The organism is Agromyces tropicus, assembly GCF_039531345.1.
Classification (GTDB): domain Bacteria; phylum Actinomycetota; class Actinomycetes; order Actinomycetales; family Microbacteriaceae; genus Agromyces; species Agromyces tropicus.
Window position 1 is genome coordinate 972,790 of the sequence record NZ_BAAAPW010000001.1, and the last position, 115,343, is coordinate 1,088,132.

Annotated in this window: 100 protein-coding genes and 2 tRNA genes (2 of these 102 only partly in view); 38 read left to right on the forward strand and 64 right to left on the reverse strand. The window is 72.8% G+C overall.

Translation table 11 applies throughout. The annotated features are described in order from the left end of the window. The 11 genes from ABD230_RS04450 to ABD230_RS04500 form a co-directional block, all read right to left on the reverse strand. Window positions 1–184: the beginning of a TadA family conjugal transfer-associated ATPase gene (locus tag ABD230_RS04450; RefSeq protein ID WP_344369750.1), read on the reverse strand. Its footprint begins 1,052 nt before the window's first position; the window shows 184 of its 1,236 coding nt (coding positions 1–184); its start codon is at window positions 182–184; the stop codon falls past the left edge of the window. Between the two features lie 81 nt (window positions 185–265). Continuing rightward, window positions 266–589, reverse strand: coding sequence for a hypothetical protein (locus ABD230_RS04455; RefSeq protein WP_344369751.1), 324 nt, complete (start codon window positions 587–589; stop codon window positions 266–268). Window positions 590–730: 141 nt separating this feature from the next. Continuing rightward, a complete protein-coding gene (locus ABD230_RS04460) occupies window positions 731–907 on the reverse strand; it encodes a hypothetical protein (RefSeq protein WP_344369753.1) in 177 nt (58 codons plus the stop codon). Window positions 908–1,032: 125 nt separating this feature from the next. Beyond that, the gene (locus tag ABD230_RS04465) at window positions 1,033–1,737 is read right to left on the reverse strand and encodes a potassium channel family protein (RefSeq protein WP_344369754.1); all 705 of its coding nucleotides are present in this window, start codon (window positions 1,735–1,737) and stop codon (window positions 1,033–1,035) included. Window positions 1,738–2,145: 408 nt separating this feature from the next. Continuing rightward, the gene (locus tag ABD230_RS04470; RefSeq protein WP_344369755.1) at window positions 2,146–4,965 is read right to left on the reverse strand and encodes a M14 family metallopeptidase; all 2,820 of its coding nucleotides are present in this window, start codon (window positions 4,963–4,965) and stop codon (window positions 2,146–2,148) included. A gap of 139 nt (window positions 4,966–5,104) precedes the next feature. Then, on the reverse strand, window positions 5,105–6,088 hold the full coding sequence (locus tag ABD230_RS04475; protein WP_344369756.1) for a hypothetical protein: 984 nt from the start codon (window positions 6,086–6,088) through the stop codon (window positions 5,105–5,107). A 75-nt stretch (window positions 6,089–6,163) separates the two neighbouring features. Further along, entirely contained in the window at window positions 6,164–6,985 is an 822-nt protein-coding gene (locus tag ABD230_RS04480) for a hypothetical protein (RefSeq protein ID WP_344369757.1), read from the reverse strand. Between the two features lie 62 nt (window positions 6,986–7,047). Continuing rightward, entirely contained in the window at window positions 7,048–7,803 is a 756-nt protein-coding gene (locus tag ABD230_RS04485; protein WP_344369758.1) for a DUF6345 domain-containing protein, read from the reverse strand. A 127-nt stretch (window positions 7,804–7,930) separates the two neighbouring features. Beyond that, entirely contained in the window at window positions 7,931–9,595 is a 1,665-nt protein-coding gene (locus ABD230_RS04490; protein WP_344369760.1) for an FAD-dependent oxidoreductase, read from the reverse strand. 2 nt (window positions 9,596–9,597) lie between these two features. Further along, window positions 9,598–11,856: a PAS domain S-box protein gene (locus tag ABD230_RS04495; protein WP_344369761.1), complete on the reverse strand. Its 2,259-nt coding sequence runs from the start codon at window positions 11,854–11,856 to the stop codon at window positions 9,598–9,600. Window positions 11,857–11,964: 108 nt separating this feature from the next. After that, entirely contained in the window at window positions 11,965–12,279 is a 315-nt protein-coding gene (locus ABD230_RS04500; protein WP_344369762.1) for a hypothetical protein, read from the reverse strand. Window positions 12,280–12,504: 225 nt separating this feature from the next. Between ABD230_RS04500 and ABD230_RS04505 the strand changes: the two genes are divergently transcribed. Continuing rightward, on the forward strand, window positions 12,505–13,200 hold the full coding sequence (locus tag ABD230_RS04505) for a hypothetical protein (protein ID WP_344369763.1): 696 nt from the start codon (window positions 12,505–12,507) through the stop codon (window positions 13,198–13,200). Between the two features lie 21 nt (window positions 13,201–13,221). Here ABD230_RS04505 and zwf read toward each other — a convergent pair whose 3' ends face one another. Beyond that, window positions 13,222–14,622, reverse strand: coding sequence for a glucose-6-phosphate dehydrogenase (gene zwf, locus ABD230_RS04510; RefSeq protein WP_344369764.1), 1,401 nt, complete (start codon window positions 14,620–14,622; stop codon window positions 13,222–13,224). A gap of 110 nt (window positions 14,623–14,732) precedes the next feature. Here zwf and ABD230_RS04515 point away from each other — a divergent pair. Further along, window positions 14,733–14,814 (forward strand) — tRNA-Leu (locus ABD230_RS04515). Between the two features lie 29 nt (window positions 14,815–14,843). Here ABD230_RS04515 and ABD230_RS04520 read toward each other — a convergent pair. The 4 genes from ABD230_RS04520 to ABD230_RS04535 all read right to left on the reverse strand — a co-directional run bounded on the left by ABD230_RS04520 (window position 14,844) and on the right by ABD230_RS04535 (window position 16,694). Then, window positions 14,844–15,248: a hypothetical protein gene (locus ABD230_RS04520; RefSeq protein WP_344369765.1), complete on the reverse strand. Its 405-nt coding sequence runs from the start codon at window positions 15,246–15,248 to the stop codon at window positions 14,844–14,846. Window positions 15,249–15,299: 51 nt separating this feature from the next. Continuing rightward, window positions 15,300–15,716 carry a hypothetical protein gene (locus tag ABD230_RS04525; RefSeq protein WP_344369766.1) on the reverse strand — a complete coding sequence of 139 codons (417 nt, stop codon included), beginning with the start codon at window positions 15,714–15,716 and terminating at the stop codon, window positions 15,300–15,302. A gap of 51 nt (window positions 15,717–15,767) precedes the next feature. Then, on the reverse strand, window positions 15,768–16,133 hold the full coding sequence (locus ABD230_RS04530; protein WP_344369767.1) for a hypothetical protein: 366 nt from the start codon (window positions 16,131–16,133) through the stop codon (window positions 15,768–15,770). Between the two features lie 390 nt (window positions 16,134–16,523). After that, on the reverse strand, window positions 16,524–16,694 hold the full coding sequence (locus tag ABD230_RS04535; protein WP_344369769.1) for a hypothetical protein: 171 nt from the start codon (window positions 16,692–16,694) through the stop codon (window positions 16,524–16,526). Window positions 16,695–17,260: 566 nt separating this feature from the next. On the opposite strand from ABD230_RS04535, the gene ABD230_RS04540 reads away from it, so the two are divergent. The 4 genes from ABD230_RS04540 (at window position 17,261) to ABD230_RS04555 (ending at window position 23,469) form a co-directional block, all read left to right on the forward strand. Continuing rightward, on the forward strand, window positions 17,261–17,893 hold the full coding sequence (locus ABD230_RS04540) for a PadR family transcriptional regulator (protein WP_344369770.1): 633 nt from the start codon (window positions 17,261–17,263) through the stop codon (window positions 17,891–17,893). Continuing rightward, window positions 17,890–19,701, forward strand: a complete 1,812-nt coding sequence (locus ABD230_RS04545) for a sulfatase (RefSeq protein ID WP_344369771.1) — start codon at window positions 17,890–17,892, stop codon at window positions 19,699–19,701. The genes ABD230_RS04540 and ABD230_RS04545 overlap by 4 nt, the downstream gene beginning before the upstream one ends. Before the next feature lie 83 nt (window positions 19,702–19,784). Next, complete coding sequence (locus ABD230_RS04550) at window positions 19,785–21,191, forward strand: MFS transporter (RefSeq protein ID WP_344369772.1); 1,407 nt, start codon at window positions 19,785–19,787, stop codon at window positions 21,189–21,191. Between the two features lie 229 nt (window positions 21,192–21,420). Further along, window positions 21,421–23,469: a DNA/RNA non-specific endonuclease gene (locus tag ABD230_RS04555; RefSeq protein ID WP_344369773.1), complete on the forward strand. Its 2,049-nt coding sequence runs from the start codon at window positions 21,421–21,423 to the stop codon at window positions 23,467–23,469. Window positions 23,470–23,499: 30 nt separating this feature from the next. On the opposite strand, the gene ABD230_RS04560 is transcribed toward ABD230_RS04555, so the two are convergent. From ABD230_RS04560 to ABD230_RS04570, 3 genes are all read right to left on the reverse strand, one after another. Beyond that, window positions 23,500–25,212 carry an alpha-amylase family glycosyl hydrolase gene (locus ABD230_RS04560; RefSeq protein ID WP_344369775.1) on the reverse strand — a complete coding sequence of 571 codons (1,713 nt, stop codon included), beginning with the start codon at window positions 25,210–25,212 and terminating at the stop codon, window positions 23,500–23,502. Window positions 25,213–25,277: 65 nt separating this feature from the next. Beyond that, window positions 25,278–26,177, reverse strand: a complete 900-nt coding sequence (locus tag ABD230_RS04565) for a hypothetical protein (RefSeq protein WP_344369777.1) — start codon at window positions 26,175–26,177, stop codon at window positions 25,278–25,280. Continuing rightward, on the reverse strand, window positions 26,177–26,542 hold the full coding sequence (locus tag ABD230_RS04570) for a PadR family transcriptional regulator (RefSeq protein WP_344369779.1): 366 nt from the start codon (window positions 26,540–26,542) through the stop codon (window positions 26,177–26,179). Before ABD230_RS04570 ends, ABD230_RS04565 begins: the two co-directional genes overlap by 1 nt. 224 nt (window positions 26,543–26,766) lie before the next feature. On the opposite strand from ABD230_RS04570, the gene ABD230_RS04575 reads away from it, so the two are divergent. After that, window positions 26,767–27,579, forward strand: a complete 813-nt coding sequence (locus tag ABD230_RS04575; RefSeq protein WP_344370116.1) for a DedA family protein — start codon at window positions 26,767–26,769, stop codon at window positions 27,577–27,579. 137 nt (window positions 27,580–27,716) lie between these two features. Then, window positions 27,717–30,773, forward strand: a complete 3,057-nt coding sequence (locus ABD230_RS04580; RefSeq protein WP_344369780.1) for a hypothetical protein — start codon at window positions 27,717–27,719, stop codon at window positions 30,771–30,773. A 57-nt stretch (window positions 30,774–30,830) separates the two neighbouring features. On the opposite strand, the gene ABD230_RS04585 is transcribed toward ABD230_RS04580, so the two are convergent. Continuing rightward, window positions 30,831–31,964, reverse strand: a complete 1,134-nt coding sequence (locus ABD230_RS04585) for a response regulator transcription factor (protein ID WP_344369781.1) — start codon at window positions 31,962–31,964, stop codon at window positions 30,831–30,833. 137 nt (window positions 31,965–32,101) lie between these two features. Here ABD230_RS04585 and ABD230_RS04590 point away from each other — a divergent pair, with 137 nt between their 5' ends. Further along, the gene (locus tag ABD230_RS04590; RefSeq protein WP_344369783.1) at window positions 32,102–33,880 is read left to right on the forward strand and encodes an FAD-binding protein; all 1,779 of its coding nucleotides are present in this window, start codon (window positions 32,102–32,104) and stop codon (window positions 33,878–33,880) included. A gap of 24 nt (window positions 33,881–33,904) precedes the next feature. Here the strand turns inward: ABD230_RS04590 and ABD230_RS04595 are convergent, their stop codons facing one another. From ABD230_RS04595 to ABD230_RS04615, 5 genes are all read right to left on the reverse strand, one after another. Then, complete coding sequence (locus ABD230_RS04595) at window positions 33,905–34,834, reverse strand: cation diffusion facilitator family transporter (protein ID WP_344369784.1); 930 nt, start codon at window positions 34,832–34,834, stop codon at window positions 33,905–33,907. Window positions 34,835–34,937: 103 nt separating this feature from the next. Next, window positions 34,938–35,558: an RdgB/HAM1 family non-canonical purine NTP pyrophosphatase gene (gene rdgB, locus ABD230_RS04600; protein WP_344369786.1), complete on the reverse strand. Its 621-nt coding sequence runs from the start codon at window positions 35,556–35,558 to the stop codon at window positions 34,938–34,940. 14 nt (window positions 35,559–35,572) lie between these two features. Beyond that, window positions 35,573–36,340 (reverse strand): ribonuclease PH, encoded by a 768-nt coding sequence (gene rph / locus ABD230_RS04605; RefSeq protein ID WP_344369788.1) that lies wholly within the window; start codon window positions 36,338–36,340, stop codon window positions 35,573–35,575. Then, window positions 36,337–37,194: a glutamate racemase gene (gene murI, locus ABD230_RS04610; protein WP_344369789.1), complete on the reverse strand. Its 858-nt coding sequence runs from the start codon at window positions 37,192–37,194 to the stop codon at window positions 36,337–36,339. The genes rph and murI overlap by 4 nt, the downstream gene beginning before the upstream one ends. A 16-nt stretch (window positions 37,195–37,210) precedes the next feature. Continuing rightward, on the reverse strand, window positions 37,211–38,074 hold the full coding sequence (locus tag ABD230_RS04615) for a LysR family transcriptional regulator (RefSeq protein WP_344369790.1): 864 nt from the start codon (window positions 38,072–38,074) through the stop codon (window positions 37,211–37,213). Window positions 38,075–38,142: 68 nt separating this feature from the next. On the opposite strand from ABD230_RS04615, the gene ABD230_RS04620 reads away from it, so the two are divergent. Together ABD230_RS04620 and ABD230_RS04625 are read left to right on the forward strand one after the other, a co-directional pair. After that, window positions 38,143–39,060 (forward strand): EamA family transporter, encoded by a 918-nt coding sequence (locus ABD230_RS04620; protein ID WP_344369791.1) that lies wholly within the window; start codon window positions 38,143–38,145, stop codon window positions 39,058–39,060. A 49-nt stretch (window positions 39,061–39,109) separates the two neighbouring features. After that, entirely contained in the window at window positions 39,110–40,429 is a 1,320-nt protein-coding gene (locus tag ABD230_RS04625) for a nicotinate phosphoribosyltransferase (protein WP_344369793.1), read from the forward strand. 21 nt (window positions 40,430–40,450) lie between these two features. On the opposite strand, the gene ABD230_RS04630 is transcribed toward ABD230_RS04625, so the two are convergent. From ABD230_RS04630 to ABD230_RS04640, 3 genes are read right to left on the reverse strand one after another with little or no spacing between them, the layout of a single operon-like run. Further along, complete coding sequence (locus tag ABD230_RS04630) at window positions 40,451–40,738, reverse strand: DUF3039 domain-containing protein (protein WP_344369795.1); 288 nt, start codon at window positions 40,736–40,738, stop codon at window positions 40,451–40,453. 21 nt (window positions 40,739–40,759) lie between these two features. Beyond that, a complete protein-coding gene (locus tag ABD230_RS04635) occupies window positions 40,760–42,334 on the reverse strand; it encodes a hypothetical protein (RefSeq protein WP_344369796.1) in 1,575 nt (524 codons plus the stop codon). Continuing rightward, window positions 42,310–43,581 (reverse strand): ABC transporter ATP-binding protein, encoded by a 1,272-nt coding sequence (locus ABD230_RS04640; protein WP_344369797.1) that lies wholly within the window; start codon window positions 43,579–43,581, stop codon window positions 42,310–42,312. The genes ABD230_RS04635 and ABD230_RS04640 overlap by 25 nt, the downstream gene beginning before the upstream one ends. Before the next feature lie 22 nt (window positions 43,582–43,603). On the opposite strand from ABD230_RS04640, the gene ABD230_RS04645 reads away from it, so the two are divergent. The 5 genes from ABD230_RS04645 (at window position 43,604) to ABD230_RS04665 (ending at window position 48,360) form a co-directional block, all read left to right on the forward strand. Then, a complete protein-coding gene (locus tag ABD230_RS04645) occupies window positions 43,604–44,509 on the forward strand; it encodes a hypothetical protein (protein ID WP_344369798.1) in 906 nt (301 codons plus the stop codon). Window positions 44,510–44,850: 341 nt separating this feature from the next. Further along, the gene (locus ABD230_RS04650) at window positions 44,851–45,543 is read left to right on the forward strand and encodes a phosphocholine cytidylyltransferase family protein (RefSeq protein ID WP_344369799.1); all 693 of its coding nucleotides are present in this window, start codon (window positions 44,851–44,853) and stop codon (window positions 45,541–45,543) included. Window positions 45,544–45,659: 116 nt separating this feature from the next. Next, entirely contained in the window at window positions 45,660–46,472 is an 813-nt protein-coding gene (locus ABD230_RS04655; RefSeq protein WP_344370117.1) for an ABC transporter permease, read from the forward strand. Next, window positions 46,472–47,212: an ABC transporter ATP-binding protein gene (locus ABD230_RS04660; RefSeq protein WP_344369800.1), complete on the forward strand. Its 741-nt coding sequence runs from the start codon at window positions 46,472–46,474 to the stop codon at window positions 47,210–47,212. Before ABD230_RS04655 ends, ABD230_RS04660 begins: the two co-directional genes overlap by 1 nt. Before the next feature lie 68 nt (window positions 47,213–47,280). Continuing rightward, entirely contained in the window at window positions 47,281–48,360 is a 1,080-nt protein-coding gene (locus ABD230_RS04665; protein ID WP_344369801.1) for a hypothetical protein, read from the forward strand. A gap of 1 nt (window position 48,361) precedes the next feature. On the opposite strand, the gene ABD230_RS04670 is transcribed toward ABD230_RS04665, so the two are convergent. From ABD230_RS04670 to ABD230_RS04690, 5 genes are all read right to left on the reverse strand, one after another. Further along, the gene (locus tag ABD230_RS04670; protein WP_344369802.1) at window positions 48,362–49,666 is read right to left on the reverse strand and encodes a CDP-glycerol glycerophosphotransferase family protein; all 1,305 of its coding nucleotides are present in this window, start codon (window positions 49,664–49,666) and stop codon (window positions 48,362–48,364) included. A gap of 43 nt (window positions 49,667–49,709) precedes the next feature. Next, the gene (locus ABD230_RS04675) at window positions 49,710–50,555 is read right to left on the reverse strand and encodes a glycosyltransferase family 2 protein (protein WP_425546190.1); all 846 of its coding nucleotides are present in this window, start codon (window positions 50,553–50,555) and stop codon (window positions 49,710–49,712) included. A 49-nt stretch (window positions 50,556–50,604) separates the two neighbouring features. Continuing rightward, window positions 50,605–51,417: a CDP-alcohol phosphatidyltransferase family protein gene (locus ABD230_RS04680; RefSeq protein ID WP_344369804.1), complete on the reverse strand. Its 813-nt coding sequence runs from the start codon at window positions 51,415–51,417 to the stop codon at window positions 50,605–50,607. Window positions 51,418–51,419: 2 nt separating this feature from the next. After that, window positions 51,420–52,475, reverse strand: coding sequence for a glycosyltransferase family 2 protein (locus ABD230_RS04685; RefSeq protein ID WP_344369805.1), 1,056 nt, complete (start codon window positions 52,473–52,475; stop codon window positions 51,420–51,422). A 149-nt stretch (window positions 52,476–52,624) separates the two neighbouring features. Further along, a complete protein-coding gene (locus ABD230_RS04690) occupies window positions 52,625–54,403 on the reverse strand; it encodes a S1C family serine protease (RefSeq protein WP_344369806.1) in 1,779 nt (592 codons plus the stop codon). A 159-nt stretch (window positions 54,404–54,562) separates the two neighbouring features. On the opposite strand from ABD230_RS04690, the gene ABD230_RS04695 reads away from it, so the two are divergent. Then, the gene (locus tag ABD230_RS04695; RefSeq protein ID WP_425546191.1) at window positions 54,563–55,783 is read left to right on the forward strand and encodes an aminotransferase class I/II-fold pyridoxal phosphate-dependent enzyme; all 1,221 of its coding nucleotides are present in this window, start codon (window positions 54,563–54,565) and stop codon (window positions 55,781–55,783) included. Here ABD230_RS04695 and ABD230_RS04700 read toward each other — a convergent pair. The 3 genes from ABD230_RS04700 to ABD230_RS04710 are packed head-to-tail and all read right to left on the reverse strand — an operon-like array spanning window position 55,749 to window position 59,193. Further along, window positions 55,749–56,594 (reverse strand): carbon-nitrogen hydrolase family protein, encoded by an 846-nt coding sequence (locus ABD230_RS04700; protein ID WP_344369809.1) that lies wholly within the window; start codon window positions 56,592–56,594, stop codon window positions 55,749–55,751. The genes ABD230_RS04695 and ABD230_RS04700 overlap by 35 nt on opposite strands. A gap of 32 nt (window positions 56,595–56,626) precedes the next feature. After that, on the reverse strand, window positions 56,627–58,474 hold the full coding sequence (locus tag ABD230_RS04705) for a KUP/HAK/KT family potassium transporter (RefSeq protein WP_344369810.1): 1,848 nt from the start codon (window positions 58,472–58,474) through the stop codon (window positions 56,627–56,629). Continuing rightward, entirely contained in the window at window positions 58,471–59,193 is a 723-nt protein-coding gene (locus tag ABD230_RS04710) for a DUF4396 domain-containing protein (RefSeq protein ID WP_344369812.1), read from the reverse strand. The genes ABD230_RS04705 and ABD230_RS04710 overlap by 4 nt, the downstream gene beginning before the upstream one ends. A 124-nt stretch (window positions 59,194–59,317) precedes the next feature. Here ABD230_RS04710 and ABD230_RS04715 point away from each other — a divergent pair, with 124 nt between their 5' ends. Beyond that, window positions 59,318–59,503 (forward strand): hypothetical protein, encoded by a 186-nt coding sequence (locus tag ABD230_RS04715; RefSeq protein ID WP_344369814.1) that lies wholly within the window; start codon window positions 59,318–59,320, stop codon window positions 59,501–59,503. A gap of 11 nt (window positions 59,504–59,514) precedes the next feature. After that, the gene (locus ABD230_RS04720) at window positions 59,515–59,793 is read left to right on the forward strand and encodes a hypothetical protein (RefSeq protein WP_344369816.1); all 279 of its coding nucleotides are present in this window, start codon (window positions 59,515–59,517) and stop codon (window positions 59,791–59,793) included. A 135-nt stretch (window positions 59,794–59,928) separates the two neighbouring features. Here ABD230_RS04720 and ABD230_RS04725 read toward each other — a convergent pair. From ABD230_RS04725 to ABD230_RS04740, 4 genes are all read right to left on the reverse strand, one after another. After that, window positions 59,929–60,005: transfer RNA gene (locus ABD230_RS04725), tRNA-Met, on the reverse strand. A gap of 102 nt (window positions 60,006–60,107) precedes the next feature. Further along, window positions 60,108–60,968, reverse strand: coding sequence for a class I SAM-dependent methyltransferase (locus ABD230_RS04730; RefSeq protein WP_344369817.1), 861 nt, complete (start codon window positions 60,966–60,968; stop codon window positions 60,108–60,110). Next, window positions 60,968–63,937 (reverse strand): UPF0182 family membrane protein, encoded by a 2,970-nt coding sequence (locus ABD230_RS04735; RefSeq protein WP_425546183.1) that lies wholly within the window; start codon window positions 63,935–63,937, stop codon window positions 60,968–60,970. Before ABD230_RS04735 ends, ABD230_RS04730 begins: the two co-directional genes overlap by 1 nt. 146 nt (window positions 63,938–64,083) lie before the next feature. Beyond that, entirely contained in the window at window positions 64,084–65,223 is a 1,140-nt protein-coding gene (locus ABD230_RS04740) for a YlbL family protein (RefSeq protein WP_344369819.1), read from the reverse strand. A gap of 217 nt (window positions 65,224–65,440) precedes the next feature. On the opposite strand from ABD230_RS04740, the gene ABD230_RS04745 reads away from it, so the two are divergent. After that, a complete protein-coding gene (locus ABD230_RS04745; protein WP_344370118.1) occupies window positions 65,441–66,814 on the forward strand; it encodes a zinc-dependent metalloprotease in 1,374 nt (457 codons plus the stop codon). Window positions 66,815–67,640: 826 nt separating this feature from the next. On the opposite strand, the gene ABD230_RS04750 is transcribed toward ABD230_RS04745, so the two are convergent. Then, window positions 67,641–69,458, reverse strand: coding sequence for an ATP-dependent helicase (locus ABD230_RS04750; protein WP_425546192.1), 1,818 nt, complete (start codon window positions 69,456–69,458; stop codon window positions 67,641–67,643). Further along, window positions 69,455–70,456: an NAD(+) diphosphatase gene (gene nudC, locus ABD230_RS04755; protein WP_344369823.1), complete on the reverse strand. Its 1,002-nt coding sequence runs from the start codon at window positions 70,454–70,456 to the stop codon at window positions 69,455–69,457. Before nudC ends, ABD230_RS04750 begins: the two co-directional genes overlap by 4 nt. 84 nt (window positions 70,457–70,540) lie before the next feature. Between nudC and ABD230_RS04760 the strand changes: the two genes are divergently transcribed. Beyond that, the gene (locus tag ABD230_RS04760; RefSeq protein WP_344369824.1) at window positions 70,541–71,743 is read left to right on the forward strand and encodes a phosphotransferase; all 1,203 of its coding nucleotides are present in this window, start codon (window positions 70,541–70,543) and stop codon (window positions 71,741–71,743) included. Window positions 71,744–71,776: 33 nt separating this feature from the next. Here the strand turns inward: ABD230_RS04760 and ABD230_RS04765 are convergent, their stop codons facing one another. After that, window positions 71,777–75,118 carry an ATP-dependent helicase gene (locus ABD230_RS04765; protein ID WP_344369825.1) on the reverse strand — a complete coding sequence of 1,114 codons (3,342 nt, stop codon included), beginning with the start codon at window positions 75,116–75,118 and terminating at the stop codon, window positions 71,777–71,779. Beyond that, window positions 75,115–78,219 carry a PD-(D/E)XK nuclease family protein gene (locus ABD230_RS04770; protein ID WP_344369826.1) on the reverse strand — a complete coding sequence of 1,035 codons (3,105 nt, stop codon included), beginning with the start codon at window positions 78,217–78,219 and terminating at the stop codon, window positions 75,115–75,117. The genes ABD230_RS04765 and ABD230_RS04770 overlap by 4 nt, the downstream gene beginning before the upstream one ends. Window positions 78,220–78,312: 93 nt before the next feature. Here ABD230_RS04770 and ABD230_RS04775 point away from each other — a divergent pair, with 93 nt between their 5' ends. Both ABD230_RS04775 and ABD230_RS04780 read left to right on the forward strand, forming a co-directional pair. Then, the gene (locus ABD230_RS04775; protein WP_344369828.1) at window positions 78,313–78,537 is read left to right on the forward strand and encodes a DUF3107 domain-containing protein; all 225 of its coding nucleotides are present in this window, start codon (window positions 78,313–78,315) and stop codon (window positions 78,535–78,537) included. After that, window positions 78,537–78,842, forward strand: a complete 306-nt coding sequence (locus tag ABD230_RS04780; RefSeq protein WP_344369830.1) for a hypothetical protein — start codon at window positions 78,537–78,539, stop codon at window positions 78,840–78,842. The genes ABD230_RS04775 and ABD230_RS04780 overlap by 1 nt, the downstream gene beginning before the upstream one ends. Window positions 78,843–78,883: 41 nt before the next feature. Here the strand turns inward: ABD230_RS04780 and ABD230_RS04785 are convergent, their stop codons facing one another. Beyond that, entirely contained in the window at window positions 78,884–79,579 is a 696-nt protein-coding gene (locus tag ABD230_RS04785) for a ferritin-like fold-containing protein (RefSeq protein WP_344369832.1), read from the reverse strand. A 149-nt stretch (window positions 79,580–79,728) separates the two neighbouring features. On the opposite strand from ABD230_RS04785, the gene ABD230_RS04790 reads away from it, so the two are divergent. Continuing rightward, window positions 79,729–81,240 (forward strand): DEAD/DEAH box helicase, encoded by a 1,512-nt coding sequence (locus ABD230_RS04790; protein WP_344369833.1) that lies wholly within the window; start codon window positions 79,729–79,731, stop codon window positions 81,238–81,240. 88 nt (window positions 81,241–81,328) lie between these two features. On the opposite strand, the gene ABD230_RS04795 is transcribed toward ABD230_RS04790, so the two are convergent. Next, window positions 81,329–82,195, reverse strand: a complete 867-nt coding sequence (locus ABD230_RS04795) for a PHP domain-containing protein (RefSeq protein ID WP_344369834.1) — start codon at window positions 82,193–82,195, stop codon at window positions 81,329–81,331. A gap of 106 nt (window positions 82,196–82,301) precedes the next feature. On the opposite strand from ABD230_RS04795, the gene ABD230_RS04800 reads away from it, so the two are divergent. Continuing rightward, window positions 82,302–83,321, forward strand: a complete 1,020-nt coding sequence (locus ABD230_RS04800) for an endonuclease/exonuclease/phosphatase family protein (RefSeq protein ID WP_344369835.1) — start codon at window positions 82,302–82,304, stop codon at window positions 83,319–83,321. A gap of 39 nt (window positions 83,322–83,360) precedes the next feature. After that, window positions 83,361–84,938 (forward strand): aminopeptidase P family protein, encoded by a 1,578-nt coding sequence (locus tag ABD230_RS04805; RefSeq protein ID WP_344369836.1) that lies wholly within the window; start codon window positions 83,361–83,363, stop codon window positions 84,936–84,938. A 21-nt stretch (window positions 84,939–84,959) separates the two neighbouring features. On the opposite strand, the gene ABD230_RS04810 is transcribed toward ABD230_RS04805, so the two are convergent. Then, window positions 84,960–85,352, reverse strand: a complete 393-nt coding sequence (locus ABD230_RS04810; RefSeq protein WP_344369840.1) for a TIGR02611 family protein — start codon at window positions 85,350–85,352, stop codon at window positions 84,960–84,962. Between the two features lie 48 nt (window positions 85,353–85,400). After that, window positions 85,401–86,096, reverse strand: a complete 696-nt coding sequence (locus ABD230_RS04815; RefSeq protein WP_344369841.1) for a YflT domain-containing protein — start codon at window positions 86,094–86,096, stop codon at window positions 85,401–85,403. A 67-nt stretch (window positions 86,097–86,163) separates the two neighbouring features. On the opposite strand from ABD230_RS04815, the gene ABD230_RS04820 reads away from it, so the two are divergent. The 5 genes from ABD230_RS04820 to ABD230_RS04840 are packed head-to-tail and all read left to right on the forward strand — an operon-like array spanning window position 86,164 to window position 91,095. Then, entirely contained in the window at window positions 86,164–87,498 is a 1,335-nt protein-coding gene (locus ABD230_RS04820; RefSeq protein ID WP_344369843.1) for a magnesium transporter MgtE N-terminal domain-containing protein, read from the forward strand. Further along, window positions 87,485–88,006 carry a DUF1003 domain-containing protein gene (locus ABD230_RS04825; protein WP_344369844.1) on the forward strand — a complete coding sequence of 174 codons (522 nt, stop codon included), beginning with the start codon at window positions 87,485–87,487 and terminating at the stop codon, window positions 88,004–88,006. Before ABD230_RS04820 ends, ABD230_RS04825 begins: the two co-directional genes overlap by 14 nt. Then, complete coding sequence (locus ABD230_RS04830; RefSeq protein WP_344369845.1) at window positions 87,993–89,168, forward strand: Mrp/NBP35 family ATP-binding protein; 1,176 nt, start codon at window positions 87,993–87,995, stop codon at window positions 89,166–89,168. The genes ABD230_RS04825 and ABD230_RS04830 overlap by 14 nt, the downstream gene beginning before the upstream one ends. A gap of 4 nt (window positions 89,169–89,172) precedes the next feature. After that, window positions 89,173–90,063 (forward strand): hypothetical protein, encoded by an 891-nt coding sequence (locus tag ABD230_RS04835; RefSeq protein ID WP_344369846.1) that lies wholly within the window; start codon window positions 89,173–89,175, stop codon window positions 90,061–90,063. 27 nt (window positions 90,064–90,090) lie between these two features. Next, complete coding sequence (locus ABD230_RS04840) at window positions 90,091–91,095, forward strand: tocopherol cyclase family protein (protein ID WP_344369847.1); 1,005 nt, start codon at window positions 90,091–90,093, stop codon at window positions 91,093–91,095. A 24-nt stretch (window positions 91,096–91,119) separates the two neighbouring features. On the opposite strand, the gene ABD230_RS04845 is transcribed toward ABD230_RS04840, so the two are convergent. The 3 genes from ABD230_RS04845 to ABD230_RS04855 form a co-directional block, all read right to left on the reverse strand. Further along, window positions 91,120–91,887 carry a redoxin domain-containing protein gene (locus ABD230_RS04845; protein WP_344369850.1) on the reverse strand — a complete coding sequence of 256 codons (768 nt, stop codon included), beginning with the start codon at window positions 91,885–91,887 and terminating at the stop codon, window positions 91,120–91,122. A 144-nt stretch (window positions 91,888–92,031) separates the two neighbouring features. Continuing rightward, the gene (locus ABD230_RS04850; protein ID WP_344369852.1) at window positions 92,032–93,558 is read right to left on the reverse strand and encodes a pyridoxal phosphate-dependent decarboxylase family protein; all 1,527 of its coding nucleotides are present in this window, start codon (window positions 93,556–93,558) and stop codon (window positions 92,032–92,034) included. Further along, complete coding sequence (locus ABD230_RS04855; protein ID WP_344369853.1) at window positions 93,555–94,922, reverse strand: MFS transporter; 1,368 nt, start codon at window positions 94,920–94,922, stop codon at window positions 93,555–93,557. Before ABD230_RS04855 ends, ABD230_RS04850 begins: the two co-directional genes overlap by 4 nt. A gap of 58 nt (window positions 94,923–94,980) precedes the next feature. On the opposite strand from ABD230_RS04855, the gene ABD230_RS04860 reads away from it, so the two are divergent. Next, window positions 94,981–96,546, forward strand: coding sequence for a succinic semialdehyde dehydrogenase (locus tag ABD230_RS04860; RefSeq protein ID WP_344369854.1), 1,566 nt, complete (start codon window positions 94,981–94,983; stop codon window positions 96,544–96,546). Between the two features lie 25 nt (window positions 96,547–96,571). Here the strand turns inward: ABD230_RS04860 and ABD230_RS04865 are convergent, their stop codons facing one another. Continuing rightward, on the reverse strand, window positions 96,572–96,961 hold the full coding sequence (locus ABD230_RS04865) for a twin-arginine translocase TatA/TatE family subunit (protein WP_344369855.1): 390 nt from the start codon (window positions 96,959–96,961) through the stop codon (window positions 96,572–96,574). A 91-nt stretch (window positions 96,962–97,052) separates the two neighbouring features. On the opposite strand from ABD230_RS04865, the gene ABD230_RS04870 reads away from it, so the two are divergent. Beyond that, a complete protein-coding gene (locus tag ABD230_RS04870) occupies window positions 97,053–97,685 on the forward strand; it encodes an O-methyltransferase (RefSeq protein WP_344369856.1) in 633 nt (210 codons plus the stop codon). Here the strand turns inward: ABD230_RS04870 and ABD230_RS04875 are convergent, their stop codons facing one another. From ABD230_RS04875 to dapE, 3 genes are all read right to left on the reverse strand, one after another. Further along, window positions 97,686–97,859 carry a DUF3117 domain-containing protein gene (locus ABD230_RS04875; RefSeq protein WP_019179788.1) on the reverse strand — a complete coding sequence of 58 codons (174 nt, stop codon included), beginning with the start codon at window positions 97,857–97,859 and terminating at the stop codon, window positions 97,686–97,688. Window positions 97,860–98,010: 151 nt separating this feature from the next. Continuing rightward, window positions 98,011–99,246, reverse strand: coding sequence for a hypothetical protein (locus tag ABD230_RS04880; RefSeq protein ID WP_344369857.1), 1,236 nt, complete (start codon window positions 99,244–99,246; stop codon window positions 98,011–98,013). A gap of 7 nt (window positions 99,247–99,253) precedes the next feature. Then, window positions 99,254–100,357 carry a succinyl-diaminopimelate desuccinylase gene (gene dapE / locus ABD230_RS04885; RefSeq protein ID WP_344369859.1) on the reverse strand — a complete coding sequence of 368 codons (1,104 nt, stop codon included), beginning with the start codon at window positions 100,355–100,357 and terminating at the stop codon, window positions 99,254–99,256. A gap of 88 nt (window positions 100,358–100,445) precedes the next feature. On the opposite strand from dapE, the gene dapD reads away from it, so the two are divergent. Together dapD and ABD230_RS04895 are read left to right on the forward strand one after the other, a co-directional pair. Beyond that, on the forward strand, window positions 100,446–101,405 hold the full coding sequence (dapD, locus tag ABD230_RS04890; protein WP_344369860.1) for a 2,3,4,5-tetrahydropyridine-2,6-dicarboxylate N-succinyltransferase: 960 nt from the start codon (window positions 100,446–100,448) through the stop codon (window positions 101,403–101,405). Between the two features lie 105 nt (window positions 101,406–101,510). Then, on the forward strand, window positions 101,511–104,147 hold the full coding sequence (locus ABD230_RS04895; protein WP_344369862.1) for a penicillin acylase family protein: 2,637 nt from the start codon (window positions 101,511–101,513) through the stop codon (window positions 104,145–104,147). 13 nt (window positions 104,148–104,160) lie between these two features. Here the strand turns inward: ABD230_RS04895 and ABD230_RS04900 are convergent, their stop codons facing one another. Then, window positions 104,161–104,592: an Lrp/AsnC family transcriptional regulator gene (locus ABD230_RS04900; protein ID WP_344369864.1), complete on the reverse strand. Its 432-nt coding sequence runs from the start codon at window positions 104,590–104,592 to the stop codon at window positions 104,161–104,163. A 124-nt stretch (window positions 104,593–104,716) separates the two neighbouring features. Here ABD230_RS04900 and ABD230_RS04905 point away from each other — a divergent pair, with 124 nt between their 5' ends. After that, the gene (locus tag ABD230_RS04905) at window positions 104,717–105,745 is read left to right on the forward strand and encodes an ornithine cyclodeaminase (protein ID WP_344369865.1); all 1,029 of its coding nucleotides are present in this window, start codon (window positions 104,717–104,719) and stop codon (window positions 105,743–105,745) included. A 3-nt stretch (window positions 105,746–105,748) separates the two neighbouring features. After that, on the forward strand, window positions 105,749–106,735 hold the full coding sequence (gene ctlX / locus ABD230_RS04910) for a citrulline utilization hydrolase CtlX (RefSeq protein WP_344369867.1): 987 nt from the start codon (window positions 105,749–105,751) through the stop codon (window positions 106,733–106,735). A 115-nt stretch (window positions 106,736–106,850) separates the two neighbouring features. Here the strand turns inward: ctlX and ABD230_RS04915 are convergent, their stop codons facing one another. From ABD230_RS04915 to ABD230_RS04935, 5 genes are all read right to left on the reverse strand, one after another. Next, window positions 106,851–108,161, reverse strand: a complete 1,311-nt coding sequence (locus ABD230_RS04915) for a citrate synthase (protein WP_425546184.1) — start codon at window positions 108,159–108,161, stop codon at window positions 106,851–106,853. 182 nt (window positions 108,162–108,343) lie between these two features. Then, window positions 108,344–109,459, reverse strand: a complete 1,116-nt coding sequence (dapC, locus tag ABD230_RS04920; protein WP_344369868.1) for a succinyldiaminopimelate transaminase — start codon at window positions 109,457–109,459, stop codon at window positions 108,344–108,346. Window position 109,460: 1 nt separating this feature from the next. Then, window positions 109,461–109,781, reverse strand: coding sequence for a ferredoxin (gene fdxA / locus ABD230_RS04925; RefSeq protein ID WP_344369871.1), 321 nt, complete (start codon window positions 109,779–109,781; stop codon window positions 109,461–109,463). A 39-nt stretch (window positions 109,782–109,820) separates the two neighbouring features. Next, complete coding sequence (locus ABD230_RS04930) at window positions 109,821–110,222, reverse strand: DUF6113 family protein (protein WP_344369872.1); 402 nt, start codon at window positions 110,220–110,222, stop codon at window positions 109,821–109,823. Beyond that, the gene (locus ABD230_RS04935; RefSeq protein WP_344369873.1) at window positions 110,219–110,344 is read right to left on the reverse strand and encodes a hypothetical protein; all 126 of its coding nucleotides are present in this window, start codon (window positions 110,342–110,344) and stop codon (window positions 110,219–110,221) included. The genes ABD230_RS04930 and ABD230_RS04935 overlap by 4 nt, the downstream gene beginning before the upstream one ends. A 183-nt stretch (window positions 110,345–110,527) precedes the next feature. On the opposite strand from ABD230_RS04935, the gene ABD230_RS04940 reads away from it, so the two are divergent. Next, a complete protein-coding gene (locus ABD230_RS04940) occupies window positions 110,528–111,340 on the forward strand; it encodes an enoyl-CoA hydratase/isomerase family protein (protein WP_344369875.1) in 813 nt (270 codons plus the stop codon). 25 nt (window positions 111,341–111,365) lie between these two features. Here the strand turns inward: ABD230_RS04940 and ABD230_RS04945 are convergent, their stop codons facing one another. The 3 genes from ABD230_RS04945 to ABD230_RS04955 form a co-directional block, all read right to left on the reverse strand. Beyond that, on the reverse strand, window positions 111,366–112,220 hold the full coding sequence (locus ABD230_RS04945; RefSeq protein ID WP_344369876.1) for a M23 family metallopeptidase: 855 nt from the start codon (window positions 112,218–112,220) through the stop codon (window positions 111,366–111,368). A gap of 176 nt (window positions 112,221–112,396) precedes the next feature. Continuing rightward, window positions 112,397–114,301, reverse strand: a complete 1,905-nt coding sequence (typA, locus tag ABD230_RS04950; protein WP_344369878.1) for a translational GTPase TypA — start codon at window positions 114,299–114,301, stop codon at window positions 112,397–112,399. A gap of 223 nt (window positions 114,302–114,524) precedes the next feature. Then, window positions 114,525–115,343: the 3' end of a dipeptide ABC transporter ATP-binding protein gene (locus ABD230_RS04955; RefSeq protein WP_344369880.1), read on the reverse strand. 951 nt of this gene lie beyond the right edge of the window; the window shows 819 of its 1,770 coding nt (coding positions 952–1,770); its start codon lies beyond the right edge, outside the window — the gene reads right to left on this strand; its stop codon occupies window positions 114,525–114,527.

The window sequence follows — 115,343 nt, forward strand, 5'->3', positions numbered from 1 at the left end:
CGCGCACCGTGCCGTGCTCGTCGCCGAGCGGCGCGTGCGCGCCCGCGAGCGCACGCTCCGCGTACCGGCGGACCTCTTCTGCGGCGAGGCGTTCGGCGAGCCCGGCATCGGACTCGAGCTCGACGCCGTCGCGGAGCACCCGGCTGCGGACGCGCTCGGCGATCGTGCGGACGGCGTCGGACATGCTGACCATCTTGGAGAGCCGGCGGCCGCCGGCCGCGGACTTATCCACATGGCCGTGTGCGACGGAGAAGCGCCGGCCGGGTCAGGGGAACCGGGTCCAGACCAGCTGGACCTCCTTCGACGCCTTCGCCTGGAATCGCGCTCGGCCGACCCAACCGCTGACCGAGAGGGTCTTGTCGTTCACGCCGTCCGTGGTCTTCTTCTGACGCGAGACGCTGAACCAGCCGGCCCCGTACCGCACTCGGAGCTTGACCCCGGATGGGAAGCGGAAGACGTGCCTGATCGACGGAACCTTCCCCCACACGGTCTCGAGCGTGCGCCACGTGTCGGCCTTCAGGATGATCGGCCCCATCTCGGACATCGCCATCGCCTCCTCGATGCTCCGAGTGTGGCGCGGCCGTGCCATCGGCCGCATCCGTGCGGCCACTGAACGGCGACCTCCTCGACGGGTCGGGCGTGGACGCGGCGACGCGACCTCCCGCGCGCATGACGACGCCCCCGGCCCGTGGGCTTGGAATCCGGAGGCGTCGTGGTCAGCGGCCGTCGATCACGGGTGGCAGTACTCGGCGAACTTCGCCAGGTGCGGCCCGGCCGGCGTGGTGTGGCCGGCGGTCGCGACGCCCTGGTTGCAGACCGCCGGGTTGAGTGCCATCGCCGGCGCGGCCCCCACCGCACCCACGAGTCCTCCCGCGACGACGAGCGTGATCAGCGCCTTCTTCAGCATTTCGGTCCCCTTCGACTCGGCTGCAAGAATGCTTCCAAGTCCAGACTTTAGAGGCTGTCTAGCGAATCCGTGGAGGTTCCCAGCCAACTCCCACGCAACGGCTCGCGAGGGCGCAGGATGGCGCGTCAGGCCCGCTGTCGGAGCTCCTCGCGGAGCTCCCGCAGCTCGGCCGTGAGCTGGTCGATGTGCGCCTTCGTGGCGACCTGCTCGGCCTCGTTGTTCACGCTGACGCGCTCGACGATCCACGACGCGAGCGTGCCCGTGACGACACCGATCAGCGCGATGCCGCCGACCATCACGCCGACCGCGACGAGCTGGCCCGTCGGCGTGACCGGGAAGAAGTCGCCGTACCCCACGGTCGTGATCGTGACGAACGCCCACCACAGGCCCTCGCCGAAGGTCTGGATCGAGCCGTCCTGCCCGCGCTCCGCGTCGAGGACCGCGAGCGCGGCCACGTACACGAGCATCGCCGACGCGCCAGCTGCGTAGAGGATCACCTTGCCGCGCAGCATCGCGCCGGCGGTGCGACCGAGCACGACCATGATCGTCCCGACCCGCAGGATCCGCAGCGGCCGCAGCATGGGCAGCACCACGACCGCGAGGTCGAGCAGGTGCCGCACGAACCAGCGCCGGCGGTCCTCGGCGAGCGCGAGGTTCACGACATAGTCGAGCGCGAACAGCCCCCACGTGCCCCAGATCACGGACTCGGCCAGCACGGCGTCGGGGCCCTGCAGGTCGGCGATCACCTCCCAGGAGTAGGCCGCCAGGAACAGGACGGCGGCGGCGAACAGGGGCCATTCGACGAGCTTCTGCCAGGTCTGCTGGGACATCCGTCCACCCTAGGAAGCCCGCATCACGGTTCGGTCACGCACGCCGTGCGCGACGGATGCCGCGGCGCACGCGTCGCGACGCGTGCCGCGTGCCGGGATCGCGGCCGGTTCGGGGCGCTCGTCAGCCCGGAACGACCGGCGGCACCGACGGCCCGTCGGGCGATCGGTCCTTCCCGCACCTCGAGCACTCGTAGAACGCACCGCCGCTTTCGGGCTCGTGCTGCAGCACCCAGTGATGCATGCCGATCCGGCACCGGAACGACTTGCCGTCCATCGCCCGCTCCCCTCTCCCGAACCCGGGGGAACGGATCAACGGTACTCCCGCCGGGCGAGCGCGGCACCGACGAGTTCGGCGGATGCCGCGGCATCCACTGCACCCGGGCGACTCCCACCGACCGGGCGCAGCCGTCACTCGACGGCGATGACGACCTGCTCCTGGTTCGAGCCCTTCTTGCCCGGCTTGTAGTTGCGCTCGACGTTGCCCGACTCGTCGACCGAGAACCACTTCACGGTCGTCGTGGCGTCGATCAGGATCGCCTCGCCGCCCTCGCGGATCCCGGCCGATTCGTACACGGGCGACGAGTACGTCGGATTCGAACCGTCGAGCGTGTAGTGGATGGTGACGGGCTCGGTCGCGTCGAACCCGACCGCCACGGGCCCCGAGTACGGGCTCGAGCCCGGCTGCGTGAGCCACGAACGCGGCTTCGTGCGGTCGTCGGACCAGTCCTTCGCCACCTGGTAGAGCTCGACGACGCCGTTCGAGAACTCCATCATCTCGTCGAATGCCTCGCTCCACTCCGGCTGGAAGGACGTGCCGACCTCGAAGTTCCACGCGTAGATGTCGTGCACGTACCAGAGCTGGTCACCCGAGTTGCCGGCGGCCGAGTAGAGCACGTCGGCGATCGGCCCGGTGCGGGCCGGAGTCACGCTGAGGCCGCGCCACTCCTTGATCGCCGAGAGGATGCGCTCCGACGACTCGTAGAAGTACTGCTCGGTCCCGAAGCTCGGTCGCGGCAGGGTGATGCGTCCCGGCATCGAGTACGCGCCCGGCGACCACATGAAGTAGTTGCCCGAGCTGTGGATGTTCATCGCGAAGTCGATGTTGGAGTACGTGCTCGCGATCCAGTCGAGGTTGCGCGACTCCGGCTCGGACTGCTCGTACGGGCCGGCGTACACCGCTGAGGTGCAGTCCGTGGACGCACCCTCGTATCCGTCGAAGAGCGACCCGTACGTCTGGTTCCGGTTGTCGTCGACGCCCCAGGCGTTGCGCGCGTTGACGTCGTTCGGCTCGCCCGGGCCGCAGTAGTTGGTCATGTTCTTCCGCTGGAAGGCGGAGTCGTAGAAGCTGTACAGCGCCCCGTCGGGGTTCACCGTCGGCACGATGAAGATGTCGAGGTTGTCGACCAGTCGGCGCGTGTCGGCGTCGGTCTGGTAGTTGTGCAGCATCCGGTACGCCGTCTCGATGTTGACCAGCGGCGTCTGCCACTCGCGAGCGTGCTCCTGCGAGTAGGTGAGCACGCCGGTCTTCGATCCGTCGCGGTGCTTGCCGATGCGCAGCGCCTTCACCTGGAACGGCTCGCGCGGGATGCTCGACGGCGCGTCCAGCTCATCGGAGAGCGGCTCGGGCCCGGCGGCCACGACGACCCCGCCGCCGGCGTTGCCGCGGTACGTGTTCGCCTCCACGAGGGATGCCGCGGTGCCATTCGCCATGATGGCCGCGACGACCTGAACCGCGGTCGACGTACGGGCGCCCGTCGCGTCCGTCGCCAGCGACACCAGGATGGCGTCGCCCGTGACCGACACGCTCAGCGGAGAGTTCGCCTGACCGGGGTCGGCGTACTCGATGGTGAGGTCGTTGCCGCCCTCGTGGCCCCATGCGAGCGAGGTCAGCACGACGCGCTGCGACGCCGCGCCGCCCGAGAGGTGCATGGCCGAACGGCGATAGCCGTTGGTCTCGTATGGCAGGTCGATGACGTCGGTCAGGTGAGGGAACTCGGCGTGGAGCTGCTCGATGAGGTCCATGAGCTCGTACGCGTCGGGGTAGTGGTCGAGGAAACCCGACTCGTAGCCGAGGCCCGGCGGCGCCGCGGGCGCGCTGCCCGGCTCGGTGTCGGCGAGCCACTCGGTCACGTCGGCCTCGGCCGATCCGCCGCCGGAGCTCGTGACACGCACCTGCGTGGGCGGCGGCATCGGCGGCAGGAGACCGAGGGTGCCGGCGGCCGGCAGGCCGGTGCGGATGATCGCGCCGTCGTCCTGCGAGATCATCGCCGATGGGATGGTGATCGACGGGTCGCTGCCCGTCATCGCGAACGGCGCGCTCGCATTGTTGTTCGCGACGACCACGGCCGACGCCCCGGCCGCCTGCGCATTGGCGACCTTGATGACGAAGGCGCACGACCCGCGATCCACGAGGGCGATGCTGCCGGGCGTGAAGCCGACGAGCGGGTCGCACGCGAGCGTCGATCCGCCGCCGCCCTGGACGAGCTCGACGGCGCCGGCCACGCCGGTCTCGTCGAGCGGGGCACCGAACGCCGCGCCCACCGCCGTGTAGCTGCCGCCTGCGGAGCCGCCCGCGATCACGAGCGCCGCCCGGTTGCTCAGCTCGACCTGCACACGGTGGTACAGGTACTCCCCCGCGTCGACGAACGCATCCATCGTCGCGCTCCCGCCGTCGCCGATGGCGGTGCCCGGCCCGGCGTCCCACTCGACGGTCAGGTCGGCGGCGTCGGCGTCGCTGCTCTTCGCCTCGACCGACAGGAACTCGGTGTCATCCGTCGAGGTGAAGTAATCCGCGCGGGCGATCACCACCTCGTCGGTCGTGAGCAGGTTCGCCTCGGCCTCGGCCTCGGCCGCCGCCTCGATCGCCGCGTCGCGCTCGGCCATCCGCGCCTCGCGAGTCGCCTCGATCTGGGCCTCGTCGGCCACGACGTCGATGCCGACGCCCATCGCCTCGAGTTCCGCGATCTGCGCATTCGTCACGATGCCGGTGACCGCGAAGCCGTCCGCGGTGCGCACGACGTCGTGGTCGAGGTCGTACCCGGCGCTCACCACGGCGCCGAGCAGGTCGCCGTCCGCCATCGTCAGCGTGACGATCGACACGGCGTCGGGGTCGACCGGCTCAGCGGGCGGCGGTTCGGCGTGGGCACCCGCGGCGGTGAGCGAGGCGCCGAGGGCGAGAGCGACGCTGACGCCGATGACGGTGAGGCGGCGGTACCAGGAGCGAGACATCGCGAGGTCCATCCCGTGCGCGACCCGACCGCCCCTCGGTGGACGACCCTGCGACGCACCTGCGGCACACGATTCCGATTCGCCGGGGACGCCTCAACCCCCAGTACCGGTGGCATTTCGGGAGCACCTGCAGCCGGGATCAGCCGGCGTCGTCGTCGCGGTCGCCGTCGGCGTCGGCCCGGGCCGCCTCGAGGGCCGTACGCGACCGGCTCGCCTCCGCCTCGGCGGCCTCATGGGCACGCGTCGCGGAACGCACCTCGCGCTCGGCAGGGCGTACCTCGGCGCGCACCTCCGCCATCCGCCGATCGAGCTCGTCGCGCTCGGCTTCGAGCGCGCGGACGCGCTCGGTCGCGGCGCGCAGGCGATCGGATGCCTCGATGAGCGCCTCCGCGTCGGCCTCGGCACGTCGACGGATCGCCTCCAGTTCAGCGGCCCGGCGCTCGCGTCCACGACGCGCGGCCGCCTCCGATCGGTCGGCGCGGGAGGACGTCGATCTCGAGTCATCGCCATCGCCACCGCCACGGCCGCGCGCCGTCTGCGTCGCGCGGCCCGCGGCATCCGATCGTCCCTCGCGGTCGCTGCGTTTCCGGCCGAGCCGGCGCGGCGGGCCGGGTTCGCCACCGCCCACCGCACCCGCGAGGTCGACCTCGACGCCCACCGCGCGGAGGCCCCGCACGAGCCGCCCGCTCGCGACGGCGGCGCCCGCCTCCGCGGAGACGCTCGCCGCGACGAGCGTCTGCTCCACCTCGTCGAGCACGGCGCGCGACGGCGAGCGGTCGGCGGCCTCCGCGAGCCCGGACGCGAGTCGCAGGAGGTCGCCGATGAGCTCGCGGCGCTCCGCGACCAGCGCTCCGAGCGCCCGGCCGTCGCCCGCGGCCTGTGCGTCCGCGAGCTCGCCGCCGAGTCCGACGAGGTCGCCCACGCGGTCGGGCTCGTCGCGCGCGAGGCGGTTCACGATCCACGCCGACGGCGACGGGCGGCGCAGTGCGCCGATGGCCTTCGCCACGACCGGGTCGCCGCCGGCCAGGGCGTCGCCCGCGCGCGCGTTGCGCGCCGCCGTGAACTCCTCCGGCACGAGCGCGTACAGCGCGTCGGCCGCCTCCGCCACGGGGTCGGTCGCCATGCGTCCATCATGGCGCGCCGCCGGGTCGCCTGCGACGACCGGCCGCGTTCTCGGATCGAAGCTCCGGACGGACGATCAGCTCGCGGTCGAGGTCGGAGGCGAGCTCCGCTCGTACGACTTCGCCGGCATCCCGTCGATGTCCCGTGGCATCGCGACGGACGAGCCGTGGCGGTCGAGGTAGTCGACGGCCTTGCGTCCGTGCTCGCCGTCCCGGGGACCGTAGATCACCCGGATCACCGGGACGATGTCCATCATGAAGCCGATGGCCGGTGAATGGATGATTCCGGCGTCGACCTCCTCGACCACGGCCCCCTCCGGCGGGTCGGGCTTCCAACGCCCACTCAGCTCGCCCAGATGCTGCGCCTCGCGGAGGGCGACCGCGGTGATCTGCGGCCAGTGGAGTTCGACCTCGCCGAGTTCCCCCTCGCGGGTGAGCGCGACGCTGCAGAACGACGACCAGACCGGGACGCCGTCGACGACCCGACGCGCCACGGCGACCCGCTGGAGCACCGTCGGCTCACTCAGGTCCTCTGACGCGTCCCGTCGCGCGGACTGCCCGAGATCGGTCAGGATGTCGATCGCGGCGATCTCCCGTGGTGGCACCCCGGCAGCACGAGCGATCCGACGGCACGCGGCCTCCAGTGGGCGAGCCGCGCCGGTCCACGCGCCGGCCCGGCCATCGATCCCGTACGCGGCGTCGCGCGCGAAGACCGTCAGGCTGTCGACCCGTCGGCTGTACGAGTATGCGCGAGATCGGATGCCGACCGCGTTCGCCGCGACACCGACCTCGGGCCTCGCGCCGAGGTCGAAGCCGACGATCGCAGAGGCCTCCTCCAGGAGTCGCGGTCGTTCGATGCGCCGGTTCAGTTCCGCCAGCTTCTCGTTCGCGTCAGGCATCTCACCACTCCGTTTCCCCGGACCCGATCATCCCTGTCCCAGCCCGCCCGGCCACGCGGGGTTCAGCGCGTGCGCCAGCGCCACGCGATCCACGTCGAGTCGGGATCCGCGCGATGGTCGTCGATCCGCTCGTGCTCGCGCCGATCGACCGCCTCCGATTCGGTGCGTCCAGCGGCGACGACCACTGCCGAGCATCCTGACTGGATATCGATCGTTCCAGTGGCCATCCAGGCGTCACCGACGCTCTGCTGCGGGAACAGCCATCCCGCCGGGTCGGGAAGGCCCGCGGTCCGCGCGCCGAACTGCGAGCCTCGGTCGACGCTGTCGAGGGTGTCGGCGTTGGAAGTCCCCGAGTGCCCGACCGCCATGTGCAGTCCGGCGAACGGCGCGAACCAGTTCGTCGTGATCGAGACCAGGTCCATCGGACACGATGCGTCCAGGAACAGGAACTGCAGGGTGCCGGAACCGTTGCCGAATCCGCATTCGGCTCCGATGTCGACCCGGCTGGGCTTGCCGAAGTTGCCGCACGTCGAGATGAAGTCAGGACTCGTCGACGTCGGTGGGTTCTGGCACGTGCCGTGGCCCGAGTAGAAGTAGATCTCCGTGATGTCGGCACCGCCGCCGGGATCGAGGTCGCCTCCCCCGTCGCGGAAGTCCGATCCCCAGACATTGCCGTCCTGCCAACGTGAGACCGAGGTGTGACCGGACACCTGGTACCAAGCGGCGAACGCGTTCGCCTCCTTGATGCACAGTTTCAGATCGGGCCCCGAACATCCGTTCGCGACGTAGACATTCACCGCACCTGTCGAGTACCTCATCGTCGCCCCCCAGCGCCGATCGAACCCGTCCCGGTCTCGACACGTGTCACTTCAAGACCGGGACCGACCGGCGCGACTGTACTCCGGCGCGCAGTCCGCGGCAACCTCCCCCGGCGCCGCGCGCCCGTCACACCGTCTCGAGGTACTTGTGCACGAGGCTCACCGCGACCGACCCCTGGCCGACCGCCGACGCCACGCGTCGCATCACGTCGTGTCGCACGTCGCCGGCGGCGAAGATGCCCGGCACGCTCGCCTCCTGGAGGAACGGGTCGCGCTTGGGCGTCCAGCCGTGCGGGCGCCTGCCGTCGCGCACGAGGTCCTGCCCGGTGAGCACGAAGCCGTGGTCGTCGAGGTCGACCAGGCCGCGCACGAGACCGGTGCCCGGCACGGCACCGATGAAGACGAACATCGCGTCGGCCGGCAGTTCCTCCTCGCCGCCCGTGGACATGTCGCTGACGGTCACCGACTCGAGATGCTCCTCGCCAGTGAGGGCGGCGACCCGGGAGTGGGGCCGCACGGTGATGTTCGGCGCCGCCTCGATCTGGTCGATGAGGTAGCGCGACATCGACGACTCCAGCCCGTCGCCGCGCACCAGGATCGTCACCTCGGCGGCGTACCGGGACAGGAACATCGCGCCCTGCCCGGCCGAGTTCGCGCCGCCGACGACGGCCACGCGGCATCCGCTGTACGCCACCGCCTCCGACGCCGCGGCGCCGTAGTAGACGGATGCCCCGAGCAGGCGCTCCTCCCCCGGCACGCCCAGGGTGCGGGCGGAGACGCCCGTCGCGAGCACGAGCGCCCGGCATCGCAGCTCGCTGCCGTCGTCGAGCGTGACGATCTTGTACGAGTCCTCGAGGCGGATGCCGGTCACCGACTGCGGGCTCAGGATCTCGGCGCCGAGCCGCTTCGCCTGCGTCACCGCGCGCCGCGCGAGGTCGGCACCGCTGATGCCGTTCGGGAAGCCGAGGTAGTTCTCGATGCGCGAGCTCGTGCCGGCCTGCCCGCCCGGCACCTCGCGCTCGACGACCGCGGTCCGCAGCCCCTCCGATGCGCCGTACACCGCCGCCGCGAGGCCGGCAGGGCCGGCGCCCACGACGACGAGGTCGTAGAACGGCTGCTGTGCGGGCGCCCGCAGGCCGATGCGTTCGGCGAGTTCGTGCAGGTCGGGGCAGAACAGCGTCGTGCCGTCCGGCAGGAAGACGACCGGCAGCTTCCGGGTCGTGCCGCTCGTGGCGGCGTCCACGAGTTCGCGCGCGCCCTCGTTCTTCTCGATGTCGAGCCACTGGTACGGGATCTGGCTGCGGGCGAGGAAGTCCTTCACGGCGTGGGTCGTCGGCGACCACAGCGTGCCCGCGACCCGGATGCCCTCGTAGACCGGCGGGGATGACGCGCGCCAGTCGTCCAGCAGGTCGTCGATCACGGGGTAGAGCCGCTCCTCCGGCGGGTCCCACGGCTTCAGCAGGTAGTAGTCGAGGTCGAGCGCGTTGATCGACGTGATCGCCGCGTTCGTGTCGGCGTAGGCGGTCAGCAGCACGCGCTTCGCCTCGGGCACGAGCTTCAGCGCCTGCTCGAGGAACTCGGTGCCCGTCATGCCCGGCATCCGCTGGTCGACGATGAACAGGGCGACGGGCGTGCCCCGCTTCAGGTACTCCGCGACCGCGTCGAGCCCCTCTTGGCCAGAGGACGCCTTCACGACGCGGTAGTCCCCGCGGTAGCGCGCCTGGAGGTCGCGGGCGATCGCGTTGAGCACCTGCGGCTCGTCGTCGACCGTCATGATCACCGGCTTCGCCACGGTCAGCCCTCTCCGTCGTCGTCCGGCACGGCGTCGCCGGGCGTCGGCGTCGAGTCGATCGGCAGGCGCACCGTGAAGCACGTCCGGCCCGGCACCGAGTCGACCGTCATGTCGCCGTGGTGCTTCTTCACCACGATGTTGCGCGAGATCGGCAGCCCGAGCCCGGTGCCCTCACCCACGGGCTTGGTCGTGAAGAACGGGTCGAACAGCACGCCCAGGTTGTCCGGCGGGATGCCGGGTCCGTCGTCCTCGATCTGCACCTCGACCACGTCGTCGTCGCGCCGGGCGCGGACGGTGAGCGTGCCCCTGCCGCCCATGGCGTCGATCGCGTTGTCGATGAGGTTGGTCCACACCTGGTTCAGCTCGCTCGCGTACGCCTGGATCGCGGGCAGGTCGGCGTCGTACTCGCGGACCACGTGCACGCCGCCCTTGAGCTTGTTGTGCAGGATGATCAGCGTGTTGTCGAGGCCGCGGCGCACGTCGACATCCTGCACGGGCGTCTGGTCCATGTACGTGTACGTCTTCAGCGCCTTCACGAGGTCGACGATCCGGGTCGTGCCGACCGCCACCTCGGAGAGCAGCGTGTAGATGAGGAACTTCAGGCCGAGCCACTCGACGACGACCGGCGCCTCGTCGTCGGCGAACGCGGTGGCGAGGTCGTCGAGGTCGTCGACCGACAGTCCGAGGCTCACGACGGCCGGGGCGAGTTCGCCGCCGTCGTCGACGTCGTGCTCGTCGAGCCAGTCCTCGACGTCGGCCTCGCGGTCGCTGCGCTCGAGCGCACCGAGCTCGATCGGCTGGTCGGCCCGCTCGACGGCGAGCCGGTCGAGCTCGCGGAGCTGCTCGAGCTTCGACCCGTAGACGCCGAGCCGCCCGAGCTGGAGCTGCGCGTCCTGCAGCTTCGCGAAGACGGCCATCGCCTGCGACGCACCCCGCTGGGCGGCGGAGGCCGGGTTGTTCAGCTCGTGCGCCATGCCGGCGCTGAGCTTGCCGAGCGAGGCCATCTTCTCCTGCAGGATCAGCTGGTCCTGCATCTGGCCGATCTGGGCGAGCGTCTGCTCGAGCACGGAATTCTTGCCGCGCAGTTCGTCGGTACGCTCGCGCAGCTGCTGCTCGCTCTGGCGCAGCGCCTCCTCGGCGGCCTTCCGTTCGCCGATGTCGCGGATGATGCCCGTGTAGTAGCGGTCCTCGTGCACGGTCCACGTCGACAGCGACAGCTCGATCGGGATCTGCTCGCCCGACTTCGTGATCGCGGAGAGCTCGACGGTCGTGCCGATGACGTGCGCCTCGCCGGTCTCGGTGTACCGCTTCATGCCGGCGCGATGCAGGTCCTGGAACTCCGGCGGGATCACGAGCTCGAGCTGCTGCCCGACGGCCTCCTCCTCCGCGTAGCCGAGGATGCGCGACGCCGCCGAGTTCCACGACACGATCCGGCCCGTGTGGTCGGCCGAGATGATCGCGTCGATCGCCGACTCCGTGACCGAGCGGAACTTCTGCTCGGCCTGCTTGCGCTCGCTGATGTCGCGGATGATGCCCGTGTAGTAGCGGTCCTCGTCGAGGAACCAGGTCGCCAGCGACAGCTCGATCGGGAACTCCGACCCGTCGGCGCGGATGGCGGCCAGCTCGACGGTCGAGCCGATGACGTGGGTCTCGCCGCCCGTGCTGACGCGGTGGATGCCGGTGCGGTGCAGGTCGCGGAACCGCTCGGGGATGACGAGTTCGAGCTTCTGCCCGATCGCCTCGGCCTCGCTGTGGCCGAACAGCGCGGTGGCGGCGCTGTTCCAGCTGCGGATGATGCCCTCGGAGTCGGCGGAGATGATCGCGTCGATCGCCGACTCCATGACCGAGCGGAACTTCGCCTCGGACTCGCGCAGCGCCATCCGCACCTTCGAGACGGTGACCTGGCGTTCGATGCGCGCGAGCACCTCGCGGGCGTCGAACGGGATGCCGATGAGGTCGTCGCCGGCCTCGAGGCCCCGGACCCGCGTCTCGACGTCGGCGTCGGCGGCCATGAAGATGAGCGGCAGGTCATGCGTCTCGGCGGCACCGTGCAGTTCGGCCGCGATGGCGAAGGGGTCGGCGTGGTGCAGTCCGGCGTCGAGCACGATCAGGTCGGGGCCGTGCGCGAGGGCGGCGTGGGCGTGCGCCAGGTCGCCCTCGGCCGTGACCACCGTGTAGCGGTCCTCCTCCAGGATGCCGCTCAGGTCGGCGATCGCGCCGGCATCGTCGGAGATCACGAGGATCGAGCCGAGCTGGGCCACGGAGGCCTCCTCTCCGGGTCCGCGTCGTCGTCGCTGGTCGTGTCCCGCCACCCTATCGACGGGGATGCACGTCGGACTGTCCCCCGTACGGGGTGCCGTCGGTCCGGGTCAGGCGGGCGCGGTGGACAGCACGGTCAGGAGGATGAGCACCTGCCCGATGAGCACGAAGGCGCCGAGCACGATCGCGGTGATCGAGAGCCAGCCGGGGCCCGTGGCCGGATCGGCGCGGAACTGCCGGCGGGCGACCACGCCGAGCACGATCGCGGCGGCGCCGACGGGCAGGGCGAACCAGGACGGCAGTGCGAACGCGAGCACCGCCAGCCCGACGCCGATGATGGCCGCGAGCGACGGCCGCCGGGTCGGCCCGTCGTCGCCCGGGATGCCGCGTCGGGCGCCGAAGCCGCCGCCGAATCCCCCGCTCACGTCGGGTCCGCCGTTCGTCCACGCTGCCGTTGCGCCATGCCCCCAGTCAATCGCACGCGTCGCCGCCCCGGAACCGGATGCCGCGGCCCGGCACGGCACGGACCCCGCGTTCGGGTGCCAACGGCTCGACACGCCCGCGCGTCGCCGTGCGCCGCGGCGACGCGCCTCAGTACATTCGGGCTCGAGACACGGCCGCGGGGGGCGACGAGAACGGAGCGAACGCGCATGACCGGACCCGAACGAGCACGCACCCAGGAGGAGGTCGACGCCGCCCGCACCGGCGAAAGTGCCGAGTTCCGCAGCGACGCCGTCGACGAGCTCGTCACGCGGATCGTCGCCGAAGAGGTGGCGGAGCTCCGCCGCGGCTTCGACGCCGGCGCCGAGTACGCCGTCACGCGCGGCGGCTCCGCCCGCGAGCGGATGCTGCACCGCCTCGAGTGCGCCTCGATCGAGTCGCACCTGGACCGGCCGTCCCGCTGGACCACGCCGCACCGGCGCCGCCTCGCGACGGACCCGGGCTACCGGCTCCCGATGCCGGCGCTCGTGACACGGCAGGCCGCGCGCGACCTCTCGGGCGTGCGCTCGTGCAAGCTCTGCTGGCCGAACGTGACGGGCGACGAGCCGCGACCGCTGCGGCGACTGTCGGCGCGCAGCCTCGGCCCGCAGCATGTCGGCCACGTGCTGGCCCGGCCCGACGGCGAACCGCTCGGCACGATCGTGCGCTGGGGCGCGCGGCGCGGAACCGACCTCTTCGGCGTCGAGCACGACGAGATCGAGATCACGACGTCGCGCGGCGTCGAGACGGTCGCGCCCGACGAGCAGCTCACCATCTGGGACCTGCCCACCGACGAGGAGACGATCCGGCGCAAGACGCAGCTGGTGCAGCGGTTCTCGTCGGGCGACGTCGTGCCGACCCGCTGAGCCGCCGCGACGGCGGGCGGGTCAGCCGAGCCAGGGGCTGCGCCATCCGCCCCGATCCGCGAGGAGCGCGTCGGCCTGGTCCGGGCCCCAGGTGGCCGGCTCGTACTCGTGGACCTCGGGTGGCGAGTCGAGCAGGGGCTGGATGATGCGCCACTCGGCGTCGACCGTCCCCTGGCTGGCGAACCGCACCCCACCGCCGGCGAGCGCCGCCTCGAAGAGCACCTCGTACGGCGTCGGCGCCTCACCGGGCGGCGCGGCGAACCCGACGTCGAGTTCCGCCAGCTCGGGGTCGGCGGCGTCGACGCGCTGCGCCGTGAGCTCCACGCGGACGCCGAACGTGGGCGTGAGCCGCACGACGAGCTCGTTCGACGGCGGGTGCTCGCCGCGCAGCCCGAACCCGAGCGAGGGCGCCTCGCGGAAGACGACGCGCACCTCGGTCTGCGTGACGTGCAGCCGCTTGCCGGTGCGGATGAAGAAGGGGACGCCGCGCCAGCGCGGGTTGTCGATCCGGAGTTCGAGCGCAGCGTAGGTCTCGGTCGTCGAGTCGGCCGCCACCCCGTCGACGTCGTGATAGCCGCGGAACTGCCCACGCACGTATCGCGCCGGGTCCGCGGGCACGACGTCGCGGAGCAGCTCGGTGCGCCGGCGGCCGATCGACGACCGGTCGCCGGGCTCCGGGGCCTCCATCGCGACGGCGACGACGACCTGCATCAGGTGGTTCACGACGACGTCGCGGAGCGCACCCACCGGATCGTAGAAGTGCCCGCGGTCCGACACGCCGAACGCCTCGGTCATCGAGATCTGCACGTGGTCGATGTGGTCGCGGTTCCAGGCCGGCCCGAGCAGCGTGTTCGCGAAGCGCAGGAACGGGATCTCCTCGAGTCCGACCTTGCCGAGGTAGTGGTCGACGCGGAGCAGCTGCGACTCGTCCACGACCGAGTGCAGTTCATCCGCGAGCGCGTTCGCGGAGTCGAGGTCGTGCCCGAACGGCTTCTCGATGACGAACCTGGCGTTCCCGGCGAGGCCGGCGCCGGCGACGCCCTTCACGACCGTCGCGAACAGGTTCGGCGGCACCTCGAGGTAGAAGAGCGGATGCTCCGCCCCGCCCATCGCCTCCCGCAGGCGGTCGTACGTGTTGGGCGTGCCGAAGTCGCCGTGCACGTACGAGATGCGATCCACCAGACGCCGGAAGACCCGCTCGTCGAGATGGTCCTCCTCGGCCGAGATGCTCTCGCGGGCGCGTTCGACGAGCCGGTCCTTCGTCCAGTCCTCGAACGCGACTCCGACGATCGGACACTCGAGCAGTTCGCGCCGCTCCATCCGGTACAGCGATTGGAAGGTCTTCACGCGTGCGAGGTCGCCGGTGATGCCGAAGATCACCATGACGTCGCGACGCGCGGTCACGTCATCCGTTGCCCCCATGGGCGGCAGTCTTGCGGACATGCGGCGATGCCGACAAGGGGCGGATGCCGCGGCGGCCGGTCACGCGGCCCGGCCCCCGCCTGACCGCCGCCTAGACTGAACGGGCACTCGCGGGAGTGGTGAAATCGGCAGACACGCAGGATTTAGGTTCCTGTGCCTTCGGGCGTGTGGGTTCAAGTCCCACCTTCCGCACGAGATCAGAGGCCCCGACTTCCCAGTGATCACGCGGAAGTCGGGGCCTTGCTCATGCCCCCGATGCGGCTCGTGCCCACACTTTGCCCACACCAGCGCGCGCCGCACCTTCGTCCAGACGGCTCGCGACGCCGTCGAGATCGTCGTCGAACAGGTCGGCGTACACGTCCAGCGTCATCGCCGCCGATCTGGACGCTTCCCCACGTCGCCTCAGTGCGCGGAACGCCGTACATGGAGAGCAGCCGGACGCGGTACTGCTGCCTCTGCTCGCGCGAGCGGTGGTACTTCGCGGCGTACGCGTCCGCGGCGTCGAGGGTTCGCTTGCGCGCGCGGTACTCGCGTCGCAACTTGCTCTGGTGGATCAGGTAGTCGGCACCCGCCCACAACGAACCGAGGATCGGGATCACGGCGGCGAGGACGACCCAGACGTTCACAGGGGTGAGCGTACGAGAGCCGGGTGCCGCACGGGCCGGGGCTCGCCGAGGTCAGGCGGCGCTCTCGATGTACTGGATCGCGAGGCAGGCCATGCCCAGTGCCGCCGACACGAGCACGATCGTCTGTCGGGTTATCTCGCCCCAGCCCGCTACCGGACCAGTCATGGCGAGGCCGATGTCGAAGTCATCGTTCGTCGGGCCGGGCTTGGCGATCCCGTGCTCGGCGAGCCTGCGCTCGCGGAACTCCATGCCAAGGCCGATCGCCTGCATCATGGCGGCGGACTCCTTCGCACCGCTCTCGATCAGGGATGCCTGCATCTGCTCGCGATACTCGGCCTCCTCGTCGCGCACGCGCCTGCGTAGGGCACGCTCGCGTCGCAAGCCTCGTTGATCGAGTAAGTAGAGGACCCCCGCGATCAGGGCACCGAGGATCGGGATCACTGCCGCGAGGGTCGCCCAGACGTTCACGATCGCGAGCGTAGGAGAGTCAGCCGACCGAGGGGTCGGGACTCGCCGAGATCAGGGTCCGGCGGGGACCTCGAAGTCGAGCGTCAGCGTGGGAACCGGGTTCGGGACGAACTGGATTCCGTCGATCTCCTGCGAGACGAGCGTGGCTTGGAATTCGAGACGATACATCCCCGGCGGCAGCGGCGGGCGCTGCACGGTCACTCCGGCATTACCCGGAAGTGCCGCGAAGGCCGGCGTGGCCGCCGTGGACACCAGGGTGTCGCCCTGATAGATGCGGAACGTCCCCGAGCCGGGCACGCTCGGAGGAATCGTGGCGCCGGGCGGGACTCCGATCCAGCGGTCCGGGTGATACGAGACGAGCGTCGACGCGGCGAACTGCGGTCGGAACCCGAAGATCTGAAGCGGGCCGAAGGTCACGACCGGCCCCTCGATCGGCACTTGCGACGCGGCGTACGCCGGGGCGGGCACCGCGACGGCGATGGCGGGCACGCTCCATGCTGCGGCCTTCAGCACGCTACGTCGTGACGAGCCTCGCTCGACAGGCTCAGGGCGGTTCTCAGTGCCCATGGGAACTCCAGACTGGGGGTGGTGCTGGATCGGTGCTACGGAATCACAAGCATATGGGCGACCGGCCTCCGTTTCGTGTCTTCGACGTAACGAACATCGGAAGGCTGATCTTGTAGCACGGAAGGTTTGGTGGACTCGGGACATCCGCCAGGGTGATGAGCGGCACTCAATCCCTAGCCAAGATCGGAATTCACGAGGGTGGGGGTCTGGCCAGTGACTGGCCATTCGGAATGGCCACGTTCAGATTCTGAACGTCATCGAGTCATCGAGTTTCAGAATGCCTCGCGCATCCTGTTCGAGGTCGATCCCATCGCCTTTCGCGTGACGCACGCCGACCTCGCCGACGAGATCGAGTGCGACTGCTTCGCGTGACCACACCTTTGCCCACACTCTGTGGGCAGCGAACAGCACTGAACGAGATCGAACGAGATCAGGGATTCGATACCTGATCAGGTGATCGAGTCCACTCCCCCGAGATCGCGCGGAGGTCGAGGAGATTTCAAGTCCCACCTTCCGCACTCAGCTCAGCACGGCTCAGCCGAGGTCGATCCGGGTGCGCGGCTCGCAGGGACTCGGCGCGGATCGGCACGGTCGCAGCGCCACCTCCGAGCAGACCGCCGCGGGCGAATGGGGTCGGGCGCGCAGGGGGTGCGTTCGCTGGCGGGCTTTCGGGGGATGGCCGGCTGCGTCGCGTCCGGCCCCATTCGTGCGGAGCCTAGCGACCGCGGCATCCAGCCATCAAGAGGTGGTCCGATGCTGCTCCGGTCGACGTGGTCACCACCGCCTCTGGCAGCACCATGGGCCTCGGCAGCACCGGACCACTGGCAGCGTAGCGGGCGCGCGTCGCCGCGGGTCCCCGGTTTCCACCGCTCGACCGAGGCGCCCCGCATGCGGCAATTCAAATCCGACCTTGACACGGTTTTCACTCCCGGATATAACACTAGTTACATGTGTGACGATGCACATAGGGAGCAATGATGAAGTTCGAGAACGTCCTGCTGGGGCTGCTGGCCATGAAGCCGCTGCACGGCTACGAGCTGATGAAGTGGCTCGATACCGAGGGCCAGTTCCTGCGGTCGAACACCCATCACAGCCAGATCTACCGCGAGCTCGGCCGCATGGTCACCAACGGCCTCGTCGAGTTCCACGTCGACGCCCGCGAAGGCCGGCCGGACGCCAAGGTCTACCGGATCACCGAGATCGGCCGCGACGCCCTGCTCGAGTGGGTGCACTCGCCGTACCAGCCGACGAGCCGGTTCCAGGACGCCGACTTCAACGCCCGGTTCATCTTCACCGCGCAGCTCGACCCCGCGGCGGCGATCGTCGTCATCGACACCGAACTCGAGTACCGGCGCGCCCAGGTGCTCCGCAGCCGCACCCGGTCCCTCACCATGTCCGACCCCGACCCGATCGCGGAGGTCGACCTCGGCCGTGCCGAGCGCATCGGGCTCGCCATGCACGAGTTCGGCAAGGAGGCCGTCGATCGCTGGATGGACTGGCTCGTCGAGATGCGCGCGGCGCTCGTGGCGGAGCTCGCCGACGCCGACGCCGACGGCGACGGGTCCGAGGCATCCGTCACCGCTCGTCAGGCCGAGGAGGCCGGCGCATGAGGGCGATCATGGTCATGTTCGACAGCCTGAACCGGCGGATGCTGCCGCCGTACGGCAGCGACTGGGTGCACGCGCCGAACTTCGAGCGCCTCGCGGCCCGCAGCGTCACGTTCGACCACTGCTACGGCGGGTCGATGCCGTGCATGCCCGCCCGTCGCGAACTGCACACCGCCCGCTACAACTTCCTGCACCGGTCGTGGGGGCCGCTCGAGCCGTTCGACGACTCGGTGCCCGCGATGCTCACGGCAGCCGGCATCCACACCCATCTCGCCACCGACCACCAGCACTACTGGGAGGACGGCGGCGCCACCTACCATTCCCGCTACTCGACGTACGAGTTCTTCCGCGGGCAGGAGGGCGACCCGTGGAAGGGCCAGGTCGCCGACCCCGAGATCCCCGAGTCCCTCGGCATGTCCAAGGAACTGAAGGCGAAGCTCTGGCGCCAGGACTGGGTCAACCGCGGCCACCTGCAGGAGGAGAAGGACCACCCGCAGACGCGCACGTTCGACGCCGGCATCGAGTTCCTGCAGACGAACGCCGCGGAGGACGGCTGGTTCGTCCAGATCGAGACCTTCGACCCGCACGAGCCGTTCTTCAGCTACGCCGACCACAAGCGCCACTACGACACGGGCTACGACGGACCGCATTTCGACTGGCCGGACTACGCCAAGGTCACCGAGGTCCCCGAGGCCGTCGAGCACGCGAGGGCCGAGTACGCCGCCCTCCTGACCATGTGCGACCGGTCGCTCGGCCGGGTGCTCGACGTGATGGACGAGCACGACATGTGGGACGACACGATGCTCATCGTCAACACCGACCACGGCTTCATGCTCGGCGAGCACGGCTGGTGGGGCAAGAACGTGCAGCCCTGGTACGACGAGACGATCCACAACCCGCTCTTCGTGTGGGACCCGCGCTCGGGCGTCGCCGGCGAGCGTCGCGGCTCGCTCGTGCAGACGATCGACGTCGGGCCGACGCTGCTCGACCTCTTCGGCGTCGCGCCGACCGACGACATGCAGGGCGCCTCACTCGCCCCCGTCGTCGCGTCCGACCAGCCGATCCGCGAGTACGGCCTGTTCGGCGTCTTCGGCGGGCACGCGTGCGTGACCGACGGCCGCCACGTCTACCTGCGCGCCTCCGCGACGCCCGCGAACCAGCCGTTGCACGAGCACACGCTCATGCCCACCCACATGAACGGGTTCTTCCACGCCGGCGAGCTCGCCCGCGCCGAGCTCGTCGACGGATTCGGGTTCACCAAGGGCCTGAAGGTGCTGAAGACGCCGGCGCAGGCGTTCGTCTCGCCGTACGCCTTCGGCACGCAGATCTTCGACCTCGCCGCCGATCCCGAGCAGCTGCACCCGCTCCGCGACGACGCCCTCGAGCTCGAGCTCGCGACCGCGCTCCGCGACCTGCTCGTCGCCTCCGACGCGCCCGCCGAGCAGTTCGTGCGCCTCGGCCTGCCGCAGACGGGCGCGCTCGGCGACGAGCACCTGCTGGTCGCCGCGCAGTGGCCGATGCTCCAGCTCTCGCTGCTCCCGGCGGCCTCGGCGGCCGACTTCGGCGACGCGGGCGCCGCCCTCGATCGCCCGCTCGGCGAACTGCTGGCGGATGACGCGACGAAGGCCGTGCTCGCCCGCCACGCGCCCATGCTCGCGGGCGGTCCGGTCGCCGCGATCGCCGGAGGCCTCACCCTGCTGCAGGTCGCCGCCATGATGGTCGGCCTCCTGCCGCGACCCCTGCTCGCCGCCCTCGCCGAGGAGTTGACCGAGGCGGATGCCGCGGCATCCGTCGCCCTCGACCCCGCCTGACCGCTCCACCACCTCCGCTCCACCACCTCCGCTCGACGACCGAGCCCGACCCCCACCGCAGTACCCTCACAAAGGAGTGATCCATGTCCAGTGACGTCCGCACCGCGCCCAGCGCGCTCGCCGATCCGGCATCCGGCCCGGACAACGGTCCGATGTCGGCCGCGGAACCGCCGGCGTCCGCGCCGCGGCGACGCAAGACGAACCTCGTGGTGCTCGGCGGCTCGATGCTCGTCGACGGCGGCGAGGGGAGCATCTCGACGACGCTCTTCCCCGTCATCCAGGCCGCGCTCGGCCTCGCGACGAGCGCCCTCGGCATCCTCGCCGCCGTCGGCCGCATCGTCGGCGCGGTGGCCGGGCCGCTGTGGGTGTACCTCGCCCGCCGGTTCTCGCGGAAGTGGATCCTCGCCATCGCGACAGGCTTCTGGGGCCTGTGGGGCATCGCCGCCGGGTTCGCGCAGGACTTCGCGCAGCTGCTCGTGCTCTACGCACTCATGGCGGCCGGTCCTGCCGCGGCGCACGCGATCGTGCCCGAGGTCATCGGCGACTCGTTCGAAGACCGCAAGCGCGGCCGCGTCGTCGGCTGGCTCTACGGCGGCGTCGCCGCCGGCTCGGCGGTCCTGGCACCGCTCATCGGCCAGCTCGCGAACGTCGAGGACGGATGGCGCTACGGCTTCTTCGTCTTCGGCGCGATCAACGTCGTGTTCGGCCTGCTGATCGTGCTGTTCTTCAAGGACCCCGGCACGGGCAACGGCGAGGCGCAGCTGCGCGGCTTCACGCAGGCCGAGCGCGACGCCGAATCGAAGATCACCTGGGCGAAGGTCCGGTCGCTGCTGAGGATCCCCAGCTACCTGATCCTCCTGGGCAGCCGGCTCCTGTCGAGCCACCTGCTGCTCGCCGCGTTCGGCGTGGTGATGCTCGTGCAGGTCTACGGCTTCGACACCGCGGTCGCTGCGACCGTCATGGCGCCGTTCGGCATCGGGTACCTCGTGGGCACGATCATCGGCGGCTACGTCGCCGACGTGCTGAACCGCCTCAGCCCGAACTTCGGCCGGGTCGGGCTGCTGCAGGCGGCGCAGTTCCTGTTCGCGATCGTCGCGTTCTTCGGGACCCAGGTCGCGTACGGCGGCATCGTGCCGTTCCTGGTGCTCTTCGGCCTCGTCGGGCTGACGATGGGCCTGAACCCCGGCGTGAACCGCCCGCTCGTCATGGCGGTCGTGCCGCCCGAACTCCGCGGCGCCGCGTTCGCGATCTTCGTCTCGGTCATCGAGTCGGTGGCGTTCGCGATCTACACGCTCGCGGCCGGCTTCCTGGCCGACGCGATCGGCATGCAGGCCGTGATGTTCTGGCTCGTCGTGGTCGTCATGACGGCGAACGGCCTGTTCCTGTCGTTCCTCTACCGCCCGTACCGGCGTGACCGGCGCGCGCTCGAGGCGGAACTCGACCGCCGCCGCGAGCACATCCTCGCGAAGGAGGCCGCCGAGTCGGCCTGACCCCGGCCGATGCGACGGGGGCGGATGCCGCGTGCCGAGGGCCGTGGCATCCGCCCCCGTGCGCATGCGGCGAGCCCGGTCGCGGCGAGCCCGATCGACGCCGGTCCGCAGAAATGACGACTTCTCGCCTCCGCCGATGAGGAGTAGACGGAGGTCGAGGGGATGCCGCGCCCGCCCGCCATCGGCCGTGTGGCTCCCGCCGAGCGAGCCGAGCAGGGGTGACGGGCTCATGGACAGGTTGACACGACTCCGCGCGACCAACGCCGCGATCCGCCGGGGCGACGGCACGCTCGACGAGGAACTCGCGCGCATCGCGGCCGATCGGGCGGAGCTGCATCCGGAGCTGCCCGAAGCGCCGCCCGCGGGCCGCGAAGCGGCCGCCCGTGCGCCGCGGGCGCCCGAACCGCCGCCCGACGACTTCCAGGTCGAGACGATCGTCATGCGCACGGGCCGCCCGGTGCTCGCGATCCGGCACGACGAGGCGGACCTGACCTTCGCCGACGCCGACAGCGAGGTGTGGCGGTCGCGTCTGGTCGCGGCGCGGCCGCACCTGGTCCACGCCGCGAAGGCCGTCGGGCGGATCGAGGTCGAGGGCCACCAGCTCGCGTGGCTCGGGACCGGATGGCTCGTCGCGCCCGAGATCGTCGTCACCAACCGCCACGTCGCCGGCGAGTTCGGGCGCAGGACCGGGGCGCGGTTCCGCTTCCGACAGGGTCTCGACGGTCGCCCGATGCAGGCGTCGATCGACTTCCTCGAGGAACTCGACCGCACGGAGAGCCGCAGCTTCGTGCTCCGCGAGATCCTCCACATCGAGGACGACGGCGGCCCCGACGTCGCATTCCTGCGCGTCGAGCAGGTCGACGGCGACGAGGCCGCCGAGCCGGTCGTCCTCGCCGACGCCGCGCACGACGACGAGTTCGTCGCCGTGATCGGGTACCCGGCCCGCGACAGCCGGATCCCCGACGCCGACCTGATGGACCGGATCTTCGGCGACGTCTACGACCGGAAGCGGTTGGCGCCGGGCATGATCCGCCCGTCGGCGGGCAGCTCGGTGCAGCACGACTGCTCGACGCTCGGCGGCAATTCGGGATCCGTCGTGCTCTCGCTCGACACCGGCGCGGCGGTGGGCCTGCACTTCGCCGGCCGCTTCCTCGAGTCCAACTACGCCGTGCCGAGCGCCGCGGTCGCGCGACGGCTCGACGAGGTGCAGCGGGGCGTGACGGCACCGCATCGCCCCGCCGAACCGCGGGAGCACACGCTGACGGCGAGCCTGCCGGCCGCGGCCGCCGGCGCGACGTCCGCCGAGGTGACGTTCGAGGTGCCCGTGTCGGTGACCGTGCGGATCGGCGATCCGCACCCGGCCCGCAGCGGCGGGCTCCCGGTCGGCACCGGCGCGATCGGGGCGGGTGAGGACGACGTCGACGTCCTCGCGGAGGCGGTCCCCGAGGACTACGCCGACCGGGCGGGATACGACCCGTCGTTCCTCGGCGAAGGCCTCGCCGTGCCGCTGCCCGAGCTGACCGACCACGCCGACGACGTCGTGTCGTTCGAGTTCGACGGCACCGAGCGGCACGTGCTCGACTACGAGCACTTCTCGGTCGTCATGAGCGCCGCGCGACGCATGTGCCGCTTCAGCGCCGTGAACGTCGACGGACTGCACGAGAAGCGGTTCGCCCGCGTCGGCTGGCGCATCGACCCGCGGATTCCGCGCGACGCCCAGATCTCGAAGGAGTGCTACGGGAACGCGCCGAAGTTCTCACGCGGGCACATGACCCGCCGCGAGGACCCGGTGTGGGGCTCGGACGACGACGCCGCACGCGGCAACTCGGACTCGATGCACGTGACCAACGCCGTGCCGCAGATGCAGCCGTTCAACGCCGGGGTCTGGCTCGACCTCGAGGACTACGCCCTGCAGAACGCGCGCCGCGACGACATGCGCATCACGGTGTTCACGGGGCCGTTCCTCGAGGACGACGACCCGGTGCGGTTCGGCGTCCGGGTGCCGGTCGAGTTCTGGAAGGTCATCGCCTTCGTCCACGACGAGACGGGCGAGCTGTGCGCGACCGGGTACACGATGTCGCAGCGCGCCTTCCTCAGCGAGGAGGAGTTCGTGTTCGGGGCGCACGAGACTGCGCAGGGCTCGATCGCCGCGATCGAGTCCCGGGCCGGCCTGTCGTTCGGTCCACTGGCGGCGCTCGATCCGTTCGAGGAGCCGGAGGGGGCGATCGCGCCGCTGCTCACCGACGTACGCCAGATCCGATTCGTCCGGAGCCGCTGACCCGGCACGGCCGCCCGCACCCCCGGCGTGTCAGGCGTCCAGCGCGATGACCGCGTGGCCGAGGCCCTCGACGACGACCTCCGACCCGTCGAGCCGCACGCCCTCGCCGATGAGCACCCGACCCGATCCCGGCTCGAACGCGTCGAGCCGCACCCGCGCCGGCTCCCGCCGGGGATTCAGCACCACGAGGTGATCGCGGCCTCGGAGGTACGCGAACGGGTGGCCGGAGGCCACGACCGTGCGCGACGCGGCGGTGCCGAGGGCCGGGACCGCGCGCCGGAGCCGGATCAGCTCGCGCACGTGGTGGAGGAGGGATCCCGGGTCGTCGCGCTGGCCGGCCACGGTGGGCCGGTCGGGGTCGGGGTCCTGCGGCAGGTAGAGCCGGTCGGCATCGGCCTCCGAGAATCCCGCGTTCGGCAGGGCGTCGTCCCACTGCATCGGGGTGCGGCATCCGGCCCGGTCGTAGCCGGGGTTCCACCGGCTTCCCTCGGTCGTGGGCGCGTCGCCGAGGTTCCGCATGCCGATCTCGTCGCCGTAGTAGATCGACGGGATGGTGCCCCAGGTCATGAGGAAGGTGAACGCGACGGCGAGCTGCCGTCCGGTGCGCGGACCGGTGGCCAGCCGCGTGAAGTCGTGGTCGGCGCTCGGGAGCACGAGCGGCCGATGCTCGCCGACGAGTTCCGCCCGGTGCCGCCAGAGGCCGAGGAACCGCTCGAGCGCGGCGGCGGCGTCATCGGCGTCGACGTCGACGTCGGCGCTGAAGTAGCACGGCTCCGGATGCGCCTGCCACGGCAGGACGCCGGTGGTCCCGTCGTTGAACAGCGCGCTGTGCTCGGGGTGGATGACGAGCGCGAAGTCCGCGTCGAACCCGCCCCGCAGCCCGGCGTCGGCGGTGCGGCCCTCGTCGCTCTCGGGGAGCAGCACGGCTCCCGGGTACTCGGCATGCATCCAGCGCGCGATCTCGCGCCAGAGCGCGGTCGTCTCGGCGAGATCCCCGTCGTCCTTGACGAGCGAGAAGGCCATGTCGACCCGGAACCCCGCGGCGCCCCGATCGAGCCAGAAGCCGATGATCTCGCGGAGGGCGCGCCGGTTCGCGAGTGGGCCGGGCGCGTTCGGCGGCTGCCGCCACGGCTCGTCCGGGTGCTGCCGCGCGTACCCGAAGTTCAGCGCCGGCTGCTCGGGGAAGAAGTTCTTGAGGTAGTAGCCGGGCCGGTCCCCCGGCGACGGGACGAAGCCCTCGCCGGGACGATCGGACCAGATGTAGCGGACGTCCTCGGGGTCGTCCGCCGATGCGACGAACCAGGGGTGGTCGATCGAGGTGTGACCGGCCACGAGGTCGAGCAGGACACGGATGCCTCGGCGGCGCGCCTCGCGGATGAGCTCGACCATGTCGTCGTTCGTGCCGTAGCGGGGCGCGATGCGGAGGTGGTCGCTGACGTCGTACCCGGCGTCGCGGAACGGGGATGCGAAGCACGGGTTGAGCCAGATCGCGTCCACGCCGAGCCACTCGAGGTGGTCGAGGTGGTCGATCACCCCGCGGAGGTCGCCGACGCCGTCGCCGTCCGCGTCGGCGAACGACTGCGGGTAGATCTCGTACACGACCGCGTCGGCCAGCCAGGAGGCGTCGCGGTCGCGCGCTCCCTCGATCGAGTCGACGCCGTCGCTCGGCCCCGACTCCCCCGCATCCGCCATGCCGATCGCCCCCTCCCGGACGACGTTGCCGCAGGCGGTTCGGGTGCGCAAGGTCCGAGGGCGGGCACGGCCGGGTCCGGGCCCGCCCTCGCGGGCGCCCCGCCCTCGCGGGCGCGTCAGGCGGTGGCGGCAGCGGGGCGACGAGGCCGGTGCGTGGCCGGCTGGGGTGCGAGCGCGAGCGCGACGCCGAGCACGATCGAGCTGCCGAAGAGCAGCCAGTCGGCGATGACCATGGCGGGCTGCCGGAACCCGACCTCGATCGGCACGCCGATCGCCATGACGGTGATCATGACGGCGAACACGAGCACGAGGCAGGCCGCGACGGCCATGGGGGCGAAGCTGAGCGCACCGAGCGACCGGGTCCGGAGGGCGATGACGCCGGCCGCGACGAGCAGGCCGAGCACGAGGAGCAGGCCGGGCCCGAGGAGGATCACGCCCGCGGTATCCAGTGCGCCTCGCCACGGCGAGGTCGACGGCAGCCCGTAGGCGTACATCGACGCGCCGCCGAGGGTGACCAGCACCCCGCCGACGATGGCGGCCGCCCGCAGCCAGCGGAGCGGACCGTCGCCGAGCGACAGCCGTCCGACCAGGCCGATGAGGCCGACCGTCATCAGGATGCCGCCGATGAGCACGATCGACGGGTGGACCAGGTACGAACTCGACTCGACGCCCATCGCGACGCCGGTCGACGACAGGAAGCTCCAGAACCCGGCGCTGCTGTAGCTGGCGATGATGAGGGGCAGGCCGATGGCTGCGGCGATGCCGTAGCCGACTCCGGGACCGTTGACGTGCATGGCGGACTCCTTCCGGGTGTGCTCCATGGCCGCCGCCAGGAGCAGGTCGAAGACGATGCGGGCACGGGCGGCGCGCACGGCACGCGTGCCGTCGGCCTGGGCGTCGCGGACGGTGTCGCGGGCGAGCACGCGCATCTCGTGGCCGTACTGGTCGCGGAACGCCGCCGGGAACGCGCGCAGCGCGACGTCGACCGCACGACCCTCGAGCATCGGCGCGGACATCAGACGGCGCTCCATCCGGGGAGCAGCCGCTTGGCGGCGGCCTGCTCGGCGAGCGCGGCGACGCGCGACGCCTCCGCGGCGGCGACGCGCTCGCCGAGGCCCGTGAGGCGGTAGTAGCGGCGGCGCTCGTCGTCGAGCTCGGGGTCGACGCGCGTCGCCGTCTCCTCGATGAGGCCGAGACCGCGCAGGCGCTTGATCGCGCCGTAGAGCGTGCCCGGCGCCAGCACGATGGCGTCGCCGGTGCGGGTGCGCACCTCGCGCATGATGCCGTAGCCGTGGCGCTCCTCGTCGGCGAGCGAGAGCAGGATGTGGAACACCGGCTCGCTGAGCGGGAGGAGGTCCTTCGGCTGGCGTTCGGCGTGCATCGTCCCTCGATCCGGTCGTTCGGTGGTCTATATCGCGTCACGATACATCCGCTCACGAGCGACGTCAAGGGTCCCGACTCCGCCCCCGATCGGCCCGCCGATCTCACGGCGGATTCGGGGGCTGCCCCGATCGCCGCGAGGCATCCGCTCGATAGACTTCACGGACACCCCAGCCGACCGGGACGTGCCGTCGCCGCGTCCGACGACAGGAGCCCCACGCCGTGATCCACACCGCGCTCATCCCCTGGCTCGATCCCGAGACGATCATCCAGGGCGCCGGTCCGTGGGCGCTCCTCGTCGTCTGCTTCATCGTCTTCGCGGAGACCGGACTGCTCGTCGGGTTCCTCCTGCCGGGCGACACGCTGCTCGTCATCTCCGGCCTGCTCTCGCACCCGTTGCCCGGCTCGCCCGACGGCGTGTTCGGCATCTCGGTGTGGTGGGTGTCCCTCCTCATCGGACTCGCGGCGTTCGTCGGCGGCGAGGTCGGCTACTACATCGGCCACAAGGCCGGCCCCGCCATCTTCGAACGCAAGGAATCGGGTCTCTTCAGCGTCAAGAACGTCGAGCGCACGAACGCGTTCTTCGAGCGGTTCGGCGCACTCGCGGTCATCCTCGCCCGCTTCGTGCCCATCGTGCGGACGTTCACCCCGGTCGCAGCCGGCGTGGGCCACATGCACAAGGGCAAGTACACGCTCTACAACCTCGCCGGCGCCGTGCTCTGGGGCTTCGGCCTCACCATGTTCGGCTATCTCATCGGGTTCATCCCGCCGATCGCCGACTTCGTGAAGTCCTACATCGACCTCATCCTGCTCGCCGCCGTCGGCGGGACCGCGCTCGTCACGATCTGGCACTACCTGCGCGAGCGCTCGAGGGCGAAGAAGGCCGCGGCCGCGGGCGAAGACGTCATCACCGACCACGCCGAGGCCGAGGAACTCGTGCTCGACCCCGACGTGTTCGACCGCCCGCCGCACCTCGACGGCGACCACGGTCACCGCCGCGACGGGCACGACGAGCACCCTCCGCGCGACGAGCCCTGACCCGCAGGTCCTGACCCTCCGCCTCGCCCGCGCTCGGCCGCGCCCGGCTCGGATGCGGATCCACCCTCGAACGGGGCACGCCGCCGATGGCGCTCCGGCCCTACACTCGGCACCGTCATCAGGTCTGGGGGGACGCGATGATGGAGCCGGCGCACATCCTCGAACTGCGCATCCACGGTGTGGCGAACGCGCCGCCCGCGGAGACGCTGTGCACCACGACCGAGCGGGTCGTCCGCGAGGACGGCGACGACCAGGGGTCGTTCTGGCGGATCAGGAGCACGTCCGCCGCGGGTGACGACCCGGGCGACCCGGGCGAGCCGGGCGACCCGACCGGTCCGCAGACGGCCGCGACCGGTCGCACCGGCGGACCGCCCGAGCCGGTGCTGGAGACCGAGGCGTACTCGTGGGGCAACCAGGCCCGGTCGGGGGGCTCGGCCCTCGTGCTCATCGGCCGCGCGTTCGTCCACGTCGCGTGGCTGCTGGTGCTGCCCTTCGGCCTGTGCAACCTCGCGTACTGGGGGCGCCGCGACATCAAGGGCGCCGAGGAGCACGAGAAGATCTGGGACGGCGGCGCCGGTGCGCTCATGATCCGGGTCTTCGGCGTGCTGCAGACGCTCTTCTACGCCGCCGGGATGCTGGCGGTGTCGGTGAACCTCGTCGCGCTGCAGTGCTTCCCCGCACCGGACCGGACGTGCGCCGTCCTCCCGGCCTGGATGGCCGGCCTCGGCGAATGGAGCCCGATCGCCCGGTCCGCACTGCTCGGACTCGCGCCCGTCGCGGTCGTGCTGCTCATCTACGTGGTGGGCTCGCGTGCACGCGGCAGCTTCAACCCGGACCGCTCGTTCGACGACGAGCCGCTCACGTCGCGCGAACGCTCCGGCGAGGACGACCGCATCGGTCCCCCGCGACCGCCACTGCTCGCCACGTCGGCGTTCTGGCAGCGCACCCGGTCCGCGCAGCTCTCCGAGCGCACCCACCTCGCCGCGGTGCTGGCGTTCGTCCTCGTGATCCTGGCCGCCGACGCCCGCATGGAGACGACCGCGGGCAGCTCGCCGCCCGGGAGCCCGCCCCTCGAACGGCTCTTCGGCCCCACCCCCGCGACGCTCGACGACGCGGTGCCGCTCGTCGCCACGATCGGGGGCGGCGTCCTGCTCCTCGCGGCCTTCGTGCTGGCCGCGCTGGGCGGGCTCAGCGGCCGGTACGTCGGGAACCGGGTCAAGCGCGCCTTCGCGACGGCCCTGCTGATCGTCAGCGCCTCCGCCTACGCGGCCTGGACGCTCTGGGCCATCCTCGTCCACCGCGGGGACGCGCGACGCAGCGGCGACGAGGTGCTCGCGGGCATGCTCGTCGTTCCGACGGCGCTCGCCGCGATCGGCGCCCTCATCGCGCTCGCGAGCCTCAGCTGGGGGTTCCGTCGCCGGTACCGGATCATCTCCGGCATCCTCATCATCGGAGCCCTCACCTCCGTCGTCGCCGCGGAGCTGCGGTCCGACGAGGGCGACGAGCTGCGCATGGACCTCTCCTTCATCGCGCTCGTGGGGGTCGCGCTCGCCGTGGCCGTCTCGTACAGCCCGCTGCTGTTCGACCGCGAGGAACGCGAGCGGAGCCGGGAGCTCGGCTGGCACGGCAACGCGGCCGCGGTCATGCTCCTCACGGCGTGGTTCTCGTCGCTCGTGCTGACGAGCCTGCTGGTGCTCGGCGTGCACGCATGGCTCACGGCCGACACCGGCGCATCGAAGGTCGCCGGCATGTGGCGCGTCGAAGGGAATGCCGAGTACGCCGACGAGATCGCACGGCCTGCGTTCTACGACCGCTTCGCGGGCATGCTCGTGGTGATCCTCGTGATCCTCGTGATCGTGATCGGCATCGCGCTCGCGACGAGCCAGCGTCGGCTCGCGGCCTTCAGCCTGCCCGAGCTCCGCTTCCCGTCCGACGTGACGGCCACCCAGCGCGCCCGCGAGGCGGGCCTCGGCGGCGCGCGGATGCTGCTCGACGACCGGACCGCGGACGCCGCCGACGCCGCCAGGCGGACGCTCGGGCCGGAGCCGAGGGACTGGTGGGGGGAACGGGTCCCCTTCGACCCCCGGGTGGTGCCGCGGCGCGACTACCCGCGTCGGGAGCAGAAGGCGGCCGGTCGGCTCCGCGCCGTGGCCGATGCGCGGCGGGTCGCCGCGCTCGCCCACCGCGGCGAACCGGTGCTCACACTGCTCGCGATGCTCACCGCCGCGTCGCTCGTGTTCCTCGGGATCCCCTTCCTCGGAGGCCTGCTGGACGGCACGCACGCGGACGCCGTCCCCGATACCGACCCCATGAAGCCGCTCTGGGAGGCGGTCCGCGACGCCTGGGCCGGGCTGTCCGCGCTCTCGGGCTGGGCGGTCGGGCTGGTCGCGCTCGGCTCGGCCGCATGGGTCGTCACCAATGCGCTGACCTCGTCCGAGCGCCCGCTCGGCATCATCTGGGACATCGTCTGCTTCTTCCCGCGAGCCGGTCATCCGTTCGCGCCGCCGTGCTACGCCGAGCGCGCCGTCCCGGAGGTCAAGAAGCGGATCATGCGCCACCTCGACCGCGCCGGAACGGACGGCGGGACGCCGGGGGTCGTGATCTCGGCGCATTCGATGGGCGCGACCATCGCGGTCGCCGCCATCTTCGCGCTGGCCGAGGAGGACGCGCACGGCGTGCGCCGGCCGGGTTCGAGCGCACGCACCGAACGGCTCGCACTGCTCACGCACGGCATCCAGTTGCGCGCCTACTTCAGCCGGTTCTTCCCCGAGGTGTTCGGGTGGCGGGTGCTCGGCATCCGCGGAACGCGCGGACCGAGCCTCTTCCGCTCCGACCCCTGGTCGCCCCAGGTGATCGCGGAGGATTCCGCGCCCTTCCGGAGTGCCGACGACGGCCCGCCGACCGTCGTCTCGCTGCTCGGCGGAGACCTCCGGGATCCGGCCGCGTACGTGCCGCCGCGGTGGCGGAGCCTGTGGCGGCGCACCGACTACCTCGGCTTCCCGGCGTTCTCGTACTGGAGCCGCACGGAGGGCGCCGTCGGGAATCCCATCGACCGCGGCGCGACCGAGCGGTCGCCGCGCTCGTACCTGTGGGCGGTCGCCCGCCACAACGACTACCTCTCCACGACCGAGTACCGGGCGGCGAGGAGCGAACTCGTCGGGATGCTCGCGCAGCACCCGCCGGGTGACGCCTGACCCGCCCGACGTCGACCGGCATCGGCCGCGTCGCCGCCCGGACAGCGGATGCCGGGCTCAGCCGGCGAACCACCCCGTCGTGCCGACCGTCTCGCCCATGCGCGGCACGTACTGGTCGAAGTACACCCGCGAGACGAGCTCGCGGCGGCTGCGCACGCCGGCCTTGTCGAACACCGACTTCAGGTGGTCCTGCACGGTGTACGCCGACACGTGCAGCGTCGAGGCGATCTCCTTGGTCTCGACGCCCTGGAGCACCAGCCTTGTGACGTCGCGCTCGCGCGGCGTCAACCCGAATGCGGCGACCACGAGCGAGACGATCTCCGGCGGCCTCGCCTCCTCGATCGTGACGACCACGTCGCCGCTGGCGCCGTCCGCGCCGCGCAGCGGCGACGCGTGCAGCAGCAGCCACACGCCGGAACCCGTCCGGACGCGCGCACGGGCCGGCGGCGCCTCCGGCGCGAGGAGGGTGCGTCGCGCGGCGCCGACGAGGGAGGTCACGAGGCTCAGCGGGTCGCCGCCGTGCGCATTCCCGCGGAGCTGCTCGAGCCGCTCCTCCGCTCCGACGCTGATCTGCGCGACCTCGTCGTCGGCGCCGACGATGACCACCGCCGGGCCGTCGGTCTCGCCGACGGGCAGGGCATCGTGGGCCAGCCGCGTGAGGATGCCGGAGCGGACACCCCGCGCGAACGACTCCGAGAGCGACCCGAGGAAGTCCACCTCGTCGTCGGCGAACGCCGGGTCGTCGCTCCCGCGGAAGATCGCGAGGCAGCCCCACACGGCACCGGCGTCGCGGAACACGAGACGCGCCTCGTCGGCGAACCCGTAGACGGGCTTCATGAGCCGCGTCATCCGCTCCGAGCGATCGACGTCCCCGGCGGTCGCGGCGTGCATGCCGATCGCGCGCTGCTCCCCCACGGCCAGCGATCGGAACGAGGTCGGCTCGTCGGAGCCGTACTCGATGATCCCGAACGTGCGGTCGTGCTCGTTGTGCGCGGTCAGCGACCCGTACTTGCGGGCGCTGGTCAGCATCATCGTCGCCGGGTCGTGGGTGCCGACGCAGGCGCCGACCCAGGGCACGGCGCGGCGAACGGAGTCGGTCGCCTCGGCGATGAAGTCGTCGAGATCCAGCCCCGCGCGCGCGAGCACATCGAGGTCGCCACGCACTCGGGCCCCGGTCAGCTGGGGAATCACGGACTCAGTATGCGCTCGGCCGGGCGCGAGCGGTATCCCAGAACGCTGGGAGTCGGGCCGACCGGGACGCGTCGGGCCGGGATTCCCCGCCCGCACGGGATTCCCCCGGCGCCGGCGGGCACCGGACGATGTCCGTCGTGACCACCACCACGACCATCGAGACCCGGTCCGTCGACGACCACGGCGAGCTCATGCACGCCGACGACGCGACCGCGCAGCTGTGCCTGTCGCTCGTGCGCCTCGAAGCGGCGCTCTCGACACGCGGCCTCGGCCTGGCATCCGTGTCGCAGGTGCGCATCCACGCGATCGAGCCTCGGACGGCCTCCGAACTCGTCGAGCTGGTGCTCGAGCGGTTCGGCACCGTCGCGACGACGCCGGTCGTCGCCTGGGTCGGCTGCGCGCGTCTCGACCCGCCGGGCACGCTCGTGCGCCTCGCCGCCGACGTTCCGGCCGACCGGCCGACCGGCCGACCCGCCGGCCCACCGACCCGCCGACCGGCCGACGCGCCGACCCACCGACCCGCCGATCCACCGAACCGAAGGACTGACATGAACCCGTCGCTCACCGACACGTCGACGCTCCGCGCCGCCGGCGCCGTGCATCTGCCCGGCGACCCCGGTTACGAGGCCGCGACCATGCCCTGGAACCTCGCCGTCGTGCAGCGTCCCGCCGCCGTCGCGATCCCGCGCTCGGCCGACGAGGTCGCGCGCGTCGTCGCCGCCGCCACCGCACTCGGCCTGCGCATCGCGCCGCAGGGCACCGGGCACGGGGCCGCCGCACTCGCCGCCCGACCGCTCGATGACGCGGTCCTCGTGCGGATGCACGAGTTCACCGGCGTCACGGTGGACCCCGTCGCCCGCACGGCCCGCGTGCTGGGCGGCACGCTCTGGCGCGACGTCGTCGCCGCAGCCGCGCCGCACGGACTCGCCGCCCTGCACGGCAGCGCAGGCGACGTCGCGGTGGCCGGCTACGCGCTCGGCGGCGGCCTGTCGTTCTACGGCCGCGCCCACGGGCTCGCGTCCTCGCACGTCCGGGCGGTGGAGCTCGTGACCGCCGACGGCACGATCGTCCGTGCGAGCGCGGACGAGCGGCCGGAGCTGCTGTGGGCGCTCCGCGGCGGGGGCGGCGGCAGCTTCGGCGTCGTCGTCGCGGTCGAGCTCGACCTGATCCCCGTCGCCGACGTCGTCGCCGGCATGCTCCTCTGGGACCTGTCGCGGGGACCCGAGGTCGCCCGCGCCTGGTCGCGATGGACCGCCGGCCTGCCGGAATCCGCGACCACGTCGCTGCGGTTCATGCGGTTCCCGCCCGACCCCGCGATGCCGCCCTTCCTCCGCGGGCGGAGCCTCGTCGTCGTCGACGGGGCGATCCTCGAGGACGACGAAGGCGCGGCCGAACTGCTCGCCCCGCTCCGGGCACTCGACCCGGAGATCGACACGTTCGCGCGCATCCCGGCCGCCGGCCTCGTCGACGTGCACATGGACCCGCCCGGACCGGTGCCGGCGGTGAGCGACCACGCCCTGCTCGCCGAGTTGCCGGACGCCGCGATCGACGCGCTCGTCGGCGTCGCCGGTCCCGGAGTCGAGATCCCGCTCATGTTCGCCGAGCTCCGCCACCTGGGCGGTGCGCTCGCCCGGCCCGCCGACGGCGCGCTCGCCCGGCTGGACGGGGCCTACGCGCTCTTCGCCGCCTCCCCGGCCCCGACCCCGGAGATGGCGGCGGCGGGCACCGAGGCGACGAGCGCCGTCGCCGCGGCCCTCTCCCCATGGAGCACGGGCGGCGCCTTCCTCAACTTCGCCGACCGCGAGGTCGCCGTCGCGAGCGCGTTCGGCGCCGACGACTGGGAGCGGCTCGTCGAGGTGCGCCGCGAGGTCGATCCCGACGGCGTCTTCGCCGCCGCCCACCCGATCGAAGGGTGACCGCGGGGCCCGGGCGTCGCGGGCTCAGGCGTGCGTCGCCGACTCGTGGCGCCCGCGGCCCGACGGTTCGAGCTGGAAGGTCGAATGCTCGACGTCGAAGTGCTCGTCGAGGCAGCCGCCGAGCTCGTCGAGCAGGGCCCCGACGCGCTCCTCGGCGAAGACCTCCGGCTCGACCTCGACGTGGGCGCTGAAGACGTGGGCGCCCGTCGTGATCGCCCACACGTGCACGTCGTGCACGGCGACCACGCCGTCGGTGCGCAGGATGTGGTCGCGGATCTCCGCGACGTCCGTCTCGGCGGGCACCGACTGGCTGAGCACGCGCATCACGTCGCGCAGCAGCACGAGGGCTCGCGGCACGATGAGCCCGGCGATGAGCAGCGACGCGATCGGGTCGGCGGCGTCCCACCCGGTCGCGAGGATGACGATGGCCGCGGCGATCACGAGCACCGAGCCGATCGTGTCGCCGAGCACCTCGAGGTACGCGCCGCGGAGGTTGATCGACTGCGACGCCCCGCCGCGCAGCACCAGCAGCGCCGCCACGTTCGCGACGAGCCCGGCGATCGCGATGACGAGCATGGGACCGCCCGCGACCTCGTGCGCCTCGCCCTCGGCGCCGGACATGAGCCGGGCGATCGCCCCGGCGGTGACGGCGACCGCGACACCCACGAGCAGCAGCCCGTTGACGAGCGCCCCGAAGACCTCGAACCGGCGGAAGCCGTACGTCTGCCGGTCGTTCGCCGGCCGCGAGGCGACGATCGCGGCGCCGAGCGCGACGACCAGGCCGAGCAGGTCGCTCGTCATGTGGCCGGCGTCGGCGAGCAGCGCGAGCGATCCGCTCAGCAGGCCGCCGACGACCTGCACGACGACGAACGACGCGATGATCGCGATCGCGATCCCGAGTCGGCGGCGGCCGGCGGCGTTCGCGTCGGCGGCGTGGTCGTGCGAGTGTCCCATCCCCTCCAGCGTAGGCACGGATGGCGCCGCTCGCCGGTGTTGGGAATGAGACGCGTTCTCGCGGGCGGCGACGTGCCGCGTGCGAGGGCTCGCGCGGGGCCGCTCAGCCGGATCGCGCCACGCGCTCCAGCTCGGGCAGGAGCGCCCGGAACGCGCGCGCCCGGTGACTGTTCGCGTTCTTGACCTCGGGCGCGAGCTCGGCGGCCGACACGTCGAAGCCCTCCGGCAGGAAGATCGGGTCGTAGCCGAAGCCGTTGACGCCGGCGCGCTCGGTGGCGATGCGCCCGGGCCACGTGCCCACGGCGGCGAATTCGTGGGGCTCGCCGCCCGCGGCATCCGGAACGACCATGGCGATCGTGCAGTGGAAGTGCGCGGCGCGATGCGGGTCGCGGATGTCGGCGAGCTGCGCGAGCAGGAGCTCGAGGTTCGCCTCCGCCCCGCGCCCCGGCCCGGCCCACCGCGCCGAGAAGATGCCCGGCGACCCGCCCATGACGTCGACCGCGATCCCCGAGTCGTCGGCGAGCGAGATGCGACCCGTGTGGGATGCCGCGGCGCGCGCCTTGATGAAGGCGTTCTCGTCGAACGAGGTGCCGTCCTCGACCGGCTCGGGACCGTCGTACGGCAGCACCGTGAGCCCGGGCAGCGCCTCGCCGAGGATGTGCTGGAACTCGGCGACCTTGTGGGCGTTGTGCGTGGCGAGCACGACCTCGAGCGGCTGCGACATCGGCCGACCGTCGGTCAGGCGCTCGCGCCGGCGTCGAGCGACGCGGTAAGCACCTCGCGCTGCACCGACGCGAGCTCCGTCGTGCCGGCGAGCGCGAGATCGAGCAGCTGATCGAGCTCGCGGCGGTCGAACGGCGCACCCTCGGCGGTGCCCTGCACCTCGACGAAGAGGCCGCGGCCGGTGGCGACGACGTTCATGTCGGTCTCGGCGCGCACGTCCTCCACGTAGGCGAGGTCGAGCATCGGGGTGCCGTCGATGATGCCGACCGACACCGCCGAGACGGTGTCGATGAGGGGCGTCGCCTTCTGCGCGATGAAGCGCTTCTCGCGGGCCCACTCGATCGCGTCGGCGAGCGCGACGTAGGCGCCCGTGATCGCCGCCGTGCGGGTGCCGCCGTCGGCCTGGAGCACGTCGCAGTCGATCTGGATGGTGTTCTCTCCGAGCGCCTTCATGTCGACGACGGCGCGCAGGCTCCGCCCGATGAGGCGGCTGATCTCGTGCGTACGTCCGCCGATGCGGCCCTTGACGGACTCGCGGTCGTTGCGCGTGTTCGTGGAGCGCGGGAGCATCGCGTACTCGGCGGTGACCCAGCCCTTGCCCTTGCCGGTCATCCATCGAGGCACGCCGTTGGTGAAGCTCGCGGTGCAGAGCACCTTGGTGTTCCCGAACGAGATGAGGGCGCTGCCCTCGGCGTGAGCGCTCCAGCCTCGCTCGATGACGACGTCGCGGAGGGCGTCGGGGGTGCGGCCGTCGGCGCGCACGAGGTCGGGGGTCTCGGTCACTTCGGTCTCCTGTCGATGGCGGATGCCGCCGCGGCGGCGGCGGGCAGCGTGAGGGCTCCGGTCTGCACGAGCTCGACCTGCGAGATCTCGGGGCCGATGAGCCGGTGGGCGAGGTCGAGGAACGCGGCGCTCGAGCCGCCCGTCGCCTCGAAGCGATGCGCGGGCGGCGCGGGCGAGCGGCGCTCCAGCCCCTGCGAGACGAGCACCCGGTACACGTCGTTGGCGGTCTCGACGTCGCTCGAGACGAGCGTGGTGCCCTCGCCCATGACGTACGAGATCGCGCCCTTGAGGAACGGGTAGTGCGTGCAGCCGAGCACGAGCGTGTCGACCCCCGCCGTCCGCAGCGGCGCGAGGTACTCCTCGGCGACGGCGAGCACCTCGGGGCCGGTGGTGACGCCCGACTCGACGAACTCGACGAACCGGGGGCACGCCGCCGAGACGAGCTCGAGGTGCGGCGCGGCGGCGAACGCGTCGTCGTACGCGCGCGACTGGACGGTGCCGGCGGTCCCGATGACGCCCACGCGCCCGTTGCGGGTGGCGGCGACGGCGCGACGCACGGCGGGCTGGATCACCTCGACGACGGGAACGTCGTACCGCTCCCGCGCGTCGCGCAGCATCGCCGAACTCGCGGTGTTGCAGGCGATGACGAGCATCTTCACGCCCTGCGCGACGAGGTCGTCGAGCACGGCGAGCGCGTAGCGGCGCACGTCGGCGATCGGCTTCGGGCCGTAGGGCGAGTGCTCGAGGTCGCCGACGTAGAGGATCTCCTCGTTCGGGAGCTGGTCGCGCACCGCGCGGGCGACGGTGAGTCCGCCCACGCCGGAGTCGAAGATCCCGATCGGTGCATCACTCACGAGGCACCAGCCTAGATCAGCCCGGCCCGGCGAACGCCGCGCGCACGGCGCGCACGATGCGCCCGGTGGCCGGGTGACGGTGGTGCCGGTGCCAGGCGACGCGGACCTCGATGGGCGGCGCGTCGGCGAGCGGCACGAACACCACGCCGGGCCGGGGGTAGTGGTGGGTGGTGGCCTCGCTCGTCACGCCGATGGCGTCGCCGGCGGCGATGAGGTCGAGCCACTCCTCGACGTCGGCGGTCTCCGTCATGGGCGGCACGTCGAGGCCCGCGAGCTCCCAGAGCGCGGGCTCGGTCGTGCCGGCGCGGCGGTCGACGGCGACCACGAACGGCACGAGGTCGGCGAGCCGCACCCGGCTCCGCTCGGCGAGCGGGTGGTCGACGGGCATGGCCACGACCCTCGCCTCGGTGCCGACGACCTCGGCGTCGAGGTCGGTGCGCTCGAGCGGATGCCGCAGCACCGCGACGTCGACCAGGCCGTCGACGAGACCGGCGTCCCTCCCGTTCACCCGCACCATCCGCATCGGCGCATCGGGGTGCGCCCGCTTCCAGGTGCGCAGGACGGGCGTGGTGTGCGCCCCGAGCGCCGCCCACGCGTAGCCGACCCGCACGACCCGCAGGTCGCCGCGGATGGCGGCCACCGCGCGGTCGATCTCGGCGATCACGCGCCGGGCGGTGCCGACGAGCGCGGTCCCCGCCTCGGTCGGCTCGACGCGCCGGGTCGTGCGGTGCATGAGCGAGGTGCCGACCTCCCGTTCGAGTCCGGCGAGCGCGCGCGACACGGCGGCCTGCGACATCCCGAGCCGGTCCGCGGCGGCGGTGAACGAGCGCTCCTCGTCGACGGCGACGAGCACGCGGAGCAGGCGCAGGTCGATATCCATGCGTCAAGCGTATCAATCAGCCCGCATTGCATTTCCGCAGCGAGTCGGTCGGAGCGTACCGTGGTCGCATGGCACGGAGCGGGATCGGCGGGGCGACGGCGGTCGTCGGCGGCGCCGTGTCCGTGCAGGTCGGCGCCGCGATCGGCGCCACGATCTTCCCGCTCGTCGGCCCGGCCGGCGTCGTCGCCCTGCGCCAGGCCGTCGCGGCGATCGCCCTGCTCGCCGTCTCCCGCCCCCGGCGGCGCGACCTCACGTGGCGCACGGTGCGGCCGGCGGTGCTGCTCGGCGGCGTGCTCGTCGTGATGAACGTCGCCGTGTACGCCGCGATCGAACGCATCGGGCTCGGCCCCGCCGTGACCCTCGAGTTCCTCGGACCGCTGGCGGTCACCCTCATCGGCTCGCATCGACGGATCGACCTCGTCGCCGCCCTGCTCGCAGCGGGCGGCGTGGCCCTGCTCACGGGGAGCGTGCCCGGCATGGATCCGCTCGGCATCGCGTTCGCGCTGACCGCCGCCGGCGCGTGGGCCGCGTACATCCTGCTCAGCCAGCGCGCGGGCCGCACGCTGCCCGGGGTCCAGGGCACCGCCATCGCGAGCACGGTCGCGGCCGTGCTCACCTCGCCGATCCTCATCATCGCCCTCCTCGGCCTCGAGCCGGGTGCGATCGCGCTCGTGCTCGGCGTCGGCGCGGTGGCCGGCCTGCTCTCGTCGGCGCTGCCGTACTCGATCGACCTCATGGTGCTGCGACGGATGCCGCGACAGCGGTTCGGCGTGCTCCAGAGCGTGCACCCGGCCGCCGCGGCGCTCGCGGGACTCGTCGTGCTCGGCCAGGCGCTCGCGCCGTGGCAGGTCGTCGGGCTCGCCCTCGTGACCGCGGCCAACGTGCTCGCCGTGGGCGTCGGCGCCGCCTCCGAGCGTCGCGCCGGACGGTCACGGCGCGTCCGCGACGCGAACCGGCCGTCCGGCGCCCCCGCCGCGGCATCCTGACGCGCGTCTGCCGCCGTCGCATCGCGACCCGCGTCGATAGGCTGGGCTCGTGACCGGGTCTGCCGCGCTGTTCACCGACCGCTACGAGCTCACGATGGTCGATGCCGCCCTGCTCGACGGCACCGCGCACCGCGAGAGCCTCTTCGAGGCGTTCGCCCGACGCCTGCCCGACGGCCGGCGGTACGGCATCGTCGCCGGCACCGGCCGGATGCTCGACCTCATCGAGCGCTTCCGGTTCGAGGACGCCGAGCTCGAGTTCCTCCGCGAGCACGGCGTCGTGCGCGACGAGACCCTCGACTGGCTCGCCGACTACCGCTTCACCGGTGAGATCTGGGGCTACCACGAGGGCGAGGCGTACTTCCCCGGCTCGCCGCTCGTGACGATCCAGGGCTCGTTCGCCGAGGCCGTCATGCTCGAGACCCTCGTACTGTCGATCCTCAACTTCGATTCCTCGGTCGCGAGCGCCGCGGCGCGAATGGTCTCGGTCGCGCTCGGCCGCCCGATCGCCGAGATGGGCTCGCGGCGCACGAACGAGCGCTCCGCGGTCGCCGCCGCGCGGTCGGCGTACATCGCGGGCTTCGACGCGACCAGCAACCTCGAGGCGGGGCGTACGTGGGGCATCCCGACGATGGGCACGGCGGCGCACTCCTTCACGCTCCTCCACGACACCGAGGAGGCCGCGTTCCGCGCGCAGGTCGAGGCCATGGGGCCCGGCACCACGCTGCTCGTGGACACCTACGACATCCGCACCGGCGTCGAGACCGCCGTCCGCGTCGCCGGCACCGAGCTCGGCGCGGTGCGCATCGACTCGGGCGACCTGCCCACGGTGGCGGCAGCGGTGCGGCGGCAGCTCGACGAGCTCGGCGCGGTGCGCACGCGGATCACGGTCACGAGCGACCTCGACGAGCACGCGATCGCCGCGCTCGCGAGCGCACCGGTGGACGCCTACGGCGTGGGCACGTCCGTCGTGACCGGCTCCGGGTTCCCCGCGGCCGGCATGGTCTACAAGCTCGTGGCCCGGCGGGGCGACGACGGCGAGTGGGTCGACGTCGCGAAGGCGTCGACGAACAAGCTGAGCGTCGGGGGTCGCAAGAACGCCGCCCGCCGACTCGACTCGACGCGCACCGCGCGCGAGGAGCTCGTGTTCGTCGGCGACGGCCCGGAGGGCGAGGACGAGTTCGCGGCCGACGACCAGCTCCGCCCGCTCATGGTGCACCTCATGCACGAGGGCCGGGCGGATGCCGCGTACACCGGCCATGCGGGCGTCGAGGCCGCACGCGCGCACCGCGACGAGGTCATGCAGGAACTGCCGATCGAGGCCTTCCGGCTCGGCCGCGGCGACGCGGTGATCCCGACCTCGTACCGGTAGCCGGAACGGTCGGCGCGGGCGTCAGCCCTGCTTCATCCGCTCGTAGATCGCCTTGCACGCCGGGCAGACCGGGAACTTCTCGGGGTCGCGGCCCGGCGTCCACTTCTTGCCGCACAGCGCGCGGACCGGCTTGCCGGTGACCGCCGACTCGAGGATCTGCTCCTTCTTCACGTAGTGCGAGAACCGCTCGTGGTCGCCGGGTTCGATCTGCTCCTCTTCGAGCAGCTTCTCGAGTTCGCGATCGAGCACCGAGGTGCCGCCGCCGGGTGCGTCGGGGTCGGCGATGCTCGCCTGAACGGGACGGATCATGCGGAGAAGTCTACGCCGCGCTCACGCGCGAACCGCCGCCGCGACGATCTCGGGCCCGCGGCGCTCGAAGACGCGACCGCCGCCCCAGATGCCGAGCACGAGCACGACCAGCCCGAAGCCGGCGCCCGCGGCGAGCGAGGCCAGGTGCCACGACGGGTCGTCGAAGATCCCGAGCGCGGCGAACGCGAGCGCGGGTGCGGCGACGAGCAGTGCGGCGAACATCGCGAGCGACTGCACCAGCGCGGTGATGCCGCCGGTCGACTGCGGCTGCTGGAACGGGCTGTCGCCGGGCTTCACGACCGGATACGGCATGGCCGCCGACGTGATGGAGCCGATGCCGAGACCGCCGAGCAGGAGCGCCGTGCTGACGCCGAGCAGCGCGGGCAGCAGGCGCCAGTCGTCGAGCACGAACACGGTCACGGAGCTGCCGATGCCGATCACGAGGATGCCCGTGATGAGCACGGGCACGATGCGGCCGAACCGGTCCGCGGCGCCGCGGACGCCGGAGGCGACGTGCAGCCAGATCGCGGTGCTGTCGTAGGCGGTGTCGTTGTGCAGGCTCCACCCGAGCAGGAGGCAGATGAGCGGCACGGGGATCAGGCCGAGGTACATCCACGGGACGCCCGCGACGCTCAACGGGAAGACGACGAGGATCGGCGCGATGGGCACCATGAGCATCGAGACCCAGTAGCGTGCGTCGCGGAACCAGTAGGTCGTGCTGCGCGCGGCGACCGCGCCCGTCGGCCCGGACGGCGTGCGGCCGAACCAGCCGAGGCCGTGGTAGCTGCGCGAGCTCGCCTCGCGGCCCGGCGTCACGAGCATCTTCCTCACGAGCGCGTTCCAGGCGATCCACGCGAGCCCGACGGTTCCCGCGGCGATCAGCAGCTTCAGGACGGCGAGGCCCCAGTCGCCGGTCGCGGCGTCGCCCGGCACCGCGAACGCCGCGCCGAGCGGCGTCCACGACAGCGACGAGGCGATCGCGCCGAGCACGCGCCGCCCCGAGGCCGCCCAGTCGACGGTCGTCAATGCGACGGCGAGGGGCGCGATCATCACGACCAGCAGCACGCCGAGCACGGTGCCCACGTCGCGCGCACGGCGCGTCTCGAGCAGCAGCCCCGCGACGCCGGCCGCGAGCCGGGCGCCGAGGATGCAGGTGGCGAACGCGAGCAGCGCGCCGATCACGGCGAACACGGTCTCGCCGAAGCCGTGCGACCACGTGACGACGGTGCCGGTCAGCACGATCGCGAGCGCCAGCGCGGGCACGCCGATGACGGCCGACAGGGCGAGGCCGAGGGCGATGACCCGATCCGGGATGCCGAACAGCGCGAACCGCCTCGGATCCATCGTGTCGTCCACGCCGAACACGAGCGGCACCACGAGGAACCCGACCACCGTCGCGGCGCCCGCCACGACGAGCACGTCGCGCACGAGCGCGACGTCGTCGATGTTCCGCATCCCGACGAGCACGAGGAAGAGCAGCACCGAGACGCCCAGGCCGTACACGATCGCGATCGACAGCCCCACCACCTGCCAGGCGCTGCGACGGAAGATGTTCCCGAGCAGCCGCAGCTTCAGTCGGAGAAGCTGTGCAACCATTCCATGCCTTCCGCTGCCTTGCGTCCGCCCGCGAGCTCGACGAACCGTTCCTCGAGGGTGTCGCCCCGGCGCACCTCGTCGAGCGTGCCGGACGCCAGGACCCGGCCGCCCACGATGATCGCCGCCGAGTCGCACACCCGCTCGATCAGGTCCATGCCGTGGCTCGAGAGCAGCACCGTGCCCCCGCCCGCGACGTAGCGCTCGAGGATGTCGGTCAGGTTCGCTGCCGAGACCGGGTCGACGGACTCGAAGGGCTCGTCGAGGACGAGCACGCGCGGCGAGTGGATCATCGCGCACGCCAGAGCGACCTTCTTCGTCATGCCCGCGGAGTAGTCCGCGACGAGCCGATCGAGCGCGTCCTCGAGTCCGAACGCCTCGGCGAGGTCGGCGCTCCGCTCCAGCACCGTGCGGTGGTCGAGGCCGCGGAGCGAGCCCGAGTAGTACATGAGCTCGGCGCCCGTGAGCCGGTCGAACAGCCGGAGCCGGTCGGGAAGCACGCCCGTGATGCGCTTCGCGGCGCGCGGCTCCTTCCACACGTCGATGCCGTGCACGTGGACGGAACCGCCGTCGGGGCGCAGCAGTCCGGTGATCATCGAGAGGGTCGTCGTCTTGCCGGCACCGTTCGGCCCGACGATGCCGTAGAACGAGCCGGCGCGGATGTCGAGGCTGATCGCGTCGACGGCGGTCGTGTCGCCGAAGCGCTTGACGAGCCCGTCGATCGAGAGCACCGTCGGCACGTCGGCGCCGGGAGCATCGCGCGCGACGCGGAGCGTGCGCTTCTTGCGGACGGACGACGTCGCAGTGGCCACGGCGCCGATGGGGATGACGGCGATGCCGCGCTCCCCGTCCGATGCGTCGGCGTCGGCCTCGCGGGCCTCGTCGGTCGGGGTCGCGGAACCGTCCGACGTCGCGGCATCTTCCGCGCTCGCGCCGTCCGGCCCGGCGGACCCCTCGTCGGCCGGCTCGGCCGCAGCGGCGTCGCCGTCGTCGGGCCCGTCGACGGTCGCCGACGTCGGCACGCCCTCGCCGGACGGCTCGGCGGCGTCGGCCGGTGACTCGGCGTCGTCGACGGCGACCTCCGCGTCCTCGGGCGACGTCGACTCGAGGATGGCGGTCGCGCCCTCGGCGACGGACTCGCCGGCGTCACCGTCGGATCCGTCCGCGGCGTCGTCCGAGGCGGAGTGCCCGTCCTCGGGGCCGCCGTGCCAGGTCCTCGTCACCTCGGCCGCGGCCAGGGCCTCGGTCACGGACGAGCCGTCGGGTTCCCCGGTGGTGCCCGGGTCGCCGCCCGTGGCCTCGGGCTCGGCGACGACGGGTGCGATCGGCCCGGTCGCCCGGCGCGGCAGCCGCTCGGCCTCGGTCGTGTCGGTCGTGACCTCGGCGGCGACCCGCTGGCGTGCCGATGCGGCGGCTCGGCGCGCCTCGGCGGCCCGGGCCCGGGCCGCTGCGGTGGCAGTGGCGCGGGCCGACTTCGCCGAATCGTTCCGCGCGGTCGACGCGCTCGCGGACGAGCTCCGGGTCGTCGCCGCCTTCGTGCGCGAGGACGACGAGTTGCCGGCGGCGTCGCCGCCGTCCGCCGGCGCGTCCGCGGGGGCGGACGTCCCGGTCGACGTGGCGGCCGACCCCTTCTTGGACGGGCTCTTGCTCGAGGCGCTCTTCGCGGACGCTCGTTTCGCGGCCGCAGTGGACGCCGAACGCGTTCCCGCTGCCGGGCGACCGCTCGAAGTGGAACGCTTGGCGCCGGCGGCCTTGGCCGGGGCGGGCGTGGCCTGCGCGCCCTCCTCCGCGGAGGTCGCGCCCGCCTCCTGCTCGCGGGCTTCCGAGTCGGCCGCGGCTGCCGCGGAGCGCTTCGCCGCGGTGCTCCGCGCCGCCGAGGAGGCGGACGAGGATCGCGACGTGCGTGCGGTCGAACCCGACCGCCCCGCCTTCGATCCGCTCGACGACGACGCCTCGGAGGCCTTCGGGCCCGACTTCGGCGCAGGCTTCGGCGCGGACTTGGCGCCGCCCTTCGAGGAGGCCGAGCGCGATGCGGAGGTCTTCTTCGCGGCCGACTTGGCCGCGCTCGACCGTGCCGCCGACGCATCGGCAGCGCTCCCGCGGCTCGCCGGACGGCCGCCGGAGCGGCTCGATCCGGCGCCGGAACGTCCCGTACCGGGCGTGGCGGTCTCCCCCTGATCGGCGGACACCCCCGTGCCGGTGCCTTCGGGAGTCTCGTCGTCAGGAGCTGATCGCGAAACGGAAGTCACCACGACAACCTACCAACCACCCCGCGTCAGGCCGGGTACCTGCACAGCGAATTCACGACGCGTCGTGCGGAGACGCGAAGCTGGGCGTAACCCGAGCGTCGCATCACGATCGCACTACGGCTGGGCGCAACCCCCCAGCGGTGGCTGCCGCGCTCCGGTATCCTGTACCCCGGCATAAGGGCGTGTCCAGCAGTGAACTTACGGGTGAACAGCGCGCGAACTCGCCTTGACGCGGGGGCGACGCGGCATCCGAACGACGAAGGAGATGCAGTGACCACGCAGATCGTGATCCTCGCAGCCGGCATGGGGAGTCGGCTCGGGCGTTCCCTCCCCAAGCCGCTCACCGAGCTCAGCGACGGCCGCACCATCATGCGCCAGCAGTTCGACAACATCGAGCACGCGTTCGGCCGCAACGCCGCCGTGACGATCGTCGTCGGGTACAAGCTCGAGCACATCATCGAGGCGTTCCCGCAGGCGTCCTTCGTCTACAACGAGGAGTACGACCAGACGAACACCTCGAAGTCGCTCATGCGCGCGCTCCAGGCCTCGCAGCCCGGCGGCGTGCTCTGGATGAACGGCGACGTGGTCTTCGACCCGCGCATCCTCGACCGTGCGCTCTCGTACGTCGCGCGCGACCAGTCGTTCGTGACCGTCAACACCGCGAAGGTCTCCGACGAGGAGGTCAAGTACACGACGAGCGCCGAGGGCTACATCAAGGAGCTGTCGAAGACGGTCAAGGGCGGCCTCGGCGAGGCCGTGGGCATCAACTACATCTCCAGCCGCGACAAGGGCGTGTTCCTCGCGCACCTGCAGCGCGTCGGCGACCAGGACTACTTCGAGCGCGGCCTCGAGCTCGCGATCGAGCAGAACGGCCTGCTCGTCGAGCCGATGGACGTCTCCGACCTGTACGCCGTCGAGATCGACTTCGCGGAAGACCTCGAGCGCGCGAACCACTTCGTGTGACCTGCGAAGCGCACACAGCGTGAGGAGCGGATGCCGGTGACGGCATCCGCTCCTCGCATCTGCGGGCCGCGCCGGTTCGGAGGGTCCCCTCCGCGACCTCTACGATGAGATCCGTGATGAGCTACGCCGACTCGCATCCGTTCGCGCGGACGCGGTGGGCCGGATACCGGCATTCCCTGTGGCTGCTCACCACGCGCGACCTGAAGGTGCGCTACTCGACCTCGGCGCTCGGCTACCTGTGGTCCGTGCTCGACCCGCTGGTGATGGCCGGCATCTACTGGTTCGTCTTCACGCAGGTCTTCCAGCGCCCGGTCGGCACCGAGCCCTACATCGTGTTCCTGCTGTCGGCGCTGCTGCCGTGGATGTGGTTCACGGGCGCGGTCTCCGACTCGACCCGTGCGTTCCTCAAGGACGCGAAGCTGGTCCGCTCCACGAAGCTGCCGAGGACGATCTGGGTGAACCGGATCGTGCTCTCCAAGGGCATCGAGTTCGTCCTGTCGCTGCCCGTGCTCGTGCTGTTCGTGGTGCTGGCGGCCCTGTTCGGGACGGAGATCCGCGTCGGCTGGGAGCTGGTCCTGTTCCCGCTCGCCGTGCTCCTGCAGGCGGCGCTGACCGCCGGCCTCGGACTCATCGTCGCGCCCCTCGTGGTCTTCTTCCGCGACCTGGAGCGGGCGACGAAGCTCGTCCTGCGCTTCCTGTTCTACGCGTCGCCGATCGTCTACGGCACCACGAACCTGCCCGAGTCGCTGCACTTCTGGGCTGCGTTCAATCCGCTGACGGGGATCTTCGGGCTCTACCGGTCCGCGATCTTCCCCGGCGAGCTCGACTGGTTCGCCGTGGGCGTCGCAGCCGCGATGTCGCTGGCGTTCCTCGGGCTCGGGCTCTGGGTGTTCCGCAGCTCCGAGCGCCAGGTGCTGAAGGAGATCTGATGGCCGACGTCGCCATCCGCACCGACGGGCTCGGCATCCGGTTCCGCCGGAACCGGCGGGCACGCCGCTCGTTCAAGGACCTCTTCTCGGCGTCGCGCCGGAAGATCCGCCCCGGCGAGTTCTGGGCCCTGCGCGAGGTCAGCATCGACGTCCGGCCGGGCGAGGCGATCGGCGTGGTCGGCCGCAACGGCCAGGGCAAGTCCACGCTCCTGAAGCTCGTCGCCGGCGTGCTCATCCCCGACGAGGGCTCGGTCACGGTGACCGGCGGCGTCGCACCGCTCATCGAGATCACGGGCGGCTTCGTCGACGACCTGACCGTGCGCGACAACGTCTACCTCACCGCCGGGCTGCACGGCATGACGCGGTCCCAGATCGATGCGAGGTTCGACGGGATCATCGACTTCGCCGAGATCGGCGACTTCCTCGAGACGCCCTACAAGCACCTGTCGAGCGGAATGAAGGTGCGCATCGCCTTCGCCGTCATCTCGCAGCTCGAGGAGCCGATCATGCTCGTCGACGAGGTGCTCGCCGTCGGCGACAAGGCGTTCCGCGAGAAGTGCTACCGCCGTATCGAGGAGCTGCTCGCCGGCGGCCGCACGCTCTTCTTCGTCTCGCACAACGAGCGCGACCTCCGCCGGTTCTGCACGCGCGGCCTCTACCTCGACAAGGGCGCCCTCGTGCTCGACGCGGGCATCGACGACGTGCTCGACCGCTACAACGCGGACTACGGCACGCGCTGACGTCAAGCCCCCTCCCCGCAGGGCGGGTCCCCGCGACGTCCGCAGGAGGGCCGCCTAGGATCGTCGGCATGTCGGAACGCGTGCACCGGATCACCTCGATGGGCCCCGCTGGGCCCCTCGAGGCGCCGCCGCCCGGCCCGGACGCGCCGCCGGATCCACCGCCGGGCCCCGATCCCACCGAGCGGGCCGTCGGCCTCGAGCGAGGGCTCGACCGGCTGCTGTCGATCCAGCGTCCCATCGTGGTCGCCCATCTCAGGGGCATCCGTCGCGCCCACCCGAACGCCTCGCCGGCCGAACTGGTCCGCGTGCTCGAACGCCGCTACCTCACCGCCGTCACCACGGGCGGTGCGGCCGTCGGCGCGACCGCCGTCGTCCCCGGCATCGGGACCGGGGTGACGCTCGCCCTCTCCGGCGTCGAGACCGCCGGGTTCCTCGAGGCCACCGCGCTGTTCGCCCAATCCGTCGCCGAGGTGCACGGACTGCACATCGAGAACCCCGACCGGGCACGGGCGCTCGTGATGACCCTCATGATGGGCCGCGAGGGCGTCGACCTGGTGCGCCAGTTCGCCGCCCAGGCCACCGGCGGCGGGGTCAGCCGCAATGCGTACTGGGGCGAGGTCATCACGACCGGGCTCCCCAAGGCGATCATGTCGACCGTCGTCGACCGGCTCCGGCACGTCTTCATCAAGCAGTTCGCGGTGCGCGGCGGCGCGGGCATCATCGGCCGCGCCATCCCGTTCGGCATCGGCGCCGCGATCGGCGGTGCCGGCAACCACATCCTCGGCCGACGCGTGCTCCAGCACGCCCGGCTCGGCTTCGGCCCGGCGCCGTCGATGCTGCCCGCCGAGCTGGAGCCGAGGGAGCCGGGCGACCCGGCCATCGTGCGCGGCATGCGGCGCAGCGCGTCGGTGGGCGTCGCGCTCGCGTCGGCGACGAGCCGCGGCATCCGCACGGCCGGACGGGCCCTCACCCGGCGCCGGCGCGACGACCCGGACGACACGGCGGGTCCCGACCGCCTCGAGGCCGGCGACGACCGCATCGACGCGCCCGAGGACGACCGCCCTGCGACGACGGATGCCGCAGCCGACGCGGTGGGCCCCGACGCCGACGTCGCGGGCGACACCGGTCAGGCGCCGCCGGCGGCCTGAGTCAGTCGACCTCGATCTCGTCCGACTGCTCGGCGGCCTCGCCCTCGGCGTCGTGGTCGTCGACCTCGGGGTCGGTCGCGTGCAGCGCCGCGAAGCGCTCCCACTCCGCCATCAGGTGGTCGACGGCGGCGTGGAACCGCTCCGTCGTGACGCCCGGGGTGGTGTCGCCGAAGTACCGCTCGACCCAGTAGCCGAGCCGCTCGAGGGCCTGCGGATCGTGCGCGACCTCGTCGACGCGGGCGAGCATCGTCGCACCATCGCCGGCGTCGAGCCACTCGCACGCCGACAGGTAGCCGCCGGTGTCGATCTGCGCGTCCGGGCTGACCGGCCGAGTGATGAGCAACGGCCTGCCGGCGGCCAGCCGGTCGTAGACCATCGCCGAGATGTCGACGATGGCGACGTCGGCCGCCGCGAGCTGCCAGCCGAGCTCCTTGCCCTGGTCGAAGACGTGGTGCGCGGCCGCGTCGGCGGCGTTCGCCTGCTCGATCATGCGCACGATCTCGCGATTGGCGGTGTCGTAGTCGGGGTCGACGACGCCCGACCGCGGGTGCGGACGGTAGATCACGCGGTGCCGGCCGGTCGCCAGCAGCGCGCGCACGAGCTCCACGCCGTGCGAGGCGATCGAGCCGTACGCCGCCGCTCCGCGGTCGCCCTCCCACGTCGGGGCGTAGAGCACGACCTCGCGGTCGTCGTCGGGGTACGGCAGCGGCCGCCCGTCGAGGTAGTGGTCGGCCTGCGGCCGGCCGATCGGGATGGCGCGCTTGTCGAAGTCGTAGTCCCACAGCACCTTCTCGAGGCGGGCGCGCGCGGCGTCCCCCGCGATGAGCGCGTAGTCGTAGGCCTTGAACTGGTTCGTGGTCATGTACATCTTGTCGGACTCGCCGTGGTTGATGAACACGTGCCAGCGGCGCCCGTACCGCATCATCTGGAAGTTCTTGGCGTTCTGATTGACGTAGAACACCACGTGCAGGTCCTGGTCGTGGATGACGTGCTCGAGGTCCGCGACCCGGCGGACGTACGCCACCGGCACCGGCGACTCGTCGAGCAGCGCGAGCGCGGCGCCCGAGGCGCGGCTGAGGACCAGCACCGGGTGCCGCTCGGCGAGCGTCGCGAGCGGCTGGTACCACTGGCGCAGCTGGTAGAGGTTGACCTTGCCGTCGGCGAAGTACACGCCCACGCGGAAGCGGTGCGGCTCGAGCGGCGGACGGGCGGCGAATCGCTCGGTCAGCTCCCGCTGCGCCCGACGCGATCGGATCACGTTCTGCACGAGCTTCACGGCGCGGCGCGCGTCTCTCCTCAAACCCACCGTCCAAGGGTAGCCGTCGGCCGCGACCGGCCGTGACGGGGCGTCAGACGACGGGCGGCCGGCCGGCGACGGCCATGCGCACGACGGTGCGCCACCGCATCGGGCGCCGGGGACCCGGGTCCTCGCGCCATCCGGCCCGCCATCCGCCGAACCACGCGCGCAGCGCGGCCGGCTGCCGGGCCCAGCGGAGCACCTGGATCGCCGTCCACGACCCGACGTAGCAGGGCACCAGGATCGCGGGAAGGTTCCGGCGCGCGAGCCAGACGCGGTTGCGGGCGTTGAGCCGGAAGTAGTACTCGTGCCGCGCCGGGTCGATCACGGGGTGGGCCGCCTCGAGCTCGCCCGCGTACCACGCCCGGTAGCCCGCGTCCCAGACCCGCCACGCCAGCTCGATGCCCTCGTGCGCGTAGAAGAAGGGGTCCGCCCAGCCTCCGGACGCGTCGAACGCCGCCCGCGGCAGCAGCACCGCGCCCTCCCAGCACGAGAACACGTCGCTCGAGTGGGCCGGATCGCCCTTGCGGATGCGCGGGATCCACCGGCGCGGCGAGGCGAGGCCCGTCGGGTCGACGACGCGCGGCTGCACGAGCCCGAGGTCGGGGTGCGTGGCCAGCAGGCGGCATCCGTCGGCGAGGAAGTCGGGGCTCGGCAGGTATGCGTCGTCGTCGAGGAAGAACAGCACGTCGCCCGAGACCTCGGGCACGCCCCGGTTGCGTCCCGCCGGGATGCCGAGGTTCTCCGGCAGGTGGAGCGTGCGGACTTCCGGCGGCAGGGGCGGGTCGGCCGTCGCCGGGTCCCAGCCGTTGCCGACGCACACGACGTCGACGTCGACGCCCTGCTGGTCGAGGACGCTCCGGATGCCGCGCGCGAGCTCGACCGGACGCCGGCCCATCGTGAGGACGACGACCCCGACGCGGGGCCGCGACGGCGTGGCGGCGACGTCAGGAGCGGACACGACGCGAGGCCATGATGGCGACGAAGTGCCCGACGAGCGCGAGCAGCGCGAGCGGGAGCAGGGCGGCGACCACGACGCGGTCCACCATCGGCTGGCCGACGAACAGGCCGACGACGGCCGCCGCGAACGCGATGAGCGTGAGCTCGACCGAGTGGTACAGGCGGTGGAAGGGAACGAAGCGCGCGAGTCGGCGCAGCGTCGCGACGAGGCCGGGACGCGGGGCGGACTCGCCGTGCGTGTCGGCCAGCTTGGGCAGCCCGGCGTTCGCCCGGGCCACGTGCACCATGTCGTTCAGCGCCTTGTTCAGCACGATCACGAGCGCGAGCAGGGCGGCGATCGTCGTCCAGAGGAAGTCGGCCGGGAACTCCAGCGGGTACGCGGCGGCGCGGATGCCGAGCGCGAGCGGGATGAGGGCCTCGGTCGTGTAGTGGCCGACCTTGTCGAGGAACACGCCCGCCGGGCTCGAGGTGCGGCGCCAGCGCGCCACCTCGCCGTCGCAGCAGTCGACGAGCATCTGCAGCTGGCCGAGGACGACCGCCAGCAGCGCGCCCCAGATGCCGGGGATGAGCAGCGCCGCCGCCGTCGACCAGCCGACGAGGATCATGAGGCCGGTCACGCCGTTCGCCGAGATCCGCGTGTGCAGGAAGACCCACGTGAGGTACGGCGACAGGTCGCGGAGGTACAGCGACGCGGTCCAGTGCTCGGCGTTGCGCCGGCCGCGCACCTCGGGGGGCTGCGTCACCGCCCGCTGCTCGGCGAGGCTCGACGGGACCCCGCGGTCCGGCATGGGCTCCGACATGCTCACCTTCCCGTGTGCTTCGCGATGTTGCTCGTGAGCGACAGGACGCCGAGCACGAAGCCGGTCCCCCACGCCGTGTGGATGGTCGGCAGCACCAGCAGGAACCAGCCCGCGGTGGCCGCACCGCGCCCCCGAGCGTAGGCGAACGCGGCGGCGACGACGAAGAGCACGTAGACGGCGGGGATCGCGAACCCCAGCAGCAGCCACGGCGGCTGGCCGAGCGCCGCCTGCACGATGCCGGCGATGCCGAGGAGGGTGCCGAGCACGACGCCGACCACCATCGCCGGCGGCACGAAGTACCGGAGGCCGTTCGAGGCGGGGAACCGTCGGGCCAGTTCGCCGCGCCAGAGGCCCGTCGAGAACATCTGGCGGGCGAGGCGCTCGACGCTCGACCGCGGACGGTAGGTGACCGCGAGGTCGGGCGTGAACCACACGGTGCCGCCCGTGGCGCGGAGCCGACGGTTCAGCTCCCAGTCCTGGCCGCGCTTGATCGCCTCGTCGAAGAGCCCGACGCGCTCGAGCGCGCTCCGGCGGAAGACGCCGAGGTACACGGTCTCCGCGGGGCCCTCGTGGCCGCCGACGTGGAACGCCGAGCCGCCCAAGCCGACGGGCGTCGTGTAGGCGAGCGCGACCGCACGCTCGAACGGGGTCTCGCCCCGCGCGTCCATGATGCCGCCCACGTTGTCGGCGCCCGTGCGCACGAGGGTCTCGACCGCGACCCGCGTGTAGTCGGGTGCCAGCATCGAGTGCGAGTCGACCCGGACCACCACGGGGAACCGCGCCGCGCGGATGCCGATGTTCAGGCCGGCCGGAGTGGAGCCGACCTCGTTCTCGAGCACGGTGACGCGCGCGTCGCGCGCGGCGAGGTCGGCCACGAGCTCGGTCGTGCCGTCGATGGACGGGCCGAGTGCGATGAGCACCTCGACGGGGCCGTCGTACTCCTGCGCGAGGATCGACTCGACGGCCGCGCGCACGTGCGACGCGTCGTTCAACACGGGCATGACATACGAGACGCCGATCGGCGGCGACAGGTCCGCCGGATGGTGCTGGTCTGGCATGGTCCTCACTCGTGCACTGGGTCGATCGAGCCTAGCAGTCGGGCCCCCTCGGAGGGTCGCTGCGGCACGCGGCAACCGCGCACGACGACGGGGCCGGACCGTGGCGGTCCGGCCCCGTCGAGGAGCGGTGCGGAGCGATCGAGCGGGCGTCAGCCCTCGAACGCGCCGAGCGTGACGGAGACCGTGTTCTCCTGGCCGTCGCGGACGTAGGTCAGCTCGGCCTGCGCGCCGCCGGCGAGCGCCCGGATCTGCGCGGTCAGATCGGTCTGGTCCGTGATCGGGATCCCGTTCAGCGCGGTGACCACGTCGCCGGACTGGAGGCCGGCCGCCTCCGCCGCGCCGCCCGCGCTCACCTCGGAGATGAGGGCGCCCACGACGTCGCTCGACCCGCTGGCCTGCGCCGAGGTCACGGTCGCGCCGAGGAGGCCGTGCGTGGCCGACCCGTTCTCGATGATCTCGCTCGAGATGCGCTTCGCGAGGTTCGACGGCACGGCGAAGCCGACGCCGATGTTGCCGGCCTCGCCCGAGCTGCCGCCCGCGGAGAGGATCGCGACGTTCACGCCGATGAGCTTGCCCTCGCCGTCGAGCAGCGCGCCGCCCGAGTTGCCGGGGTTGATCGCGGCATCCGTCTGGATGACCGGGATCGAGATGAGGCCGCCACCCGACGACTGGCCCTGCTGGCCGGGCACGTCGAAGTTCCAGAAGTCGAACGGGCTGTCGCCGCTGCCGCCCTGGTCGCCCTCGCCGCTGTCGGGGGTGGACTCCGGTGCCGCCGACGACTCGACGTCGATGCTCCGGTTGAGGGCGCTCACGATGCCGTTGGTCACGGTGCCGGAGAGGCCCAGCGGGGCGCCGATGGCGATCGCGGTGTCGCCCACGTTGAGCTCGCTGGAGTCCGCGAACTGGATCGGGGTCAGGCCCGACGCGTCCGCGAGCTTGATGACCGCGAGGTCGCTCAGCGGGTCGGTGCCGATGAGCTCGGCGCTGTACAGCCGACCGTCGTCGTCCTTGACCTGGATGGCCGGATCGCCGGTCGCGCCGTCGAGCGTGACGACGTGCGTGTTCGTCAGGACGTAGCCGTCCTCGGAGAGGATGACGCCGGAGCCGGTGCCCGCGGCCTGGCCGCCGGAGACCTCGATGGTGACGACGCTCGGGCTCGCCGCAGCGGCGACCGCCGCGACCTGGTTCACCGAGCCGTCGTCGTTCACGACGATGCGCTGGGTGCCCGACGACGTCTGCTCGACGACGCTGTCGCCGTCGTTGGTCATCAGGGCCGTGATGCCGGCACCCGAGGCGCCGCCGATGAGCGCGGCGGCGACGATCGCCGCCGCCACGCCGAGGCCGACGCGGCGCTGCTTGGCGGGCGCGGGAGCCGGCTCCTGCGCGGGCGCGGGTCCGCCGAACGCGGGCGGGACGGTGCCCGAGCCGCCGGCGGAGGCGTGCGTGGCGCCGTGCCCGGAGGCAGCCGCGGCGGCACCGGCGAGCGGGGTCGTGGGCGCGGTCTGACCCGGAGCGGGCGCGGCGGCCGGCTCGTGCCGGTACTGGCCGGCGAGGTACGGCTGCGGGGCCTGCCCGGGCGCGTAGACCGTGCCGGTCGGGCGCGGGGCCTCGACGGGCGGCGCCGGGGCAGCGGGAGCGGGCTGCGGGGCGGCGGGCGCGGGCTGCGGGGCACCGGCCTGCGGCACGGGTGCGGCGGGCGGCGCTGCGGGTGCGGCCGGCTGCTCGGCGGGGGCAGCGGGCGCGGGCTGCGCCACGGGCGCGGCCTGCGGCGCGGGCTCCGCGGCGGGGGCGGTCACGTCTTCGTGGGACGACTCGGTCCGGGGGTGCTCGACCTGGGCGGCGGCATCCGCGGTACCCGTGCCCTCGGCCGTCGGCGCGGGGCGGGTCTCGGGGGTCTGCTCGGGCCCGCCGGTGTTGGTCTCGGTCATCTTCGCTCCTTCCAGCGGATGCCAGCATCCCGCGCGAATCTGTGCGACGCGTCGGCGCTCCCTATGGCGAACCTATGTCGCCACCGTGAACCGCCCGGACGCCGGAGTCAGCGTAGCCGTCGCACCGTGACGTACGGTGTGAACGTGGACCCCACCGCGATCCGGACCCTCGCCCCGTGGCAGCGCACCGCTGCGGGCGCCGGCCTGCTCGCCGCCGACGGCGGAGTGGCGCCGACCGTCTTCGCCGAGATGAGCGCGCTCGCGATCGCGACGGGCGCGATCAACCTCGGGCAGGGCTTCCCCGACGAGGACGGCCCCCGCGAGGTGCTCGACGCCGCACGCGAGGCGATCGCCACCGGCGTGAACCAGTACCCGCCTGGGCCCGGCATGCCCGTGCTGCGCGAGGCGATCGCACGTCACGAGCACCGGTGGTACGGCCTCGAGGTCGATCCCGCACGCGAGGTGCTCGTCACCGCGGGCGCGACGGAGGCCCTCGCGGCGACGCTGCTCGCCTTCGTCGACGTCGGCGACGAGGTCGTCACGTTCGAGCCGTCGTACGACGCCTACGGCGCCGTCGTGGCGCGCGCCGGCGGCATCCACCGCACCGTGCCGCTCCGCTTCCCGGACTGGCGCCCCGACCCCGACGAGCTCCGCGCGGCGGTGACCGACCGCACGCGCGTGATCCTCGTGAACTCCCCGCACAACCCGACCGGAGCGCTCGTCGACGACGAGATCCTCGACCTCGTGGTCGAGCTCGCGCACCGGCACGACGCGCTCATCGTGACCGACGAGGTGTACGAGCACCTCGTGTTCGACGGCGTGCACACCCCGATCGCGACGCGGCCCGGCGCCTGGGAGCGCACGATCTCGATCTCCTCGGGCGGCAAGACCTTCAACACCACGGGCTGGAAGATCGGCTGGCTCACCGGTCCCGCGCACCTCGTGACCGCGGTGCTCGCGGTCAAGCAGTACCTGACCTTCGTCAACGGCGCGCCGTTCCAGCCCGCGATCGCCGCCGGCCTCGACCTGCCGGACCGGTTCTTCGCAGATGCCGCCGCCGAGCTCGCGGCACGCCGCGACCTGCTCGTCGGCGGGCTCCGCAGCGCCGGCTTCGCACCCTCCGTGCCCGCCTCGGGCTACTTCGTGGTGGCGGATGCCGCCCCGCTCGGCGAGCACGACGGCGAGGCGCTCTGCCGCGAGCTCCCTCACCGCGCCGGCGTCGTGGGCGTTCCGGTCACCGCGTTCGTGCACCCGGAGCGCCGCGACGAGGTGCGCAGCCTCGTGCGCTTCGCGTTCTGCAAGCGCCGCGAGGTGCTCGAGACCGCCGCCGAGCGGCTCGCCGGGCTCAGCGGGGCGTCCGCGACTCCCCCGGCTCCCTGACGGTCACCGCGAAACGGCGCAGCGCGAGCGCGGGGTTCCGGCGCCGCACCTCGGCGATGCGATCGGTCGACAGCCAGGCGAGCGCGACATCCGCCTGCTCGCCGACCGTGGCGGCCTCGACGCCCATGGGGTCGACGACCATGCTGTTGCCCGCCCCGATCGGCGGCGCATGGTCGGCGGCCAGCACGTAGGCGGTGTTCTCGATCGCGCGCGCCGTGGTCAGGGTGCGCCAGTGCGCCTCCTTCAGCGGACCACGCACCCATTCGGCGGGCATGCAGATCGCATCGGCGCCGGCGTCGACGATCCGGCGCGACACCTCGGGGAAGCGGGCGTCGTAGCAGGTCTGCAGGCCGAAGCGGATGCCTCCGACCGCGAACGTCTCGGGATCGGCGATCTCGCCCGGGGCCACCCACTCGCTCTCGCGCTGGCCGAAGGCGTCATAGAGGTGCAGCTTGCGGTAGGTGGCGACGACGCCCTCACGCGGGGCGATCGCGACGACGGTGTTGGCGACGCGACGCTCCTCGCCCTCGGGCCGCTCGATCATGCCCGCGACGAGGTGCACGCCGAGCCGGTCGGCGAGCGCGGCGAGGGCGGCCGTGAAGGGCCCGTCGACGGGCTGCGCGGCCTCGACCCACGCCGGCCCCGGCTCGGGCGTGAAGAAGCTGGAGTACTCGGGGAACACGACCAGCCGCGCTCCGCGCGACGCGGCGAGCGCGGCGAGGCGCTCGATCTCGGCGAGGTTGGCCTCGGGGTCGTCGCCGGGCGCGAACTGCGCCACCGCGACGGCGAGGGGCGCGGCATCCGTCTGCATGGGGCCAGCCTAGGCCGGGACGTCCGCCGACCTCACACGCGGAGCTCGCGCCCGACGATGACGGTCCTGCGAGCCGGCAGCTCGGCGAGGTCGACCGCGGAGCCCTCCGCGCGCTCGAGGGCGATGAAGAGCCGCTGCTGCCAGTTCGGCAGCGCCGACTCCTCGTCGGCCACCGGCGAGTCCGACGAGACCACGTAGGTGGCGTCCTCGAGCTGCGCCGACGTGAACCCGGAGACGGGTCGGGACGCTGCGATCGCGAGCGCATCGGCGACCCGGACGCGTTGCCGGTACCCGAAGCCTGCGTCGATGACCGTCAGCCCCCGAGCGAGCCGGCGGCTCGAGACCTCGACGCCGAACGGCGACGTCGTCGTCCGCATCGCCAGCACGATCACGTGCTCGGAGAGGACCCGGTAGCGATCCAGGATGGTCGTGAGCGCGACCGGCGCCGTGTCGCTGATCCGCGCGAGGTACACCGTCGTCCCCGGTACGCGGGGCGCGGCGTCGATCCGGTCGATCATGTCGGAGAGCAGGGGTTCGTCCGCTCGTCGCGCGATCGTCATGCGCCGGGATCCCCGCCACCACGTCCACATGGTCACGAGCAGCAGCACGCCGACGCCGAGCGGCACCCAGCCGCCGCTCACGACCTTGGTCAGGTTCGCGGCGAGGAAGGCGAGCAGCACCGCCAGGATCGCGAGGATCCCGATGGCGCGGAGCACCGACAGCCGTCCTCGAGCGCGCAGCAGCAGCAGCAGGAGGGTCGTGGTCGAGCTCAGCGTCACGGTGACCGCGATGCCGTACGCGGATGCGAGCGCCGACGAGCTCTGGAAGCCGACGACGAGCCCGATGACCGCCACCGCCAGCAGCAGGTTGACCGCGGGGAGGTAGAGCTGCCCGCGCTGCGATGCCGACGTGTGGATGACGCGGACCGACGGGATGAGCTCCAGCCGCCCCGCTTGGTGCACCGCGCTGAACGCCCCGGAGATGACCGCCTGCGACGCGATGACCGTCGCCATGGTGGCGAGGACGACCACCGGCACGGTCGCCCAGCCCGGCACCAGCAGGAAGAACGAGTTGGGGCCTGCAGCCCCTGCCTCGAGCACGGCGGCCGCCTGGCCGAGGTAGGCGAGCACCAGGCACGGGAAGACGATCGCGAGCCAGGCGATCGTGACCGGTCGACGCCCGAAGTGCCCCATGTCGGCGAAGAGCGCCTCCGCGCCTGTGATGGCGAGCACCACGCCGCCGAGGGCGAGGAAGGCCGTCCACGGCTGCTCGGCGACGAGCAGTGGGATCCAGTGCGGGGAGAGCGCGAACAGCACCTCCGGGCCGCGGACCACGGCGACCACCCCGAGCACGGCGAGCAGCAGGAACCACGCGAGCATGATCGGGCCGAAGACGCGGCCGATGCGCCCGGTGCCGAAGCGCTGCACGAGGAAGAGCCCGACGAGGATCGCGACCGTGAGCGGCACGACGATCGACCCGAAGTCCGGGCTGATCGTGGTGAGGCCCTCGACGGCGGACAGCACCGAGATCGCCGGCGTGATCATGCTGTCGCCGAGGAACATCGCCGCGCCGAGGATCGCGACGAACGTCGCGAGCGCGCGGATCCGCTTGGTCGGCCGCGCGCGCCGCAGCTGGGCGAGCAGCGCGAGCAGCCCGCCCTCGCCGTCGTTGTCGAAGCGCATCAGGATGCCGACGTAGAGCACCGTCACCACGAGCGTGATCGACCAGACCACCATGGACGTCACGCCGTACACGAGGGTGGTGTCGACCTTCCCGCCCGGCGCCAGCGCGGCGCTCAGGGCGTAGAGCGGGCTCGTCCCGATGTCCCCGAAAACCACGCCGAGCGCTCCGATCGCCGCCACCGGGGTCAGGGTCCTCACATCCGCTCCTTGACCCCGGCCCGGATGAGCAGCCAGTTGACGGGGTAGCTCGTGCAGAAGCCGATGACCATCGCGAGCTGCATCGCGAACCAGAACTCGGGGGTGAGCACGGAGATCATGCCGCCGAACCAGATCGGGGCGAGCACGAACTGCGCGATGGCCATGAAGCCGTACATGCCGACCTGCCAGGCCGAGATGGATGCCGCGTCCGCCGTGACGGCCGCCTTCAGGCCGTCCCGGAAGCCGAGCCCGCGCATGGGCACGATCGCGAAGTACTGGAACGCGATGCCGATCGCGAACGCGAAGACGAAGTCCCAGACCCAGATCGCGAAGATCCGCTCCTGGAAGAGCCAGCCGTAGCCGGTGACCACGGCGAGCACCGGCACGAGCACGAGCAGGAACTCCCCCACGATGTCGCCGAGCGTGCACCCGGCGCCGCAGTGGTTCGTGCTGATCGCCACGGCCTGGCGCATGCTGCGCTGCGGCGGCGGTCGATCGTCGCCGCGGGCGGCCGACCGCCCGATCCGCAGGTAGACGAGCAGCCAGAGGATGCCGCCGAAGAGCATGTTCACGGGCCAGACGATGTTCATCACGCCCATCCGCTGCGGCCGGCGACGCACGTCGAGCCAGACCCAGCCGGCGCACGCGAAGCCGATGACGAGCGACGTCCAGGCGATCGCCGTCATCCAGGCGGGGAACGTTGCCGCGTCCGCGGGCATGCCCCGTACTCTACGGGGGCCGCGGCGGAGCGGTGCCTGCCGCGCCGTGCAACCCGACCTGATGCGGAGAATGGGCAACCGTTGCTCATGAGCTCGCGGTGCCCGCATCCGTAGCGTGTCGGACATGAGCACGCAGACATCCGCCCCGCGCACGCGGCGCCCGAAGGTCTCGACCGTCGTCATCCTCGGCGTCCTCGCCCTCGCCGCCGTCCTCGCCACGATCGAGTGGCTGGTCACCGGCGACCTCTCCGCCGTCTTCGAGGGCATCGAGAACGGCCTCACCGGCCAGCAGGCCCGTCGGCACCTCTGAGGGGCGCAGCCATGGACACCATCGAGGTCGAGGGAATCAACGGCGACCGCCTGCTCTTCGACGGCGCCTCGGTCGCCAAGTTCCGGCACAACGGGATGCAGGAGGCGGCGCGCAACCCCGTGTCGACGTACCGGGAGATCCGCGTCACCCACCGGCCGGGCAGACGCGGCAAGCCGGACACCTACGAGGTGCTGCTCGCGATGTCGTCGTTCATGTCGCTCACGATCGACCAGTCGCAGAAGTCGCAGCTCGACGCACTCGTCGCCGCCCTCGGTCGCTCGCGCCCCTAGCGCGCGTGCCGGTGTCGCCCGAATCGACCGGTCCGGGCGATCCCGAGGTCGATTCGCGCAACCTCGCGGGCGCCGAGCACGCCCCAGCGGGACATGCGAAAGGCCCCGGTCCGACTGGACCGGGGCCTTCCGATTTGGTTGCGGGGGCAGGATTTGAACCTACGACCTCTGGGTTATGAGCCCAGCGAGCTACCGAACTGCTCCACCCCGCGGCACAAGAGAAAACACTAGCACGGGGTCGGAGGGACGTCGAATCGAGACCGGATCCCGGGCGCGTCGGCGAGCCTCGGTGAGGCTCCTGCGGCAGCCCGCGCTCAGTCGCGCTCGGGCGACGATGCGACGATCTCGTACGACAGCGGCAGCCACTGCTGCTCGGGCCAGCCGTACATGCCGTCGCCCTTCGGCACGGTGATCGGGAACATCCGCCACGGCACCTCGTAGTGCTCGGCGAGCACGTCGACCGAGAGCCCGGCGTCGCGGAGCGCGCCGTGCACCTCGCCGAGCGGATGCATCCACTCCCAGGTCTTCGCGTTCACGATGCGCGCCTCGGGGTCGGCGTAGTCGCTCGGGTCCTCGATGATGTCGGGCCGGTCGTTGCGGTACGGGTAGCCGAACGCGGGCAGGCCGTGCGGGCCGGCGTCGCCGTCGAAGACGAACGCCGCGGGGTGCCCGTCGGCGAAGTACAGCCGGCCGCCGGGCTTCAGGAACCACGCGATGATGCGGGCCCACTCGGCCACGTCGGGGAGCCAGCCGATCGTGCCCCAGGTGGTGAACACGAGGTCGAACGACTCGGGCTCGGGCAGGAGGTGCCTGGCGTCGTAGACGTTCGCCTCGATGAAGCGCGCGCGGTCGGCGACGCCGAGCTCCGCCGCCATCCGCCGGGCCTCCTCCACGGCGGGGCGCGAGAAGTCGAGCCCGATCGCGGTGGCGCCGAGGTTCACGAGCGAGAGCGTGTCCGAGCCGAAGTGGCACTGCAGGTGCAGCACGCGAACGCCGTCGAGCCCCTCGGGGAACAGCCGGTCGATGCCGGCCCGGGCGATGGGGTCGAGCACGCTGCCGCCCTCGCGGAGCCTCGTCCGGTCGTAGAACGGCGAGGCGACGTGCGTGGCGACGCGTTCGTCCCAGTTCGCGCGGTTGTCCTCGAGCCAGTCGCCCGAGCCGAGCTCGACGGTCATCAGCCGTTCGAGGGCGACTCGGTCGACGGCGCCTCGGTGGCCGGGGTGTCCGTCGTGCTCGCACCCTGGTCGGCGAGGACGATGAGCTCCGAGATGATCTGCGCGAGCTCCGCGTCGGCCGCGCCGTACGCCGCCCAGTCGCCGTCCTGCAGCGCCTGCTGCTTGTCGTCGAGCGCCTGGCGTGCACGGTTCAGCAGGGACTGGACCTCGCTGTCGCTGGTCGTCGGCGTGTCGGTGCCCGTGCCGTCGCCACCGGTGTCGCCGCCGTCGGGCGTGGTCGGCTCGACCTCCTCGTCGCCCGCGGCCGCACCCGAGTCGCCGCCGAACAGCACGTTCAGCGCCTCGTCGAGCGTGTCCTGGAACGCGATCTCGTCGCCGAAGGCCACGAGGACCTTCTGCAGCAACGGGTAGCTCGTCTCACCGGTCGACCGGACGTACACGGGCTGCACGTAGAGCAGGCCGCCGCCGACCGGCAGCGTGAGCAGGTTGCCGTTGATCACGTCGGACTGGCCCTGCTTCAGCAGGTTCAGCGACTGCGACACCGTCGGGTCGGAGTTGAACGTGTTCTGCACCTGGCCGGGGCCGGGGACCTGTTCGTCCTCCGGCAGCACGAGCAATCGGAGCTTGCCGTAGTCCTCGGCCTTCTCGCCGTCGACGGAGCCCGCGTTCGAGTCCACGGCGAGGTAGCCGCGCAGCACGTTGCGGCTGTTGCTGCCGCGCGCCTCGGGGATGAACGTCGAGTAGATCGAGTACGACGGCTGGTCCTGGCCGGGCATCTGCATCGTCAGGTAGTACGGCGGCTGCAGCAGCGCGGTGGCCTGGCTCTGCGTCGGGTCGAGCGGCGTCGTCCAGGCGTCCTCGCGCGAGTAGAACGTGACCGGGTCGGTGACGTGGTAGCGGCCGAGCACGGCGCGCTGCATCTTGAACAGGTCGGCCGGGTAGCGCACGTGGCTCATGAGCTCGCCGGACATCTCGCTGATCGGACGGATCGCCGCCGGGAAGACCTTCTGCCAGGTCTCGAGGATCGGGTCCTCGGTGTCCCACGCGTAGAGCGTCACGCTGCCGTCGTAGGCGTCGACGGTGGCCTTGACCGAGTTGCGGATGTAGTTGACCTCGTCGAACGCGAGCGGCTGCTGCACGCCCTCGCTGTCGGAGATCGCCTCGCTGTAGCTCACCTTGTTGGAGTACGGGTACTGGTCGGAGAGCGTGTAGCCGTCGACCACCCAGACGACGCGGTCGTTGACCACGGTCGGGTACGTGTCGCTGTCGAGCGTGAGGTACGGCGCGACCTTCTGCACGCGCTCGATCGGGTTGCGGTCGTAGAGGATCTGCGACTGGTCGTTGACCTGGTCGGAGAGGAAGATCTGCTCCGACTGGAACTTGAGGGCGTACACGAGCTTCGTGAACACGTTGTCGAGCACCGGTCCGCCGTCGCCCGTGAAGGTCGTCTGCTGGGGCTCGCCCTCGCCGCCCGACGGGTAGTCGAGCTCGATCGGCGCGGTCCCCTCGGGGGCGCCGACGATCGAGTAGTCCGGCGAGTTCTCGCCGAAGTAGACCCGCGGCTCGAACTCGGGCAGGTCGCCGGTCGACGGGATCCCCGACTCGAGGAAGACCGGCTGGCCGTCGCTCGAGCGCTGGTTGCCGGCTGCGGCGACGAGGCCGTAGCCGTGCGTGTAGACGAGGTGCGAGTTGAACCACGTCTGCGCGTCGTTCAGGCCCTCGAGGTTGAGGTCGCGGATCGCGACGACGGTGTCCTGCGACTGCCCGTCGATCTCGTAGCGGTCGACGTCGAGCGTCTCGGGGAACTGGTAGTACTGGCGGAACTGCTCGAGCTGGCGGAACGCCGGGCTGATCACGGCCGGGTCCATGAGGCGGATGCTCGCCGTGGTCGCCGCGTCGGAGCGCAGCGCGCCCGGCTCGGCATCCGTCTTCGCCTCGTACGGGATCTCCTCGATGTCGGCGACGCCGAACGCGTCGCGGGTGAGGTCGATGTTGCGTTCGATGTACGGGGCCTCGAGGGCACGCGCGCTCGGGTCGACCTGGAAGCGCTGCACGACCCACGGGTAGAGCGAGCCGATGAGCAGGCTCGAGATGATGAGCAGGACGGCGCCGACGAGGGGAAGCCGCCAGCGGCCGATGATCGCGGTCACCAGGAACAGCACGGCGACGACGGCCGCGATGACCGAGAGGATCTGCCGCCCGGGGATGGTCGCGTAGACGTCGGTGTACGAGGCGCCCGTGATGAGCGAGCCCTGCTCGGTGACGGTCGCGTACTGGTCGAGCCAGATGCTCACGGCCTGCAGCAGGAGGTACACGCCCGCGGTGATCGCGATCTGGATGCGCGCGGCCTTCGAGATGACGACCTCGCGGCCGCTGACGCGGATGGCGCCGTAGAGGTAGTTGGTCGCGATGACGAGCAGGCCCGAGAGCAGCACGACGGCCGACGCGAAGCCGACGATCGATCGGTAGAAGGGCAGCTCGAATACGTAGAAGCCGATGTCGAACCCGAACTGCGGGTCGGTGGTGCCGAACGGCGTGCGGTTGAGCCACACCAGCACCGAGTCCCAGCGGCTCGCCGTGGAGACGCCCGCGAAGATGCCGAGCACGGCCGGGATGCCGTACATCGCGAGGCGCCGAAGCGGCTCGAAGATCTCCTGATAACGATCCAGTTGCGAATTCAGTTTCGCGTACACGGGACGGGTCCGATAGGCGATCTGGATGGACAACCAGACGGGCAGGGCCATGGCCGTGAACCCGATCAGGAAGAGCACGATCCGGGTGATCCACTCCGTCGTCAGGACCTCGAGGAACCCGAGCTGGTCGTACCAGCGGATGTCCGCGTAGATACCGGCGAACACGAAGAAGGCGATGACGAGCGCGGCGACGATGCCGATCGTGATCGCGATCGGCGCGCGGCGGCGCGACGTCCTCGGTTCCTGCGACTGTGCTGTGGACACTCTCGGCCTCATTCGGGTCGGGATGGGATCGGGTTCCCATCCTACGTTCGGCTTTCTTGGAAACGGCTCGGCACGGGCCCTCCATGGGTCCGCCGAGGGCGAAACGGATGCCGCGGCGTCGGCCGCCGCGAAGGTCGGGCCGGCTCACCCGGGGCGGGTCAGCCCACGGACTCGCAGGTGCGCAGCGCCGACGTGTCGCCGCCCTCGCCGATGGTCTCGACGACGTCGCGGGCCTCGTCGAGGGTGCCGACCGCGAACACGTCCAGTCCGTCGGGGACGTTGCCGACGACCTCGTCGCAGTTGTCCTCCGGTGCGAGGAACCACGACGCCCCCGCGTCGAGCGCCCCGAAGAGCTTCTGGCGGATGCCGCCGATCGAGCCGACGGTGCCGTCGGAGTCGATCGTGCCCGTGCCGGCGATGGTCTCGCCGCCGGTCATCGCCCCGGGCGTGAGCTTGTCGACGATGCCGAGCGCGAACATCATGCCGGCGCTCGGCCCGCCGACGTCGTTGAGCTGGATCTCGACGTCGATCGGGAACTCGTAGTGCATGCGCACCCCGATCCCGAGCACCGCCTGGTCGCCGCGGGCCTCGGGGGTCGCCTCGACGGTGAGCACCTCGCCGTCGCGCTCGACCTCGATCTGCGCGGGCGAGTCCGTGCCGTGCTCGCGCAGCGCGGTGCGGAGCTCGTCGACCGACTGCACCTGCCCGCCGTCGACCGCGAGGATCACGTCGCCCTCCTCGAGGACGCCCTCCGCGGGCGCGCCCTCGGCGACCCCCTGCACGACGACCTCGCGGGGGAAGTCGTAGCCGAGCTCGACGAGCGCGGCGGCGATCGCGTCCTGCTGGGAGTCGACCATCTGGGCCTCGTTGGCGGCGTCGCGGTCCTCCGTGCTGATGCCCGGCGGGTAGAGCGCCTCGACCGGGAGCACGGCGCGCTCCGGGTCGAACCAGGCGGCGGCGATGTCGAGCCAGCTGGGCGTGCGGCCCGGGCGGCCCACGCCGAGCACCGTGAGCAGGTCGAGCGAGCCCTCGGTCGGGAAGGTCTCCTCGTCGGGGATCTCGATCAGCGGGATCTCCTCGCCGTCGACCTCGGTGCTGCCGAGCGTGTCGTAGACGGGTCCGGGCTTCTGGATGACGTACGGGGTCGGCAGCAGCGCGAGGCCCAGGCCGATCACCGCGGCGACCGCGATCGCGGTCCAGCCGATGCGCTCGCGGCGCGATCGACGCGCGCCCGCCTCGGGCGCCGACGGCGCCTCGTGCTCGCGTCCGCCCTCGCTGGGGCTGCCGAAGAGCGTCATCCGCCGTGCGTCCTTCCCGAGCGCCCGCGAGTGGCGGCCCGACGACCCGGGCCGGCGCTGTTCGCGACGGGCGGACACCCGAACGGTCAGCCTAGGCCATTTCCCGGGAAGGAAGCCGAGCACCGGCGGTAGCGTGGAATGCCGAGCGAGGGAGGTGGCCCGAGTGGCCGAACGCGACGAGGAACCGGACCGCGACCCCGAGGACGAGTTCCGCGACATGCTGCGCGAGCTGCTGTCCGGTTCCGGCGGCATCGATCCGTCGAAGCTCGCCGACGCGGCCGGCCTGCCCAACGACCCCGCGAGCATCGCGGCGATCTTCGGTCAGCTCCAGCAGGCGATGCAGCGCGCCGAGGGCGAGGGCATCGACTGGTCGCTCGCGCTCCGCCAGGCGGAGCAGCGCGCCTCGACCGGCCAGCGCCAGGTCGAGCCGGTCGAGGCGGAACGGCTCGAGCGCGCATTCGACCTCGCCGGGCTCTGGCTCGACGAGGCCGTGGACCTGTCCGCGCTGCCCGGCACGCCCGAGCTGCTGACACGTCGCTCGTGGGCCGCGGCCACGATGCCGATCTGGAGCCAGCTCGCCGAGCCGGTCGCCACGAGCATCGCCGATTCCCTCACCCGGGTCATGAGCGAGCAGGCTCCCGAGGAGCTCCGCTCGATGATCCAGGGTGCGAGCCGGATGATGCGCGGCATCGGCGGCGCGATGTTCGCCATGCAGCTCGGCCAGGTCGTCGGGCAGCTCTCGACCGAGGTCGTGTCCGGCGGCGACGTCGGCCTGCCCCTCCTCGAGGACGGCCGTGCGGCCCTGCTGCCCCAGAACGTCGCCGAGTTCGGCGACGGCCTCGACATCCCGACCGATCAGGTCGAGCTGTACCTGGCCGTGCGCGAGCTCGCCCACGCGCGGCTGTTCCGTCACGCCAGGTGGCTGCGGCTGCACCTGATCACGGCGATCACGGCGTTCGCGAAGGGGATCGACGTCGACATCGAGCGGCTCGAGCAGCTCGCCGAGGGCTTCGACCCGTCGAACACCGACGAGCTGCGCGACGCCGTGGCCAACGGCGCCCTGATCCGTCCGAAGAGCCCGGAGCAGGAGGCCGCGCTCGGTCGCCTCGAGACGATGCTCGCGCTGGTCGAGGGCTGGGTCGACGTCGTCACGGCGGATGCCACGGGGCGGCTGCCGAAGTCCGACGCGGTCGCCGAGACGATCCGTCGCCGCCGCGCGACCGGCGGGCCCGCGGAATCCGCCCTGGCCACGCTCGTCGGCCTCGAGCTGCGCCCGCGCCGCCTGCGCGACGCGGCGGCGATGTGGCGCACCGTGACCGACGCGGTCGGCGTCACCGGGCGCGACGCGCTCTGGGCGCACCCCGACCTGCTGCCCACGTCGGCCGACCTCGACGACCCGGGTCCCCTCGCGGCCCGGCTCGCCGGCGGCGAATCGGCGGACGAGGCGGACGCCGAGTTCGACAAGGGGCTGGAGGCGTTGCTGCGCGGCGACCTCCCGCCCGCGGACGAGTCGGGCACGGACGACGCGGGCACAGACGCGGGCGACGCCGACGACGACCCCGACGACGACGCGAGCCCGCGGGCATCCTGAGCTCCTCGCCCTGACGGGGCTTCGCCGCGCGGGTCCCTGTGGACGACCGGAACGGGCACGGCCGGGCTCCGGCATGCTTCGGGCATGACGCCCCGACTGGACCCCGCACTCCCCCTCGTCTGGCGATCCCCGACCGCGTTGCAGCTCGGCGGCATCCGTCCACTCGTCGTCCTCGACGACCCGGCGCCGTTCGAGACCGGGCTGCTGACCGCGCTCGCGGCAGGCGCGTCCCGGCAGACGCTCCACACGATCGGCGGCGCGCTCGGCGGCGCCCCGCACGAGATCGACGAGTTCCTCGACCGGCTGTCGCCCGCGCTCGAACCCGAGGCCGATGCGGGCGCGCGCGGCGACGGATCGGCCGGTCTCGCCGCCCACGGCGGCACGGTCGCGCTCGCCGGACCGGCGGACCTCGTCGACGACCTCGGCACCGCCCTGCTGCGCCTCGGTCACCGACCCGTCGCGGCGCGCGCGGCCGATCCGTCGGCGACGGATGCCGCGGTGCTGGTCGCGGCGCGCGTCATCCCGCCCGCGCTGCACCTGCCATGGCTGGCCGCCGACGTCCCGCACCTGCCCGTCGTCGTCGACGAGCGCGGCATCGAGGTCGGCCCGGTCGTCCGCCCGGGCGATGGCCCGTGCCTGCGCTGCGTCCACCTCGCGCGGCGCGACGCGGATGCCGCGTGGCCGGCGGTCGCCGCCCAGCTCGCGATCGCCGCACCGCCGCCACCGCGGGCGCGAGCCCGGCACGACGCGTCGGCGCTCGCGGCATCCGTCGTCGACGACCTGCTGCACACCGGCCGGACGGCGCTCGACGCCGCGAGCGTCGTCGTCAGCGTCGCGCGCGCGCCGGAGCCCCCGCAGCCGGTACGGGCCCTGCCGCACCCGGAGTGCGGATGTCGAGCTCCCGCAGGAACCGCGACGGCTCCCGTTCCGCTCGATGACCGGCGGAGCGGGCCCAGCTCAGCGACAGCCGTCGCCGTGCCCGCGTGATGCCGACGTAGAGCAGTCGGCGCTCCTCGTCGATCGCCTCGAGCCCGGAGGCGTACGCGATCGGCAGCATGCCCTCGACGAGGCCCGGCACGTGCACCTCGTCCCACTCGAGCCCCTTGGCGGAGTGCAGCGTCGCGATGGTGACCGCGGCGACCGCGGGCTCGTGGTGCGTCTCGGCGCGCGTGCGGAGGTCGTCGGCGAAGACGCGGAACGTCGTGCCGGCGGGCTGGTCGTCGACGAGCCGGGCGATCGCGTTCAGGGACTCCCACCGGTCGCGCACCGCCCCCGGGCCGTCGGGCGGCTCCACCGTCCAGCCGAGCGATCGCAGCACGTCGCTCACCGACTTGAAGAGCGGTTCGTCGGTGATCGCCAGCGCCGCCGCGCGGATCGCGTGCACGGCCTCGCGCACCTCCGGCCGGTCGAAGAAGCGCTGGGCGCCGCGCAGCCGGGCCGGCACGCCGACCTCGCCGAGCGACTGCTCGTAGAGCGCGGACTGCGAGTTCACGCGCAGCAGCACCGCGATCGACTCGGGCGGGACGCCCGCGTCGATGCGCTGCCGCACCCGGGTCGCGACGCCGCGCGCCTCGGCGAGCTCGTCGGAGAACTCCATGACGTCGGGTGCAGGCCCATGCGGGACGTGGCCCCTGCCCTCCCCGCGCCCGGCCCCGCCGTGCTCGGCAGCGCCGTCGGACCCGCCCAGCGCCGGGTCGCCCGCGTCGGGCACGGCCGCCTCGAGGCGCAGGGCACCCGGACGCCCGCGCATCAGCCGGTTCGCCACCTCGACGATCTCGGGGGTCGACCGGTAGTTGCGTTCGAGCCGCACGATCGTGGCATCCGGGTAGTCGCGCTCGAACCCGAGCAGGAAGTCCGCGCTCGCGCCGGCGAACGAGTAGATGGTCTGGCTCGCGTCGCCGACGACGCACACGTCGCGACGCCCGCCCAGCCAGAGGGAGAGCAGGTGCTGCTGCGCCGGCGACACGTCCTGGTACTCGTCGACGACGAAGTGCCGGTACGCCTCGCGCACCTGCATCGCGACGGCCGGCTCGCTCTCGATCATCCCCGCCGTCGCGAGCAGGACGTCCTCGAAGTCCATCGCTCGCCGCTCGTCCTTCAGCGCCTCGTACGCCTCGACGAGGTCGAGCAGCTGCTGCGCGGTGAGCGTCCCGGGCGCCCCGCGGGAGGCGAGCCTGGCCCGGTAGTCGTCCATGCCGACGAGGGCGACCTTGCGCCACTCGACCTCGGCGGCGACGTCCCGGAGCGTCGGCGTGTCGACCTTCACGGCGCACCGCTCGGCCGCGAGGCCCAGCAGCCGCCCCTTGTACTCCAGCACGCGCGGCGCCGGACCGCCCGCGACGAGCGGCCAGAAGTGGTTGAGCTGGGCGAGCGCCGCCGCGTGGAAGGTCCGCGCCGCGACCGTTCCGGCCCCGAGCACCCGCAGGCGAGCCCGGAGCTCCGCCGCGGCGCGGGACGTGAAGGTCAGCGCCATGACGCGCGCCGGGTCGTACGAGCCCGACGCGACGCCGTAGGCGATGCGATGCGTGATCGCGCGGGTCTTGCCGGTGCCGGCGCCCGCGAGCACGCACACCGGCCCGATCAGGGCCTCGGCGGCCACGCGCTGGTCGTCGTCGAGCGCCGCCAGAAGCGGGTCCGAGGTCATGAGGTCGACCACGGCAGCGACGAGTCCAGCGGACCGCCGTACCACTGCTCGAGCATCCACCGCGCGATCGACGTCTCGCCCGGCAGCGCGACGCCGCCGAACGCGTCGCGCAGCCCGTCGCGGTCGAACCAGCGCAGCTCGAGGATCTCCTCGCCGTCGGGCACGGGCGTGGCTGCGGCACCGTCGGCGACGCGGGCGCGGAACGCGCACATCAGGCTCGCCGGGAACGGCCAGGGCTGCGAGCCGAGGTACTCGACCCGGTCGACGACGAGGGAGGCCTCCTCGGCGAGCTCGCGCACGACCGCCGCCTCGAGCGACTCGCCCGGCTCCACGAACCCCGCGAGCACCGAGAAGCGATCCGGCTGCCACATCGCGTTGGAGCCGAGCAGCACGCGGTCCCGGTCGTCGGTCACGAGCACGATCACGGCCGGGTCGGTGCGCGGGAAGCGCAGGCGGTCCTCGGCGACGCAGCGCCGCGCCCAGCCGGAGGTGACGACCTCCGTCGGGCTCCCGCAACTCGGGCAGAACGCGTGGGTCGCATGCCAGTTCGCCAGCGCGACGGCCTCGACCGCCAGGCCCGCATCGCGGTCGTCGAGTGCGGCGGCGACGGCCCGCAGGCCGCTCCAGCGCGCGTCGGGTGCGAGCCCGGCCGCCGCCTCGTCATCGAGCAGCCACGCCTCGATCGGGCTGCCCGCGGGCAGCTCGTGGTCGGGGGCGTCCGCCGCCCCTCCGGCATCGAGCGTGCGGCCCAGGTAGGCGCGCACCTGCGGCACGGGCATGGTCGACGGATGCCGCAGCTCGAGCCGCGCGTCACCCTCGGCGACGAGCACCCGTCCGGCGTGCACGGCGAGCACGCGCGCGTCCGCGTCGGCGACGAAGGCCTCGGCGCGGCCCTCGATGGTGCGGCTCACCGCGTCGCGGTCGAGGTGCTCGCGTGCGAGCGGCGGCGCAGCCGAGGGAACGGGATCCGTCGGGATCGGCGCGTCGGGGTGGAGCACGGTGCACCTCTCGTCGGAGCCGGAGTCGTCGGGAACGCGTGGCGGTCGCCGGGCAGGCGCGAACACCTGCTTAGGCTGTGTGCCATGGCCAGACCCCCACTCACTCTAGCCGCGTTGGCCACGGCCGCGATGGCCGGACTCGAGGTGCGGGCGGCCCGTGCGCACACCCGTGGGTCGGGCGGCGCGTTCGACGCCGTCGAGCTCCATTCCACCGACGGCCGACGCCTGCTGATCCGCGCTCCGCGCTCGCAGACGGCCGAGTCGGAGCAGTCGTCGGACCTCGTCGCGATGCGCGCGCTCACCACCGGCATCCGTTCGCGCCTGCCGTTCGACGTGCCCGCCTTCGTCGGCCAGGCACCGATCGGACCGACCCGCGCCGTCGTCACGGAGTTCATCCCCGGCGCAGGCCGGACCGCGGACGAGTTGACCGCCACCCCGGAGCTCGCCGCGGACGTCGGCCGCGCGATCGCCGCCATCCACGCGCTGCCCGCAGGCTTCGTCGGCGACGCCGGCCTGCCGCGGCGGACCGCCGCCGAGGCGCGCGAAGCCGCCGTCGCCGTCATCGACCGCGCCTCCGACAGCGGGCGCCTGCCCGCCGCCCTCCTCCGGCGGTGGGAGGAGGCCACCGACGACGACACCCTGTGGCGCTTCGCACCGACCGTCGTGAACGGCCAGCTCGGCGCCGACTCGTTCCTCGTCGACGGCGACCGCGTGACGGGCATCGTCGGTTGGGCGGGACTCGCCCACGACGACCCGGCCCACGACCTCCACTGGGTGCTCACCTCCACCGGCGAGGCCGCGGAACGCACGCTCGAGGCCTACGTCGAGGCCCGGTCGGGCGACGCCGACGCCGAGATCGCGCGCCGCGCCCTCCTGTACGGCGAACTCGAGCTCGCGCGCTGGCTGCTGCACGGCCTCGACACGCACGACGAGACGATCGTCGCCGACGCCGTCGGACTGCTCGACGGCCTCGTCGCGAGCGTGCACGACCGCTCGTCGGAGTCGCTCACGACGGACACCGGCCCGGTGCTCGCGGTCGCCGACGTCGAGCGCATGCTCGACGAGACGCCGCGGAGCGCGGCGCAGCGCGAGACCGGCGCGACGATGCTCACCGACAGCTACGACGTCTCCGAGCTGCGGCGGCACCTCGATGCGGCCGGGTCGGAGCCGGTCGACGATCGCGACGACCAGGACCTGACCGCGCCCATCCCGCTGGACCTGAGCGACTGGGGCGATGCCACCCCTCCCGCGGCCACCGGCGCGGACTCGGAGGACCGACCGGCGTAGGCGCCGCGCGTCCGGCCGGCGTCGGCCGCGTCGTCACCGCCGTGCGATCGCGGTCCGCACCTCCTCCGGGACCGACGCCCGGGCGCCGCGATCGGCTCCCGCGGGTCGGGCGACGCCGTCGTGCGACCGGACGCCCGCCCACGCGCGCCGCAGCGCGGCCTCGTCGTAGAGCTCGCCGGGGCGGAGCACGAGGTCGTCCTCGACGTAGTAGAAGACGGCGTCGATCGCCTCGGGCTCGAGTCCGGACCAGCGCGCGTACGCGAGTCGGTACAGCGCCAGCTGCGTCTGCCGCAGCTCGAGCTCGCGGGCGTCGCGCGGTGCCGCGCCGGTCTTCCAGTCGACGACCTGGGCGCGGATGCCGCGGCGACCCTCCTCGGAGTCGGCGTCGACGTCGTACACCGCGTCGAGCTTGCAGACGAAGACCTGTTCGTCGAGTGGCAGGTGCAGCTCGAGCTCGACCGCGACCGGTCGGCGCTCGCCCCACTCCGACGCGGCGAAGGTCGCGCGCAACCGGTCGAGCCTCGGCTCCACGGGATCGTCCACCACCTCGTCGGCGGCCGGACCGTCGAGGAGCTCGAGGTCGAACGCGTCGAGGTCGAGCGGCGTGGCCGCCGTGGTCGGTCCGGAGGGCCGCGCGGCCGAGCCGCCGGAGCGCTCCTCGACCCAGGCGTGGAAGAGCGTGCCGATCCGGGTCGCGCGGTACGGCCGCTGCGGCATGGGGCGCGCCAGTTCGGCGGCGACGGCCTCCGGATCGTCGACGTAGTCCTTGAACCGCGATGCGGGCACGCGCGTGGGCACGTCCGCGCCTCGTCGGCCCTCGCTGCGGCGGCGTCGCTCCTCGAGCAGCATCCGCAGCTCGTCGGCGAGCACCGGTCCGATCCCCGCGCCGGTCGGCAGGCTCGCCGCCTCGCGCACGGCATCGGCGGCGCGCACGACCGCGGGCCGGCGCGCGCCCAGCGGGTCGAGCGGCCAGCGCACGCGGGCCGCCTCAGCGGACCGCGGGTTCTCGGGCTCCTCGGGTGCGACCGGCAGCGTCTCGCCGTCGACGACGCCCGCCACGGCGAGCTCGCGCAGGAACGGGCTCGGCGACCGTGGGGCCTTCTGCGTCGCCCACCACGACCCCGTGAGCAGCAGCTCAGATCGCGCACGGGTGAGGCCGACGTAGGCCAGCCGGCGTTCCTCCTCGGCGTGCCGGTCGCGGTTCTCCTCGGCGTACGCCTTCACGGCCTCGTCGAACTCGAGCTGGCTCTGGACCCCCCGCCACATCAGCTGGGGGATCTCGTCGCAGTCGCCGCGGAACTCGTCGGGCAGGATGCCGAACGCGAGCCAGCCCCGATTGCTGCGGGGCTTCGACGGCAGCTCGTGGTCCACCATGCGCGGGATCGCCACCACGTCCCATTCGAGTCCCTTCGAGCCGTGGATCGAGAGCACCTGCACTGCGCCCGGCTCCGGCTCGTCCTGACGCGGGCTCAACCGGTCGCGCTGCTCGGCCTCCGTGAGCCAGCCCAGGAACGCGCCGAGGGTCGGCTGCTCCGCGCTGTCCACGAACGCGGCGACCAGGTCGTCGAACGACTCGAGGCTCGCGGCGCCGAGCAGGCGGCCCGGGTTCGCCGCGACCTCGATGTCGAGCAGCAGCTCCTGCTGCACGAGCGTCACGAAGTCCACGAGCCCCAGGCCGACGCGCCGCCGGAGCGCCTGCAGCTGGAGACCCGCGCGCCGCATCCGGGCGAGCCCCTCCTCGCTGAGCCCTCCGAGCGCCCGATGGTCGTCGGGCGCGGTGAGCACGAAGTCGAGCGCATCGACGATGGACGGCGACTCGTCGGGCGCGATCGACCCGCGGATGCCGAGGCGGACCTCGTCGGCGAGCCGCTTGGTCGACAGGTCGCGGTCCGCGAGCCAGCGCGCGACGGACCCGAGCGCGGCGAGGTCCGCAGGGCCGATCCGCCACCGTGCCCCGCCGAGCAGCCGCAGCAGCTCGGAGCCCGCGGTCGGATCGTGCACGACGCGGAGGGCGCACACGAGGTCGGCGATCACCGGCTGGTCGAGCAGGCCGGCGACGCCGAGCACGTGCACGGGAACGCCCCGGTCCCGCAGGGCCGTGGCGAACAGGTCGACGTGCGCGAAGGTCCGGCAGAGCAGTGCGCCGGTGCGACCGCCGGACCGCATCCGCTCGGCCAGCCAGTCGGCGACCGTCGCGGCCTCGTCGTCGATCGTCTCGCTCCAGCGCACGTCGAGACGCCCGGGCCCGGCGAACGGCGACGGTCGCAGCGGCGCCTTCGGGATGCCGCCGTCGAGCGGGGCGATGAGCGCGTTGGCCGCGTCGAGCACGACGACCGGATTCCGCCAACTCGTGGAGAGGTCGTAGGCGCGCGCAGCGCCGTCCGAGGCGAAGTCGCGTCCGAACCGGGCCAGGTTCGCCGCGCTGGCGCCGCGCCATCCGTAGATCGACTGGTCGGGGTCGCCGACCGCCATGACCGGATGGTCGCGGAACAGCGCCGCGAGCAGCCGAGTCTGCACCACGCTCGTGTCCTGGTACTCGTCGAGCAGGACGGTCGCATAGCGCTCGCGGTGCTCGGCAGCGACCTCGGGGTGCGCGGTGCAGATCTGCAGCGCCAGTGCGACCTGGTCGGAGAACTCGACGGCGCCGCGTCGCTGCTTCTCGGCGGCGTACGCGTCGGCGAGCTCGAGCAGCGGCGGGAGCGCCTCGACGACGCCGAGGGCCGACGTGAACGACTCGAACGGGGTGCGCTTGCGCGGCGCCTCGATCGGCAGGTCGTGCATGGCGAGGAAGTCGCGCGCGAGGGCGCGCACGTCGCGGCTGTCGGTCACGTTCTCGGCGAGCGCCCGGCTCAGCGAGAGCACCGCGCCGGTCACCCGGTCGAGGGAGGCGTCGAGCTCGACGAGCCGCGGATCGGCGGACGCCGACACGATGCTCCGGGCGAGCTGCCAGGCCGCCGCCTCGCCGAGGATCGAGGCGTCGGGCTCACGGCCGATGCGCAGCGCATGCTCGCGGTAGATCGCGCCCGCGAACGCGTTGTACGTGAAGACCGCGGCCGACTCCAGCGGGTCGAGCCGCACGTCGGCGATGCCCTCCGCCACGAGCTGCGCGACGCGCTCGCGCACGCGGTCCGCGAGTTCGCCGGCCGCCTTGCGGGTGAACGTCAGGCCCAGCACCTCGGGCACGTCGACCGCCCCGTTGGCGAGCAGCCACACCACGCGGTTCGCCATCGTCTCGGTCTTGCCGCTGCCCGCGCCGGCGACCACGATGCTGCGGCCCGCCGGGTCGGCCTCGATCACGGCGCGCTGCTCGGGCGTCGGCGGATGGAGACCGAGCCGCTGCGCGATCTCGTCGGCGCCGATGCGCGGCGCGGTCACGCGGACACCGCCGGGACGAGGTGCACCCGGTACTGCCAGTCGCCGAAGCGCGAGCCGTGCGCGAACTCCACGGGCGAGTCGAAGGTCGCACCCGCCATGACACGCGCGACCTCGCCGAGGCGCTCGCGGAAGGCCTCCTCGGCCTCGTCGTCGAACGGCTGCTGCGCGCGCTCGGTGTAGAGCCGCCCGCCCACCGGGCGGGCCACGTAGACGAGCTTCGCACCGCCGAGCCGGCCGCCGTTCGGCAGCGCCCCCGCGCGCGCAGCGAGCTGGTACGCCGCGAGCTGGGGGTGCTCGGCCGTCTTCGCCGCCGTCGGCGGCGTGCGACCGGTCTTGAGGTCGACGATGACCGTCGTGCCGTCGGGAGACGACTCGACCCGGTCGATCGTGCCCGTGATCCGCACCCGTCCGCTCACGAGCGTGAACCGGCCCTCGGCACCGAGGACGACGACGCCGTCGTCGTCGGCGTTGCGGAGGTAGTCGGCCGCGCCCTCCGTCATGCGTCGCGCACCGCGTCGCTCGCGCTCCGCGACCCACCCGGCCTCGAACCGCAGGTCGCGCCAGCGGCGCTCGACGGAGGCCCAGAGCGCCTCGACGTCGATCTCGCCCGACTGCTGCGCCGCCTCCTCGACCACCGCGTGCACGATCGTGCCGATCGAGGCCGCGAGCCCGGACGGCGGCTGGGCGACGTGGTCGACGAACCACCCGAGCGGACTCTCCTCGACACGGTCGATCTGCGATGGCGAGACGGCCACGAGCGCGTCGGGGTCGCCCTCGAGGTCGACCAGCGGGGCGCTCGTCGTTGGCTCGGCGGTGCCGTACCAGTCGGCGGGATGCGCGCCGGGCACGCCGTGCTCGGCGAGCAGCGCCAGGCCGGCGGCGGCCTCGCGGTCGCCCGATGCCGCGTCGCGCCGGAGCGCGCCGACCATGCCGCGCAGGTGCAGCGGCCGCCGGCGCCGCGACGGCGGTCGCACCGGCGCGAAACCCATGAGCACCGACGGCTGCTCGTCGTCGTTCCCCGTGCAGGAGAGCACGAGCTGGCGCGCTGCGCGCGACGCGGCGAGCGCGAACAGCCGCAGCTCGTCGCCGCGCACGGCCGCACGCGCGACGGACGCGGGTTCGTCGTCGGGGACGGCCTCCCCGGCACGGACGGCCGCAACGGCCCGGGCGAGGGATGCCGCGTGCAGGAGCGTGCCGCGCGGCCGCAGGTTCGGCCACACCCCCTCCTGGAGGCCGGCGACCACGACCACGTCGAACTGCCGCCCGATGAGCGCCGGCGGGGTCGCGAGCACCACCGCGCCGGCGCCGCGCTCGGGTGCCAACGAGTCCTCGGGCAGCGCGTTCTGCAGCACCTCGTCGACGAAGCGTCGCGCGGGCGCTCCGGGCTCGCGCTCGACGAACCGCCGCGCGGCGGAGAACAGCGCGACGACGGCGTCGAGCGAGCGGTTCGCCTCGTCGGCGAGCACGCCCGCGCCGGCGGCCTGCCCGGCCCACTCGGCCTCGAGGCCGCTGTCGTGCCACAGCAGCCACAGCAGTTCCTCCACGGTCGAGCCGCGCGCGGCCGCCCGTCGCGCCGAGTCGAGCAGCCGCGCGAGCCGCGACGCCCGCCGCCCCGCGGGCGCGTCGATCGTCGCGAAGCCGCCCGCGACGCCGAGGGCCTCGACGAGGAGCTCGTCCGCACTCCGCGAGCCGCCGCCCGCGAGCTCCTCGTGCCGGAGCGCGAGGCGGAGCCGCCGGAGCCCGACCCGGTCGAGTCGGCCGAGCGGGCCGGTGAGCAGCACGGTCGCGGTGTCGGCATCCAGCGGCCGGAGCCCAAGCACGACGGCCGCGGCCGCGAGCAGCGCCGCGGACCCCGGCGCGTCGCGGAGGGCGACGCGCGAGGCGCCTCCCGCGACGGGGACCTCGGCGGCGGCGAGCGCCCGCGCGATCGCCGGCAGCTCGGCGCCCGACCGGGTCACGATCGCCATGGACGACCACGGCACTCCGTCGAGCAGGTGGCGCTCCCGCAGGAGGCCCGCGATCTGGGCGCCCTCGGCCGCCGGCGACGCCGCCTCGAGCCCGAGGATCGGCTCGAGCGGATCGTCGTCGCGCCCGTCGGTCACGGTCGCGACGCGGTGGGTGCCGCCCAGCGCGGTGCCCACGTGCGCGGTGACCCGGCCCAGCAGCTCGCGGTGGGCACGGCGCCCGCGGTGGACGACGGGGAGGTCGATGCGGCGCACGCCGTGCCCGCCGAGCACGGCGCCCAACGAGCCCAGCAGGTCGGCGCGCCCGCCCCGGAACCCGTTGCTCGCCACGTCGGGATCGCCGAGTGCGACGACGTCGACCCCGCGCGCGGCGAACGCGCCCAGAAGGGCCGCGGTGGCCTCGGTCGCCTCCTGGGCGTCGTCGACGACGACCAGCCGCACGCCGGCGAGCGCGCCGAGCGCCCGGGCGTCGTCGGGGTCGTGCACGCTCCGTCGCACGATCGCGGCCGCGAACGCGCCGAGCTCGGCGGAGTCGAACTGGGTGGGCCGCAGCTGCTCCTTCACCTCGGCGTACTCGGCGAGGAACGCCGCGGCCGCCACCCACTCGTCGCGTCCGGCGAGCCGCCCGACGTGCGCGAGCTCGGCGGCGTCGACGCCCTGCTCGACCGCGCGCATCATCAGGTCGCGCAGCTCGGAGCGGAAGCCCCGCAGTGCGCGCACGTCCGGTGCCAGCGCCTCCGGCCACTCCGGGCCGCCGCCGTCGAGCGCCTGGGCCTCGAGCAGCTCGCCGATGACCTGGTCGTGCTCGGCGCCGGTGAGGAGGGTGACCGCGCGGCCGGTTCGCGCCCGCACGAGGTCGTACGCCACGGCGCTCGCGGTGCGCGCGAGCGCGCCGCGCGTGGTGCGGTCGAGCCGCAGCGCGAGTGCGTCGCGCATCGCCGCCGCCGTCCGGCGGGTCGCCGAGAGCACGAGGACCTCGGACGGATCGAGGTCGCGCTCGACCCGCTGGGCGACCAGCTCGACGGCGAGCGCGGTCTTGCCCGAGCCCGGGGCCCCGAACACCGCCGCGTGCCCACCGGCGGCCAGCTCCTCGACCGGGTCTGCGACGGACGGTGCGAGGGTCGCTGCGGGCTGCATGCCGCCCACGGTATCCGTGTCCGCCGACAGTGAACGCGAGGGGGCCGGGGTGGCGCGTGTCGTAGGGTTCTAGCAACGACAGAAAGGCGCACCGTGGACCTTCGCATCGGCATCCAGAACTCCCCCCGCGAGATCACGTTCGAGACCTCGCACACGGCGGCGGAGGTCGAGCAGGCCGTCTCGGCGGCATTGAGCGGGCAGTCGCCCGTGCTCCGTCTGGCCGACTCGAAGGGCACCGTCTACGTGGTTCCGGCCGCGGCGCTCGCCTACGTCGAGATCGGCTCCGAGGAGGCCCGCAAGATCGGCTTCGTCGGCTGATGGAGCTGCTCTTCATCACCCTCGGCGGCGCGATCCTGGGCCTCGCGGCACGCTACGTCGTGCCGCGGCGCGAGTTCCACGGCGTGCTCCTCGTTCCCGCCGTGGGCGCCGGCACCGCCGCCGTGGTCTGGGTCGCCCTGACCTGGCTCGGCCTCGCATGGGACGGCGGGTGGATCTGGCTCGTCTCGCTCGTGCTGTCGGGTGCCGCGGCCGCCGGCGCCGCATACGTGGTGGGTCGCCGGCGCGAGCAGGACGACGTGCGCACCTACGAGCGCCTCGCGCGCTTCGGCCTGGCCCGGGGCTAGCCCGACCGGGGCCGCGCTCCCACCGGGCGCGACGCCGTCTCCTAGGCGGTCAGTCCGAGCACGTCCATCCGGCGCGTGTGCGAGGCGATGAGCTCGGTGAACACCGGCTCGACGTCGGCCGGCTGGTCGCCCGATCCGGCCCGGATCGCCGAGCGCGCGATGAGCAGCGTGTCGCCGACGAGGCTCCGGCCCCAGAGTGCGAGCCGGTCGTCGAGCGTGTGGTCCGCCGCGATCGCCTGCACGAGGGCGTCCTCGATCACCTGCGCCGAGCGGGACTCGCCGAGGATGGCGCGCACCCGCTGCCGCAGGTCGTGGGGCAGCCCCTCGGCGAGCCGGATGAAGTAGTCGTCGAGCATGCCGGACGTGATGTGGATGCCGAGCAGCAGCTCGTACCAGTCGGCGCCCGAGGTCGCCTGCCGGAAGCGGTCGAGCGCCGGGGCGAACGGGGCCATGACGTCGGCGGGCTCGACCTCGAGTCGCCGGAGCTCGGCGATGAGCTCGTGGTGCTTGCGCAGCGCGACGCCCGCGGCCGCGCTCAGCCCCTCCTTCGCGGAGAGGTCGGGCGCCGTCGCGACGGCCTTCGCGAGGTTCTCGAAGACCTCGAGCTGGAGGTACGCGGCCTGGCCGAGGAACGGCACCGGCTCGGGCGTGAACTCGGTGAAGTCGATGCGGGTGAGGTCGGTCGGCGCGACCCGGGGGCGCAGCCTCGGGGTCTCCGGACGGGGGCGGCGCGACATCGACCTATTCACCACGTAGGACAGCATATCCGGGCGTTCACAGGGCTCTCGGATAGGCTTGGTCCCGCACGCGGGCGATGGAACCGCGGCCGTGCGCCTGTCGATCGAAGCAGGGCGCACCCTTTCTTCACACACGGACAGGCAGACACTTGACCACGTTCACCGAACTCGGCATCGCGCCCGACATCGTCGACGCGCTCGCCGCCAAGGGCATCTCCGATGCCTTCCCCATCCAGGAGCAGACGATCCCGCTGGCCCTGACCGGCCAGGACATCATCGGCCAGGCCAAGACCGGCACGGGCAAGACCTTCGGCTTCGGGCTCCCCCTCGTGCAGCGCCTCGGCGACGACCCCGAGCCCGGCGTGAAGGCGCTCGTCGTGGTGCCGACGCGCGAGCTCGCTGTGCAGGTCACCGAGGACATGGAGCTCGCGACGTCGAACCGGCCGACGAAGGTCGTCTCGATCTACGGCGGCAAGGCCTACGAGGGCCAGATCGAGCAGCTCAAGGCGGGCGCCCAGATCGTGGTGGGCACCCCGGGCCGCCTGCTCGACCTCGCCAACCAGCGGATCCTCTCGCTCGCCGACGTGCGCGAGGTCGTGCTCGACGAGGCCGACAAGATGCTCGACCTCGGGTTCCTGCCCGACATCGAGAAGATCTTCTCCCGCATCCCCGAGGTCCGGCACACGATGCTGTTCTCGGCGACGATGCCCGGCCCGATCGTCGCGCTCGCGCGCCGCTTCATGTCGAAGCCGATCCACATCCGCGCGAACGACCCCGACGAGGGCCTCACGCAGGCGAACATCAAGCACCTCATCTACCGCGCGCACTCGCTCGACAAGGACGAGGTCATCGCGCGCATCCTGCAGGCCGACGGCCGCGGCAAGACGGTCATCTTCACGCGCACGAAGCGCGCCGCCGCCAAGCTGGTCGAGGAGTTGAGCGACCGCGGCTTCAACGCGGCCGCCGTGCACGGCGACCTCAACCAGGACCAGCGCGAGCGGGCCATGGCGGCCTTCAAGGCCGGGCGCAAGGACGTGCTGATCGCCACGGATGTCGCGGCCCGCGGCATCGACGTCGACGACGTGACCCACGTGATCAACCACACGATCCCCGACGACGACAAGGTGTACCTGCACCGCGCGGGCCGCACCGGGCGCGCGGGCAAGACCGGCATCGCCGTGACCTTCGTGGACTGGGAGGACCTGCACAAGTGGGCCCTCATCAACCGCGCGCTCGAGTTCGGCCAGCCGGAGCCCGTCGAGACGTATTCGTCGAGCCCGCACCTGTTCACCGACCTCGACATCCCCGAGGGCACGAAGGGCCGCCTGACGTCCGCGCCGAGCGCGCAGCCGTCGCGCGCGAGCACCGCGGGCCGCCGCGAGGGCGAGCGCTCCGGCGACGCCGCCGGTGGCGCAGCCCGCACGCGGTCGCGCCGGCGCACGCGCGGCGGCCGTCCGGCCGGCGAGGGCGACGCGACGACGACCTCGACGTCGACCTCGACCGACGAGGCCGCCTCGAAGGAGCCCGGCGCCGGCACGCACGACGGCAAGGGCAAGGAGCACCACGACGGCAACGCCGCGCCGCGCCGCCGTCGGCGTCGCCGCGGGGGCCGCTCGGGCGGCAGCGCCGCGGGCGCGCCGTCGCAGGCGCCCACCGCCTGACCCCGCACGACCAGCCGCGAACGGGCCGGACGCCGAGAGGTGTCCGGCCCGTTCCGCGTCATCGGGGCCGAGATCGGACGACGGCGGGTCAGGGCAGGATCGGGGCGCTCCCCCGGCCCTCGGCGATGATCCGCGCGACGACCTCCGGCGCGGTCGTGTACTCGCCCAGCCGGTTGGGCTTGCCGAGCCCGTGGTAGTCGCTCGAGCCGGTGACCGCGAGGCCGTAGCGGCGCGCGAGCTCCCGCAGGCGCGACTTCGCGGCATCCGTGTTCTCGGGGTGGTCGATCTCGAGGCCGAAGAGCCCGCCCTCGACGAACCGACGGAGCCGCGTCTCCGGGATGACGTCCTCCGCGCCGCGGGTGCCCGGGTGGGCCAGCACCGGCACGCCGCCGGCGGCCCGGATGAGGCGGATGCCGGTCAGCGGGTCGGGCGCGTAGTGCGGCTGCGCGTAGCCCGAGCGCCAGTGCAGGATGCCGGCGAACGCGTCGGAGCGGGTCTCGGCGTGGCCGCGTGCGACGAGGGCGTCGGCGATGTGCGGGCGCCCGATCGTCGCGCCGTCACTGGTCTGCGCGAGCACGTCGTCCCAGGTGAGGTCGTAGTCGGCGGCGATCCGGCGCACGATCTGCTCGGCACGGGTCAGCCGCGAGTCGCGGATGCGAGCGGTCTCGGCCACGAGGCCCTCGTCGGTCGGGTCGACGAGGTAGCCGAGCACGTGCACGCTCGCGAACTGCACGCGTGTGGAGAGCTCGAGGCCGGGGAGGAGCGCGATGCCGAGCTCCCGGGCCGCGTGCGCGGCCTCGGCCCATCCGGCCGTCGAGTCGTGGTCGGTGATCGCGAGCGCCTCGAGGCCGGCGAGCGACGCGGACGCAATGAGCTCCGCCGGGGTGTCGGTGCCGTCGGAGACCGTGGAGTGCGCGTGCAGGTCCGCGGCGGCGGCGAACGGGGCGTCGGCCATGGACCCATGGTAGGTCTCGCACGGTCAGCCGGTTCACCGAGGACTCCCAGCCGACCCCCTGTGGATGCCGCGGACGGCGGCGCGCGGCTGGCCTACGCTGGAGGGAATGCTCCCCCGCATCCTCGGCTGGGCCGTCGTGCTCGGCACCACCGCCCTCGCCGCGGTCCTGCTCTGGCCCCAGGCCTTCGGCCTCCAGGACCAGTGGATCGCGGCGCACGTCGTCGCGCTCCGCGGTGCCGCGGCCGCCGCGGCGGGGTTCTTGGCCGTGGTGCTCGCGATCGCGATGCTGGTCGGGCCGGGCCGTCGGCTGCTCGGTGCGCTCGCGGCCGTGCTCGCGGCGTTCTCGCTCGGCAACGTCGGCGTGCTCGCGGTGCGCGGGCTCGGCGGCGAGACCGTGGCGGCCTCACCCGAGTCGGTCACCGTGCTGTCGTGGAACACGCTGGGCGAGGTGCCCGACGCGGCGACCATCGCCGACCTCGCGCTCGCGCAGGAGGCCGACGTCGTCGTGCTGCCCGAGACGACCGAACCGCTCGGCGAGGACGTCGCGATCGCGATGCGCGACGGCGGCCGCCCCATGTGGGTGCACACGCAGTTCTTCGACCAGGTCGCGAAGGCACGGTCGACGACCCTCCTGATCTCCCCCGAGCTCGGCGACTACCAAGTCGTGAGCGTCCCCTGGCCCGGGCCGCCGGGCAACACCAACACGCTGCCGACGGTCGTCGCCGAGCCGGCGAACGGCGAGGGCCCGCGCATCGTCGCCGTCCACGCGGTCGCGCCGATCCGGTGGGAGCTGCGCAACTGGCGCAGCGACCTCGACTGGCTCGCCGAGCAGTGCGCGGGCGACGACGTGATCATGGCGGGCGACTTCAACGCGACCGTCGATCACTTCGCCGGACGCGGGATCGACGGCGGCGACCTGGGGCGGTGCGCGGATGCCGCGAAGGCCGGCGGCGCCGGCGGTGTGGGCACGTGGCCGACCGGCCTGCCCGAACTGCTCGGCAGCCCGATCGACCACGTGCTCGCGACGCCGGGGTGGCAGGTGGACGGCTTCCGCGTGCTCGACGCGCTCGACGACTCCGGCAGCGACCACCGCCCGATCGTCGCCACCCTCTCGCGCACGGGCTGAGCCCAGCGGCACCCGTCGACGGATGCGAGAATGGAGCCCATGACGAACACCGGCGACGCCACCGCGACGGCCCACGAGGCCCCCACCGACGAGACCACCGCCGAGGAGACCGGCCGCAACGCCAACCGGTCCACCACGCCGGAGTCCGAGGGCTTCAAGTCCTTCATCGGCGGCCGCTGGGCCGAGCGCGACGAGGCGCTCCCGCCCGCACGTCCGCAGGCCGCGTTCGCCGCCGCCCGTCGTGCGACGGTGTCGGAGGCGTTCCCGGGCCAGCGGCTCGTGATCCCGGCCGGCGACATGAAGCAGCGCGCCAACGACACCGACTACCCGTTCCGCGCGCACTCCGCGTTCGCGCACCTCACCGGCTGGGGCTCGGACTCCGAGCCCGGCGCGATCCTCGTCCTCGAGCCGACCGGCGACGCCGGGCACGACGCGACCGTCTACTTCCGCGAGCGCGCGGGACGCGATTCCGAGGAGTTCTACGCCAACCCGGCGATCGGCGAGTTCTGGATCGGCCCGCGCCCGTCGCTCGCGCACGTGGCGGCCGACCTGCAGCTGGCCACGCGCGGCATCGCCGACTTCGAGGCCGTCCTCCACGGCGTCGACACCGCGACCCTCGTCGTGCGCGAGGCCGACGCGGCCGTCACCGAGCGCATCGACCACGCGCGACTCCGGTTCGCCGCGGAGGAGGCGCTGTCGACCAACGCGTCCGACGCGCCGTTCAGCCTCGAGGTGAACGCGGAGCACGAGCCCGACGCCGAGCTGGCCCGCGTGCTCTCCGAGCTCCGCCTCGTCAAGGACGAGTTCGAGGTGGCCGAGCTCCGCGCCGCGGTCGACGCGACCGAGCGCGGCTTCACCGAGGTGCTGACCGAGCTGCCGCGGATCACGAGCGAGGTCCGCGGCGAGCGCGTCATCGAGGGCGTGTTCGCGACGCGGGCGCGCCTCGACGGCAACGACGTGGGCTACGCCTCGATCGCCGCGGCCGGCCCGCACGCGACCATCCTGCACTGGACCCGCAACGACGGCCCGGTCGTCCCCGGCGACCTCGTCCTGCTCGACGCCGGCGTCGAGATGGACAGCTACTACACGGCCGACATCACGAGGACCTTCCCGGTCAACGGCACCTTCTCGCCGGTGCAGCGCCAGGTCTACGAGGCCGTGCTCGAGGCGGCGGACGCCGCCTTCCGCATCGTGCGTCCCGGCGCGGTGTTCCGCGAGATCCACGCCGCCGCGATGCAGGTGATCGCGGCGCGCACGGCCGAGTGGGGCTTCCTGCCGGTCCCGGCCGAGGAGTCGCTCCGGCCCGAGAACCAGTTCCACCGCCGCTACATGGTGCACGGCACGAGCCACCACCTCGGCCTCGACGTGCACGACTGCGCCCAGGCCCGCCGCTCGATGTACATGGACGGCGTGCTCGAGCCGGGCATGGTCTTCACGATCGAGCCGGGCCTGTACTTCCAGGCCGACGACCTCAGCGTGCCCGAGGAGTTCCGCGGCATCGGCGTGCGCATCGAGGACGACATCCTCGTCACGGCCGACGGTGCCGAGAACCTCTCGGTCCGCATCCCGCGGACCGTCGACGAGGTCGAGGCCTGGGTGCGCGGCGCCCGCGGCTGACGCGCGGCCGCGCGCGGCCGCTCAGCCCTGCCGGGCGAGGTCGCGCGCGGCGCGACGGGCGCGCCACCACGCCCAGAACCGGTCGAGCATGCGCTTGACCCAGCGGGCGAGTCGTCGCGCCCATGCGAACTCGGTGCCGAGGATGGCGAGCCCGAGGAACACCACCAGCCAGCCCGGACCGGGCAGCGGCACGAGCGCGAGCCCGGCGACCGCGATCACGCCGCCGAGGACGCCGACGCCCAGCCGGTAGGCGACGCGCAGGCGGGGATGGCGGTCGATCCACCCGCGGATGCCGCGCAGCCACCGCCGGATCGGGCGATCGGGCCGCTCGGCGGCGTCGATCTCGCGACGCACCTCGCGCTCGAGCGACGGGGCGACCGGCTCGGAGCGGTGCGGGGCGTGCGGATCGGCCATGCGGTCACCGTAGGCGGGGGCGCTGGGAGGCACCCGAACGCGTCGCCCCTAGTCCTCCGCGGCCCCGCGCTCGCGCTCCGCGCGCCGGGCGGCGTCCTGCGCCTCGCCGTAGGTGAGCGGCCGCGACGGATCGATCACGCGCTCCTCGGGTTCCTCCTGCGTCGCATCGCGGGCCGGCGCGTCGCCGTCGCCGGCGGGAGGCGGCGTCGGGGCGGCGGGCGGCGCGGTGGTCGCCGGCGACGGCGGCGCCGCGGCATCCGTCACGCCCAGGACCTGCCGGGCACGGCCGACGTGGGCCGGGTCGGCGATGATCGCGTATCGGGTCGCGAGCACCTGCATGACCGATGTGAAGTCGCGGCGGCGCCGGTTGATGGAGTACGACACGACGGCGAAGATCATGCCGAAGCCCGCGCCGATGAGCACCGCGGCGGCGAGCACCCCGAGGGACGTGCCGCTCGGCGAGAAGATGAAGAACAGCAGCCCGAGGAACGTGCCGAACCACGCGCCGGAGAGCGCGCCGCCGCCGGCGGTGCGGCCCCAGCTCAGCGTTCCCGTGATGCGCTCCACGCTCGTCAGGTCGTGCCCGACGATCGAGAGCTCGTTGACCGGGAACTCCGCCTTGGCGAGGCGGTCGACGGCGGCCTGCGCCTCGAGGTAGGTCTCGTAGCTGGCGACGGTCTCCCCCGTGGGCAGCGTCGGATAGGTGCGGCCGAGGCGGCCGCCGAACGGCGACTGGGTGCTCACGCGGCCATTCTCCCACGCTGGTCCGGGCACCGGCCTGCAGCCATCCCCGCGGGGTAAGTTGGAGGGCGTGAGCGCCACGAGAGTCTTCGTCGCCCGACTCGCCGGGTGCGCCGTGTTCGACCCCGCGGGCGACCGCGTCGGAAAGGTGCGCGACGTCCTCGTCGTGTACCGCAAGGACGACCCTCCACGCGTGGTCGGGCTCATCGTCGAGATCCCCGGCAAGCGTCGCGTGTTCGTGTCGATCGGGCGCGTGACCTCGATCGGCGGCGGCCAGATCATCACGACCGGCCTGATCAACATGCGCCGCTTCGAGCAGCGCGGCGGCGAGGTCCGCGTCATCGCCGAGATGCTCGGCCGGAAGGTCAACTTCAACGACGGCTCCGGCACCGCGACCATCGAGGACGTCGCGATCGAGGAGCGCGAGCCCGGCGAGTGGGAGGTCGACCAGCTCTTCGTGCGGCGCCCCAAGACGAGCGCGTCGCCGTTCGCGAAGGGCCCGTCGGCGTACGTGACGTGGCGCGAGGTGCGCGAGACCACGGCCGCCGGCGAGGCGCAGTCCGCCGAGCAGCTCATCGCCACCTACTCCGAGCTGAAGCCCGCCGACCTCGCGACGACGCTGCTCGACCTGCCGCCGCGTCGCCGGCAGGAGGTCGCGGCCGAGCTGCCCGACGACCGCCTCGCCGACGTGCTGGAGGAGATGCCCGAGGCCGACCAGGTCGAGATCCTCGCCAAGCTCGGCGACGACCGCGCCGCCGACGTGCTCGACCAGATGTCGCCCGACGACGCGGCCGACCTCATCGCGCAGCTGCCGGAGGAGCGCGGCGAGCACCTGCTCGAGCTCATGGAGCCCGAGGAGGCGGAGGACGTCCGCTTCCTGCTCTCCTACGGACCCGACACCGCGGGCGGCCTGATGACGACCGAGCCGATCATCGTGTCGGCGGATGCCACGGTGGCCGAGGGGCTCGCGCTGATCCGCCGCCACGACCTCCCGCCCGCGCTCGGCGCGGCGGTGTGCGTCACGCTCCCGCCGTACGAGCCGCCGACCGGCCGCTTCCTCGGCATCGTGCACTTCCAGCGGATGCTGCGCTACCCGCCGCACGAGCGCATGGGCTCGCTCATCGACCAGGGTCTCGAGCCGGTGACCGCCGACACGTCGGCCGCCGAGGTGAGTCGCATCCTCGCCAGCTACGACCTCGTGTCGGTGCCCGTGGTCGACGAGAAGCACCGCCTCGTGGGCGTGGTGACGATCGACGACGTGCTCGACTACCTCCTGCCGGACGACTGGCGCAGCCATCCCGACGATGAGCACGAGCTGAGTCGCCGCGCCACGGCCAGGGCGCAACTGGCCACCGGCAGCATCCCGATCGCACCCGGAAGGAGGGCAGGAGATGGCCCGCGCTGACGCCGACGACCGCCGGTTCGACACCCCGAAGGGCGCCCGTCGCGCCGCACCCCTCCGCCGCTCCGGCGACCGCGATCGCTTCGGGCGCTTCACGGAGTGGGTGGCGCGCGGCATGGGCACGCCCTGGTTCCTGCTCGGGCTGAGCCTCTTCGTCGTGCTCTGGATGCTGTGGAACACGGTGGCGCCCGCCGACTGGCAGTTCGACCGCGCCGACTACGGCTTCATCGCGCTGACGCTCGTGCTCTCGCTGCAGGCCTCGTACGCCGCGCCGCTCATCCTGTTGGCGCAGAACCGCCAGGACGACCGCGACCGCGTGCAGATCGAGCAGGACCGGCAGCGCGCCGAGCGCAACCTCGCCGACACCGAGTACCTCGCGCGCGAGGTGGTCGCCCTGCGGCTCGCGGTGCGCGACCTCGCGTCGAAGGAGTTCATCCGCCAGGAGCTGCGGCAGGTGCTCGACGACCTCGACAAGCGCGACGCGGAGGACGCCACGCATGCCGGCTCCTGATCCGGCATCCGTCGAGGCGGCCGTCCGCGCGGCGCTCGCCGGCGTCATCGACCCGGAGATCCGCCGTCCGATCACCGAGCTCGACATGGTCGACCGGGTGACCGCGACCGAGGCGGGCGTCGAGGTCGGCGTTCGCCTGACGATCGTGGGCTGTCCGGCGTCCGACCGCATCGAGCGCGACGTCCGCGCGGCGGCGGAGCAGGTGGTCGGCGCCGGCAACGCGGTCGTCGAGCTCGGCGTCATGACCCCCGAGCAGCGGGCCGCGCTCACCGAGCGCCTCCGGGGCGGGCGCGCCGCGCGGGGCAACCCGTTCGGTCCGGGCACGCTCACGCGGGTGATCGCGGTCACGAGCGGCAAGGGCGGAGTCGGCAAGTCGACCCTCACGGCGAACCTCGCGGTGGCGCTCGCCGCCCGCGGCCTCTCCGTCGGCCTCGTCGATGCCGACGTCCACGGCTTCTCGATCCCCGGCCTCCTGGGCCTCGTCGACGAGCAGGGCACGGCGGTGCGGCCGACGCGGGTCGACGAGATGATCCTGCCGCCCGTCGCGCACGGCGTGAAGGTGATCTCGATCGGCATGTTCGTCGAGCCGACCGAGCCCGGCGGCCGCGGCTCGTCCGTCGCCGTCGCCTGGCGCGGGCCGATGCTGCACCGCACCCTCCAGCAGTTCCTCACCGACGTCTACTTCGGCGACCTCGACGTGCTGCTCGTCGACCTGCCGCCCGGCACCGGCGACGTGGCGATCTCGCTCGGCCAGCTGCTGCCGAACGCCGAGGTGCTCGTCGTCACGACCCCGCAGCCCGCCGCCGCCGACGTGGCGGAGCGTTCCGGGCTCGTCGCCCGGCAGACGGGGCAGCGCGTCGTCGGCGTCGTCGAGAACATGGCCGGGATGGCCCAGCCCGACGGCTCGCTGCTCGACCTGTTCGGCTCGGGCGGCGGCGACGAGGTCGCGCGACGGCTCTCCGAGGGCGCGGACGAACCGGTGCCGCTCGTGGCGGCCGTGCCGCTCAGCGTGGCGCTGCGCCGCGGCGGCGACGAGGGCGTCCCCGTCGTGCTGGCCGAGCCCGACGATCCCGCCGCGCGGGCGATCGAGCAGGCGGCGGCGTTCCTCGCCGGGCGACCGCGGTCGCTCTCGGGTCGGCACCTCGACGTCTCGGTGCGGTGACCGGATGCCGCGTGCCGCCCGTTCCCGCGCCCGGCGCGTGGCCGCGCTGCTCGCGCTCGCCCTCGCCGCGCCGCTCGCGGCCTGCACGACGTCGACCGGGGATGCGGGAGCGGAGCCCGGCCCCCTGCCGGACGGGCTCGGCGTGTCGGTCCAGCAGGGGCGACTCGACGTGCCGCAGGGGCGCCTCGTGCTGCACTTCGAGAACACCGGCGACCCGCTCACGGTGACCTCGCTCGTCGTGCACTCCCCCGCCCTGGAGCCGGGGATGGAGCGCGACGACCCGTTCGAGCTGGGCCGCGACGACGCCATCGACATCCGCCTCGACCTGCCCGGGAGCATCTGCGACGGCGACCCGGCCGACATCGGCGTCGATGTCGCCGCGACGACCGAGGACGGCACGGCGCTGGCGGGCACGCTGCAGCCGGACGACCCGTTCGACACGATGGCGCGCATCGCGGACACCGACTGCCTGGCCGAGTCGGTCGCCGGGGTCGCGACGATCGCGCTGCCCGAGCGACTCCGCACGACCGGGTCGGGCGCCGATCGTCGCGCCTGGATCGACGTGCGGGTCGAGCCCGTGGCATCCGGTGACGGCACGCTGCGGATCGACGGCGTCTCCGCGACGACGCTCATCGGCAACGAGGACGGCCAGGACTGGCCGCTCTCGATCGAGGTCGGCGCCGGCGACGAGCCGGTGGAGGTCGCGCTGGCCGTGCGGCCCGCCCGATGCGACGCGCACGCGCTCGCGGACGACAAGCGGGGCACGATCCTCCCGTTCACCGTCGCGACCGGCGACGGGCGTTCGGGACGCCTCGAGCTCGCGTCGGGGCCGGAGCTCAAGGCCGACCTGTACGCCTACTACGCCGAGCGATGCGAGCTCGGCCCGGCGGGCTGACCCCCGCCGCGGACGTAGGCTGACCCCATGCGGACACCCGCCCAATGGCTGCGCGGCGTGCGCCACCCGGAGGCGTTCCACGGCCACGGCGTGCGCCGGGGCTTCTTCGAGGGCTGGTACGTCAAGCTCGTCTCAGCGGACCGGGCGCAGCGCTGGGCCGTGATCCCGGGCGTCTTCCGCGGTCAGGCCGCCGACGGCGAGCGCGACGAGGCGTTCGTGCAGGTGCTCGACGGCGTCACGGGGCGCTCCTGGTACCACCGCTACCCCGTCGGCGCGTTCGAGGCGTCGGCGCACGGGTTCGACGTGCGGGTCGGCGGCAACCGCTTCGGCGTCGACGGCGTGACGCTCGACGTGCCGCAGCTGCGCGGCCGCATCCGGCACGACGGCCCGCTGCGGCCGTGGCCGGTCACCGTGCGCGAGCCGGGCATCATGGGCTGGTACGGGCTCGTGCCGTTCATGGAGTGCTTCCACGGCATCGTGTCGTTCGGCCACGGGCTGCGCGGCACCCTCGAGGTCGAGGGGTCGCCGGTGTCCTTCGACGGCGGCCGGGGGTACATCGAGAAGGACTGGGGCCGGGCCTTCCCGTCGGGCTACGTGTGGATGGCGAGCAACCACGTCGACCACGTCGACGGCGAGCATCCGGACGCCTCGCTCATCGCGTCCGTCGCGATCATCCCGTGGCTCGGCGGCTCGTTCCGCGGCTCGATCGTGGGCCTGCGCCACGGCGGCCGGCTGCACCGCTGGACGACGTACAACCGCTCCGAGGAGCGACGGCTCGAGATCGACGACGCGCACGTGCGCTGGACCGTCGCGGGACCGGACGGCGTGCTCGAGCTCGACGCGGAGCGCGTGCGCGGCGGCCTGCTGCACGCGCCGCTCCGGACCGCCATGCACCAGCGCGTCGAGGAGACGCTCGACGCGCGCATCGCGCTCCGTCACGTCGCGCCCGACGGGCGCGTGCTGCTCGAGGGCGTCGCGCAGTGCGCCGGCCTCGAGGTGTTCGGGGACACCGACCGCATGCTCGCGCTCTGAGCGCTCGGTCCGGCGGCCGACGGCTCAGCTCGACGCGAGCCGCGGCGACCGCAGCCACCGGAGCGGCACGGGCCGGTCGTCGACCCGCTTGGCCCGGTGCGCCATCAGGATGCGGCCCGCACGGTCGACGACGAGCGACGTGGGCATCGCGGTCATCTCGCTGGTTCCGCCGACGAAGGGTCGCGTGAACCACGGCCGACCGCGGGTGTCGTGCGCCCCCACGGCGTCGAGCGTCGCGGCGTCGAGCCCGCAGAGAATGGTGATCCGGTCGCCGACCAGTTCCTGCAGTGGAGCGGCCTCCTCGGCGCCGTCGACGGACGCCGCGTAGATCGTGAGGCCCGCTGCCGCCAACTCGTCGTACGCGTCGAGCAGGTCGTGCATCTGCATCCGGCTGGTGGGGCACCACCAGCCCCGGTAGAAGACGAGCAGCGCCGGCGCCCGTGCCGTGACGTCGCGCTCGTCGACGGTGCGCCCGTCGACCGTGGTCAGGCGGAACGCCGGAAGCGGGTCGCCGGGCCCGACGGCCAGCCGTCGCGAGCCCGGGATGCGGTTCTCCACGGTCGTGAGCACGAACCACCCGACGGCGAGGACGATGGCGATGATCGCGACGAACGCCGGTCCGCCCAGGATCCATCCCGTGATCGCGATGATCGCGCCCGCGGCGATGATCGCGTGGACCACCCAGAACCGGTAGGTGAACCAGTCGAAGAACATGTACGGCACGAAGAAGGCCACGATCGTCCCCACCACGACGACGGCGCCGAGGATGACGAGGATGAGGCCGAGGTTCACGATCGGGGTTCCTGCTGCGATGAGCGGCAGCGGAGCGAGCGAGTGCCCCGCCACCCGTGCCCCGAGGGTCCCACCGCCGCGGACCCGCGTCAAGTCCGCCGTGCGGCCGCGCCGCCGACCGGAGCGGTCCGGATCCGCGGCGCCTCAGCCCCGCGGTTCGACCACGCGTGCCAGCAGCTCGACGAGCAGCCGCTCGGTGAGCGGGCCGGGCAGCGCCTCGACGAGCGCGAGCACGGGCGCCAGCCGCTCGGGCAGCGCCCCGCCGGCACCGTCACCGCCGAGCAGTCCGGCTGCGGCGAGCAGGTCGGCCGCACCGTCCGAGTCGAGCGAGGCGGATGCCGCGGCGAGCGCGTCGGCGCCGCCCGGCAGTCCGCCCGCGAGTCCGGCGACGAGGGTGCCGCCGTCCACGGGCGCGACGCCGCGCACCGCGTCCGCCGCGGCGACGAGCGCCGGGACGAGCTCCGGGAGGACCTGTGCGGTCACGGGCGTCACCGTGAGGTGCGCGGTGTGCGGGAGCACCGATCCGTCGGCCTGGGCCATGCCGGGCTGGAGCTGCAGGTGCCATCCGGTCGCACGCGCGGCGTCGGCCCAGTGGTGCGGGTCGACGCGACGATCCTCCGGCACGCGGTCGTCGGACCGCACGGCGAACAGCGGCCCCACCGGTTCGCCGACCACGCGCAGGCCCTCGATGCCGTCGATCGCCTCGCGGAGCGCCGCGGTCGCGACCGTCGCCGCCGCGGTGAGCTCGTCGAAGCCCCGGTCGCCGAGCACCCGGACGATCGCCCAGGCCGCCGCGAGCGGGCCGGCCGGCTTGGAACCGGCCAGCGTCGGGTTCACGACGGGGTACCCCGGCCACGCGGTCGTCGCGAAGTACTGGTGCCGCTGACGGTCGCGACCGCGCTGGAGCAGCACCGAGACGCCCTTCGGCGCGTAGCCGTACTTGTGCAGGTCGGCCGACAGGCTCGTCACGCCGGGGACCCGGAAGTCCCACTCGGGCAGGCCGTCCTGGAACGCCAGGGCGAACCCGCCGATGCAGGCGTCGACGTGGAGCGCGATCTCATGCTTCGCGGTCGCCGCGCCCACGTCGCCGATCGGGTCGAGCGTCGCGAACGGGTACGACGGTGCGCTGAGGACGACCAGCGCGACGTCGTGGTCGAGACGCGCCACGACGTCGTCGACCTCGGGCGCGCCGGTCTCCGGATCGACGGGGACGAGGTCGAGGGCGAGCCCGAACGCCTGGGCGGCCTTGTGGAACGCGGCGTGCACCGTCGTCGGGGCCACGAGGCGCGGCATCCGCTCGTCGCCCGGGTGCGCCGCGCGCCACACGTCCCGTGCGGTCTTCACGGCGAGCAGGCAGCTCTCGGTGCCGCCCGAGGTCGCCGAACCGACGACCTCGGTGCCCGGCTCGCCGGCCGCCCCGCCGTGGAAGGCCCGCCGCGCGAACCCGACCAGCGCGGACTCCATCGCCGCGACCGACGTGAAGGTGGTGGGGTCGAGGCCGTTGACGGGCTGCACGAGCCGCGCGGCGCGCGCCGCGAGATCGTCGAGCTCGGCGACGCCGGAGTCGTACACGTAGGAGAGCACGCGGCCGCCGTGCGTCGGCGCGTCCGCCGCACGGAGCTGGGCGAGCTCGGCGAGCACCGCGTCGGGATCGCGCTCGAACGCGGTCATCGGGCGACCCCCTCGACGGCCTCCGCCGCATCGACGTCGGCCCGCCGCAGCGGGTAGCGCAGCAGCGGCACGAGGCTGCCGAGCACGATCGCCGCCGGGAGCACGCTGAAGCTGACGACGATCCCGGCGACCGCGGCGTCCGGCTGGGCCACCACGTCGGCGCCGACCGACTCGACGTAGCCGGTGGCGGCCAGCACGAGGGTCAGCAGCGTCGCACCGAGCGCCATGCCCGTGGTCTCGCCGGCGGTCCACATGCCGCCGAAGCTGCCGGCGCGGCCGGGGCCCTGCGTGAGGGCGTCGTGGGCGATGACGTCGGGCAGCATCGCCATCGGCAGCGACTGCATGCCGGCGTACGCGGCTCCCGCCACCGCCACGGGCCCGTACACCCACGCGCCCGGAGCCCACAGCATTCCGACGAGCGCCGCCGTCGCCACCGCGAACGCGGCGCTCGCGAGCGCGAAGGCGCGCTCCTTGCCGATCCGGTTCGCGAGGCGACCCCAGAGCGGCGCGCACAGGATCGCCGGGCCGATCAGGGCGACGAAGAGGAACGTGAGCGCGTCCTCGGAGTGGAGCACCCACACGGCGACGTAGTTGGCGCCCGCGAGCATCGCGCCCGTCGCGAGCCCCTGCAGCAGGAACGCAGCGAGCAGCAGCCGGAACGCGCGGCTGCGGCGGAGCGCGGCGAAGCCCTCGGCGTACCCGGCCGCGATGCTGCGGCGCTCGCGCACCGTCGTGGGCACGCCGGTCGGGGCGACGGTCGTCGCGACGAGCATGCCGACCCCGATGACGAGCCCGGCGACGACGGCCATGACCAGGTAGCCGAGGGCCTCGTCGTCGCCGCCGGCCCGCCGCAGCAGCGGACCGCCGGCGCCGAACAGCAGGATGGCGGCGCTCAGCACGACGACGCGCCACGTGAGCAGGCGCGTCCGGCCGTCGTAGTCGTCGGTCAGCTCGGCGGGCAACGCGATGTACGGCACCTGGAACAGGCTGAACGCCGTGGCCGTCGCGAGGAACGCGACGAGCACCCATCCGCCGGCGACCACCGGGCCGAGCGCTCCCGGCGCGGCGAACGTCACCACGAACGCCACCGGCAGCGCGACCGCGCCGACGCGCATCCACATCCGCCGCGTGCCGGTCCGCGCGAGCGCGTGGTCGCTGCGCTCGCCGATCCACGGGTCGATGAGCACGTCCCACACCTTCGCGGCCGTGACGACCAGGCCCGCGAGGAGGGCCGTCACGCCGAGCGTGTCGGTGAGGTAGAACACGAGCACGAGGCCCGGCAGCGTGGCGAAGCCGCCGGTCCCGATCGATCCGATCGCGTAGCGGGTCACGACCCCGCGGGAGAGACGCTCCGTCGCAGTCATGCGGGGAAGCCTATCCGGATCGCCCGGCGGGCTCGGGCCCCGCACCTAGACTGGCCGCGTGCCCGATGCCGCCACCCGTACGCCGGTCCCCGCCCCGTCCGTCGCCCGAGACCTCCTCGACGACCTCGTCGCCGGCTCCGGCCGCACCGTCCCGATCCCGACGCCCACGACCGGCGAGACGCTGGTCGACCTCCCCCGGTCGAGCGCCGACGACGTCCGCGACGCCGTCTCGCGGGCACGGCTCGCCCAGGTCGCGTGGGCGCGAGCCGGCTTCGCCGAGCGGCGGCGGCTGCTCCTGCGCGCGTACGACCGGATCCTCGCCTCACGCGAGGCGCTGCTCGACCTGACCCAGCTCGAGAGCGGCAAGACGCGCGGCCAGGCCTTCGAGGAGGTCTTCCAGGCGCTGTCCGTGACCCGCTGGAACGCGCTGAAGGCACGGTCGGTGCTGCGCGGCGGGCGCCGCCGCGCGGGGATCCCCGTCGCCCTCTCGGCGCGCGTCCGCTACCGGCCCAAGGGCGTCGTCGGCGTCATCACGCCGTGGAACTACGCGATCTCCCTCGCGGCCATGGACGTGGTCCCGGCACTCGCCGCCGGCTGCGCGGTGGTGCAGAAGGCCGACGACCAGGGCACGCTGTCGGTGCTCGCCCTGCGCCGCGCCTTCATCGAGGCGGGCCTGCCCGAGTCGCTCTGGGCGGTCGTGTCGGGCGACGCCGCCGAGGTGGGCGAGGCGCTGACCGACGAGGTCGACTACATCTGCTTCACGGGCTCGACGGCGACCGGCCGGCGCATCGGCGAGAAGGCCGGCCGCCGCCTCATCGGCGCCTCGCTCGAGCTCGGCGGCAAGAACGCGCTGATCGTGCTCGACGACGTCGACGTGGAGCAGGCGGCCGCGGATGCCGCGCACGCCTGCTTCTCGTCCATGGGGCAGCTCTGCGTGTCGGTCGAGCGCATCTACGTGCACCGCCGCGTTGTCGGCGCGTTCACGGCGGCGCTGGTCGCACGCCTGTCCGAGCCGCGCATCGGCTCGGGCCTCGACCACGAGGCCGACTACGGCAGCCTGGCGACCGCGAGCCAGCTGGGCCGGGTCCGCGCTCACCTCGACGACGCCCTCGGCAAGGGCGCCCGCGTGCTCGTCGGCGGCCGGCACCGTCCGGACGTCGGCCCGTGGGCGTTCGAGCCGACCGTGCTCGCCGACGTGGCCCCGGGGATGCGCGTGCTCGACGAGGAGACGTTCGGCGCGCTCGCCTCGCTGCAGGTCGTCGACGACGACCTCGAGGCGGTGTTCGCCGCGAACGACTCCGAGTACGGGCTCAACGCGGCGGTGCTGTCGCGCTCGACGCGGCGCGCGCTGCGACTGGCCGACCGCCTCGAGGCCGGCAGCGTGAACGTCAACGAGGGCTACCGGGGCAGCTTCAGTTCAGTGGACGCGCCGATGGGCGGCGTCAAGGCCTCCGGCGTCGGCCGGCGCAACGGCCGCGAGGGGCTCCTGCGCTTCGCCGATCCCGTGACCGTGTCGGTCAACCGCCGCATCATCCCGCTCCCGCACACGGGGCGCGACTACGAGCGGCTCAGCGGCCTGATGATCGTGCTCGCGCGGGCACTCCGCGCCATCCGTCGCGCCTGACCGCGCGACCCGGAGGCGGGACGCGTCAGGTCGCCTCGGAGTCGAACGGCGCGGGCTCGCCCGCGGTGACGGCCTCGAGCTTGCGCTTGCGCTGCAGGTAGGCCGAGTTCTGGTTCACGGCCGCACGGGCCACGGCCGGCTTCGCCGGCTCGGCGAAGGGGTCGACCTCGGTCAGCGCCTCGCGCACGATGCGGCGCGGATCGTACTGGCGCGGGTCGAGCTTGCGCCAGTCGACGTCGTCGAAGTCAGGGCCCATCTCCTCGCGCATGCGGTCCTTGGCGCCGTTGGCCATGTCGCGCATCGAGCGGACGAACTTGCCCAGCTGGGCCGCGTAGTGGGGCAGCCGCTCGGGCCCGAGCAGGAAGACGGCGATCACCCCGATGATGAGGAGTTTGTCGAAGGTCAGGCCGCCCATGCGCTCAAGGATAGTCGGCGGCGAGGCGTGCGATCGACCACGGCCGGCGACCCCTAGGCTTGGGGGTCGAAGGAATCCCGGGAGCCGCCACGTGTCCGAGCACGACCTGAACTGGAAGTACGTCGACGAGTCCGTCGTCGAGTCCGAGTCGATCGTGCGCGCACGCCAGCAGTCGCTGGAGCTCGGCATCGAGCCCGTCTCCCCCGCCGTGGGCGCCCAGCTCGCGGTGATCGCGGCCGCGTGCGACGCGCGCGCCGTGATCGAGGTCGGCACCGGCGTCGGCGTCTCGGGCCTGTGGATGCTGCAGGCGGCGCGGTCCGCGCACCTGACCTCGATCGACACCGAGAACGAGTACCAGCAGCATGCGCGGGAGCACTTCGCGGATGCCGGGATCGCACCGGCCCGCGTGCGTCTCATCGCCGGCCGGGCGGGCGAGGTGCTGCCGCGGATGAACGAGGGCTCCTACGACCTCGTCGTCATCGACGCGGACGCGGCCTCGGTCATCGAGTACGTCGAGCACGGCCTCCGGCTGGCGAAGCCCGGCGGCAGTGTGCTGGTGGCCCGCGCCCTCTGGAAGGGGAGGGTGGCCGACCCGGCACGGCGAGACGACGTTGCGACGGCGTTCCGCGGGCTCGTCTCGGAGCTCGCGGCCTCCACCGCCGTGGTCACCGCCATCTCGCCGGCCGGGGACGGCCTGTTGCAGATCGTGAAGCTGGGCGCCTGACTAGGCCGCGTTGACGACGCCGCCCAGGACGTCGTAGAGCTCCTTGGCCTCGGCGTCGTTCACCGAGACGACGAGGCGACCGCCACCCTCGAGGGGCACGCGCACGATGATGAGCCGCCCCTCCTTCACAGCCTCCATCGGTCCGTCTCCAGTGCGTGGCTTCATGGCCGCCATTGAGCTACCCCTTTCGTGGCTGAATCTCCATTATCCCGCATCGGGGCGACGTGCCGGGACACCGGGGCACCCCTTGTGGACTCGTCGGGTCCGTGGTTCACGTCCCGGACCGCCTCCGTGCACCGGCGCGTCATCCCCGGGCCGATCTCGATCAGGGCGGGGTCCAGTCCAGGCCGTCGATGCGCCACGCGATGAGCAGCCAGCCGACCTGGAGCGCGAGCGAGACGAGCACGAGCCCGCCGCGCCACCACCGTGACCGGGGCACGGCGAGCGCGCCCGCGAGCGGGAACAGCGGCGCAAGCAGGCGGAACGTGCTCGACTGCGGGAAGAACACGGCGAACAGGTAGAGCGCGTAGCTCGCGAGCCACAGCCGCAGGTCGACGCCCAGCCGGCGCACCCACGGCGAGAGGAGCAGCGCCGCGAAGCCGAGCACGAGCACGACGGGCGCGATCGTGCCCATCGGCTGCCCGAGCCACCACTGCCCGGACTGGAACCACGGCGTGAGCGGCACGAGTTCGACGTAGCCGATGTACGGCGCACGCCAGGCGAGCTCGGTGTCGGTGTACGCGGTCGGCACGCCGGTCGCCGCCCACGCGATGACCGGCCAGGCGAGGCCGGCCACGCCGGCGAACACGGCGACGGATGCCACGACGAGCTGGTCGCGGACGGGGAACGGGTCGGTGCGGCGGGTGACCCACCGCACGATCCAGTGCAGGCCGAGCGTGAGCGCGAATGCGAGTGCGCCCGGGCGCGTGAACGCCCAGATCGCGATGACGGGGACGAGCCACCCGTAGCGCCGGTCCACGAGCAGCAGCAGCGCGAGCGCGAGCCAGAGGAAGGCGAGCGCCTCCGCGTAGCCGAACTGCAGGATCGGCGACACCGGCGCCACGCAGAACAGGACGACCGCGAACATCGCCTGGTCGGGCTCGAGCACCCGCGACATCAGCCGGTGGAAGACGAGGGCGGCGCCGAGGCCCGCGGCGAGTGAGATGAGGACGCTGGCGACCTCCCACGGCACGCCGACGGTCGTGAACAGGCGCACGATGCCGGGATAGACCGGCAGGAACGCCCACGCGTTCTCGGCGACGTGCCCGGCGTCGTCCAGCGGCAGCTCGGTCGGGTAGCCGGCCGCGGCGATGTACGCGTACCAGCGGGCGTCCCACAGGTTCGCGAAGGCGAAGTACCCGGGGCTCGCGTCGGTCCAGGCGCTGGCGGGTTGCTGCCGGGCCATGACCAGGACGATCGCGGTCGTGACGACGCGCGACGCCGCGTAGACGAGCATCACCCGCCCCCACCACGGCAGCAGCCGCCATCGCACGCGCGGCGACGACCGCTCCACGCGGTGCGGGTCCGGATGCCGCGCAGCGGCGGTGTCGGGGACGCTCACGGGCGACTCAGCGCTCGGCGCCCGTCAGCCAGTCGCGGAGGGCGCGTTCGCACGCGACGATCTGGTCGCAGTCGACCCGCTCGTCGTCGGCGTGGGCGAGGAGCGGGTCGCCCGGACCGAAGTTCACCGCGGGGATGCCGAGCGCGCTGAACCTCGCGACGTCGGTCCACCCGTACTTGGGGCGCGCCTCGGCGCCCACCGCGCGCACGAACTCCTGCGCGAGCGCGTCGTCGAGCCCCGGCCGCGCGCCCTCGGCGGCATCCGTGACCTCGACCTCGTACTCGGGGAACATCGCGCGCACGCGTTCGGTCGCCTCGGCCACCGAGCGGCTCGGCGCGAACCGGTAGTTGAGCGTCAGCACCGCGTCGTCCGGGATCACGTTGCCCGCGACGCCGCCGGTGACGAACACGGCGTTCAGTCCCTCGCGGTAGTCGAGGCCGTCGACCCGCACGGTCTCGGCGCCGTGGGCGGCGAGGCGCTCGAGCGCCGGCGCGAGCTTGTGGATCGCGTTCTCGCCGACCCAGCTGCGCGCCGAGTGGGCGCGACGCCCGGTCGCCCGCAGGTCGACGCGGAGCGTGCCGTTGCATCCGCCCTCGACCTCGCCGCGCGTCGGTTCGCCGAGGATCGCGAAGTCGGCGTGGAAGAGGTCCGGACGCGTGCGGAGCACCCGGCCGAGCCCGTTGAGGTCGGCGGCGACCTCCTCGTGGTCGTACCACATCCACGTGACGTCGACCACGGGGTCGGCGAGCTCGCGGGCGAGCTTGAGCTGGACCGCGACGCCCGCCTTCATGTCGACCGTGCCGCGGCCCCACAGCACGCGACGGCCGTCCTCGTCCGCGAAGCGGGTCGGCACGTTGCCGTTGATCGGCACCGTGTCCAGGTGGCCCGCGATGACGACCCGACGGTCGCGGCCGAGGTTCGTCCGGGCGATGACGGTGTCCCCGTCGCGGATCACCTCGAGGTGGCCGGCGTCGGCGAGCGCCTCGACGACGAGGTCGGCGAGGTGCCCCTCGTCGCCCGAGACGCTCGGGACGTCGCAGATCGCCTGCGTGATGGCGACGACGTCGGCGGACAGGTCGAGCGCGGCCGTGGGGCGGACGGGGGCAGCCATGCCCACGAGTCTACGAGGGCGTCCGGCGCGGCTCCGGAGCGGCGTCATCCGCCGACCCCGGGCGCCGGCGCTCGGTACCCTTGATGGCATGCCCGCCGACTCCTCGAATCCGACCGCGCCCGCGACCGCCTGGGGCGACGGCCTCGCCACGATCGCCGCGGACGGGACCGTGCTCGACACCTGGTACCCGTCGCCGCGGCTCGGCGAGCCCGCAGCCGGCGAGCCCGCGTGGGAGCCGCCCGCCGGCTCGACCGGACCGGACGAGCGGCGCGCGGTGCGCGTCGAGGCCGTGCGCGTCGTCATCCGGCTCGACGACGCCCCGTCGAGCACGTCGGACGCCTACCTCCGGCTGCACCTCCTCTCGCACCTCCTCGTGCGTCCCAACGGGCTCAACCTCGACGGGATCTTCGGGCACCTGGCGAACGTGGCGTGGACGAACGCCGGCCCGGTCCACCCCGACGACCTGGACCGCCTCCGCCCGGTGCTCCAGCGCGCCGGCATCCACGTCACCGGCCTCGACAAGTTCCCGCGGCTGCTCGACTACGTCGTCCCCGAGCGGGTCCGCATCGCGGACGCGTCGCGCGTCCGGCTCGGGGCGCACCTCGCGCCGGGCACGACGGTGATGCACGAGGGCTTCGTGAACTTCAACGCGGGCACGCTCGGCTCCTCGATGGTCGAGGGCCGCGTCTCGCAGGGCGTCGTGGTCGGCGACGGCAGCGACATCGGCGGCGGGGCGTCGATCATGGGCACGCTCTCGGGCGGCGGCACGCAGCGCGTCGCGATCGGCGAGCGCGCGCTGCTCGGCGCGAACGCGGGCATCGGCATCTCCATCGGCGACGACTCCGTCGTCGAGGCGGGGCTCTACGTCACCGCGGGCACCAAGGTCGTCCTGCGCGGCTCCGCGGGCGAGCGCGACCGCGTCGTCAAGGCCGTCGAGCTCTCGGGGCTGCCCAACCTGCTCTTCCGTCGCAACTCCCTGGACGGCAGCGTCGAGGTGCTCTCCCGCTCGGGCGAGGGCGTCCAGCTGAACACCGCGCTGCACGCCTGAGCCGCGTCGGCCGCGCCATCCGTCGTCGCGCCGCGCTCGGGGTACAGTGATCACCCGGGACCGCCGGACGGCGGCCCGACGCCTGCGACGACACGAGGGAGTGACGTGGGAACCGACGCGCCGAGGACCCGACGACGCGGCTGGGCCAAGGTCCTCGTCGTGGTGCTCGCCACGGTGCTCGTGCTGGGCGTCGCCGCCGCCGGCTTCGGGTGGTGGACGGTGCAGCGGTCCTTCCCGACGACCTCGGGACGCATCGACGTCCCCGGCCTGCAGGCCAAGGTCACGGTCTACCGCGACGGCGCCGGGATCCCCCAGGTCGTCGCCGAGACCGACCACGACCTGCTCTTCGCGCAGGGCTACGTCCACGCGCAGGACCGTTTCTGGGAGATGGACTTCCGCCGCCACGTCACGGCCGGCCGGGTCGCCGAGCTCTTCGGCGAGTCGCAGGTCGCGACCGACGCGTTCATCCGCACGCTCGACTGGCGCGGCATCGCCGAGCAGGAGTTCGAGGCCTTCGACGACGAGACCCGGGCGCTCTACGAGGCGTACGCCGACGGGGTGAACGCGTACCTCGCCGAGCGCGGCGGCGCCGCGCTCTCGCTCGAGTACGCGGTGCTGTCGCTGCAGAACCCCGGGTACGAGCCGGAGCCCTGGACGCCGATCGACTCGATCGCCTGGCTGAAGGCAATGGCGTGGGACCTGCGGTCGAACCTCGGGGACGAGATCGACCGCGCGGTGCTGCTCGGCTCGGGGCTCTCGCCGGAGCAGGTCGCGAGCCTGCACCCCGACTTCCCCTGGTCGTCGATGCCGACGATCGTGGGCGGCCCGCCCGCGGCCGCCCCGGCCGCGCTCGACGTGCGCGCCCTCGACGGACCGGGCCTCGTCGGACCGGGCCTCGACGCCGCCGGACCCGACGCGGCCGCTGCGCCCGCCGTCGATGCCGGCGGACTCGAGGCCCTCACCGGGCTCGCCGACACCATCGACGGCATCCCCGAGCTGCTCGGCCCCGAGGGCGGCGACCTCGGCTCCAACTCATGGGTCGTCTCGGGCGCGCTCACCGACTCCGGCATGCCGCTGCTCGCGAACGACCCCCACCTCGGGCCGGCCATGCCGTCCATCTGGGTGCAGATGGGCCTGCACTGCACGGAGCTCTCGTCGGTGTGCTCGTTCGACGTCGCGGGTTACGGCTTCTCGGGGCTCCCCGGCGTCGTCATCGGCCACAACGACCGCATCGCCTGGGGGTTCACGAACCTCGCCCCGGACGTCGCCGACCTCTACCTCGAGCGCGTGACGGGCGACTCCTACGAGCTCGACGGCACGATGGTGCCGCTGACCACGCGCGAGGAGGTCATCGAGGTGGCCGGCGGCGAGCCGGTCACGATCACGGTGCGCTCCACCGGCCGGGGCCCGATCGTGACCGATGTGGGCGCCGGCTTCACCGCCGTGGCCGAGGAGTTCGCGCCCGCGGAAGAGGCCACGGCCGAGGGCGCGTCCGCCGACGCCGAGACGGTCGACGAGGCCGAGATCGAGGTGTCCCTCCAGTGGACCGCGCTGCAGCCCGGCACGACGGCGCAGGCGATCTTCGCACTCGACCGAGCCCCCGACTGGGAGGGGTTCCGGGCCGCCGCGGAGCAGTTCGACGTCCCCGCGCAGAACCTCGTCTACGCCGACGTCGACGGCAACATCGGCTACCAGGCGCCGGGGCGGATCCCGGTCCGCGCGAGCGGCGACGGCACCGTCCCGCTGCCCGGCTGGACGAGCGAGAACGGCTGGACGGGCTGGATCCCCTTCGCCGACCTCCCGTCGGTGCAGAACCCCGACCGCGGCTACCTCGTCACGGCCAACAACGCCGTGGAAGAGGGCGGCCCGCTCCTCACCCGCGACTGGGACCTGGGCTATCGCGCGCAGGGCATCGAGCGTCGTCTCGCCGAACTCATCGAGGCCGGCGAGCCCATCACCGCCGAGGACATGTCGGACATCCAGTTCGACACCCGGAACGCCAACGCCGAGGCCTTCCTCCCGGTGATCGCCGAGCTCCAGCTCGACGGCGACGCGGCGCGCGGCGCGCGACTGCTCGCGGGCTGGGACGCGGCCTCCGACGTGGACAGCGCCGAGGCGGCGTACTTCGAGGTGTTCTGGCGGAACGTGCTCGACCGGATGTTCGGCGACCTCCCCGAGTCGGCGCGGCCGGTGGGCGGCGACCGCTGGTTCGCGGTCGTCGACGGGCTGCTCGACCGACCGGACGACGCGTGGTGGGCCGATCGGGTCTCGGGCGCGACCGGGCGCGACGCCGTGCTCGCGTCGGCGCTGGAGGCGGCGTGGGCCGAGGCATCCGATCTCATGGGCGACGAGCCGGCCGACTGGCGCTGGGGCGAGCTGCACACGCTCACGCTGCGCAACCAGACCTTCGGCAGCTCCGGGATCGCGCCGATCGAGTGGCTCTTCAACCGCGGACCGTTCGAGGCCGGCGGCGGGTCGGCGATCGTGAACGCGAACGGCTGGGATGCCACGCGCGGTTACGAGGTGCACTGGGTGCCCTCGATGCGCATGGTCGTCGACCTCGACGACCTCGACCGGTCGACCTGGGTGAACCTGACGGGCGCCTCCGGCCACGCGTTCAACGAGCACTACGACGACCAGACCGAGCTGTGGCAGCACGGCGAGTCGCTGGAGTGGCCGTTCACGATCCGCGCAGTGCGCGAGGCGGCCCACGACGCGCTCGTGATGCGCCCCGCCGGCTGAGCCGGCGAGCGCGTCAGCGCAGCACGGAGCTCAGCAGGAGGCTCGTCTCGCTGTTGACCACGCCGTCGATCGAGCGGATGCGGCCGAGCACCCGGTCGAACTCCCCCAGCGTCTCGGTGCGGAGCTCCGCGACGAGGTCCCAGCCGCCGTTCGTCGTGTGCAGTGCGATGATCTCGGGGAAGCCGCGCAGCCGGCGGATCACGTCGTCGGTCGTGCGGCCCTCGACCTCGACGAACGAGATCGCGTGGATCGCGAGCGGGTCGAGTTCGTCGCGCACCCGCACCGAGAACCCGATGATGATGCCGGATGCCACGAGCCGGTCGATCCGGCCCGTGACGGTCGCCCGGGCGACGCCGAGCCGCCGCGCGAGGTCGGCCACCGGGGCGCGCCCGTCCTCCCGCAGCAGCGCGAGCAGGCGTCGATCGAGTTCATCGAGCTGTTCCATGCGCATATCGTAACGTCACGCTATCCAGAGTGCTCATCTCACCGACGATCCGTGAACACGACGGTCGTTGCTGTTGCATATCGACGGATCGTACGCTCGAAGTACCGAACGGAAAGGACTGTGGATGACCAGCTTCGTCGACGTACGCAACATGATCGGATGGGTCGCTGCCACCGGCCCCCAGGCCATCATCGCCGGGATCATGGAGTACCTGGAACAGGACTTCGCACGCTGGGAGAGCTTCGACAAGACGCCCCGCGTGGCCAGCCACACGCCCTTCGGCGTGATCGAGCTGATGCCGACCAGCGACCACGAGTCCTACGCGTTCAAGTACGTCAACGGCCATCCCTCCAATCCGGCTCGCGGATACCAGACGGTGACCGCCTTCGGCGTGCTCGCCGACGTGCACAACGGCTATCCGACCTTCCTCGCCGAGATGACGGTGCTCACGGCGCTGCGCACCGCCGCGACGTCGGCGTTCGCCGCGAAGCTGCTGGCCCGCCCCGACTCCGAGGTGATGGCCATGATCGGCACCGGCAGCCAGGCCGAGTTCCAGGCGCTCGCCTTCCGTCACGCCCTCGGCATCACCAGGCTGCGGGTCTTCGACGTCGACCACGACGCGATCGCCAAGTTCGTGCGCAACATGCTCCCCCTCGGCTTCGAGATCGAGGTCGCCGGGAGCGCCGCCGAGGCGCTCGACGGCGCCGACATCGTGACCACGTGCACGGCCGACAAGGCCCGCGCGACCGTGGTGGCCGACGAGTGGGTCCGGCCCGGCATGCACCTCAACGCCATCGGCGGCGACTGCCCCGGCAAGACGGAGCTCGACGCGGCGATCCTCGATCGCGCGGAGGTGTTCGTCGAGTACACGCCGCAGACCCGCATCGAGGGCGAGATCCAGGCCAAGGACGCCGACTTCCCCGTGACCGAGCTGTGGGAGGTCCTGACGGGCCGCGCGGCCGGCCGCTCGGGCGACGACGCCATCACCCTGTTCGATTCCGTCGGCTTCGCGATCGAGGACTTCTCGGCGCTGCGGTACGTGCGCGACCAGGTCGCGGGCACGCGGTACGAGCAGCGCATCGACCTCGTGGCCGACCCCGATGATCCGAAGGACCTGTTCGGCCTCATGGGCGCGTTCTCGCCGGTGGGCTGAGCGATGACCGTCCAGTCCCCCGCCGCGGTCGTGATGGTCCGGCCGCACCGCTTCGCGCCGAACCCCCTCACGATCGCCGACAACGGCTTCCAGCCGAATGCCGACGGCCTCGACCCCGCCCGGGTCGCCGCCGCGGCGTACGAGGAGGTCACGCGCGCCGCCGCCGCGCTCGAGGCGGCCGGCGTGACCGTCCACCTGTTCGAGGACGAGACGGCCCACCGGCCCGACAGCGTCTTCCCGAACAACTGGATCTCGACGCACTCGGGCGGCCACATCGCGCTGTTCCCGATGTTCACGCCGAACCGCCGCACGGAGCGGCGGAGCGACATCGTCGAGCTCCTGAAGACCACCTACCGGGTGCAGGACGTGATCGACTACTCGGGGCTCGAGTACGACGACGTGTTCCTCGAGGGCACGGGCGCGATGGTCCTCGACCACGAGGCGCGCATCGCGTACGCCGCACGGTCCAACCGCGCCGATCCGATCGCCCTCGAGCGCTTCTGCACGAACTTCGGCTACGAGCCGATGGTGTTCGACGCGGTCGACGGCCGTGGCGTCGCGGTGTACCACACGAACGTCATCCTCAGCATCGCGAGCGAGTTCGCGCTCGTCGCGGCCGACATGTTCGTGTCGCCGGCGCGCCGGCAGGAGGTGCTCGACCGGCTCTCCGCGCGCGGGCGCCGCGACGTCATCGCCCTCGACAACGACCAGGTCGATGCGTTCGCCGGGAACGCCCTCGAGCTGTGGACCGCGAACGGCCGGGTGCTCGCGCTGTCGCGCACCGCCTTCGAGGCGCTCCGACCGGAGCAGCGCGCCCGCATCGAGCGCTCGGCCCGGCTCCTGCCGCTCGACGTGCCCACGATCGAGCTGGCCGGCGGTTCGGTGCGCTGCATGCTCGCCGGCGTGCACCTCGATCCGCGCCCGGGACTCGTCGAGCACCGGGCGACGCCGGTCGACGACGCGACGGCGAGCGAGATCGCGGCCCTCTGACCCGCGCCACCGGAGCGGGTCGCCGCGGCGCGGCATCCGTCGAGGGGCCTCGGCGCTCGCACCGGAACACGACGATGGGCCCGTCCGTCCGGACGGGCCCATACGTCGTACGCGGTCAGCGCACCGGGTACTGGCGCTCCAGCGACCCCGTGTACAGCTGCTGCGGCCGACCGATCTTGGTCTGCGGGTCGAGGTTCATCTCACGCCAGTGCGCGATCCAGCCGGGCAGGCGGCCGATCGCGAAGAGCACGGTGAACATGCGCGTCGGGAAGCCCATCGCCTTGTAGATCACGCCGGTGTAGAAGTCGACGTTCGGGTACAGGCGGCGCTGCTTGAAGTAGTCGTCCTCGAGCGCGAACTGCTCGAGCTCCTTCGCGATGTCGAGGAGCGGGTCGTTCACGCCGAGGCCCTCGAGCACCGCGTCGGCGCTCGTCTTCACGATCTTCGCGCGCGGGTCGTAGTTCTTGTAGACCCGGTGGCCGAAGCCCATGAGCTTGACGCCGTCCTCCTTGCGCTTGACGCGCTCGACGAACTTGCCCACGCCCTCGCCGGAGTCGCGGATCTGGGCGAGCATCTGGAGCACGGCCTCGTTCGCGCCGCCGTGCAGCGGACCCGAGAGCGCCTGGATGCCGGCGGAGATCGACGCGTACAGGTTCGCCCCGGTGGAGCCGACCAGGCGCACGGTCGAGGTCGACGCGTTCTGCTCGTGGTCCTCGTGCAGGATCAGGAGGCGGTCGAGCGCCTTCGCGAGGGTCGGGTCGATCGAGTACGGCTCGGCCATGTTGCCGAAGTTCAGCCGCAGGAAGTTCTCGACGAAGTTCAGGGAATTGTCGGGGTAGAGGAACGCCTGGCCGATGCTCTTCTTGTGCGCGTACCCGGCGATGACCGGCAGCTTGGCGAGCAGGCGGATGGTCGTCAGCTCGACGTGGTCGGGGTCGTGCGGGTCGGACGAGTCCTCGTAGTACGTCGAGAGGGCGGCCACGGCGCTCGAGAGCACGGCCATCGGGTGCGCCGTGTGCGGCAGCGCCGAGAAGAAGCGCTTGAGATCCTCGTGCAGGAGCGTGTGACGACGGATCTTCTCGTCGAACTCGGCGAGCTGGTCGGCGGTCGGGAGCTCGCCGTACATGAGGAGCCAGGCGACCTCGAGGTAGGTCGAGTGCTCCGCCAGCTGCTCGATCGGGTAGCCGCGGTAGCGGAGGATGCCCTGCTCGCCGTCGATGTACGTGATCGCCGAGCGCGTGGACGCCGTGTTGACGAAGCCGTAGTCGAGCGCGGTGAGCCCGGTCTGGCGGGTGAGCGTCGACAGGTCGATGCTCGACGTGCCCTGCGCCGCCGGGTGGATCGGGAACTCGGCGGACCCGCCCGGGAAGTTCAGCGTCGCGGTGTCGGGGTTCACCCCGGCCGCTCCATTCACGACGTTGGTCACGGCGTCTCCTGTGATCGTCACTGTTCGCGTTCCCTGCTCTGCTCTCCGAGCCGGCGCCGGTGGCGCGCACGGCCCGACTACAGCCTAGACGGGTCCCACGCACACTGTCGCATTCGCCAACGGATGACGCGTTTCAACTGCGGGATGCTACAGAATCGCCGGTTCTCGGGCCGACGCGGGCGTCAACGGACGGCGACGGCAGCCAGCCGCGCGGCGGCCCGGCCGATGCGCTCGTCCGTCGCCGTGAGCGACAGCCGGACGTGCCGCGGGAACGACGTCCCGTAGAAATGGCCGGGCCCGGCGAGGATGCCGAGCTCGGCGAGCCGCTCGATCGACTGCCACGCGTCGCGGTCCTCCGTCGCCCACAGGTACAGCCCCGCCTCGCTGTGGTCGATGCGGAACCCGGCCGCCTCGAGCGCGGGCTTCAACCGGTCGCGCCGGGCGCGGTAGCGGTCCTTCTGCTCCTGCACGTGCGCGTCGTCGCCCAGGGCGACGGTCATCGCGGCCTGCAGCGGCGCGGGCGGCATCAGGCCGGCATGCTTGCGCGCCGTGGTGAGTCGGGCGATCAGCACGGGATCGCCGCCGACGAACGCGGCGCGGTACCCGGCCATGTTCGACTGCTTCGACAGCGAGTAGATCGCGAGCACCCCGGTCGGATCGCCGCCGGTCACGCGAGGATCGAGGACGCTCGGAACGGCGCCCTCCTGCCACGGCGCCTCCCAGCCGAGCTCGGCGTAGCATTCGTCGCCGACGATCGCCGCGCCGAGCGCTCGCGCCCGTTCGACGGCGCGGCGGAGTTCGGGGACGTCGAGCACGCGACCGTCGGGGTTGCCCGGGGAGTTCAGCCAGACCAGGCGCGTGTTCGCGGGCCACGCGTCCGGATCGTCGGATGCCACGGCCTCCGCGCCCGCGAACACCGCGCCCATCTCGTACGTCGGGTACGCCGCGCGCGGGTGCACGACCGCGTCGCCGGCGCCCACGCCGAGGAAGAAGGGCAGCAGTGCGACGAGCTCCTTCGAGCCGATCGTCGGCAGCACGGCATCCGTGTCGAGCCCGGTCACGCCCCGGCGGCGCTCGAACCAGGCCACGATCGCGCGGCGCAGCGCCGGGGTGCCGACCGTGGCCGGGTAGCCGTGCGCGTCCGTCGCCGCGGTCAGCGCGTCGCGGACGAGCTGCGGGGTGGGGTCGACCGGCGAGCCGATCGAGAGGTCGACGATGCCGTCGCGATGGGCGGCGGCGCGGTCGCGGTACGGGACCATGAGGTCCCACGGGTACTCGGGCAGGACCCCGAGGGCCATGTCAGTGGCCCTGCGGCGGCAGCGCGGCGATGACGGGGTGGTCCTTCGGGATCACGCCGACCTTGGCCGCACCGCCGGGCGAACCGACCTCGTCGAAGAACTCCACGTTGGCCTTGTAGTAGTCGGCCCACTCCTCGGGGAGGTCGTCCTCGTAGTAGATGGCCTCGACGGGGCAGACCGGCTCGCAGGCGCCGCAGTCCACGCACTCGTCGGGGTGGATGTAGAGCGACCGCTCACCCTCGTAGATGCAGTCCACGGGGCATTCGTCGATGCAGGCACGGTCCTTCACATCGACGCACGGCAGGGCGATGACGTAGGTCACGGTGGGTCGCTGTCCCTTCGGTGATGCTGGACTGCCAGTCTATGCGCGACGCGCGTCGCGTGACGGCAGTGAGGGAAACGCGACGACCAGGACGGCGATCAGCACCGGGCCGACGGCCCAGATCGTGCCGACCACGCCGTCGACGACGAGCACGGATCCGCCGGGGCCCGGCAGCGAGAGAAGGCCGACCATGGCGACCACCCCGACCGCCGCGGCGACCGACGCCGCGCGACCGCCGGCGACCGTGCGGATGCCGATGAGGAGGGCCGCGACGCCGACCAGCCCGACGACGAGGCCCCACGGGATCGACACGTCGCCGACCTGCCATGCCTGCCGGTGCCCGATCGTCGCGATGGTGCCGTAGAGCGCTCCGACGAGGAACGCGATGACGAGCGTCCCGATCCGTGCGCCGATCGAGGGGCGCTCCGCCTCGGCGTTCACGAGGCCGACGCCCGGGTGCGCATCGTGCGCGCCGCGCCGCGGAACGAGGGGGATGCCGCGGCGACCCGCTCGGGGACGCGGGCGGCGACGGCGAGGGCGTCGCACGGACGGAGGTTGGGCATGGGCGGAGTCTATCCGGCGATCCTCGCCGGGCGCCGGGTGCCGGGCGGTGGGCGCCGGGGGCCGGGCGGTGGGCGCCGGGGGCCGGGCGCCGGGGCCGGGGACGTCGCGCGGGCGGGCCGGCCGCCGCGATGCCGTAGCGTGGTCCGCGGTGCGGCCGCGTGCCGCGGGAAGGACGATCGAGGATGACCGAGCAGCCCGGAACCGACGAGGTGCGCCCGCCCGTGCGCGTGGAACGCGACGGCGTCGTCGCGACGGTGGTGATCGACCGCCCGAAGGCGCTCAACGCCCTCTCCCCCGACGTGCTGCGCGCGCTCGCCGCGGCGTTCGACGAGCTCGCCGCCGAGGGCGACGCCGTGCGCGGCGTCCTCGTGGTCGGCGAGGGCGGTCGGGCGTTCGTCGCGGGGGCCGACATCCGCTCCCTCGCGACCCTCACGCCCGAGGAGGGCGCCGAGTCGGCGCGGCTCGGGCACCGGGTCGCCGCGGTGATCGAGGCCTTCCCCGCCCCCGTGATCGCGTGCGTCGACGGCTTCGCGCTCGGCGGCGGCCTCGAGCTCGCGATGGCGTGCGACATGATCTACGCGACCGACGCCTCGGCGTTCGGGCAGCCGGAGGTGCGGCTGGGCCTCATCCCGGGCTTCGGCGGCACGGTCCGCCTGCCGCGGGCGGTCGGCCTGTCGTTCGCCAAGGAACTCATCTACACGGGTCGGCGGATCGACGCCGCGACGGCCGAGGCGGCCGGCTTGGTGGCGCGCCGGTTCCCCGACCGCGAAGCGCTCCTCGCCGGGGCGCGCGCGACGATCGACGAGGTCGCGCAGAACGCCTGGACGGCCGTCGCGCTCGCGAAGCGCGTCCTGGTCGAGGCATCGGGGACGCCGACCGCGACGGCGTCCGATCTCGAGGTGGCCGGCTTCGCCGACGCGTTCCGGACGGACGACATGCGGGAGGGCGTCGCCGCGTTCATCGAGAAGCGCGAGCCGAGGTTCTCCGGCCGCTGAGCGCCCGGGAGACGGACGGGCGCGGTCAGCCCGTGACGTGGCCGTTCAGCCAGGCCATGCCGTCGAAGCGCACGCCGTCGGCCCCGTACATCTCCAGGTGCAGGTGCGGACCGGTCGACTGGCCGGTCGTGCCGACGGCGCCCAGTGGCTGGCCGGCGCTCACGCGCTGGCCCACCGACACGCCGAGCGACCCGTACTGCATGTGCGCGTACAGCGAGGTGATGACGACGCCGTCGATGTTGTGCTGGACCTCGACGTAGACGCCGAGCCCGCCGCCCGACTCCGTCGCCGTGATCACGACGCCGTCGGCGATGGAGCCGATGGTCGCGCCGACGCCGGGGTTGAAGTCGATCCCGTCGTGGTTGGTCGAGCACCCCGCGCAGGGGGCGTTGCGGGGGCCGAAGCCGTCCGAGGTCCGGGACGGGTCCACCGGCCAGACGACGCGGTCGGACTGCAGGAGCGAGACGTTCCCGAGGCCCGCCACGCTGGACTCGATGGGCGGCGGGGCCGCCTCCACGTCCCAGCCGCCGACGTCGATGGGCTCGAGGGCGACCTCGGAGCCGACGTCGAGCGTCTGCGGCCGCTGGCTGATCGTGTCCTCGGCCGGCGCGTACACCGAAGCGCGGACCTCAGTGTCGGTCGCCGTGACCGCCAGCGCGGGCACGCTCGTGGAGAGCAGCATGCCGCCGGCGAAGGTCATGGCGCCGAGGGTCATCGCCGGGCGGAGCATCGCGACGGCGCGACGACGGCGGGGGGCCGTGGGGGCGGCGCCGGTCACGGGCTCGGCCGCGTGGGTGCGGGGGACGGGCGTGGGCGTGGTGGCGGCGCGGCGGTACTGGGGGCGTCCGGCCGCGCGTCGGCCGTGCTGGGGGTGATTCATATGCGGGGGAATGAAAGCTCAGGTAACGGTTGCGTAACGAGTCATCGGGTTTCGAAGAACCCGACAACCATACGAGGGCGTTTCTGTGAGCTTCCTCAATCGCACCCGCCTGCGGCGCCGCAGACGACGAGGGGGATGCCACTGCACCCCGCGGCATCCCCCTCGAACGGGTTCCGTCAGCCCTGCTTCTTCAGGCGCGAGGCGGCCCGCGCGCGGGCCGTCGCATCGAGCTCGACCTTGCGGATCCGCACGGCGGTCGGGGTGACCTCGACGCACTCGTCCTCGCGGGCGAACTCGAGGCACTCCTCGAGCGAGAGCTGGCGCGACGGCGTCATCGACTCGAAGGTGTCGGCCGTCGACGAACGCATGTTCGTGAGCTTCTTCTCCTTCGTGATGTTCACGTCCATGTCGTCGTTGCGCGAGTTCTCGCCGATGACCATGCCCTCGTAGACCTCCTCGGTGGGGTTCACGAAGAAGGTCATGCGCTCCTGGAGCGCGATGATCGCGAACGGCGTCACGACCCCGGCGCGGTCGGCGACGATCGAGCCGTTGTTGCGCGTGACGATCTGCCCCGCCCACTCGTCGTAGCCGTGCGAGATCGCGTTCGCGATGCCCGTGCCGCGCGTGGTGGTCATGAACTCGGTCCGGAAGCCGATCAGGCCGCGGCTCGGCACGACGAACTCCATGCGGACCCACCCGGTGCCGTGGTTCGACATGTTGTCCATACGGCCCTTGCGGGCGGCGAGGAGCTGCGTGATCGCGCCCAGGTACTCCTCGGGTGCGTCGATCGTGAGGTGCTCGAACGGCTCGTGCAGCTTGCCGTCGACCTGCTTCGTGACGACCTGGGGCTTGCCCACGGTGAGCTCGTACCCCTCGCGGCGCATCTGCTCGACGAGGATCGCGAGCGCGAGCTCGCCGCGGCCCTGCACCTCCCACGCGTCGGGGCGGCCGATGTCGACGACACGGAGCGAGACGTTGCCGACGAGCTCGCGGTCGAGGCGGTCCTTCACCATGCGCGCCGTGAGCTTGTGGCCCTTGACCTTGCCCACGAGGGGCGACGTGTTCGTGCCGATCGTCATCGAGATCGCGGGCTCGTCGACCGCGATCACGGGCAGCGGGCGCACGTCCTCGGGGTCCGCGAGCGTGTCGCCGATCATGATGTCCTCGAAGCCCGCGACCACGGCGATGTCGCCCGGGCCGGCGCTCTCGGCCGGGAAGCGGTCGAGCGCCTTCGTGAGGAAGAGCTCGGTCACGCGCACGTTCTGGACCGAGCCGTCGTGCTTGACCCAGGCGACGGTCTGGCCCTTCTTGATGGTCCCCTGGAAGACGCGCAGGAGCGCGAGGCGACCGAGGAAGGGCGACGCGTCGAGGTTCGTCACGTGCGCCTGCAGCGGGTGCTCGTCGTCGTAGGTCGGAGCGGGGATGTGCTCGAGGATCGCCTCGAACAGCGGCTCGAGGTCGTCGTTGTCGGGCAGGGCGCCGTTCTCGGGCTGGGTGCGGCTCGCCGCGCCGTTCCGGCCGGACGCGTAGACGACGGGAACGTCGAGGATCGCGTCGAGATCGAGGTCGGGGACGTCGTCGGCGAGGTCCGAGGCGAGGCCGAGGAGCAGGTCCTGGCTCTCGGCGACGACCTCGTCGATGCGGGCGTCGGGCCGGTCGGTCTTGTTGACCAGCAGGATGACCGGCATGCGTGCCTCGAGGGCCTTGCGGAGGACGAACCGGGTCTGCGGGAGCGGACCCTCGCTCGCGTCGACGAGGAGTACCACGCCGTCGACCATCGACAGGCCGCGCTCGACCTCGCCGCCGAAGTCGGCGTGGCCCGGGGTGTCGATGACGTTGATGGTGACCGGGGACCCGCCCGCGTGAACCCCGTTGTACGAGATCGCCGTGTTCTTGGCGAGGATCGTGATGCCCTTCTCGCGCTCGAGCTCGTTCGAGTCCATCGCGCGCTCCTCGATGTGCGCGTGCGCGTCGAAGGAGTTGGTCTGCTGGAGCATCGCGTCGACGAGCGTCGTCTTGCCGTGGTCGACGTGGGCGACGATCGCGACGTTGCGCAGGTCGTTGCGGGTGGCCTTGGCCATGGTGAGGTCCTCGCGTGGCCGCCGGGACCGGGGTCCGGGGCGGCGCGGATCGGCAGCGCGGTCGCGCTGGATGGGAGTCGGTGGGAGCGCGACGAACCGATGCACACGGGTCGCGCCCGTCCAGCCTACCGCGTCGCCCGCCCCGCCCGCCGCGACGGGCGGGAAACGCCGGACGCCCGGCCTCCGAAGCGGAGACCGGGCGTCCGGTGCAGTGCGTCCGGCGCTAGGCGCCGAGCTTGAGGTTCGCTCCCGGGATGGCCGCGAGGAGGTCCTTCGTGTACTGCTCCTTGGGGTTCTCGAACACCTCGTCGGTGGCCGCCGCCTCGACGATGCGCCCCTTCTGCATCACGCAGACGTCGTCCGCGATGACGCGCACGACCGCGAGGTCGTGGGTGATGAAGAGGTACGTGAGGTCGAGCTCGGCCTGCAGGTCGGCGAGCAGGCGCAGGATCTGCGCCTGGACGAGCACGTCCAGCGCCGACACGGCCTCGTCGAGGATGACGATCTCCGGCTTCAGTGCGAGCGCGCGCGCGATGGCGATGCGCTGGCGCTGGCCGCCCGAGAGCTCGTTCGGGTAGCGGCCGACCAGGGTCCGCGGCAGCGAGACCTGGTCGAGCAGCTCGAACACGCGCTCACGGCGGGACTTCCGGTCGCCGACGTCGTGCGTCGAGAGCGGCTCCGCGATCGTGTTGCCGATGTTGCGCAGCGGGTTCAGCGACCCGTACGGGTCCTGGAACACCGGCTGCATGCGGCTGCGCAGGTTGAAGAGCTCCTTGCTGCTGACCTGCTCGAGGTCCTTGCCGCCCACGATGATCTTGCCGCTCGTCGCGTCCTCGAGCTTGAGGAGCATCTTCGCGACCGTCGACTTGCCCGAACCGGACTCGCCGACGAGCGCCATGGTGGTGCCCTTCGGGATCTGGAACGACACCTTGTCGACCGCGGTGAACTCGCCGGACCCGCGGATCTTGAAGACCTTGGTGAGGTCCTCGACGATCACGGCCGGCGGCTTCGACGCGAGCGCCTCGTGCGCCTCGGCGCGCGC

Bases quoted from the DNA above. Each gene is read 5' to 3' on its own strand.
- ABD230_RS04470 (WP_344369755.1), bottom strand. From the start codon at position 4,965: ATGTCTCGCTCCTGGTACCGCCGCCTCACCGTCATCGGCGTCAGCGTC.
- ABD230_RS04690 (WP_344369806.1), bottom strand. From the start codon at position 54,403: ATGACCGAGACCAACACCGGCGGGCCCGAGCAGACCCCCGAGACCCGC.
- dapD (WP_344369860.1), top strand. From the start codon at position 100,446: ATGCCCGCCGACTCCTCGAATCCGACCGCGCCCGCGACCGCCTGGGGC.
- ABD230_RS04570 (WP_344369779.1), bottom strand. From the start codon at position 26,542: ATGCACGCCGAACGCCAGCCGAAGGACCTCCTCCCGCTCAGCGAGCCG.
- ABD230_RS04545 (WP_344369771.1), top strand. From the start codon at position 17,890: ATGAGGGCGATCATGGTCATGTTCGACAGCCTGAACCGGCGGATGCTG.
- zwf (WP_344369764.1), bottom strand. From the start codon at position 14,622: ATGGGGGCAACGGATGACGTGACCGCGCGTCGCGACGTCATGGTGATC.
- ABD230_RS04805 (WP_344369836.1), top strand. From the start codon at position 83,361: ATGACGAACACCGGCGACGCCACCGCGACGGCCCACGAGGCCCCCACC.
- ABD230_RS04935 (WP_344369873.1), bottom strand. From the start codon at position 110,344: ATGCCCAACCTCCGTCCGTGCGACGCCCTCGCCGTCGCCGCCCGCGTC.
- ABD230_RS04730 (WP_344369817.1), bottom strand. From the start codon at position 60,968: ATGACCGTCGAGCTCGGCTCGGGCGACTGGCTCGAGGACAACCGCGCG.
- ABD230_RS04480 (WP_344369757.1), bottom strand. From the start codon at position 6,985: ATGCCTGACGCGAACGAGAAGCTGGCGGAACTGAACCGGCGCATCGAA.
- ABD230_RS04905 (WP_344369865.1), top strand. From the start codon at position 104,717: ATGACCAGCTTCGTCGACGTACGCAACATGATCGGATGGGTCGCTGCC.
- ABD230_RS04800 (WP_344369835.1), top strand. From the start codon at position 82,302: ATGCTCCCCCGCATCCTCGGCTGGGCCGTCGTGCTCGGCACCACCGCC.
- ABD230_RS04780 (WP_344369830.1), top strand. From the start codon at position 78,537: ATGGAGCTGCTCTTCATCACCCTCGGCGGCGCGATCCTGGGCCTCGCG.
- ABD230_RS04810 (WP_344369840.1), bottom strand. From the start codon at position 85,352: ATGGCCGATCCGCACGCCCCGCACCGCTCCGAGCCGGTCGCCCCGTCG.
- ABD230_RS04685 (WP_344369805.1), bottom strand. From the start codon at position 52,475: ATGCCAGACCAGCACCATCCGGCGGACCTGTCGCCGCCGATCGGCGTC.
- ABD230_RS04465 (WP_344369754.1), bottom strand. From the start codon at position 1,737: ATGTCCCAGCAGACCTGGCAGAAGCTCGTCGAATGGCCCCTGTTCGCC.
- ABD230_RS04795 (WP_344369834.1), bottom strand. From the start codon at position 82,195: ATGGCCGACGCCCCGTTCGCCGCCGCCGCGGACCTGCACGCGCACTCC.
- ABD230_RS04740 (WP_344369819.1), bottom strand. From the start codon at position 65,223: ATGACGCTCTTCGGCAGCCCCAGCGAGGGCGGACGCGAGCACGAGGCG.
- ABD230_RS04595 (WP_344369784.1), bottom strand. From the start codon at position 34,834: ATGGGACACTCGCACGACCACGCCGCCGACGCGAACGCCGCCGGCCGC.
- ctlX (WP_344369867.1), top strand. From the start codon at position 105,749: ATGACCGTCCAGTCCCCCGCCGCGGTCGTGATGGTCCGGCCGCACCGC.
- ABD230_RS04555 (WP_344369773.1), top strand. From the start codon at position 21,421: ATGGACAGGTTGACACGACTCCGCGCGACCAACGCCGCGATCCGCCGG.
- ABD230_RS04720 (WP_344369816.1), top strand. From the start codon at position 59,515: ATGGACACCATCGAGGTCGAGGGAATCAACGGCGACCGCCTGCTCTTC.
- ABD230_RS04475 (WP_344369756.1), bottom strand. From the start codon at position 6,088: ATGGCGACCGACCCCGTGGCGGAGGCGGCCGACGCGCTGTACGCGCTC.
- ABD230_RS04660 (WP_344369800.1), top strand. From the start codon at position 46,472: ATGGCCGACGTCGCCATCCGCACCGACGGGCTCGGCATCCGGTTCCGC.
- ABD230_RS04770 (WP_344369826.1), bottom strand. From the start codon at position 78,219: ATGCAGCCCGCAGCGACCCTCGCACCGTCCGTCGCAGACCCGGTCGAG.
- ABD230_RS04630 (WP_344369795.1), bottom strand. From the start codon at position 40,738: ATGATCCGTCCCGTTCAGGCGAGCATCGCCGACCCCGACGCACCCGGC.
- ABD230_RS04505 (WP_344369763.1), top strand. From the start codon at position 12,505: ATGACCGGACCCGAACGAGCACGCACCCAGGAGGAGGTCGACGCCGCC.
- ABD230_RS04580 (WP_344369780.1), top strand. From the start codon at position 27,717: ATGATGGAGCCGGCGCACATCCTCGAACTGCGCATCCACGGTGTGGCG.
- ABD230_RS04830 (WP_344369845.1), top strand. From the start codon at position 87,993: ATGCCGGCTCCTGATCCGGCATCCGTCGAGGCGGCCGTCCGCGCGGCG.
- ABD230_RS04865 (WP_344369855.1), bottom strand. From the start codon at position 96,961: ATGGGCGGCCTGACCTTCGACAAACTCCTCATCATCGGGGTGATCGCC.
- ABD230_RS04455 (WP_344369751.1), bottom strand. From the start codon at position 589: ATGGCACGGCCGCGCCACACTCGGAGCATCGAGGAGGCGATGGCGATG.
- ABD230_RS04715 (WP_344369814.1), top strand. From the start codon at position 59,318: ATGAGCACGCAGACATCCGCCCCGCGCACGCGGCGCCCGAAGGTCTCG.
- ABD230_RS04655 (WP_344370117.1), top strand. From the start codon at position 45,660: ATGAGCTACGCCGACTCGCATCCGTTCGCGCGGACGCGGTGGGCCGGA.
- ABD230_RS04850 (WP_344369852.1), bottom strand. From the start codon at position 93,558: ATGACCGCGTTCGAGCGCGATCCCGACGCGGTGCTCGCCGAGCTCGCC.
- ABD230_RS04550 (WP_344369772.1), top strand. From the start codon at position 19,785: ATGTCCAGTGACGTCCGCACCGCGCCCAGCGCGCTCGCCGATCCGGCA.
- ABD230_RS04760 (WP_344369824.1), top strand. From the start codon at position 70,541: ATGGCCAGACCCCCACTCACTCTAGCCGCGTTGGCCACGGCCGCGATG.
- dapE (WP_344369859.1), bottom strand. From the start codon at position 100,357: ATGGCTGCCCCCGTCCGCCCCACGGCCGCGCTCGACCTGTCCGCCGAC.
- ABD230_RS04900 (WP_344369864.1), bottom strand. From the start codon at position 104,592: ATGGAACAGCTCGATGAACTCGATCGACGCCTGCTCGCGCTGCTGCGG.
- ABD230_RS04540 (WP_344369770.1), top strand. From the start codon at position 17,261: ATGAAGTTCGAGAACGTCCTGCTGGGGCTGCTGGCCATGAAGCCGCTG.
- ABD230_RS04750 (WP_425546192.1), bottom strand. From the start codon at position 69,458: ATGACCTCGGACCCGCTTCTGGCGGCGCTCGACGACGACCAGCGCGTG.
- ABD230_RS04485 (WP_344369758.1), bottom strand. From the start codon at position 7,803: ATGAGGTACTCGACAGGTGCGGTGAATGTCTACGTCGCGAACGGATGT.
- ABD230_RS04700 (WP_344369809.1), bottom strand. From the start codon at position 56,594: ATGCAGACGGATGCCGCGCCCCTCGCCGTCGCGGTGGCGCAGTTCGCG.
- ABD230_RS04635 (WP_344369796.1), bottom strand. From the start codon at position 42,334: ATGGTTGCACAGCTTCTCCGACTGAAGCTGCGGCTGCTCGGGAACATC.
- ABD230_RS04840 (WP_344369847.1), top strand. From the start codon at position 90,091: ATGCGGACACCCGCCCAATGGCTGCGCGGCGTGCGCCACCCGGAGGCG.
- ABD230_RS04680 (WP_344369804.1), bottom strand. From the start codon at position 51,417: ATGTCGGAGCCCATGCCGGACCGCGGGGTCCCGTCGAGCCTCGCCGAG.
- dapC (WP_344369868.1), bottom strand. From the start codon at position 109,459: ATGGCCCTCGGGGTCCTGCCCGAGTACCCGTGGGACCTCATGGTCCCG.
- ABD230_RS04825 (WP_344369844.1), top strand. From the start codon at position 87,485: ATGGCCCGCGCTGACGCCGACGACCGCCGGTTCGACACCCCGAAGGGC.
- ABD230_RS04855 (WP_344369853.1), bottom strand. From the start codon at position 94,922: ATGACTGCGACGGAGCGTCTCTCCCGCGGGGTCGTGACCCGCTACGCG.
- ABD230_RS04875 (WP_019179788.1), bottom strand. From the start codon at position 97,859: ATGGCGGCCATGAAGCCACGCACTGGAGACGGACCGATGGAGGCTGTG.
- ABD230_RS04460 (WP_344369753.1), bottom strand. From the start codon at position 907: ATGCTGAAGAAGGCGCTGATCACGCTCGTCGTCGCGGGAGGACTCGTG.
- ABD230_RS04615 (WP_344369790.1), bottom strand. From the start codon at position 38,074: ATGGATATCGACCTGCGCCTGCTCCGCGTGCTCGTCGCCGTCGACGAG.
- ABD230_RS04710 (WP_344369812.1), bottom strand. From the start codon at position 59,193: ATGCCCGCGGACGCGGCAACGTTCCCCGCCTGGATGACGGCGATCGCC.
- ABD230_RS04745 (WP_344370118.1), top strand. From the start codon at position 65,441: ATGCTGCGCGAGCTGCTGTCCGGTTCCGGCGGCATCGATCCGTCGAAG.
- ABD230_RS04665 (WP_344369801.1), top strand. From the start codon at position 47,281: ATGTCGGAACGCGTGCACCGGATCACCTCGATGGGCCCCGCTGGGCCC.
- ABD230_RS04785 (WP_344369832.1), bottom strand. From the start codon at position 79,579: ATGTCGCGCCGCCCCCGTCCGGAGACCCCGAGGCTGCGCCCCCGGGTC.
- ABD230_RS04835 (WP_344369846.1), top strand. From the start codon at position 89,173: ATGCCGCGTGCCGCCCGTTCCCGCGCCCGGCGCGTGGCCGCGCTGCTC.
- typA (WP_344369878.1), bottom strand. From the start codon at position 114,301: ATGGCCAAGGCCACCCGCAACGACCTGCGCAACGTCGCGATCGTCGCC.
- ABD230_RS04735 (WP_425546183.1), bottom strand. From the start codon at position 63,937: ATGAGGCCGAGAGTGTCCACAGCACAGTCGCAGGAACCGAGGACGTCG.
- ABD230_RS04620 (WP_344369791.1), top strand. From the start codon at position 38,143: ATGGCACGGAGCGGGATCGGCGGGGCGACGGCGGTCGTCGGCGGCGCC.
- ABD230_RS04945 (WP_344369876.1), bottom strand. From the start codon at position 112,220: ATGAATCACCCCCAGCACGGCCGACGCGCGGCCGGACGCCCCCAGTAC.
- rdgB (WP_344369786.1), bottom strand. From the start codon at position 35,558: ATGTCGCAGCCGCTCGAGGTCGTGCTCGCCACGCACAACGCCCACAAG.
- ABD230_RS04940 (WP_344369875.1), top strand. From the start codon at position 110,528: ATGACCGAGCAGCCCGGAACCGACGAGGTGCGCCCGCCCGTGCGCGTG.
- ABD230_RS04565 (WP_344369777.1), bottom strand. From the start codon at position 26,177: ATGTCCGCGCCGATGCTCGAGGGTCGTGCGGTCGACGTCGCGCTGCGC.
- ABD230_RS04675 (WP_425546190.1), bottom strand. From the start codon at position 50,555: ATGGGCCGGCGTCCGGTCGAGCTCGCGCGCGGCATCCGGAGCGTCCTC.